The organism is Youngiibacter multivorans (assembly GCF_017873395.1).
Lineage (GTDB): Bacteria > Bacillota > Clostridia > Clostridiales > Clostridiaceae > Youngiibacter > Youngiibacter multivorans.
This window is the reverse complement of sequence record NZ_JAGGKC010000010.1, coordinates 1-114582: the sequence shown is the minus strand read 5'-3', so window position 1 is coordinate 114582 and position 114582 is coordinate 1. Positions and strand designations below refer to the sequence as shown.

General features: G+C 43.7%; 96 protein-coding genes and 2 tRNA genes. 68 read left to right on the top strand and 30 right to left on the bottom strand.

Annotation, left to right across the window (positions count from 1 at the left end; genetic code table 11):
- The first annotated feature begins 194 nt into the window (after window positions 1-194).
- The 7 genes from J2Z34_RS07585 to J2Z34_RS07555 all read left to right on the top strand — a co-directional run bounded on the left by J2Z34_RS07585 (window position 195) and on the right by J2Z34_RS07555 (window position 4415).
- Window positions 195-270, top strand: a tRNA-Phe gene (locus J2Z34_RS07585).
- 1 nt (window position 271) lies between these two features.
- Window positions 272-345 (top strand) — tRNA-Cys (locus J2Z34_RS07580).
- A 127-nt stretch (window positions 346-472) separates the two neighbouring features.
- Window positions 473-1663 carry a MalY/PatB family protein gene (locus tag J2Z34_RS07575; protein WP_209459259.1) on the top strand — a complete coding sequence of 397 codons (1191 nt, stop codon included), beginning with the start codon at window positions 473-475 and terminating at the stop codon, window positions 1661-1663.
- Between the two features lie 24 nt (window positions 1664-1687).
- Complete coding sequence (locus J2Z34_RS07570) at window positions 1688-2374, top strand: copper homeostasis protein CutC (RefSeq protein ID WP_209459258.1); 687 nt, start codon at window positions 1688-1690, stop codon at window positions 2372-2374.
- Window positions 2375-2453: 79 nt separating this feature from the next.
- A complete protein-coding gene (locus tag J2Z34_RS07565; RefSeq protein WP_209459257.1) occupies window positions 2454-3035 on the top strand; it encodes a zinc dependent phospholipase C family protein in 582 nt (193 codons plus the stop codon).
- Between the two features lie 74 nt (window positions 3036-3109).
- Window positions 3110-3325 carry a hypothetical protein gene (locus J2Z34_RS07560; RefSeq protein WP_209459256.1) on the top strand — a complete coding sequence of 72 codons (216 nt, stop codon included), beginning with the start codon at window positions 3110-3112 and terminating at the stop codon, window positions 3323-3325.
- A 151-nt stretch (window positions 3326-3476) separates the two neighbouring features.
- Window positions 3477-4415 carry a hypothetical protein gene (locus tag J2Z34_RS07555; RefSeq protein ID WP_209459255.1) on the top strand — a complete coding sequence of 313 codons (939 nt, stop codon included), beginning with the start codon at window positions 3477-3479 and terminating at the stop codon, window positions 4413-4415.
- 45 nt (window positions 4416-4460) lie between these two features.
- Here J2Z34_RS07555 and J2Z34_RS07550 read toward each other — a convergent pair whose 3' ends face one another.
- Window positions 4461-5405, bottom strand: coding sequence for a magnesium transporter CorA family protein (locus J2Z34_RS07550; protein WP_209459254.1), 945 nt, complete (start codon window positions 5403-5405; stop codon window positions 4461-4463).
- A gap of 316 nt (window positions 5406-5721) precedes the next feature.
- Between J2Z34_RS07550 and J2Z34_RS07545 the strand changes: the two genes are divergently transcribed.
- From J2Z34_RS07545 to J2Z34_RS07370, 36 genes are all read left to right on the top strand, one after another.
- Complete coding sequence (locus J2Z34_RS07545; protein ID WP_209459253.1) at window positions 5722-6273, top strand: hypothetical protein; 552 nt, start codon at window positions 5722-5724, stop codon at window positions 6271-6273.
- 102 nt (window positions 6274-6375) lie between these two features.
- Window positions 6376-7080, top strand: a complete 705-nt coding sequence (locus J2Z34_RS07540) for a dTMP kinase (protein ID WP_209459252.1) — start codon at window positions 6376-6378, stop codon at window positions 7078-7080.
- A gap of 65 nt (window positions 7081-7145) precedes the next feature.
- Window positions 7146-7475, top strand: a complete 330-nt coding sequence (locus J2Z34_RS07535; protein ID WP_209459251.1) for a cyclic-di-AMP receptor — start codon at window positions 7146-7148, stop codon at window positions 7473-7475.
- A 16-nt stretch (window positions 7476-7491) separates the two neighbouring features.
- Window positions 7492-8523, top strand: coding sequence for an AAA family ATPase (locus tag J2Z34_RS07530; protein WP_209459250.1), 1032 nt, complete (start codon window positions 7492-7494; stop codon window positions 8521-8523).
- A 6-nt stretch (window positions 8524-8529) separates the two neighbouring features.
- Window positions 8530-9444, top strand: coding sequence for a PSP1 domain-containing protein (locus tag J2Z34_RS07525; protein ID WP_209459249.1), 915 nt, complete (start codon window positions 8530-8532; stop codon window positions 9442-9444).
- 208 nt (window positions 9445-9652) lie between these two features.
- The gene (locus J2Z34_RS07520) at window positions 9653-10030 is read left to right on the top strand and encodes a UvrB/UvrC motif-containing protein (RefSeq protein WP_209459248.1); all 378 of its coding nucleotides are present in this window, start codon (window positions 9653-9655) and stop codon (window positions 10028-10030) included.
- Window positions 10023-11021: a protein arginine kinase gene (locus J2Z34_RS07515; RefSeq protein ID WP_209459247.1), complete on the top strand. Its 999-nt coding sequence runs from the start codon at window positions 10023-10025 to the stop codon at window positions 11019-11021. The genes J2Z34_RS07520 and J2Z34_RS07515 overlap by 8 nt, the downstream gene beginning before the upstream one ends.
- Window positions 11022-11039: 18 nt before the next feature.
- Window positions 11040-13553: an ATP-dependent Clp protease ATP-binding subunit gene (locus tag J2Z34_RS07510; protein ID WP_209459246.1), complete on the top strand. Its 2514-nt coding sequence runs from the start codon at window positions 11040-11042 to the stop codon at window positions 13551-13553.
- Between the two features lie 851 nt (window positions 13554-14404).
- A complete protein-coding gene (locus J2Z34_RS07505) occupies window positions 14405-15271 on the top strand; it encodes a MurR/RpiR family transcriptional regulator (RefSeq protein WP_209459245.1) in 867 nt (288 codons plus the stop codon).
- A gap of 28 nt (window positions 15272-15299) precedes the next feature.
- On the top strand, window positions 15300-16328 hold the full coding sequence (locus J2Z34_RS07500; RefSeq protein ID WP_209459244.1) for a DctP family TRAP transporter solute-binding subunit: 1029 nt from the start codon (window positions 15300-15302) through the stop codon (window positions 16326-16328).
- A gap of 31 nt (window positions 16329-16359) precedes the next feature.
- Complete coding sequence (locus J2Z34_RS07495; protein ID WP_209459243.1) at window positions 16360-16827, top strand: TRAP transporter small permease; 468 nt, start codon at window positions 16360-16362, stop codon at window positions 16825-16827.
- Window position 16828: 1 nt separating this feature from the next.
- Complete coding sequence (locus J2Z34_RS07490; RefSeq protein ID WP_209459242.1) at window positions 16829-18103, top strand: TRAP transporter large permease; 1275 nt, start codon at window positions 16829-16831, stop codon at window positions 18101-18103.
- A 232-nt stretch (window positions 18104-18335) separates the two neighbouring features.
- Window positions 18336-19169: a transketolase gene (locus J2Z34_RS07485; protein WP_209459241.1), complete on the top strand. Its 834-nt coding sequence runs from the start codon at window positions 18336-18338 to the stop codon at window positions 19167-19169.
- A gap of 8 nt (window positions 19170-19177) precedes the next feature.
- Complete coding sequence (locus tag J2Z34_RS07480; protein WP_209459240.1) at window positions 19178-20119, top strand: transketolase family protein; 942 nt, start codon at window positions 19178-19180, stop codon at window positions 20117-20119.
- Between the two features lie 18 nt (window positions 20120-20137).
- Window positions 20138-20896 (top strand): SDR family NAD(P)-dependent oxidoreductase, encoded by a 759-nt coding sequence (locus J2Z34_RS07475; RefSeq protein WP_209459239.1) that lies wholly within the window; start codon window positions 20138-20140, stop codon window positions 20894-20896.
- Window positions 20897-21287: 391 nt separating this feature from the next.
- Window positions 21288-22820, top strand: a complete 1533-nt coding sequence (locus tag J2Z34_RS07470; protein WP_245250554.1) for a sigma-54 interaction domain-containing protein — start codon at window positions 21288-21290, stop codon at window positions 22818-22820.
- A 364-nt stretch (window positions 22821-23184) separates the two neighbouring features.
- Window positions 23185-24006 carry a beta-keto acid cleavage family enzyme gene (locus J2Z34_RS07465; protein ID WP_209459238.1) on the top strand — a complete coding sequence of 274 codons (822 nt, stop codon included), beginning with the start codon at window positions 23185-23187 and terminating at the stop codon, window positions 24004-24006.
- 13 nt (window positions 24007-24019) lie between these two features.
- Entirely contained in the window at window positions 24020-24967 is a 948-nt protein-coding gene (locus tag J2Z34_RS07460) for a 3-hydroxyacyl-CoA dehydrogenase family protein (protein WP_209459237.1), read from the top strand.
- A 13-nt stretch (window positions 24968-24980) separates the two neighbouring features.
- A complete protein-coding gene (locus tag J2Z34_RS07455) occupies window positions 24981-26345 on the top strand; it encodes a short-chain fatty acid transporter (protein WP_209459236.1) in 1365 nt (454 codons plus the stop codon).
- 178 nt (window positions 26346-26523) lie between these two features.
- Window positions 26524-27603, top strand: coding sequence for a DUF3048 domain-containing protein (locus tag J2Z34_RS07450; RefSeq protein WP_209459235.1), 1080 nt, complete (start codon window positions 26524-26526; stop codon window positions 27601-27603).
- A 214-nt stretch (window positions 27604-27817) separates the two neighbouring features.
- Entirely contained in the window at window positions 27818-29623 is a 1806-nt protein-coding gene (locus J2Z34_RS07445) for a polysaccharide biosynthesis protein (protein ID WP_209459268.1), read from the top strand.
- Window positions 29624-29742: 119 nt separating this feature from the next.
- Window positions 29743-30972: a DegT/DnrJ/EryC1/StrS family aminotransferase gene (locus J2Z34_RS07440; RefSeq protein WP_209459234.1), complete on the top strand. Its 1230-nt coding sequence runs from the start codon at window positions 29743-29745 to the stop codon at window positions 30970-30972.
- 15 nt (window positions 30973-30987) lie between these two features.
- Window positions 30988-31689, top strand: a complete 702-nt coding sequence (locus tag J2Z34_RS07435) for a sugar transferase (RefSeq protein ID WP_342453129.1) — start codon at window positions 30988-30990, stop codon at window positions 31687-31689.
- A 17-nt stretch (window positions 31690-31706) separates the two neighbouring features.
- A complete protein-coding gene (locus J2Z34_RS07430; RefSeq protein ID WP_245250553.1) occupies window positions 31707-32954 on the top strand; it encodes a glycosyltransferase family 4 protein in 1248 nt (415 codons plus the stop codon).
- Between the two features lie 45 nt (window positions 32955-32999).
- On the top strand, window positions 33000-34313 hold the full coding sequence (locus J2Z34_RS07425; RefSeq protein ID WP_209459233.1) for a nucleotide sugar dehydrogenase: 1314 nt from the start codon (window positions 33000-33002) through the stop codon (window positions 34311-34313).
- Between the two features lie 9 nt (window positions 34314-34322).
- On the top strand, window positions 34323-35396 hold the full coding sequence (locus tag J2Z34_RS07420; RefSeq protein ID WP_209459232.1) for a Gfo/Idh/MocA family protein: 1074 nt from the start codon (window positions 34323-34325) through the stop codon (window positions 35394-35396).
- Between the two features lie 8 nt (window positions 35397-35404).
- Window positions 35405-36283 (top strand): DapH/DapD/GlmU-related protein, encoded by an 879-nt coding sequence (locus J2Z34_RS07415; protein ID WP_209459231.1) that lies wholly within the window; start codon window positions 35405-35407, stop codon window positions 36281-36283.
- Window positions 36284-36292: 9 nt separating this feature from the next.
- Window positions 36293-37444 carry a DegT/DnrJ/EryC1/StrS family aminotransferase gene (locus J2Z34_RS07410; protein WP_342453127.1) on the top strand — a complete coding sequence of 384 codons (1152 nt, stop codon included), beginning with the start codon at window positions 36293-36295 and terminating at the stop codon, window positions 37442-37444.
- A 93-nt stretch (window positions 37445-37537) separates the two neighbouring features.
- Window positions 37538-38743, top strand: a complete 1206-nt coding sequence (locus J2Z34_RS07405; protein ID WP_209459230.1) for a glycosyltransferase family 4 protein — start codon at window positions 37538-37540, stop codon at window positions 38741-38743.
- Window positions 38743-40170: an O-antigen polymerase gene (locus tag J2Z34_RS07400; RefSeq protein WP_209459229.1), complete on the top strand. Its 1428-nt coding sequence runs from the start codon at window positions 38743-38745 to the stop codon at window positions 40168-40170. Before J2Z34_RS07405 ends, J2Z34_RS07400 begins: the two co-directional genes overlap by 1 nt.
- Before the next feature lie 36 nt (window positions 40171-40206).
- Window positions 40207-41304, top strand: a complete 1098-nt coding sequence (locus tag J2Z34_RS07395) for a glycosyltransferase (protein ID WP_209459228.1) — start codon at window positions 40207-40209, stop codon at window positions 41302-41304.
- A 40-nt stretch (window positions 41305-41344) separates the two neighbouring features.
- Entirely contained in the window at window positions 41345-42865 is a 1521-nt protein-coding gene (murJ, locus tag J2Z34_RS07390; RefSeq protein ID WP_209459227.1) for a murein biosynthesis integral membrane protein MurJ, read from the top strand.
- Window positions 42866-42960: 95 nt separating this feature from the next.
- On the top strand, window positions 42961-43227 hold the full coding sequence (locus J2Z34_RS07385) for a hypothetical protein (protein ID WP_209459226.1): 267 nt from the start codon (window positions 42961-42963) through the stop codon (window positions 43225-43227).
- Window positions 43228-43956: 729 nt separating this feature from the next.
- On the top strand, window positions 43957-44505 hold the full coding sequence (locus tag J2Z34_RS07380; RefSeq protein ID WP_342453125.1) for an acyltransferase: 549 nt from the start codon (window positions 43957-43959) through the stop codon (window positions 44503-44505).
- Between the two features lie 539 nt (window positions 44506-45044).
- On the top strand, window positions 45045-48557 hold the full coding sequence (locus J2Z34_RS07375; RefSeq protein ID WP_209459225.1) for an Ig-like domain-containing protein: 3513 nt from the start codon (window positions 45045-45047) through the stop codon (window positions 48555-48557).
- A 186-nt stretch (window positions 48558-48743) separates the two neighbouring features.
- Complete coding sequence (locus J2Z34_RS07370; protein ID WP_209459224.1) at window positions 48744-52562, top strand: S8 family serine peptidase; 3819 nt, start codon at window positions 48744-48746, stop codon at window positions 52560-52562.
- A 46-nt stretch (window positions 52563-52608) separates the two neighbouring features.
- Here the strand turns inward: J2Z34_RS07370 and J2Z34_RS07365 are convergent, their stop codons facing one another.
- Window positions 52609-54522, bottom strand: coding sequence for an NAD(P)/FAD-dependent oxidoreductase (locus J2Z34_RS07365; RefSeq protein WP_209459223.1), 1914 nt, complete (start codon window positions 54520-54522; stop codon window positions 52609-52611).
- Between the two features lie 205 nt (window positions 54523-54727).
- Here J2Z34_RS07365 and J2Z34_RS07360 point away from each other — a divergent pair, with 205 nt between their 5' ends.
- From J2Z34_RS07360 to J2Z34_RS07350, 3 genes are all read left to right on the top strand, one after another.
- Window positions 54728-55951: a PucR family transcriptional regulator gene (locus J2Z34_RS07360; RefSeq protein WP_209459222.1), complete on the top strand. Its 1224-nt coding sequence runs from the start codon at window positions 54728-54730 to the stop codon at window positions 55949-55951.
- Window positions 55952-56052: 101 nt separating this feature from the next.
- Entirely contained in the window at window positions 56053-56811 is a 759-nt protein-coding gene (locus tag J2Z34_RS07355; RefSeq protein ID WP_209459221.1) for a gamma-glutamyl-gamma-aminobutyrate hydrolase family protein, read from the top strand.
- Window positions 56811-58415 carry a gamma-glutamyltransferase family protein gene (locus J2Z34_RS07350; RefSeq protein ID WP_209459263.1) on the top strand — a complete coding sequence of 535 codons (1605 nt, stop codon included), beginning with the start codon at window positions 56811-56813 and terminating at the stop codon, window positions 58413-58415. The genes J2Z34_RS07355 and J2Z34_RS07350 overlap by 1 nt, the downstream gene beginning before the upstream one ends.
- 164 nt (window positions 58416-58579) lie before the next feature.
- On the opposite strand, the gene J2Z34_RS07345 is transcribed toward J2Z34_RS07350, so the two are convergent.
- The 9 genes from J2Z34_RS07345 to J2Z34_RS07305 all read right to left on the bottom strand — a co-directional run bounded on the left by J2Z34_RS07345 (window position 58580) and on the right by J2Z34_RS07305 (window position 68456).
- Window positions 58580-59314 carry an ATP-binding protein gene (locus tag J2Z34_RS07345; RefSeq protein ID WP_209459220.1) on the bottom strand — a complete coding sequence of 245 codons (735 nt, stop codon included), beginning with the start codon at window positions 59312-59314 and terminating at the stop codon, window positions 58580-58582.
- Window positions 59307-60857, bottom strand: coding sequence for an IS21 family transposase (gene istA, locus J2Z34_RS07340; RefSeq protein ID WP_209459219.1), 1551 nt, complete (start codon window positions 60855-60857; stop codon window positions 59307-59309). The genes J2Z34_RS07345 and istA overlap by 8 nt, the downstream gene beginning before the upstream one ends.
- A 207-nt stretch (window positions 60858-61064) precedes the next feature.
- On the bottom strand, window positions 61065-62354 hold the full coding sequence (locus J2Z34_RS07335; protein WP_209459218.1) for a 2-hydroxycarboxylate transporter family protein: 1290 nt from the start codon (window positions 62352-62354) through the stop codon (window positions 61065-61067).
- A gap of 51 nt (window positions 62355-62405) precedes the next feature.
- Window positions 62406-63926, bottom strand: coding sequence for a citrate lyase subunit alpha (gene citF, locus J2Z34_RS07330; RefSeq protein WP_245250552.1), 1521 nt, complete (start codon window positions 63924-63926; stop codon window positions 62406-62408).
- Window positions 63908-64774 carry an HpcH/HpaI aldolase/citrate lyase family protein gene (locus J2Z34_RS07325; protein WP_209459217.1) on the bottom strand — a complete coding sequence of 289 codons (867 nt, stop codon included), beginning with the start codon at window positions 64772-64774 and terminating at the stop codon, window positions 63908-63910. Before J2Z34_RS07325 ends, citF begins: the two co-directional genes overlap by 19 nt.
- Window positions 64767-65036, bottom strand: coding sequence for a citrate lyase acyl carrier protein (citD, locus tag J2Z34_RS07320; RefSeq protein WP_342453124.1), 270 nt, complete (start codon window positions 65034-65036; stop codon window positions 64767-64769). Before citD ends, J2Z34_RS07325 begins: the two co-directional genes overlap by 8 nt.
- Window positions 65033-66283, bottom strand: coding sequence for a citrate lyase holo-[acyl-carrier protein] synthase (gene citX / locus J2Z34_RS07315; protein ID WP_209459215.1), 1251 nt, complete (start codon window positions 66281-66283; stop codon window positions 65033-65035). Before citX ends, citD begins: the two co-directional genes overlap by 4 nt.
- Window positions 66267-67262 (bottom strand): [citrate (pro-3S)-lyase] ligase, encoded by a 996-nt coding sequence (citC, locus tag J2Z34_RS07310; protein WP_209459214.1) that lies wholly within the window; start codon window positions 67260-67262, stop codon window positions 66267-66269. Before citC ends, citX begins: the two co-directional genes overlap by 17 nt.
- A gap of 15 nt (window positions 67263-67277) precedes the next feature.
- Complete coding sequence (locus tag J2Z34_RS07305) at window positions 67278-68456, bottom strand: NAD(P)-dependent malic enzyme (RefSeq protein ID WP_209459213.1); 1179 nt, start codon at window positions 68454-68456, stop codon at window positions 67278-67280.
- Between the two features lie 335 nt (window positions 68457-68791).
- Between J2Z34_RS07305 and J2Z34_RS07300 the strand changes: the two genes are divergently transcribed.
- Genes J2Z34_RS07300 through J2Z34_RS07285 form a run of 4 tightly spaced genes read left to right on the top strand, consistent with a single transcriptional unit; the run spans window position 68792 to window position 72217 of the window.
- Entirely contained in the window at window positions 68792-68950 is a 159-nt protein-coding gene (locus tag J2Z34_RS07300; protein ID WP_209459212.1) for a hypothetical protein, read from the top strand.
- 39 nt (window positions 68951-68989) lie between these two features.
- Window positions 68990-70318, top strand: a complete 1329-nt coding sequence (locus J2Z34_RS07295) for an amidohydrolase (protein WP_209459211.1) — start codon at window positions 68990-68992, stop codon at window positions 70316-70318.
- Between the two features lie 25 nt (window positions 70319-70343).
- The gene (locus J2Z34_RS07290; RefSeq protein WP_209459210.1) at window positions 70344-71288 is read left to right on the top strand and encodes a nucleoside hydrolase; all 945 of its coding nucleotides are present in this window, start codon (window positions 70344-70346) and stop codon (window positions 71286-71288) included.
- Window positions 71282-72217 carry a nucleoside hydrolase gene (locus tag J2Z34_RS07285; protein WP_209459209.1) on the top strand — a complete coding sequence of 312 codons (936 nt, stop codon included), beginning with the start codon at window positions 71282-71284 and terminating at the stop codon, window positions 72215-72217. Before J2Z34_RS07290 ends, J2Z34_RS07285 begins: the two co-directional genes overlap by 7 nt.
- 418 nt (window positions 72218-72635) lie before the next feature.
- On the opposite strand, the gene J2Z34_RS07280 is transcribed toward J2Z34_RS07285, so the two are convergent.
- The 3 genes from J2Z34_RS07280 to J2Z34_RS07270 are packed head-to-tail and all read right to left on the bottom strand — an operon-like array spanning window position 72636 to window position 75109.
- On the bottom strand, window positions 72636-73313 hold the full coding sequence (locus tag J2Z34_RS07280) for an ABC transporter ATP-binding protein (RefSeq protein ID WP_209459208.1): 678 nt from the start codon (window positions 73311-73313) through the stop codon (window positions 72636-72638).
- Window positions 73306-74463, bottom strand: coding sequence for an ABC transporter permease (locus tag J2Z34_RS07275; RefSeq protein ID WP_209459207.1), 1158 nt, complete (start codon window positions 74461-74463; stop codon window positions 73306-73308). The genes J2Z34_RS07280 and J2Z34_RS07275 overlap by 8 nt, the downstream gene beginning before the upstream one ends.
- Window positions 74447-75109, bottom strand: coding sequence for a cobalamin B12-binding domain-containing protein (locus tag J2Z34_RS07270; RefSeq protein ID WP_209459206.1), 663 nt, complete (start codon window positions 75107-75109; stop codon window positions 74447-74449). Before J2Z34_RS07270 ends, J2Z34_RS07275 begins: the two co-directional genes overlap by 17 nt.
- A gap of 410 nt (window positions 75110-75519) precedes the next feature.
- On the opposite strand from J2Z34_RS07270, the gene J2Z34_RS07265 reads away from it, so the two are divergent.
- Together J2Z34_RS07265 and J2Z34_RS07260 are read left to right on the top strand one after the other, a co-directional pair.
- Window positions 75520-76542 carry a DUF7309 domain-containing protein gene (locus J2Z34_RS07265; RefSeq protein WP_209459205.1) on the top strand — a complete coding sequence of 341 codons (1023 nt, stop codon included), beginning with the start codon at window positions 75520-75522 and terminating at the stop codon, window positions 76540-76542.
- Between the two features lie 67 nt (window positions 76543-76609).
- Entirely contained in the window at window positions 76610-77584 is a 975-nt protein-coding gene (locus J2Z34_RS07260; protein WP_209459204.1) for a hydroxyacid dehydrogenase, read from the top strand.
- 212 nt (window positions 77585-77796) lie between these two features.
- On the opposite strand, the gene J2Z34_RS07255 is transcribed toward J2Z34_RS07260, so the two are convergent.
- Window positions 77797-79599: a sigma-54-dependent Fis family transcriptional regulator gene (locus J2Z34_RS07255; RefSeq protein ID WP_209459203.1), complete on the bottom strand. Its 1803-nt coding sequence runs from the start codon at window positions 79597-79599 to the stop codon at window positions 77797-77799.
- A gap of 219 nt (window positions 79600-79818) precedes the next feature.
- Between J2Z34_RS07255 and J2Z34_RS07250 the strand changes: the two genes are divergently transcribed.
- The 8 genes from J2Z34_RS07250 (at window position 79819) to J2Z34_RS07215 (ending at window position 88894) form a co-directional block, all read left to right on the top strand.
- Window positions 79819-81096, top strand: coding sequence for a four-carbon acid sugar kinase family protein (locus J2Z34_RS07250; protein ID WP_209459202.1), 1278 nt, complete (start codon window positions 79819-79821; stop codon window positions 81094-81096).
- Window positions 81086-82237, top strand: a complete 1152-nt coding sequence (locus tag J2Z34_RS07245; protein ID WP_209459201.1) for an iron-containing alcohol dehydrogenase — start codon at window positions 81086-81088, stop codon at window positions 82235-82237. Before J2Z34_RS07250 ends, J2Z34_RS07245 begins: the two co-directional genes overlap by 11 nt.
- 14 nt (window positions 82238-82251) lie before the next feature.
- The gene (gene dapA / locus J2Z34_RS07240; RefSeq protein WP_209459200.1) at window positions 82252-83148 is read left to right on the top strand and encodes a 4-hydroxy-tetrahydrodipicolinate synthase; all 897 of its coding nucleotides are present in this window, start codon (window positions 82252-82254) and stop codon (window positions 83146-83148) included.
- Between the two features lie 10 nt (window positions 83149-83158).
- Entirely contained in the window at window positions 83159-84199 is a 1041-nt protein-coding gene (gene pdxA / locus J2Z34_RS07235; RefSeq protein ID WP_280922311.1) for a 4-hydroxythreonine-4-phosphate dehydrogenase PdxA, read from the top strand.
- Between the two features lie 13 nt (window positions 84200-84212).
- Complete coding sequence (locus tag J2Z34_RS07230; protein ID WP_209459199.1) at window positions 84213-85286, top strand: TAXI family TRAP transporter solute-binding subunit; 1074 nt, start codon at window positions 84213-84215, stop codon at window positions 85284-85286.
- Between the two features lie 72 nt (window positions 85287-85358).
- Entirely contained in the window at window positions 85359-87305 is a 1947-nt protein-coding gene (locus tag J2Z34_RS07225) for a TRAP transporter permease (RefSeq protein ID WP_209459198.1), read from the top strand.
- Between the two features lie 13 nt (window positions 87306-87318).
- A complete protein-coding gene (locus tag J2Z34_RS07220) occupies window positions 87319-87771 on the top strand; it encodes a NanQ anomerase/TabA/YiaL family protein (RefSeq protein ID WP_209459197.1) in 453 nt (150 codons plus the stop codon).
- Between the two features lie 55 nt (window positions 87772-87826).
- Window positions 87827-88894, top strand: coding sequence for a sialidase family protein (locus J2Z34_RS07215; RefSeq protein ID WP_209459196.1), 1068 nt, complete (start codon window positions 87827-87829; stop codon window positions 88892-88894).
- 83 nt (window positions 88895-88977) lie between these two features.
- On the opposite strand, the gene J2Z34_RS07210 is transcribed toward J2Z34_RS07215, so the two are convergent.
- From J2Z34_RS07210 to J2Z34_RS07170, 9 genes are all read right to left on the bottom strand, one after another.
- A complete protein-coding gene (locus tag J2Z34_RS07210; protein WP_209459195.1) occupies window positions 88978-89226 on the bottom strand; it encodes a MoaD/ThiS family protein in 249 nt (82 codons plus the stop codon).
- An 18-nt stretch (window positions 89227-89244) separates the two neighbouring features.
- A complete protein-coding gene (locus J2Z34_RS07205) occupies window positions 89245-90114 on the bottom strand; it encodes an NAD-dependent epimerase/dehydratase family protein (protein WP_209459194.1) in 870 nt (289 codons plus the stop codon).
- Window positions 90115-90192: 78 nt separating this feature from the next.
- Window positions 90193-92046: an aldehyde ferredoxin oxidoreductase family protein gene (locus J2Z34_RS07200; RefSeq protein ID WP_209459193.1), complete on the bottom strand. Its 1854-nt coding sequence runs from the start codon at window positions 92044-92046 to the stop codon at window positions 90193-90195.
- Window positions 92047-92089: 43 nt separating this feature from the next.
- Window positions 92090-93472, bottom strand: a complete 1383-nt coding sequence (locus J2Z34_RS07195) for a DUF362 domain-containing protein (protein ID WP_209459192.1) — start codon at window positions 93470-93472, stop codon at window positions 92090-92092.
- Window positions 93473-93513: 41 nt separating this feature from the next.
- On the bottom strand, window positions 93514-93849 hold the full coding sequence (locus J2Z34_RS07190; RefSeq protein WP_209459191.1) for a hypothetical protein: 336 nt from the start codon (window positions 93847-93849) through the stop codon (window positions 93514-93516).
- Window positions 93850-93864: 15 nt separating this feature from the next.
- Entirely contained in the window at window positions 93865-94881 is a 1017-nt protein-coding gene (locus J2Z34_RS07185; RefSeq protein ID WP_209459190.1) for a CobW family GTP-binding protein, read from the bottom strand.
- Between the two features lie 500 nt (window positions 94882-95381).
- The gene (locus J2Z34_RS07180; protein ID WP_209459189.1) at window positions 95382-95822 is read right to left on the bottom strand and encodes a DUF1893 domain-containing protein; all 441 of its coding nucleotides are present in this window, start codon (window positions 95820-95822) and stop codon (window positions 95382-95384) included.
- Window positions 95803-96333, bottom strand: a complete 531-nt coding sequence (locus J2Z34_RS07175) for an ECF transporter S component (protein ID WP_209459188.1) — start codon at window positions 96331-96333, stop codon at window positions 95803-95805. The genes J2Z34_RS07180 and J2Z34_RS07175 overlap by 20 nt, the downstream gene beginning before the upstream one ends.
- 36 nt (window positions 96334-96369) lie before the next feature.
- Complete coding sequence (locus J2Z34_RS07170) at window positions 96370-96801, bottom strand: DUF3842 family protein (protein ID WP_342453123.1); 432 nt, start codon at window positions 96799-96801, stop codon at window positions 96370-96372.
- Window positions 96802-96966: 165 nt separating this feature from the next.
- Here J2Z34_RS07170 and larC point away from each other — a divergent pair, with 165 nt between their 5' ends.
- From larC to J2Z34_RS07145, 5 genes are all read left to right on the top strand, one after another.
- Window positions 96967-97686, top strand: a complete 720-nt coding sequence (gene larC / locus J2Z34_RS07165; RefSeq protein WP_209459187.1) for a nickel pincer cofactor biosynthesis protein LarC — start codon at window positions 96967-96969, stop codon at window positions 97684-97686.
- A gap of 14 nt (window positions 97687-97700) precedes the next feature.
- The gene (locus J2Z34_RS07160) at window positions 97701-99602 is read left to right on the top strand and encodes a sigma 54-interacting transcriptional regulator (RefSeq protein WP_209459186.1); all 1902 of its coding nucleotides are present in this window, start codon (window positions 97701-97703) and stop codon (window positions 99600-99602) included.
- Between the two features lie 191 nt (window positions 99603-99793).
- Entirely contained in the window at window positions 99794-100753 is a 960-nt protein-coding gene (locus tag J2Z34_RS07155) for a 2-keto-3-deoxygluconate permease (RefSeq protein ID WP_209459185.1), read from the top strand.
- Window positions 100754-100777: 24 nt separating this feature from the next.
- Window positions 100778-102052 carry a nickel-dependent lactate racemase gene (gene larA, locus J2Z34_RS07150; protein WP_209459184.1) on the top strand — a complete coding sequence of 425 codons (1275 nt, stop codon included), beginning with the start codon at window positions 100778-100780 and terminating at the stop codon, window positions 102050-102052.
- 59 nt (window positions 102053-102111) lie between these two features.
- Complete coding sequence (locus J2Z34_RS07145) at window positions 102112-103248, top strand: glycerate kinase family protein (protein ID WP_209459183.1); 1137 nt, start codon at window positions 102112-102114, stop codon at window positions 103246-103248.
- 244 nt (window positions 103249-103492) lie between these two features.
- On the opposite strand, the gene J2Z34_RS07140 is transcribed toward J2Z34_RS07145, so the two are convergent.
- From J2Z34_RS07140 to J2Z34_RS07130, 3 genes are read right to left on the bottom strand one after another with little or no spacing between them, the layout of a single operon-like run.
- On the bottom strand, window positions 103493-104155 hold the full coding sequence (locus J2Z34_RS07140) for a 3-oxoacid CoA-transferase subunit B (RefSeq protein WP_209459182.1): 663 nt from the start codon (window positions 104153-104155) through the stop codon (window positions 103493-103495).
- On the bottom strand, window positions 104155-104811 hold the full coding sequence (locus J2Z34_RS07135; protein ID WP_209459181.1) for a CoA transferase subunit A: 657 nt from the start codon (window positions 104809-104811) through the stop codon (window positions 104155-104157). The genes J2Z34_RS07140 and J2Z34_RS07135 overlap by 1 nt, the downstream gene beginning before the upstream one ends.
- An 18-nt stretch (window positions 104812-104829) precedes the next feature.
- On the bottom strand, window positions 104830-106011 hold the full coding sequence (locus J2Z34_RS07130) for an acetyl-CoA C-acetyltransferase (protein WP_209459180.1): 1182 nt from the start codon (window positions 106009-106011) through the stop codon (window positions 104830-104832).
- Between the two features lie 406 nt (window positions 106012-106417).
- Here J2Z34_RS07130 and J2Z34_RS07125 point away from each other — a divergent pair, with 406 nt between their 5' ends.
- The 3 genes from J2Z34_RS07125 (at window position 106418) to J2Z34_RS07115 (ending at window position 110408) form a co-directional block, all read left to right on the top strand.
- Window positions 106418-107830 carry a sigma-54 interaction domain-containing protein gene (locus J2Z34_RS07125; RefSeq protein WP_209459179.1) on the top strand — a complete coding sequence of 471 codons (1413 nt, stop codon included), beginning with the start codon at window positions 106418-106420 and terminating at the stop codon, window positions 107828-107830.
- Between the two features lie 26 nt (window positions 107831-107856).
- Complete coding sequence (locus J2Z34_RS07120) at window positions 107857-108597, top strand: sulfite exporter TauE/SafE family protein (RefSeq protein ID WP_209459178.1); 741 nt, start codon at window positions 107857-107859, stop codon at window positions 108595-108597.
- A 443-nt stretch (window positions 108598-109040) separates the two neighbouring features.
- A complete protein-coding gene (locus tag J2Z34_RS07115) occupies window positions 109041-110408 on the top strand; it encodes a short-chain fatty acid transporter (protein WP_209459177.1) in 1368 nt (455 codons plus the stop codon).
- An 82-nt stretch (window positions 110409-110490) separates the two neighbouring features.
- Here J2Z34_RS07115 and treR read toward each other — a convergent pair whose 3' ends face one another.
- The 3 genes from treR to treP are packed head-to-tail and all read right to left on the bottom strand — an operon-like array spanning window position 110491 to window position 114376.
- Window positions 110491-111204: a trehalose operon repressor gene (treR, locus tag J2Z34_RS07110; protein ID WP_209459176.1), complete on the bottom strand. Its 714-nt coding sequence runs from the start codon at window positions 111202-111204 to the stop codon at window positions 110491-110493.
- A gap of 20 nt (window positions 111205-111224) precedes the next feature.
- Window positions 111225-112919: an alpha,alpha-phosphotrehalase gene (gene treC, locus J2Z34_RS07105; RefSeq protein WP_209459175.1), complete on the bottom strand. Its 1695-nt coding sequence runs from the start codon at window positions 112917-112919 to the stop codon at window positions 111225-111227.
- A gap of 26 nt (window positions 112920-112945) precedes the next feature.
- The gene (gene treP / locus J2Z34_RS07100) at window positions 112946-114376 is read right to left on the bottom strand and encodes a PTS system trehalose-specific EIIBC component (protein ID WP_209459174.1); all 1431 of its coding nucleotides are present in this window, start codon (window positions 114374-114376) and stop codon (window positions 112946-112948) included.
- Between the last annotated feature and the right edge of the window lie 206 nt (window positions 114377-114582).

Genomic DNA, 114582 nt, shown 5'->3' with positions numbered 1-114582 from the left:
TTCAGCTGACTCATACTAATAGATCGAGGGCTTGATCAAAAAGAATTGAAACGTTTCTCAGGTATATGGAGTTTTGAGGGAGCATATCTCTCAATGATGAAACTTGTTTCATCTAATGCAGATGAATAGTTTGCATAGCCGTTCTGCGATTCTTCGAATCTGTAGGAACGGATAAATGAACCCATGGTTCATTCGGCTTCATAGCTCAGTTGGTAGAGCAGAGGACTGAAAATCCTCGTGTCCTTGGTTCAATTCCGAGTGAAGCCACCATGGCGCCATAGCCAAGTGGTAAGGCAGAGGTCTGCAAAACCTTCACCACCAGTTCAAATCTGGTTGGCGCCTCCAAATAAAAAACTCTTTAAGGCAAATGCTTTAAGGAGTTTTTTGTTATTCACTTCAAAGTTCGGACTACAAAGGGTAGAATTGAATATAATGAAGGATTATGGGAATTTGGATTTTACGGAGGTAATCAATGGTACATGACTTTGAGACAATTGTTAACAGACACGACACCGGATCTGAAAAGTATAATCAGATGAAGGAATGGAACCCGTCGGTGACTGAGGATATAGTTCCATTTTCAGTGGCAGATATGGAATTCAAAAATGCTCCTGAGATAATAGAAGGGCTGAAGGAATATCTTAATGATGTTATCTTGGGCTACGCGGTTCCGACAGAGGATTACTACAGTGCTGTATGCAGCTGGATGGAAAGAAGGCATGGCTGGAATATAGAGCCTGAGTGGATAATCGGCTCACCGGGTGTCGTACAGGCCTTCTATAATGCTGTCAAGGCGTTTGCAGAACCAGGTGAAGGAGTCATCATTATGACACCTGTCTATTACCCATTCTACGGTGCGATAAAGAAGACGGGACGAAAAATTGTGAGAACAGCTCTTGTTGTAAGAGGTGACAGATACGAGATCGACTTTGATGAGCTTGAAAGACTTGCATCAGAACCCAGTAACAAGGTACTGCTGTTCTGCAGTCCTCACAACCCTGTGGGCAGGGTATGGGAGAGATGGGAGCTGGAAAAGATATCTGAGATTTGCTTGAAAAATGGCGTGACGGTAATTTCGGATGAGATACACAATGACCTGGTTATGCCGGGCTTTAAGCATACTGTATTTGCAGCTTTGTCAGATGAGGCGAAGAACAACTGCATCGTATGCACCTCGCCGAGCAAGACCTTCAATCTGGCAGGCATGCATGTATCCAATGTCATCATTCCTAATGCTGATCTCAGGATGAAATATCAGGACGAACTGGACAAGACCGGATTCTTTTCACTTAATATGCTGGGCTATAAGGCCTGCGAGCTGGGATACGACAAAGGAGAGCTTTGGCTTGATGAGCTGCTTGTGACAATACACAACAACTATTTTGCGCTGAAAGATTTTCTCGCAAAACGGCTGCCTGAAGTCAAGGTTTATCCACTGGAGGGAACGTATCTGGTGTGGATGGATTTCAGACCGCTGGGGATAGATTTCCTTGAGCTCGAACGGATACTGCATATGGAAGCTATGGTGTTCTTCGATGAAGGATATGTTTTCGGAAAAAGAGAAGGCGCGGGCTTTGAACGGATGAACATTGCCTGTCCGAAGCAAGTCATGATGGACGGGCTCGAGAGGATGGCTAATGCATTGAGGAAACACGTAAGGTAATTCTGTCAGAGGAGGTAAAGGATTATGATACAGATGATAGCTGCCAGTATAGAGGATGCATTGACGATAGAGAAGGCAGGTGCTGACAGGATAGACCTTAGAACAGCGTTTTCCGAGGGAGGACTCACTCCGAGCTATGGACTCATCGAGCAGGTGGTAAGGAATGTTTCAATTCCGGTGTTTGTGACAATTAGACCTCATTCCAGAGGATATGTGTACAACCATAGGGACCTTGATGTCATGAAGGGCGATGCCTGGATGATAAGCGAACTGGGTTGCAGCGGTACCAGCATAGGTATACTTAATCCGGACGGGATGCCCGATATTGCAGCAATTGATTATGTGCTTGGCAATACAAACCTGAAATTCACTTTCAACAGGGCGATTGACAGGTCATCGAACGTTATGGAGTCGCTGGAGATTCTCAAGAGGTATCAGAGGTGTCAGGAGATCCTGACTTCAGGCGGTCCTGGTTCGGCATTCGAGAATTTCAGGATTCTTAAGGAAATTGCTGACAAGAAGGGCAGACTCGGACTTTTTGTGGGGAGTGGGATAGAGTACCATAACATACAGTTTCTGACAAAGACGCTTAAGGGCTGCCATCTTCATGTTGGAACAGCCATAAGGAAGGGTGAGAGGCTTAATCCGGTTGACCTTGAGGACGCCAGGGAGCTGGTTGAAAAATACAGGGCTGCAATGTCCGGGCATTAGAGAGTTTTCCTCGAATTAACAACGGCATGACATAGCCATAATGATAAAAAGATAGAATTGGCATATAGGGAGGTGCGGAATGAACTTCTTCACACATCTTAGAATGGCTGATACTATCTTTGAAATCCTGAATGGGGATATTATTATGGACAGGAAACAGTTCAGGTACGGCAATGTCCTGCCGGACCTGGATAAAAGGATGAACAACATAAAGCACACCTTCGAGGGAAGCATAGGACTTGTCGAAAGTGTTTGCGCCGCTATTGCCTCCGAAAGGTTGGATATCGGTGAATTTTCAAGGAACCTTGGAATAATCACGCATTTTGCATGTGACTACTTCTGCAGGTATCATCTTGACGATGAGAAGCATGATGACTATTTTGACCACTTTTTCTATGAAGCCAAGCTGCATTCTGAGTATATGCTTATAAAGGATGATCTGAATCTCACCGAGGGCGTCCACATCACTGAAGGAAGGGATGTGCGCACTATTATAATGGATTTGCGGAAAACTTACCAAAGGGCATCGGAGTCATTGGAAAATGACATCCTGTTTGCCATTGGCGCAGCACTTAGCACATGCGAAATTGTTGTAAGGCAGCAAGCCTTGTCAGGCTTTAAACTGGATAGGGAAAACTTTACGGCTGTCATGACCAGATGAGTCATTGGCAGCCTTTGCGGCGCTCTGGATATGGTTACTGGAGAAACTAATGACATATACCGGGGGAAGTAGAGATGATAAAAATATTCAAAACTTTTGGCACCGAGGCAATTGATGCATGCTTCGGTATGCTTTTGGCAAGTGTTGCTTTTCTTTTGGTTTCCAGATTTGGAGTCATAGGGGCTTCAATAGGTTTTTTAGGGGTATACATATACCGTTTTACCTGCAAACTGCTTAAGGGTAAGGTAAAAAGAAAAATGAACGAAGGTTTGGAGATACTTTATAGATAGTCACAGCTTCAAAAAAATCCGACTGAGAGGAGTTGGATAAAATTGGTAAAGATAGGGTTGTCATGACCAGATGAGTCATTGACAGCCTTTGCGCGCTCGTAGATAATGTTGATTATAGGTGTACTTACAGTGCGCAAGCGGGGGGTGCAGAATGGCACAGGACAAGCTATTGAAGGAGCTGGCGGAAAGGCTGAGCTTACAGGGCAGCGGGAACAACATTCACGGTGATTATGGCGGATACTGGTTCACATTGTATATCGACCAAAGCAACATGCTCAACCTGATAACCTCAGTTGATTTTGACGGAAAGGGAAGGGAGTCAGACCTTAAGGATCATCTTGAGTCCATAAGGAAACCGTATAGGCTTACATACAGGCTTGACGGCGGGCATGCCATGAGTATGGTCCTGCCAAGGTCAATGTCAGTGAAGGCTACTGTCGAAAAGGCCATGGAGGTTCTTGAATCAGTTACCTCTGAATTCAAAGCCCTTGGACTTGCAAATTCCTGCTACAATTGCGGAGCGAATGGAAGGTATCATTCCTACTCCATTGGAGGAATAAGCACTGAAATCTGTGGAAGCTGTGTTACAGGGATCGAGGAGGAGTACCGGAATGAGAAGGAGACTCTAATGGTTTCCGGGAACTATTTCACTGGAGCCATCGGAGCCATAATCGGAGCGCTGCTTGGAAGTGTTGTATGGCTTGTGATATCATATTTTGGGTTCATAGCCGCTTTAGCGGGCTTTGCCATGGCATACATGTCTTACTTCGGTTACAAGATCCTGAAGGGCAAGGTGGGACCGGGAATGCCTGTGATAATAGCCATATCGGTCATAATAGCGATAATTTTCGCCAATGTTGTAGAGGTTGCAATGAGTCTTGTATACAGCGACTTCGGGCTGACATTTGTCGATGCTTTGGTTATAGCGCCAAGGGCGCTGTTTGACAACGAGATGTTCTATGTAGTGGAAGTATGGAAGAATATTGGTCTTGGTCTTCTCTTTGGAGTAATGGGAAGCTACAGGGTCATAAGGAATTCAATGGATGAGGCAAAGTTCAAGAGGTATGAGATAGAGAGGACAAAGCTTTAAAAATGGTGAGCCGCTGCATATCAAATTGATATGCAACGGCTCATTTTAAAACATATCGCGTTTTTTGAGGAACCAGGATACTAGAAGAGTGGCAATAAGCATTATGGAAATGACGAATCCGAAGCCATAGGGGTTATCAGCCATTGGCATGTTCCGTACATTCATTCCGTATATTCCGGCTATGATTGCAGGTATGTTCATAACGATCGTGACTGCGGCAAGGAACTTCATTACCGCGTTGACGTTGTTCGATATGACAGATGCGAATGCATCCATGGTGCCCGTGATCGTCTCTGAATATATGGTAGCCATCTCAATGGCCTGCTTGTTGTCTATGATGACCTCGTCAAGAAGGTCCTGGTCTTCCTCGTATCTGTTGACAAGATCTAATTTCAGCAGCTTCTCAAGGGTTACCTCGTTCGATTTAAGTGATGTGTTGAAATAAACGAGGGATTTCTCAAGGGACAGCATCTGTATGAGCTCTTTATTCTGCATGGACTTGTACAGCCTCTTCTCAATGAGGACGCTCTTCTTGTCAATCTGTCTCAGGTAGAGAAGGAAGTGCATGGATACTCTCTGCAGGAGCTGGAGTATGAACCTTGACTTCTTGAAGGTAAAGAAGGATTTCATCTTCCCGTTTATGAAGTCGGTAATTATCTTGGAATTCTTGAGACATACGGTTATGAGCTCATTCTCAGTGTGTATTATCGCAAGGGGGTATGTGTCGTATACGAGGCTGTTGTCCTCCATCTCAGTGAACGGGATGTCCACGAGTATGAGATGGACCTTGTCCTCGATATCGATTCGGGAGCTCTCCTCATCATCTAAGGCAGCCTTCAGGAATTCGAGAGGTACTCCGGTCTTCCTGGAAACCAGCATGAGTTCTTGCTCAAGAGGAGCCACCAGATTGATCCATGACCCTGGTTCAATGTTTGTTATCTGCTTCAATCCACCCTGTGGAGTCATGTCGCTTTTGTATATTGCAATCATATCAAGCACCTCCTTGGCCGTAACAGGCTACTTTATTATACCCCAAGAACTAAGCCATTTCCATAGCGCAGGCCTCCGGTAAAGATACTAAATGACTGTATGATGATTTGTATTTTCCTTTGCAATCGGTTACTGTCTGACTTGTCAAAATCAGGCAATCGGACAGGCTCGAAAATGAGCGAAAACAGGAGATAATAGCATGTGGAAGCATCCCAGATGCATAAATCGGGGGCTGAGGCTGAAATAAGATTTTTTAAGCCGGAATCAAACGAAAGAATCTTTGCGTATCAAAGGGAATGTATGTATAATACATCTATTGGGTCCTGCGGAAACTGCAGGGACAGGCTCCAACGAAGGAGCTGCAATCATCGGAGGAAGTATGGCTTGCATTTACAATGAAAAAGTAGAGAGAAAAGGAACACCTTTGCTTCTCGGTCTCATAGCGCTGACACTGTCGCTTCTTGTAGCTTCATACCTTTCAAAGGCAGCAGGCGTTACTGGAACATACAGGATTATCGTGGACACGGTTCTTGTATTGGGATTCCTGTACCTGATGTACAGTTCCTTTACTATGTCCAAGGAGTGCTACAGGTATTCCATAATAGCTGATGACCTTCTGATACACAAGATGACTGGAGATAAGCCACTTTTGGTGGAAAGAGTCAAGGTATCTGATATAAGGTACTTCGGTGAGGTTGGCAAGAATCCCGATGTTTCAAAAGTCAGGGGAAGCAACTACACATGCGAATTCATGAAAGGCAGGTATTGCCTGGTATATGAGGATGGCGGAAGGGAAAAGAAGTTCTTCTTCAAGCCAAGTACCTGCATGACTATAAAGATACAGAATTCGATGAAACTATACAGATAGATATGAGCTCGGCTTAGCCGGGCTCTTCTTGTTATGTAAGCGATGTGTGAAGTATAATCTAAGAGGAGGCTTTAGCCTTATTATATAGAAACGGAGAAGCTTATGGGTAAAGGGACAGTCATTGTAATAGAGGGAACCGATGGATCCGGAAAGCAGACCCAGTCGGAGAAGCTGTATAAGGCACTTCTTGAGATGGGACTCACGGTAAGGAAGGTTCAGTATCCGGATTATGATTCAGAGAGTTCAGCTCTCGTGAAGATGTACCTGAGGGGCGATTTCGGCATGGATCCTGAATCCGTTTCGCCATATGTGGCGTCCTCATTTTTCGCAGTGGACAGATACGCATCCTTCAACACGAGCTGGAAAGACTTCTATGAAGAAGGCGGAATAGTGATTGCTGACAGGTACGCGACTGCAAACATGGTCCATCAGGCATCAAAGATAGCTGACGAGAGCGAAAGGGTAAAGTTCCTTGACTGGGAATACGACCTTGAGTTCAACATTTACAGGATTCCGGTTCCTGACATAGTCTTTTTTCTCGATGTGCCTCCTGCTGTGTCAAGGCGGCTTACTGCTGACAGGAAGAACAAGATAACCGGGGAAGACGAGAAGGACATACATGAGAGCGACCTTCACCATATGGAAAGCTCGTATCAAAATGCCCATTTTGTTGCCGATAGGTATAAGTGGGAGAAGATAATGTGTACCTATGGCGGAGAAATGAGGCCTATAGAGGATATATTCTCAGAGGTGCTCGGAACTACCGTGGCAAGGCTGAGAAAGACGGGGGCCATACCGTGCAAATAAGTTGACACTTATAGTATAATAGTATAAACAGGGTTCCAACGGACCCTTATCTGGAGGTGGAAGTGATGAAGCTTATCATAGCCATAGTAAATGACGAGGATGCGATAGATGTCATTGACCTTCTCAATGAGAAAGGTTTCAGGGTCACGAAGCTCGCCACTACAGGAGGCTTCCTGAAGTCAGGCAACACGACACTTATGATCGGAGTTGACGAAGAGAAGGTTGAGATCGTGCTTGGAATCGTTGAGGAAACCTGCAGGACGAGGCACCAGGTGATAACTAATCCGTCGCCTCTGTCTACCACTACCGGAGTATATGTACCATATCCGGTGGACATTGAAGTGGGAGGAGCCACGATATTCGTCGTGGATGTCGACCAGTTTATAAAGATCTGAATCGGAGGGTATTGTGATGATTGGTTTCGACAAGCTTAAGGAAAGGTTCTTGAAGGCCATTTCGAGCAATACCCTTTCCCATGCCCATATCATAGTGGGGCCAGATGGTATCGGCAAGTCTGCCTTTGCAGAATACCTTGCCAGGGAGATTCTGGGTATCAAAGGAAGGGATTCTGTTGACATAGTGAGGGTAAGGCCTGAAAAGACCACCGTCACAGTGGGACAGATCAGGGAAGTCGTCGTTGAGGCCTCCCTCAAGCCTTACGAAGGCGAGAGGAAGGTCATTATAATATATGAGGCTCACAGGATGGGAAGGGAAGCTCAAAACGCTATCCTGAAGACCATTGAGGAGCCGAATCCAGGTGTTTACTTCTTTCTTCTCACGGACAACGAGATGTTTCTTTTCGAGACTGTGAAGTCAAGGTGCCATATGCACAGGCTGCTTCCGCTTAACGAGAGGGACATGAAGAAATACGTGGAATCCTTCGTTCATTCATACAACAAGAGCGAAGAGGACCGATTCAGGGAGGAATCGCTGAAAAAGGAGATAGAAAAATCCAGAAAAAAGGTGGAGCCGCAAAGGACTCTCAAGGTATCGAAGGAGAGCATCGACGAAGTGGTGTCACTGTCCAGGGGCATACCCGGAATTTCTGAAAACATAATACTGAAGGGCATGAGGGAAGATTCTCTGGACCTATCAGTCAATATCCTTAAGGGCCTGGTTGAGGCAAGAAGGAGCAGAGGAGCTGACTACTTCAGGGTACTAAAGTATCTTGAGGCTGTATCAACATCGGAGCTTCCGGATTTCATTGATGACTTTGCCTATGCCGTTGATTGCATTCTCAAGGAAAAGTCACTGTCCGAAAATCCAATCAAGGACAAGATCCTGATGGAGGACATTTCATTTCTCGCAAGGGAAACTACATACAGCACTCTGCAGAGATATCTCGACATCCTTTATGGCATGAGGGGATATGTGATGCCGGGGCTTAACATAAACAAGGAGACTGTGGTCTCCGGACTCATGCTTAGATTATTGGAGGTTTAATCATAAATGGTAAAAGTAGTCGGAGTCAGGTTCAAGAAGGCTGGCAAGGTATATTATTTCGACCCTCTTGAATATGACATACAGAAGGATCAGCCTGTGATAGTCGAGACTGCAAGAGGAATAGAATTCGGGCAGTGCGTCATCGCTGGCAAGGAGATAAATGATACGGAGATAGTGTCCCCGCTGAAGCCGGTCATTAGGGTGGCGTCAGAGGCTGACATAGACAGGAACAGACAGAACCAGATAAGGGAGAAGGAAGCATTCCCCCTTTGTGAAGCGAAGATAATTGCCCATGGGCTTGATATGAAGCTTGTGGATGTGGAATATACCTTTGACAACAACAAGGTCATCTTCTATTTCACGGCAGACGGAAGGGTGGACTTCAGGGAGCTGGTTAAGGACCTTGCGACCATATTCAAGACAAGGATTGAGCTGAGGCAGATAGGAGTCCGCGACGAAGCCAAGATGATCGGCGGAATCGGTCCCTGCGGAAGACCACTGTGCTGCTCCACCTGGCTCGGAGACTTCACATCGGTTTCCATCAAGATGGCAAAGGAGCAGAACCTTTCGTTGAATCCTACAAAGATTTCAGGAATCTGCGGCAGGCTTATGTGCTGCCTTAACTATGAGCAGGATTCCTACGAGACTATAAGGAGAAAGCTGCCAAGAGTCGGATCCATAGTCAACACAGTGAAGGGCAAGGGCGAGGTTGTTGGCAACAGCGTAGTCAAGGAGAATGTGAAGGTAAAGCTGAACTTCGTGACTGAAGAGGTCATTGAAACCTTCAGCATTCATGAGATTGAGCTGCTTAAGGGACATTACGAGGATACCTTCGACGAGAAGGACATCAAGATCGACCCGAACTCTGTAGACAAAGAGGACTTGAAGCTTATAAAGAAGATATTGAAGGACGAGAAGTAGAAATTGAGGGGAACCATCAGGAGATTAGCATCTTTTTTATTGGTTCCCCTTTAAAAAATATCAAAGATTGTGTACAATTAATTAAGTTTTTCAATTCCGATGAATTTGGTCGGATAATTTAACCTTTAGTTCAGATATTCCCTGTAGAATTGGTATAATATATTTGTGGACATCTTTGGTAAAGGCTAAAGCATAAGAGGTGATCGGTATGAGTTACGACAATTTCTTCGGCTCATTTTTTGACAGGGTCGGAGACCACGAACATGAGGAAATGAGATGCCCCAATTGCGGGCTTGAGTTCAGGTCTTTCAAGAAGACAGGTCTCCTTGGTTGCAGCGTATGCTATGAATACTTTGCTGAGTACCTTGTCCCTTCAATAAAGAGGGTGCAGGGAGGGCTTGTCCATATCGGCAAGTTTCCGAAGCATGCGGCTATTGAGATGACAAACAAGAGAAGGATGGAAACCCTTAAAAGGCGTCTTCAGGAAGAGATAGCGAAAGAGAACTTTGAAGAGGCAGCAGGTATAAGGGATGAAATAAATCAGCTGAGGCGGGACATGAAGAAGGAAGGTGAGACCAATGCTTGAAAAGGAATCACTTGTACTGATGAGCAGGGTAAGGTTCGCAAGGAACCTTGAAGCCGTACCTTTCCCGCATATGCTCGACCGCGAGAGGGCAAGGGATATCGTATCTAAGGTAGAGGATGCCTTCTATGTCAGTTCGGCGATAAAATCTGATTACACTACCCACAGGATGTGGGACCTGGGAAGGACTGATATCCTGGTCGGTTTTGAGAAGCACCTGGTGAGTGCAAAGCTCATCAATAACAGCGACATCTCGGCATATATCCTTGAAAACAGGGAAATGGTTAGCCTGATGGTCAATGAAGAGGACCACATAAGGCTGCAGTGCATGCAGAATGGATTCGGTCTAAGGGATATATTCAAGAAGGCTGACATGCTTGACGACCTGCTTTCTGAAAGGCTTACTTTCGCCTTTGACAAGAACCTGGGGTATATAACTGCATGTCCAACTAACCTTGGTACTGCAATGAGAGCTTCGGTCATGGTACACCTTCCGGGCTTCACGCTGGCTGACAAGGTAAGCCATGTGGCCCAGGCATTAGCCCAAATGGGGATGACCATCAGGGGAATTTATGGAGAAGGCTCCCAGGCAGAAGGCAACATATACCAGATTTCCAACGAGGTGACGCTTGGACTCTCCGAGGAGGATATCCTTACGAACCTCGAGAGTACGATCCTGAGCATACTGGATGAAGAGCAGGTGAACCAGATGAAGCTGCTTGGCCAGTACACAAGTGAGATAGAGGACAAGGTGTACAGGTCCCTTGGCATACTCATGAATGCAAGGGTGATGGCTTCCAAGGAAGCACTTTACCATCTGTCCATGGTGAGGCTCGGGATAGAGCTTGAACTATTGAAGGACATTGAGCTTAATATAATTGATAATCTGATAATAAGTACACAGCCCGGAATGATGCAGAAGGCATACGGCATAGCCCTCACTGAAAAGGAGAGGGATGTGAACAGGGCGAAGATAATAAGAAGCATTTTTTAGACAAGGAGAGTGTTAGTAATGTTTGAGAGATTTACAGAAAGGGCGAAGGCAACGCTCATGCATGCCCAGAAGGAATCCCAGAAGTTCCAGCACGGCTATATTGGTACCGAGCACATACTTTTCGGTATAGCCAGTGTTGAGGGTGTAAGCAAGAATATGCTTAATGAAAACGGGGTGACCGCAGAGGTCATTGATGCCCTGATAGAGGAAAGTGTCGGAAAGGGCAACAACATGACAATGGGACCGGGGCAGTTCGCCCTGACACCCAGGACAAAGAGGCTGCTTGACAACAGCTTCAAGGAGGCAAGGAACCTTGCCCAGAACTATGTGAGCCCTGAGCATATGCTGATTGCGATACTCAGCGAGGCTGAAGGCATAGCGTACAGCATACTTACGAATTTGCAGGTCGACATAAACAAGCTTAGGAGCCAGGTGCTTGCATCCTTTGCAGGACAGCAGGGGGAGTCTGGCGGTGAAGGCCAGTCATCTGAAAAGTCGAACACCCCGGTCCTTGACCAGTACGGCAGGGACCTTACAGCAATGGCAAAGGACGGAAAGCTTGATCCAGTAATAGGAAGAGGTGACGAGACTGAAAGGATCCTTGAGATACTTTCAAGGCGCACGAAGAACAACCCATGCCTCATAGGAGACCCGGGAGTTGGTAAGACTGCAATTGCTGAAGGCCTTGCCCAGAGGATAGTGAAGGGTAACATCCCTGAGCTTCTTAAGGACAAGAGGGTAATAAGCCTTGATATAGCTTCAATGGTAGCAGGATCGAAGTACAGAGGTGAATTTGAGGAAAGGCTTAAGAATGTCATGGAGGAGATCAGGAAGGCAGGTAATGTCATCCTGTTCATAGATGAGATACATACCATAATCGGAGCCGGAGGAGCTGAAGGCGCAATAGATGCCTCAAACATCCTTAAGCCTGCACTCGCACGTGGCGAGATACAGGCAATAGGCGCTACTACCATAGAGGAGTACAGGAAGCACATAGAGAAGGATGCCGCCCTGGAGAGAAGATTCCAACCAGTCACTGTCGGTGAACCATCCCTTGAGGAAGCGCTTCTTATTCTCAAGGGGCTCCGGGACAAGTACGAGGCCCACCACAGGGTTAAGATAACTGATGAAGCCCTTGAGGCAGCTGTGACGCTGTCAGACAGGTACATCACTGACAGGTTCCTTCCGGACAAGGCAATTGACCTTATGGATGAGGCAGGGGCAAAGGTGAGGATACAGAACCTTACCGCGCCGCCTGATGTGAAGAAGATAGAGGAAGACCTTAAGCATGTAGCCAAGGAAAAGGAAGAAGCCGTATCGCTCCAGGATTATGAGAAGGCAGCAAAGCTTCGTGACCGCGAGAACGAGCTGAAGAAGGACCTGGAGGATTCCAAGAAGAACTGGAAATCCGGAAGCACTTCGGTAAGCAACCTTGTGGTAGGCGAAGAGGACATTGCACAGGTGGTCTCGAGATGGACCAAGGTCCCTGTCAAGAAGCTGACTGAAAAGGAATCCGGAAGGCTATTAAACCTGGAGTCAATACTCCATAACAGGGTCATCGGACAGGAAGAGGCGGTAAAGTCAATTTCAAGGGCTGTAAGGCGTGCAAGAGTTGGACTTAAGGACCCCAAGAGGCCAATAGGCTCATTCATATTCCTCGGTCCTACCGGAGTAGGAAAGACTGAGCTTACCAAAGCATTAGCAGAGGCTATGTTCGGGTCTGAGAAATCCATGGTCAGGATAGATATGTCCGAGTACATGGAAAAGCATACGGTTTCCAGGCTTATAGGCTCACCTCCGGGCTACGTCGGCTACGATGAGGGCGGCCAGCTGACAGAGGCTGTAAGAAGAAACCCATATTCGGTAATACTTTTCGATGAGATAGAGAAGGCTCATCCAGATGTCTTCAATATCCTTCTGCAGATACTGGAAGACGGAAGACTTACTGATGGCAAAGGCAAGACTGTCAATTTCAAGAACACCATCATAATAATGACTTCAAACGCAGGAGCGATGACCATCAGGAAGCAGAAGTCCATCGGATTCGTGACGTCAGCCGATGAAAAGGCCAGCGACTATGAGAAGATGAAGGACAATATACTCGAGGAGCTCAAGAGGACCTTCAGGCCAGAGTTCATAAACAGGATAGATGACATTATCGTATTCCATTCCCTTGAGGAGAAGGACCTGGACAAGATAGTGAACCTTATGCTTAAGGAAGTTGCAAAGCGTGTAGAGGAAAAGGACATTTTCCTTACCTTCAGTGAAGATACAGTAAAGTTCCTGGCAGCCAAGGGCGTAGATACAACATATGGAGCAAGGCCACTCAGGCGTGCCATAACAAAGGAGCTGGAGGATACCCTCTCTGAAGCGATGCTTCAGGGAAACGTAAAGCCAGGTGACGAGGTTACTGTAGATGTTAAGGACAAGGCTCTGACCTTCATCAAGAAGGGTGAAAGGGAAATTGCACCTGAGGAAAGACGGGAATCTGAGGAAAAGATCCTTGAGGAAGAGAATCAGGAAGGTAAATAAGCATTGATTTAGAGGCCGGTTGTGAAACCGGTCTTTTCTTTTGGGGAGAATTCTGGGTGCCTTTTTGGTATGGAATGAATTTCACAGACTTAATTACATCAAATGGCGTTATTGAGGATAAATATGGGTATGCGTGAAACGTTTCGCGTGAAATGAGCTTGAAATAAAAGGGTTAAATTCTGCCTTGTGATTTGAAATGTTGGATTCGGCATAGTATGCATAAACTCTGTAAATCATTCATTGCCAAGGATTAACGGGGATTTGTAGATTGGTGCGAAATATGAAATACGAATGAAACGCGATTCGTTAAATAATTAACGAAAGATAGTATTAAAAATAACAAAGAAACCAGTAAAGGCAATTCTGTGAAATGAATTTCTTGACTAAATCGGGACGAAATTCTAGAAAATCGCGAAACGTTTCATGAAACGTAAAGGGCATGCTATTCAAAAAGGGATGAAAACGGATGAAATGTAAAGGATTTGGTGATTTTTCCATGAAACGTTTAGTCGTTATTTTTCATACTCTAAAAGACATCGATTGCAAAAAGATAAAATAATTTATTATTGTAAAAATCTCATAAAACTCATGCCTGGATAATAAATCTGTCAGAATACCACCCGGATTTTGCAGACTGAGGGGAACGAGCAATGGCTAAATCTTCAATTATCATTTAATAACACTACAGATAATAGTTAAAAGTGATATATAGTTAAAGATTTAACAGCTGTTGACAACGGTTTCTTACTGGACTAATATGTGGGCAAGAAATTCATTCCAAAACAAAAGATGAAAACGTGAAATGAATTTGATGAATTTCATGTGAATAACAAGAAGAGGGGGGAGAAAAGATGAAAGCATTCAATTCAAGTTCAAGGAGCACTGAAACTATCGACAGGATCGTCAGCCACTATGATTCATACTCGGAAGTGGAGAAAAGGGTAGCGGACTATATATTGGAGAATCAGGAAGGAATATCCTCCATGACTACAGCTGAGCTTGCCAGGCATTGCCAGACAAGTCCGGCATCAATCATAAGGTTCAGCAAGGCTATTGGCTTCAAGGGATTCAATGAGCTCAAGTACTATATGGAAAACCAGATACTCTCGAGCTACGGCATAGAGCAGGCAATCGGAAAAGATGATGACATCGCAATGATCAAGCAGAAGTTCGCGAAGCTGAACCAGCTTATAATCGACGATACGATGCAGATGCTTGACAACCGGCAGCTGGAAATTGCCATAGACAAGCTGGTCAATGCAAACAGGATTCTCGTCATCGGCGAAGGCGGATCAGGAGCCATTTGCATCAGCACCTACAACCTGTTCCTTCAGCTTGGATTACCGTGCGCAGTAGAAACAGATGCGTTCCTTCAGGTAATGGCAACGACACACCTTAATGAAAATGATGTGGTAGTTGCAATCATACATAGTGGCAGGTCGAAGAACACTCTGGACAGCATGAGGCAGGCAAAGAAGAACGGTGCGACTGTCATATGCATCACAGGCTACCAGAAGTCACCGATGTCTGAGGAAGCCGATATATTACTGTATTCAACGACTAGGAGCACTCTTTCACTGAGTGATGTTCCATCCGCAAGAATCAGCGAGCTTTGCATAATAGGAGTTCTGCAGCTGGGAATACTGGCAAAGAATTTCAATAAATACACGGTAAATATCGAGAAGTCTAAAGAAGCCTATAAATTGAAGAGAATCTAAAGACAAAGTAACCAGGGGGAAAGAGTAGATGAAGAAAAAGATCATAGCAATAATCGCGAGCCTGATGCTTGTGATGCCAATCCTTGCAGGATGCACGAGCTCAACAGGCAGCTCAGGTACTGGAGATGAGAAGCTTTATCCCAAGATGAAGCTGAGGATGACGGTAAACGGGACTGACATTGCAACTGACACCAAGACAGCAAAGAAGTTCGCTGAGCTTGTAAAGGAAGGGTCAGGAGGGAACATTGAAATCGTAGTTTTCCCAAATGATCAGCTCTCAGGCGGTAACATGACCAAGTCTATCGAGATGGTTGCACAGGGAGCCACTGAAATATCAGCATATGCCACGAGTGCGCTGGGTGTCCTCGATCAGAAGCTTCTGGTAGGAACCATACCATGGATATTCGACAATTACACCCAGGCCAGAGAGACTATAGATTCAACAGGCGGAGCATATTATGCAAAGCTTTTGGCAAATAAAGGTCTGACTTATCTCGGTTCCGTGCACAACGGCTTCAGGCAGATTTCGAACAGCAAGAGAGAAGTCAAGACACCTGAAGATGTAGCTGGACTAAAGATAAGGGTTCCAGGTGGCGAGGTTTACCTTAATTTCTGGAAGGCGCTTGGCGCTGATCCTGTGGCAATGAGCTGGGGCGAGGTTTTTACAGCCATTCAGCAGGGTACTATAGATGGTCAGGAAAATGGGTTCAGCGTTACAAACTCTGCTAACATATATGAAATCCAGAAATACATGACAGTATGGAATTACACTTATGAGAACTATCTGTTCGTTGTAAATTCTGAAAAATTCGCCTCAATGACACCTGAAACTCAGGCTCTTCTGAAAGAGAAGGCTCTTGAAGCATGCGAATGGGGCAGGGATATGGTTGAGGAAGGTGAGCAGGTGTTGATGGAGAAGTTCAGAGCGGCAGGAATGACAGTCACCGAGCTTTCATCTGAAGAGCTGGAGCCCTTTAAGGCAAAAATAGCAGACCTGCAGAAGTATTTCATACAGAAGTACGGCACTGAGGCTGCTGAAGCCTTCGGACTCAAGTAACAGAAGATAGAAACTGATTATGGGGGAAAATATGAAAAACGCATTTGATAAACTTGAAGAGATCATTGCAGCTCTCGCATTGAGCGCCATGACAATACTGGCTTTCGTCAACGTAATAGCAAGATATGTGTTCAGCGCATCCTTGTCGTTCACAGACGAGATAACGACTAACCTGTTCGTACTTCTTACACTAATTGGTGCATCAATCGCGACTGAAAGGAACGCACACCTCGGGCTTGGTATCATAACAGACAATGTATCGCCAAAGCTTAGAAAAAACCTTGCAGTTCTGGCAAATCTTCTTGGTGCCGGATTCACAGCGGTACTTACATACTACGGAGTTGTTATGGCATACAACGAGTACAAGCTTCAGCAGGTTACATCGGGAATGCAGCTGCCTGAATGGATATTCGGCTCGTTCGTACCGATTGGAGCAGCACTGCTCCTGGTAAGGTTCCTGCAGAAAGCAATCAAGATAAGCAAGGAAGAGGTGAAGTAGCATGACGACATTCATACTTTTTGCATCATTTCTAGTACTGCTCCTGATGAATGTGCCAATAGCAATCACTCTCGGACTTTCATCACTCGTTGCTCTGCTCGCTGAAGGCATTGACCCGATAATTGTTCCCATGAACGTTTATGCGTCAACAAGCAAGTTCGTACTCCTGGCTATCCCATTCTTCATACTCGGCGGAAACATAATGGAAAGAGTCGGTATTTCAAGAAGACTGATAGTCCTTGCTGAAAAGTTTGTAGGTCACCTAAAGGGTGGAATGGCCATAGTCTGTGTTCTGGTTGCATGCTTCTTCGCAGCCATATCAGGATCAGGCCCGGCAACAGTCGCAGCCCTTGGTATGATAATAATTCCTGCGATGATAAAGACTGGTTATTCACCGGAATTCTCATCAGCACTCATGGCAAGCTCTGGCGCAATCGGTGTCATCATACCTCCTTCGATAACCTTCGTAGTGTATGGATCAATCGCAGGAGCATCCATAGGAACACTGTTCATAGCTGGAGTAATACCTGGAATACTGGTTGGGCTTGGACTTGTTGTTGTGGCACTGGTAATCGGAAAAAAACTAAACCTTAAGACCTCTGAGAAGGCAAGCTGGAGAGAGAGATTGATAGCTCTTAAGGATGCTTTCTGGGGACTGATGATGCCGGTAATCATACTCGGTGGAATATACGGCGGTATCTTCACTCCGACAGAGGCAGCAGCAGTATCTGCAGTATATGGACTCTTCGTAGGGTTATTCATATACAGGAGCATAAACGTAAAGGAGCTCTATCAGATACTTGTTGATTCAACATCTCAGACAGCTGTAGTAATGCTCATAACCGCAACAGCCAGCCTGTTCGCATGGGTAATCACGGTTTCAGGAATAGGAGCTGCAATAACTTCACTTTTCATAAATGTCAGTGGAGGAAGCACAATCAAATTCTTCATCATTGTAAATGTGATACTTCTTATTGCTGGAATGTTCCTTGACTCCACATCAGCGCTCTTCATATTCACCCCTCTCTTCCTACCGGTTGCGAAGGTGCTTGGAATTAACCTGATACATCTTGGAGTCGTAATGATAGTAAACCTTGCTATAGGACTTGTAACCCCACCGGTCGGAGTAAACCTGTATGTGGCTTGTGGAATAGGAAATATAAACCTTCAGAGGATATCCAAAGCTGCCATTCCGCTGCTCCTGGTGTCACTAGCAATACTTCTCGCGATAACATATGTTCCGCAGATATCGCTCCTTCTGCCTGGACTGATGTAAAAACAGCATACATATAGATCAACAAAAGATAGAAGCAAGTTTAAAACACGAATGTAGAAAAACTGAGAAACAAAAGATAAAGCTTAGCTGAAAAACAAAAGATGAGATCATTTAAAACAAAAGATGAAGAAATCCAAAGAAACTGAAGATGAAGCTAACCTGAATGAAAAACAAATGATAAAGCTTATTTTGAGCTGATTAACTTACGCGATGAAAAACAGGAGGAAAATCAATGAAAAACATTACTGTCACCGAACTCAAGGAAAAGGCGAAGGAACTTCGAAAAACTGCGCTGACCATGATCTACACAGCACAGTCAGGTCATCCTGGCGGATCGCTTTCTGCCGCTGACCTTATGGCTGCTCTGTACTTCAAGGAGATGAACATTGATGCAAAGGATCCGAAGTGGGAGGATAGGGACAGGTTCGTGCTTTCAAAGGGACATGTCGCTCCAATCCAGTACTCGGCACTTGCTTTAAATGGATTCTTCCCGTATGACACCATATATACCCTAAGGCAGTATGGCTCAATACTTCAGGGACATCCTGACATGAAGAAGACTCCTGGGATTGACATATCAACTGGATCTCTCGGACAGGGATTTTCAGCAGGCGTAGGAATGGCGATAGCAGCGAAGATGGACAGGAAGTCATACAGGACATTCGTTCTTGTAGGAGACGGAGAATGCCAGGAAGGACAGATATGGGAGGCAGCTGAGACTGCTGCGAAGTACAAGCTGGACAACCTTGTGGTGTTCGTTGATGACAACGGCCTGCAGTGCGATGGTGCATGCGCTGACATAATGCCTACACTGGACCTTGAAAAGAAGTTCGCAGCTTTCGGCTTCGAGACCATAAGAATCGATGGACATAAGATGGAATCCATAGTTGCTGCTCTTGATTCCATAAGAGGTTCAAGAAATGAGCTTCCAAAGTGCATAATCCTTGATACGGTCAAGGGCAAGGGCGTTTCCTTCATGGAGGATGTTGCTGGATGGCACGGAAAGGCTCCTAACAAAGAGCAGTATGAACAAGCGATAAGGGAAATTGACGGAGGTCTGAACTAATGGAACAAATGAAACAAATGAAAAAGGCTACAAGAGAAGCATTTGGTGATGAGATACTCGAGCTTGGAAGAGTGAACAAGAACATCTGCGTTATCGATGCGGACATCGGTAACTCCTGCAAGACTGGCCCGTTCTCCACAGAACTGCCAAGGCAGCATTTCAATGTTGGTATAGCAGAGCAGAACGCATGCGGAATAGCGGCAGGACTGGCTACAACAGGCAAGATACCTTTCGTATCCACATATGCGGTATTCGGATCTCTGAGGATGTGCGAGCAGATCAGACAGACAGTATGCTATCCTTACCTGAACGTCAAGATCGCATGTTCACATGGCGGACTCACTCCTGCAAATGACGGAGCGAGCCACCAGAGCATAGAGGATATGGGAGTACTCAGGACAATACCTAACATGACTGTGGTCATGGGAGCTGATTATAACTCAACCAGGAAGCTTGTAAAGCAGGCTGCCGAAATATACGGACCGGTATACCTCAGGTTCACAAGAGATGCGATTCCTGTAATATACGGAGAGGACGAGGAATTTGAGATAGGCAAGGCAAAGCAGCTGTCAGAAGGAACTGATATAGCGATAATTGCCAACGGCGATACAGTTTATCTTGCCATTGAAGCAACGAAGATACTCAAGGCTGAAGGATATTCAGTGAAGCTTTATGACATGCATACCATAAAGCCACTGGACAAGGATGCTGTACTTGCTTCATTGAAGACGGGAAAAGTAATAACTGTAGAAGACCATAACATATTGAACGGACTTGGAAGCGCAGTTTCTGAAGTAGTCGCTGAAGAAGGCGGAGCTATAGTAAGAAGAATAGGCGTACAGGATCAGTTCGGACAGTCAGCTCCATATGAGAAGCTTCTTGAGCTCAATGGAATAACAATCGAAAACATAGTTGAAACTGCAAAGAACCTAATCGGGAAAAAGAACTAAAGAGGAGATACGGATATTATGATGGATTTTACAAACAGAGTAGCGATAGTAACAGGCAGCGGTTCTGCAAGAGGAATCGGAAGAACGATTGCTGAGACATTCTCATCTCTTGGATCGGCTGTAGTTGTTGCAGACGTCAACCAGGCTGGAATAGACGATACTGTTAATTTCCTTAACGCAAATGGCGGTAAGGCAATCGGAACAGTTGTAGATGTAACAAACGAAGACTCGGTAAATGCAATGGTAGCACTCACACTTGAGAAGTTCGGAAGGATTGACGTACTTGTCAACAACGCCGGCATCTCACAGAAGGTCACTGTCGCTGACATGACACTTGATGACATGAAGAGGATCTTCAACGTCAACATGTTCGGTCTGTTCCTCTGCACAAAGGCTGTCCTTAAGACCATGAAGGAGCAGAAGTACGGAAGGATCGTCAGCCTTTCATCTGTATCTGCTAAAAGAGGCGGCGGCGTATTCGGCGGAGCACATTACTCAGCATCGAAGGCAGCTGTTCTCGGATTCTCGAAGAACCTTGCAAGAGAAGTTGCCATGGATGGAATCACAGTCAACTGTGTCGCTCCTGGCCTTGTAAACACTGACATATGGAAGTCCATGCCAGCAGAAATTGCTGCCGGAGTAATTGCCGGAATTCCTCTTGGCAGACCTGGTGAAACCAAGGAGATCGCTGCTACAATAGCTTTCCTTGCATCAGAGGAAGCTTCATACATAACCGGCGAAGAGATCGACATCAATGGCGGATCTCACATGGACTAAGCCCCATGGATTATGGCCTGAAAAGATTCATCTGTAAACCGATAAATCAGGCAACGGCCTATTGCAGGTATAAACGGTAACAGTGAAAGGATTCAGTTCATAGGAAGTTGGCTTATATCCATTATGGTCAGACATAATCATCAAAAAGCTATTACCTTAAATTTCGATATACTCCTAAAACACTCCTAAAACAGAGTAACCCGTGAAGCGCACACTTCACGTGTTACTCTGTTTTAATATGAAAGATGGTATTTAATAAGATGAACCTGCTGTTTTTGGATGGATTGCCATGGCTGAATTCCTCATAAGGTGATGCAGATATGGAAAGAGCGGGTATTTTGGAATACAATCAGATAAGTAATACTCATTTGAAATGGTCAGGGGTGAATAGATGGAAGACATGTCGAAGGTCCGAAGGATGATGGAAGATATTGAAAGCATTATGGCGATTGTAAGAGATTCATCAGAAAGTATATCCGGAATCGGTAAAGCTGAAGAGCTGCTTATCGGGATTAGGAACACATATGAGGACTTTACCAGGAATTATCTGGACTTCAGGGAGATTGCTGACAATCTTTATGATGGAATATACATCTCGAACGGAAAGGGCGATACCCTGTTCATCAATGATGCCTATGTCAACACCACTGGCATCAGGAAGGAAGAGGTAATCGGGAGGAATGTCGGCGACATCGAGAAGGAAGGGAAGCTGTTCAGAGGCTCAGTAACAATGCAGGTTATCAAGTCAAAGAAGATGGTGAATTCACTTGGGACCATCGTCAGGCAGAACAAGGAAGTACTTGTAACCGGCAGGCCAATATTTGATGAAAATGGGGATATCAAGCTTGTTGTAATAAACAACAGGGACATTTCTGACCTGAAGGAGCTTGAAACGAAGGTTGCCAGGCTTCAGGTTGAAGGCAAGATGTCAAATGAGGAAATAAGGTTCCTCAGGCAGAAGCAGTTAACTGACAAGAAGGGGATTTTTGCAGACAGGTGCATGACTGATTTGATAAGACTTGTAGATACAGTTGCTCCTACGGATACCACAGTGCTTATTACAGGTGAGTCAGGTACGGGTAAAGAAGTCATAGCGGATAGGATCTATGCAAACAGCAACAGGAGCGAAAAGCCGTTCATCAAGGTCAATTGCTCTGCGATTCCTGCAGAATTGGTTGAATCAGAGCTGTTCGGGTATGAGGCCGGTGCGTTTACTGATGCCAGCAAGCAGGGTAAGATCGGCCTGTTCGAGCTTGCCAAGGATGGCACCATACTTCTTGACGAAATAGGGGACATGCCGCTTTCCATACAGAGCAAGCTTTTGAGGGTACTCCAGCAGAAGGAGTTCATCAGGGTAGGTGGAAAGAAGACAATTAAGATAGATGTAAGGGTAATCGCATCCACTAATAAGGACCTTAAGGCCGCTGTAAAAGAAAACAGATTCAGGGAGGACCTGTATTATCGTCTCAATGTGGTTCCTGTATTAATACCGCCGCTCAGGGAAAGGGCGGAGGACCTCAAGGCTCTGATTGCTGAGTTCATTGATGTGAACAACAGGAAGTACCGGAAGGAGGTTTCTCTGACACCTGGTGCTATGAAGATTCTTCACGGATATGCATGGCCAGGCAACATAAGGGAACTTGAAAACTTCATAGAAAGGATGGTTGTCATTACCAGGAAGGAACGAATAGATATCAGGGACGTCTCAAGGATGCTGGGAATCGAGAAGTCATCCGATGAAAGCGACAGCCTTTATGATGGGATTGACCTGAAGGAGGCTGTCCACAACCTGGAGAAGGAAATGATAGCAGCGGCCATAAGAAAGTACGGGTCGACCAGAAAGGCATCAGAGCATCTTGGCATAGACCAATCCACCATAGTCAAGAAATGCAAGAAAATAGGATTGGATTTGAATAAACTTTAACGATTGATGAAATTATTCATCGAAACCCAGCGAGTTGTTCTGAATCTGAGCATTTATTGAGCTTCTGATACCCCGGAAATTACTCGTAAAACAGATATGACAATAGTTAAAATCATTGTGTGATGAATTTATTCATCGCGATAAACGTTGAAAATCAAGCGAAAAACAAGGCGTTCAATGAAAAACGATTACAGTAACAGAGCTATGATGAAATTATTCATCATAGCTCTGTTCAATGTGTGGCAAATTTTAGTATTTAGCGGGAAAATGCCTTAAATGAGCGGTTTTATCCCTGAAAAACCTACCTTCTTGTTTGGCACGATTATTGCTCTTATATCTACGAACAAGTAAAGGAGGTTCAAGAATGGCAAAGACGATTATTACTGTGGCCACGACGGGTGCATGGCCAACCAAGAAGGACAATCCAAACGTACCGATGACTCCTATAGAGATAGCTGAGGATGTCTATGCATGCTACAAGGCTGGTGCCGCTATCGCTCATCTTCATATGAGGGATGACGAAGGCAAGGGCACAATGGACAGACTGAAGTTTGAAGAGACTGCAGCGCTTATAAGGGAAAAGTGCGATATCATAATCAATTGCACTACCTCGGGTGACCTGAATGCAACTGATGAGACAAGGCAGGCGCATCTTAGGACTGTAAGACCTGAAATGGCATCGTATGACTGCGGAAGCATGAACTGGATGCATACAGGACTGTTCCTAAATCATCCTAAATTCCTTGAAGAGCTTGGAATGACGATGCAGGAATACGGCGTGAAGCCTGAGGTTGAGGTCTTCGATGCCGGCATGCTATACAACTCACTGTACTATGTCAAAAAGGGCGTGCTTAAGACTCCTGTGCATTATCAGTTTGTTCTGGGTGCTGCGGGTGGAACTGATGCTACTGTTGAGAACCTTGTGTACCTTAAGAGCCTTCTTCCTGAGGGGTCGACATGGTCTGCGCTGGGAATCGGCAAGGGACATGTTCCTATACTTTATGCGACTTTGGCTTTAGGCGGACATGTCAGGGTAGGCATGGAGGACAATGTAGTTTATCGAAAAGGTCAGCTTGCTGAATCAAATGCGCAGTTCGTCGAAAGGGCAGGAAGGCTTATCAGGGAGTTTGGTAATGAGGTAGCAACTCCAGATGAAGCAAGGGAGATGCTCGGACTAAAGAAGTAAGGGGGTGAAACATATGATAAAGCGTATTGCTGTGCTTGGTGCAGGCACCATGGGTCACGGAATAGCAGAAACCTTTGCAATGAACGGATATGATGTAAGCCTTTATGAGGTGTTCGATCCTGTAAGAGAGAAGGTCATGGGAACGATCAGGTCGGAGCTTGAGATTCTTGCCAGATATGAGGTTATCGATGCGAGAGAGATTGAAAAAATACTTGGCAGGATAACACTTTATAAGGAGCTCGAACCTGCAGTAAAGGATGCTGACTATGTTATCGAAGCAACTCCTGAGAACCTGGAGCTCAAGCAGAAGCTTTTCAGGGAGCTGGATGGCTATTGCAAAAAGGATACAGTTTTTGGAAGCAACACTTCAAGCCTTTCGCTTGAGAAAATGACTGAAGGCCTTAGCGAAGAGAGAAAGGCGAGGACAATGGTTTGCCATTGGTACAATCCCGCTCATCTAATGCCTCTTGTGGAGCTATCGTATTTCGGGAACATGGAGCAGGAGGTATACAAGGAGATTGAAGACCTCTACAGGAATGCAGGAAAGCAGACAGTGAAGGTTCTCAAGGATATTCCGGGACTTGTCGCCAACAGGATCCAGCAGGGAGTTGCCAGGGAGGTTTTCTCGCTTATCGAGATGGGAGTGGCCGATCCTGCGGAAATCGACAAGGCATTGAAATTCGGACCTGCATTCAGGTATGCTACAACTGGGCAGTTTGAGGTGGCAGACCTTGGTGGTCTTGATATCTGGTGTGTTGTAGGAGACAACCTTCTGAGTGTCATGGACAACAGGAAGGAAGCTAATCCGCTGCTCAGGCAGAAGGTTGCTGAAGGCAAGCTCGGCTTCAAATCTGGGGAAGGATTCTTCAGCTATCCGGAGGATAAGAAGAAGGATATCATGGAGAATTTCACTAGGAAGCTGATCATTCAACTTAAGACATCAAAAAACTATATTGAATAACTGGGGGAAAGTAATGGAGAACACAGCAAAAAGCAAAGGCTCTATATTCTGGAGAATAAGCAAGAAGTTTCAGTTTGCTGCAGACAAGATCATTCCTGACTCATTCGTATTCTGCCTTATACTTACATTCATAGTGTTTGCTCTTGGAATGGTATTTACAGGAACTGGTCCAGTTGCTATGATTCAGCACTGGTATGACGGATTCTGGTCTCAAATGACATTTGCGTTCCAGATGTCGTTCATGGTCGTCACATGTGCTGCAGCTGCGAAGGCTAGGCAGGTCAAGAAGGTCCTCGTGTGGATCGCGAAGATACCGAAGACACCTGTATCGGCCATGATACTCCTTATGATGTTCGGATATGTATCAAGCTTCGTCAACTGGGCATTCTGTACAGTTGTAACACCTATACTTGCAATGCAGCTGTCAAAGCAGATAAAGGGACTTCATTTCCCGATGATGATCGCTGCAGGCTATTCAACCATGATACTTGGACAGTGCCTGGGGCCATCAGCTTCAGTTTATGCGCTGCTTGCTACTGACAAACATTTCCTTGCTGACAAGATCGGCGTACTGTCTCAGTCTGTGACTGTATACAATCCTGTCAATGTTACGATGTTTGCAATTCTCGCCATATTTACAATGATACTGAGCGTAATGACAATACCACCTAAGGATGAGATAGTCGAATTCAAGACTGCCCTTGATGATGTTGAAGACGCAGAAGACGAGGAAAAGATAACTCTTGCTGACAAGATGAACGGAAGCAAGATAATAATGTACCTTGTCGGTATAGCTGGAGTTATTGTAATAGCCAATACCTTCATGAAGAAGGGGTTCCTCGGAGCACTCAACATAAACTTCGTAATCTTCATATTCGTAATACTCAACACATTCCTGTACAGCTCACCGAGAAAGTTTGTTGAAGCCTATAAGGACAATATGAAGCTTTGCACAGAGATCATGATGCAGTTCCCGTTCTATGGCGGAATCGCAGGAATGATGACAGGGTCGGGATTCGGAGCAGTCATAGTGGCTGCCATACTGAAGGTCGCTTCAGCCGCTACAATGCCTCTCTGGTCATACATATCGGCATCTGTAGTCAACTTGTTCATACCTTCACAGGGTGGACAGTGGATAGTACAGGGACCGCTTCTGGTTGATGCTGCACAGAGCATCAATGCCAACATACCTCATGTAGTCAATGGATTCGTATACGGAGATGAAGCTACAAACCTTCTTCAGCCTCTATACGTCATACCTGCACTTTCTGTAGTCGGAATGAAGCTCAAGAACGTCTGGGGATTCATGGCATTCATATGGTTCTTCTGGGCGATAATAACTTCCCTAGGACTATATTTCATCCCGATGTTCTTCTAAGTAGTACCTAAGAAAATACCGCATATTGAGGTATGGCTCTCGTCGGCCATACCTCACTTTTTTGTTTGCTAAAGGATCCTTAAATTGTGATATAAATTTAAATGGCCTGATTCCATTGCCAGTGGAATTCTCTTGCCATATAATTTATATAAAGTGATTGTGAAATTGGAGGCTTGTTATGAATAGAAATAGGATACTTGCCCTTGTACTGTCATCGATGCTTCTGCTGTCAGGCTGTGGAAAAGCGTCAACACCCCAGGCACAGGAACCGACACCTACACAGACTATCGCTGAAACAAAGCCACAGGAGACTGCAGCACCAACGGAAACCATGCCAGAGCCTATTCCTGTAGCTATGTATGAAAATGTTCCTGAAGGAGTGTCACCGCTTACCGGACTTCCGTACGAGGGTGATGGCAAGGCAATAATGGTTCAGATTGAGAATACCCCGGAGGCAAGGCCTCAGAGCGGAATAACAAAGGCTGATCTGATATATGAAATGGAAGTTGAAAGCCAGATAACAAGGCTTACAGCTTTCTTTTTGAGTGAATACCCGACTAAAGTCGGCCCGGTGAGAAGTGCGAGGAAGCAGCATATGTATCTTTGGAGCGAGTGGGACTATATGTATGTATTTTATGGTGGGTCAGAGGTAGCAGGCCAAAATGTGTACAGATTAAAAGAAGATTTGGAAATATCTGCTCCTAAAATTGACGGCATGGCGGTATCAAAAGGCTTCAGCAGATCAACTGATAGAAGTGCTCCTCACAATGCCTATATAGACTTGAATTATCTGATAAAAAACAAATACGAATATAATCCTATTCAAAGGACACTTTACTTTGATTCAAATGAGAACTTTGAAGGTGAACCTGCCATCAATATCAATTTTCAATATGCGTCCAATAATAGAATAAGCTACATATTCAACAAAGAAAAAAAGATGTATGAAAAATTTATCAATGAAAAACCGGTGACAGATAAAGAAGATGGGACTACTCTTTCTGTTAAAAATATCATCATCCAATACACAAGACATTATCATGTCTCTGGAACTGTATATACTAATATTGATCAGATAGGAAAGGGTAAGGCTGAGTATTTTACAAACGGTGTTATGAGAACCGGTTCATGGGAAAGAAAGGATTTAGATTCAATTACAAAGTATTATGATGAAAACAATCAGGAAATTGCATTTATACCTGGAAGAACATTCGTACAAATCGTAAGAAATGAAACTGAGGTTAGTGTCGGGAAGTAGTAAAATTCGAAGAATAGTAACCTTACTCAATAACGCAGCAAATAGTTGAGTGAAAATTCTTGGTTTTCATAAACGCTAACTAATCATCGAAATGTATAGTATAATATAGGTTGGGGATTTTGTTGATTTTAAATACCTGAGGGGAGAGATGTGAGTGGATATTCTAAGAAGGTGGAGAATACCATTTCAAATTTTGGTTGATGCTATTTTTGTGATGTTCGCTTATTATGGAGCTGCGTATTTTAGCTACACCTCCAATATCCCTAATTCAACCTTAATAGTTTTTAAGAATGCATTAGTGGCATTTATTGTTATATATATATTGATATTTTATGTATTTGGAATATACAAAATACTATGGACATTTGCTGGAACAGACGAATTTTTGATTGCAATCGCAGCTGGAATAATTTCGCACTTGGTTTGTGTTGTATTGAGTAAATTAATGAATTTCGAAATTGAATACTCCATTCAACTATTGGCTGGCATATTCGCAATCCTACTGTCATGCAGCTTTAGAATTTTATTCAGAGTGCATCGACGTATTCAGGTGTTAAGGGGTAAACACTCCAGGACATTAAGGAAGAATGCATTAATAGTTGGTGGTGGTGCTGCAGGTGCAATTGTTATTAAAGAGATGAAAAAATCAGTGAATGATGAATACAATCCGGTTGCAGTAATTGATGACGATAAATACAAACTGGGAACAAGTATATTAGGGGTTAAGGTTGTAGGTAACAGGTATTGTATTGAAGAAATTTCCAGAAAATATTCTATTGATGTTATATTGCTTGCAATACCATCAGGATCTACGGATGATAAAAAAGAAATATTGGACATATGTAAAAAGACAGACTGTAGGATTCAGTTGGTTCCTGGAATAGACGAACTTTTTGATGATGAAAATATCTTGAGCAAAGTTCGAGATGTTGACGTAGACGACCTTCTGGGGAGAGAGCCAGTAAAACTGGATATGCAGGGAATTACTGATTATATAGAAGATAAAGTAGTGCTCGTAACTGGAGGCGGGGGTTCAATTGGATCTGAACTATGCAGACAGATTGTAAAATTCAAACCTAAGATGTTGATTGTATTGGATATCTATGAAAACAATGCTTACGATCTTCAAAACGAACTAAAATATAGCTGCCCTGATATAAACCTTAAAACAGTGATTGCCTCAGTAAGAGACAAAAAAAGACTTGATAGCATCTTTAGGGAATACTCCCCAGATGTAGTTTTTCATGCGGCAGCACATAAGCATGTTCCTTTAATGGAGTATAGTCCGTCAGAAGCTATTAAAAACAATGTATTCGGTACACTTAATACTGCTGAAGTAGCTGACAAGCATAGCGTAAAAAGGTTTGTTCTCATTTCGACTGATAAGGCTGTAAACCCAACAAACATAATGGGAGCAAGCAAAAGAATGTGCGAAATGATCGTTCAAGCTATGGACAGGGTAAGTGATACCGAGTTCGTAGCAGTAAGGTTCGGCAATGTACTTGGAAGTAATGGGTCGGTTATACCTCTATTCAAGAAGCAGATCGAGCGAGGGGGTCCTATTACCGTTACTCACAGAGATATAACCAGATTTTTCATGACTATCCCTGAAGCGGCACAACTAGTAATGCAAGCAGGTGCATACGCACAAGGGGGAGAAGTTTTTGTTCTTGATATGGGAAAACCAGTTAAGATATATGATTTAGCTTTGGATCTAATCAAACTTTCAGGTCTCAAAGTAGGAATTGATATAGATATCGAAGTGACCGGACTAAGGCCTGGTGAAAAACTTTACGAAGAATTACTTATGGATGAAGAAGGCCTTCGAAAAACTACGCACAATAAGATTTTTATTGGCAGGCCAAGTGAAATAAACATTCAAGAACTAAGAGAAAAACTTGATGAGTTACGATTTATTATCGATAAGGATGGTAAAGTGGAAATTGCTAAGAAAATTTCAGAGATAGTTACTACGTATGATAATTCTAAATTTGTTGATGAAGACAAGATGCTTATATAGTTGAACGTCATTCAATGACTAAATAATAATTAGTTCTGATAATCTAGCATATCGATAGACGTACTTAAGTATACAGTTATCATAACATTGCACAAAATCATCTTATGAGAGGTAGACCAATGAATGATTTGGAAACTAGAAATATTACTTTTTCTCCACCCGACATTACAGACCTGGAAATTGAAGAGGTTGCAAGTGCTTTAAAATCAGGTTGGATAACAACAGGTCCGAGAACAAAATTATTTGAAACAAAGATAGCGGAATATGTTGGGGTCAATAAAGCAGCATGTCTCAATTCTGCAACAGCGGGAATGGAACTAACACTAAGAATACTTGGTGTCGGGCCGGGGGATGAAGTAATAACCTCAGCTTATACGTATACTGCGTCAGCATCAATAATTGATCATGTTGGTGTGAAAATTGTCTTAGTAGACGTAGCTGCAGACTCCTTTGAAATGGATTTGGCTAAATTAGAAAGTGCAATAACTGAACGTACAAAAGTGATTATTCCTGTAGATATTGCTGGGAAAATGTGTGACTATGATGAAATTTATAAGGTAATCGAAAAGAAAAAGAATATATTCAAGTCAGGAAATAACCTGCAGAATAAATTTGGAAGAATCATCGTTTTAGCAGACTCAGCACATGGATTCGGGGCAAAATATAAGGGCAGAAACAGTGGACAGGTAGCAGACTTCACCTGTTTTTCATTTCATGCTGTAAAGAATTTGACCACCGCTGAAGGCGGCGCTGTTGTTTGGAGAAATGATTTAGGGCTTGATGATCAGGAAATATACAGTCAGTTTATGCTTTATAGTTTGCATGGACAGTCAAAAGATGCATTGTCAAAAGCACAAAAAGGATCATGGGAATACGATATTGTGTACCCTGGATACAAGTGCAATATGACTGATATACTTGCAAGTATAGGTCTTGTGCAGCTTAGTAGATATGGCACTTTGCTTAAGAGGCGATCTAATCTCATTGAAATGTATGATAAATACTTATTGCCTAATGGTGTCGATAGTTTAATGCATTTTAGTGAAGATTTCCATTCCTCGGGACATCTTTATTTAGCACGAATACCAAATATTTCTGAAAGCCAGAGAAATCAAATCATTACCATTATGGCAGAACAGGGAGTAGCAACTAATGTACATTATAAACCGCTACCAATGTTCACAGCATATAAGAAGTTAGGATTTGAAATAAGTGAATATCCAAATTCATATAATCAGTATAAGAATGAGATAACACTTCCGCTTCACACGTTGCTTAGCGATGAAGATGTTGAGTATATCTCACAAAAATTAATTGAAGCAGTAAGAACGGTAACTAATTTAGTATAGCCAGATATTGTAGGAGTGGGAATATTGTTTCTGAAGAATTGGGATGAACTGCCAACTGAGTATAAAAATGATTCAGTTAAAGAATATTATGAGATTTTATATAATAAGCGCTTTCATATTTTTATAAAGCGCATCTTTGATTTTACAGGGGCTTTATTCCTATTGCTGATTCTTTCACCAATCTTTTTTATTATTGGTATCTTGATCAGGCTTGATTCTCGTGGACCTATTTTGTTTCGACAAAATCGCGTGACCCAATATGGTAAGGTGTTCCGGATATACAAATTCCGGTCAATGATCTATGAGCCAATAAACGAAGGATCATTAGTTACAATCAAAGGGGACAACAGAATAACAAAAATTGGCAGTGTGTTGAGAAAATATAGATTAGATGAGCTGCCTCAGTTAATTAATATAATTTCTGGAGATATGAGTTTTGTTGGCACTAGGCCTGAAGTGTTGAAATACGTTAATCAATACTCAGAGGTTATGAGGGCTACTTTATTATTACCTGCTGGTGTTACATCAGAGGCAAGTATCCAATTTAAAGATGAAGAGAAATATCTTTCAAACTCACAAAATGCAGACATAACGTATGTTGAAGTGATATTGCCTAAGAAAATGGAAATTAATCTTAGATCAATCCGTGAGTTCACATTTTTCAATGAGATAAGAACGCTATTTAAAACAATATATGCTGTTGCAAGGAAAGAATGATTCATAGCCGGATATTGTTGATTGGAGAGAAGATATTGAATATATTGTTGATTAATCATTATGCAGGTTCGTTAGACTACGGTATGGAGTTCAGACCATTTTACTTTGCTAGAGAATGGGTAAAAATGGGACATAAGGTAGACATAATTGCAGCTGATTATTCTCATCTACGCAGGAAGAATCCGGTTGTAACCAACGATTTTCAAATAGAGATAATTGATGGAATTACTTACCATTGGGTTAAGACAGGAAGTTATAAAGGAAATGGTTTTGATAGAGCAAAAACAATGGCAAAATTTGTATCGAAATTGTATTTGAATGCAAATAAAATTTCTGGAAGCATTAATCCGGACGTTGTGATAGCATCTTCCACATATCCACTGGATACATTTCCAGCAAAAAAGATTGCAAATCTCTCGAATGCTAAGCTTATACATGAAATTCATGATATGTGGCCTAGCACACTCATCGAAATAGGAGGAATGGCAAAATCCCATCCTTTTGTAAAGCTAATGCAATATGGGGAGAATGCTTTTTGTAGACACTCGGATATTGTGGTTTCTCTGTTGCCATGTGCTAAGGACTACCTTGTTGAACATGGAATGGATCCAAAGTCATTTAGATATATCCCAAATGGTATTGTTCTGGATGACTGGAAGGCTCCTAAAGATTTGCCAGAAGAACACATGCAATTGTTTGATAAGCTAAAAAAGGAAGGAAAGTTCATAGTGGGCTATTTCGGAGGGCATGCTGTTTCTAATGCTCTCGATTTATTTATTGAAGCAGCCAATAATATTGATGATAATTCCATACATTTTGTATTAGTTGGAGATGGGGTGGAGAAAACAAACCTTATCGAACTGGCTAATAAGTATCAACTTTCAAATGTGTCTTTTCTGCCACCAGTTGCAAAATTAAGTATTCCAAACGTGATTGATAAATTCGACTGTGTTTATATTGGTGGGAAAAAGCACTCATTATATCGGTTTGGCGCAGCTCTGAATAAACTTTATGATACAATGATGGCCGGTAAACCAATAATATATGGAGTTGATGCACCAAATAATGATGTGAAGGATTTTGGATGCGGCATATCAGTAAGTCCAGGTGATGTTGACGGTATAATGAAGGCAATAACAGAAATGAAACAGATGGATACTAATGAGCTACACTCAATGGGAATGAAGGGCAAAAATGCCGTGCTAGAAAAATATGAATATACGGTACTAGCTAATAAATTTGATGCAATTTTCAAAGAAAAGTAAATCCAGTATTTATTTGTATTAAGATGATGAGATTGGAGATTATAAATGAAAGAGAAGCTTTTGAAAAAAATTAGAGATCGAAAAATAAAAGTCGGCGTAGTTGGTCTTGGATATGTTGGTTTACCACTTGCGGTTGAAAAAGCTAAAGCTGGATTTGAGACAATTGGTTTTGATATACAATCCGAAAAAGTTAAGATGGTTAACGAAGGCCTTAATTACATTGGTGATGTTGTAAACGAAGATCTGAAGGCAATTGTTGAAAGTGGAATGTTAAAGGCTACTACTGACTTTAGTTTCGTTGGAGAAGTTGACTTTATTGCTATATGTGTACCTACACCTTTGGATATTTATCAACAGCCGGATATTAGTTATGTCAGGGATTCAACGATTGCTATAGCAAAGTATCTTAAGAAGGAAACGATGGTTGTACTGGAATCAACTACTTATCCAGGAACAACAGAGGAATTGCTTAAACCATTATTGGAAGAGGGTTCAGGACTGAAGTGTGGAGTTGACTTTTATCTTGGATTCTCTCCTGAAAGAGTCGATCCAGGTAATCTTATATATAAAACCAAGAATACTCCTAAGGTCGTTGGTGCAATTGGTGCAGATGCTACAGAAGTTATTTCTGAAATGTACCAAACCGTACTTGAAGGAAGTGTTTACACTGTTTCAAGTCCTGCAATAGCAGAAATGGAGAAGATTCTAGAGAACACTTACAGAAATGTTAATATTGGATTGGTTAATGAACTTGCAATATTATGTAACAAGATGGGGATAAACTTCTGGGAAGTTGTAGATGCAGCTAAATCAAAGCCATATGGATTTCAAGCATTTTATCCTGGTCCTGGTCTTGGAGGTCATTGTATTCCATTGGATCCGTACTACTTGTCTTGGAAAGCAAGAGAATTTGGTTTTCACACCTCGATGATTGAAAGTTCAATGATGATCAATGATAAGATGCCTGAATATTGCGTTGAGAGAGCATCAAAAATACTAAATAGATTTAAAAAATCACTTAATGGATCTAGAGTCCTAATTCTTGGAGTTGCATATAAGCAGGATATTGATGATTATCGTGAAAGCCCCGCTATACGAGTTATTAATGAACTTGAAAAACAGGGTGCAGAGGTGATATACTATGACCCTTATGTATCTGAGTATAAAGAACATGGGATTAGAGTGGTTGGAGAAAAACAATTAACTCAAGACCTGCTAAGAGGTGCTGACCTTGTTATCATAACAACAGCGCATACTACACTCGACTACAATTTTGTTCAAGAGAATTCACTGTTTGTATTTGATACGAAAAATGCTATGAAAAATGTAAGTATCAGAAGTAACATCGAGTTGCTATAGGAGGGCTATATGAGCTTAAAATATGCTTTAATAGGATGTGGAAGAATTTCAGTAAATCACATATCAGCTGCAATAAAAAATGAGCTTAATATAGTAGGATTGTGTGATTTGATCCAAGAAAACATAGACGATAAGTTCAGGAGGTTTGAACTTAACGAATCAATAGGAAAATATATAGATTATAAGGAAATGTTGAATACTGAAAAACCGGATGTTGTAGCCATTGCAACTGAAAGTGGACTACATGCTGAAATAGCATTATACTGCATCGACCAAGGTATAAATGTTATTATCGAAAAACCTATGGCTATGAGCATCAAGGATGCAAATGAGATAATCAAACGCTCAAACCAAAAGGGAGTCAAGGTAGCTGCGTGCCATCAAAATAGATTTAACTTGGCTATTCAGGAATTGAGAAAGGCTATAGATTCTGGAAGATTTGGGAAATTGTCACATGGATCTATCCACGTTCGTTGGAATAGGAATGAGAACTACTACACACAAGCTCCATGGCGTGGTACGTGGGCACAAGATGGTGGTGCATTAATGAATCAGTGTATCCACGGGATTGATTTGCTTCGATGGGTTATGGGCGATGATATTTCAGAAATATATGGTGCGACGCGTCAGCAGTTCCACGATTATCTTGAAGCTGAGGATGTTGGTATGGCAGTCATTAAATTTAAGAATGGTGCTATCGCAACCATTGAAGGAACTACCAACGTATTTCCACAGAATTTAGAAGAAACGCTATATCTATTTGGGCAAAAAGGTACCGTTAAGATTGGTGGAAAATCTACAAATAATATAGATGTTTGGGATTTTGCTGATGAAACAGACTATGATAAGAAGAATAAAGGACTTCAAGAGCCGACAAGCAATGTGTATGGCAATGGGCACTCAAGCTTGTATGCAGATATGATAGAGTCAATAATGAATAATAGAAAACCATATGTAGATGCTATTGCAGGAAAAAATGCTCTGGAGGTTGTCTTAGCAATCTATAAGAGTCAAAAAGAAGGGAGACCTATAGTATTACCACTTGATGAGTTTTCCTCACTTGACATGGTTGGGGAGTTTTAGGAGTAGTTATGGAAAATAAAATAGTTTCTAAATTCAATATTGTATCCGCTTCTTACATCGGGAGTCCGTTAGACAACACTGTCATGTACGTAACAAAAAAGGTAGAGAGTCTGATTGCTAATTTGAAGGATGCTAAAGAATGCTTAGTATTTTGCGAATCGACAATTGATGTTCCGAAGGAACTTGAAGATGCACACGAATTCATATTGACTCCTAATCCACAATTCGATTATGCAATATACGTTAATAATCTAGCAAAAGATAGAGAAGAATTCAATAGAGCGAGAAAGTATACTATGACCGAAACCGGTTATACAATAGGTGAAAATGTTACTATTGGAACGAATTCAATAGTTGAACCTTTTGCATTTATTGATCACGATGTACAGATCGGAGATAATGCAAGAATCTTTGCTGGGGCTAGAATAAGAAATGCAATAATTGGGGACAACTTTATTGCAGGCGAAAATTGTGTAATCGGTACGTATGGCTTTACAATGGCCAACAATGAATGTGGGGATAAGATCAGAATTCCTACACTCGGTAAAGTGATAATCGGTAATGATGTTGAAGTAGGAACCTTAACAAATGTTTCAGTTGGTTCTGGAGGAAATACAATTATTGGGGATCATGTTAAGATAGATACCTTGGTACATATCGGACATGATGTTAAGTTGGGGAAGAATGCAGAGCTTCCTGCAGGAGCAATTACAGGTGGATACGATATCATAGGAAACAATGCGTTCATTGGAATTAATGCTACTTTGAGAAATAGAATTGTGATTGGTGAGAATTCCATAGTTGGTATGGGGAGTGTTGTTACAAAGAGTATCCCGGCAAATTCTGTTGTTGTAGGAAATCCGGCGAAACCAATAACAAAGTCATAATACAATATTGTGAAGGAAGTAAATGAAATGCAATTTAGGGACCTTAATGCTCAGTACAATAAGTACAAGACAGAAATTGACAATGCAATACAGCGAGTTCTTGACAAAGGGGTTTTCATTGGTGGAGATGAGGTGTCTGAACTTGAAAGCAGGTTAGCTGCTTATACGGGTACGAAACACTGTATAACATGCGCTAATGGCACTGAAGCTATGACACTGGTTATGATGGCTTGGGGAATAAAGGAAGGCGATGCAGTATTCGTCCCTGATTTTACTTTTTTCTCAACAGGTGAAATTGTATCTTTTGTTGGAGCAACTCCAGTATTCGTTGATGTAGATGCAGACACATTCAATATGGATCCCAAAAAACTTGAAGAAGCAATAGAAAATGTTTTAAATGAAGGAATATTAACACCGAGAGTAATTATTCCAGTAGATCTGTTTGGATTGCCTGCAGATTTTGATAACATTTCAAGAATCGCCACTAAATATGGATTAAAAATACTCGAAGATGCAGCACAAGGATTTGGTGGAAGTATAAATGGCAAGAAAGCCTGCAGCTTCGGGGATGCCTCAACTACATCCTTCTTTCCCGCGAAGCCACTAGGTTGTTATGGCGATGGCGGGGCGATTTTCACGAATGATGATGGTTTAGCTGAATTACTCAATTCTTATAAAGTACATGGTAAAGGCAACAATAAGTACGATAATGTGAGGATTGGTGTTAACTCAAGGCTAGATACAATTCAAGCTGCAATACTTAATGTTAAGCTTACCGCATTCATAAACCATGAGTTAGATGATGTGAATAGGATATATAGACTTTATACAGAAAAATTGGATGGTATAGTAGAGACACCAGTAATACCAGAAGGTTATGTTTCAAGTTTCGCGCAATACACCATTAAGTTAAAGAGCGGTAGAGAAAGAAACGACTTACAATCAAAGCTATCTAGTGAAGGTATACCAAGCATGATATATTATGTAAAACCAATGCATAGGCAAGGCGCCTTTAATAACATAGTTTCTGATGATAACTATTATAAAGTATCAAATTTGTTAAGTGACACAGTGTTATCATTACCAATGCATCCATATTTGAATGAAGAGGAAATTGAACTAATATGTATGTCTATAAAGGCATATTTTGGATTGTCCTAATTAATGAGACATTCATCTAAAATCTTTTTAATTCATGACTAATAAAGTTAAAAGTCATAACATTAGTACATTGTACGAAAGTTAGGTTCTAGTATGAAAAGTAATACACTTTATATCATCACAAATTCATATCCAGAAGAAAAACATGCTTTTTCTAGTGATGAATTTGAATATGTATTAAACCACTATAGTAATGTCAAAATACTGAGTTTTTCGAAGTATAGACCTCGCGAAATTAGCTCAAAAATAGAGTACATTTCAATTTTACAGGGCATTCTTGAAATATTATTCCCTAAAAAAATCAAACGTAAAAATATGGTATCAAACATATATGGTATTATATCTTTAAATGATATTAGAGAGTCTCTAATGAATTTGTATTCTTTTATTTGTGCGATGAGTATAATCCGGGTTAATAATTTGCAAGATGAAGATCTTTTGTTCAGTTATTGGTTATCAAGATCCTCAAGAATTGCATATTATGTTCATAACTTAATTAATACTAGATATATTTGCCAAGGACATGGCTCTGATATTTATAAATACCCACCTAAAAATTTAGATAAAATATTGAAGGCTGCTGAATATATCGTTACAGTAGGTAATAATAATAAAAGGTTCATAAGCAACACATATCATATCTCGGAAAATAAAACTCGTATTTTTAGGCTAGGTATTGGATCTGAAATGGCAAAAAAGATTTCAGAGAGAACTAAGGTTATCGAATCTGATACTGGAATAAGGTTTATTACAGTAGCGAGGTTTGAAGAAGTTAAAGGAGTAGATATTTTGCTAGAATCTATCAAACTCCTTAAGGAATCAAATATGCTTAGTGAAAGTATCCATTTTGATATTTTTGGTGATGGAAGAAAGTTTCAAGAGTATTTTAGTTACATTGAAAAGTATAATTTGAGTGATTATGTTACTTTAAGAGGGTGGATAGACAGAGATGGATTGGTGGATGAATTAGCTAAGGCAACAGCATATATTCTGCCCAGTCGAAGTGAAGGTTTACCAGTAGTATTAATGGAATCATGTGCTGCTGGATTGCCTATTATAGCAACAGATGTTGGAAGCACCACAGATATTGCAATTGAGGGTAAAAATGCTATTGTTTGCTCTTTACCTAATTCAGAATTACTGAGTGAAGCAATTGTTAGATTTATAAATTTGAAACCAGCCGATATTTCAATCATGAAAGACTTTTCGTTTGATATATTTGGAGCAGACTATAGGTTGGAAAAAAATCTAAGTGAAAAATATTCGTTTATTTATGATATAGCAAATGGTACATATTAATGAAGTTAGATGAAAGAAGTGAAGTTGTGAATAAAGTCAATTTTTGGGAAGCTTATAACAATATCTCACTTAAAAATAAACGATTAATATTGATTGCTTGCATTATTTTATTATTAATATATGCTATATTCGGAGTGCAAACCTTACTAATTTTGTTAATTATTATTATTGGATTCCAACCATTCACCTATATGTTATTTAGTAGAAATTCCAACGCTTTCCATCCTAGCTATATTATCCCATTTACTTATTCATTTTACGCATTAGGCCCAATGTTTAATGTGGATAAGTTTTCTCAGGGTGTAATTAGTTCCTATTTGTTCATTCAACTTATAGGTTTGATTGGGCTAAGAGTTGGATTAAAACAACAAACTAAATATAGGAGCCAGGATTTCCATTTGCCAAGAAATTCTGATGTAGAAAATAACATTCTATATGCAGGAATTTGCATGGTTTTGATCTCAATTCCTTCAATAATTTTAGAGATAAATGCTTTTGGGGGAGTTGAAGAATTTTTTAACGTAGGTTACGGTACTGAAAGATATTTAATTATGCAAAATTCAACCACGTTTGGTGCTAGTTTCCAATGGTTAATTTTATCGGGTGTTATAATCGGATTTTATGGAATGAAAACAAGATCTTTAATATACAGCTTTATAGGAGCTTCTATATTTAGTGCTACAACTTACTATTTTTTTATGATTGGAGGAAGAAGCACTTTAATATATATTATTATATATTGTGCAATACTCTTATTCTATAGCATTAAAAAAAATATGAGTAGGTTTATTGGTAGCTTTGTTATAATTGGTATGATTTTTGCACAAGCAATTTCATACGCAAGATTTTATTTATCTCAAGGATTTATAGGTGCAATGCATCAAACTTGGCTTTTATTTTTGAAGAAACCACTTATTTTTTTGCCAATCTATTCTAATGAGTTCAGAATGCCATCAAGATCTCTAATGGAAGTATTGCAATTTGGTGGTCCAGGTCTTCAGTTCGGAAGGACATATCTATCTTCAATTACGGCTATAGTACCATTCCTTACAAGGCTTATTCCCGATGTTGGTTTTGATCCAGTAAAGTGGTATCTGACAGAGTATCACAATGATTTGCTGTTAGCTGGCGGAGGTCTTGGATTCTCACCCGTGACTGAAGGATATATCAATTTTGGAATTGTTGGTGTATTTTTTCATATGTTCATTTATGGATATATAATTGTAAGTTTATATAACTATTACCATAAAACAAAGAATGTAGCATCACTTATATTATATGCAGGTGCATTCCCAATGTTTATGTTAGAGGGTTTAAGAATTCATTCTACATCCTTTTTGTACAAACTATTTAGGATATATTTGGTTCCGTTTATTGTTGTAACAATAATTCGTTTTGTTCAAAGTAAGATGAAAGTGCGCGAATAGCTGTAATAAGTTAGTATAAATTGTATGAGGGTTGAAATGAGATATAAGATTTTGCATATATTACCTAGTTTTGGAATAGGTGGAGCAGAGAAACTGGTGCTAAACCTACTGTCAAAGTATGATAAAGACCAATTTGAAATTGAAGTAGTATGTTTGCATTCAAGAATGAACACAATATATGAAAGTGAACTTGATAGAATTGGAGCGAAAGTCATTTATTTAGATAAGAAGAGTGGACTTAACATAGGCACTATTTTTAATTTGAATACGCTATTTCGAAAAATAAAGCCAGATGTTATCCATACACACCTATATACTACTAAATATGCATTGATTCCTGCATTTCTGAATAGAATTAAAGTTAGAGTACATACGGTGCACAGCATCGCAGAAAAGGAACTAAATCGTAGAGATATAATTATCCAAAAACTTGCATATCGAAGTTTTGGATTCATTCCCATAGCTATATCGGATATTGTAAAGAAGTCAATCAAAACTGTATATAAGTTCGAAGCTGCACCAGTCATATATAATGGAGTTGAAGTTAGTAAATATTATCATGTCGACAATACAGATAATGATATTATCAGACTAATAAATGTAGGTCGTTTCTCAAAAGTAAAGAACCATAAATTGCTAATTGATGCAATAAGATTAGTTGCAGTGACACATAAGAATATTAAACTTACTTTAGTCGGAGATGGGGAAGAAAGAAAATCGATTGAAGATTTAGTAGATAGATATGATCTGAAAGAAATAGTATGTTTTCTCGGAGTAAGAGAAGATATTCCAAAGTTGCTGGCTGATAGTGATATTTTTATAATGTCTTCAAATTGGGAAGGGCTTTCATTAGCAATTATTGAAGCAATGGCATCTGGGCTTCCAATCATTTCGACTGATGTTGGAGGAATGTCCGAAATAGTACATAATGATAAGAATGGGTTGTTAGTAGAATCACAAGATGAACAAGGCCTTGCAGATGCAATTTGCTTACTTGTTGAAAATTATGAATTGCGAAAAATGATGTCCAAAGAAAGCAAACAGTTATCCGGCAAATATGACATAGAAAATACAAATAATAAGTATCAGGAACTATATAGAAAACTAATAAATGAGGCAATGACTCAGAATTAATATTTAGGATACTTGAGTTTTATTGAGGTAAGGATGAAATATGAAAAGAACTATTTCTCTAATTATGGTTATTGCTATTGTCTCTAAACTGCTCGGTTTTTTCAGAGATATCGCACTAACCTATTATTATGGCGCTACTTACATCAGTGACTCATATTTAATAGCGTTATCAATACCGAACACTCTTACTGCAATCATCGGAATAGGGATTGCAACATGCTTTATTCCAATTTACGAAAAGGCGAAAAAAGAAAGCGGAATTGATCGAGCTGATAAGTTCACTTCGAATATTCTAAATATTATTTTAGTAATTGCCACAGCTATCGCACTAATTGTTTTGCTCAGAACAGAAATATTTGTAAGAGTATTTGCATCAGGGTTTAGTGGTGAAACATTACAACTGGCAATTAGGCTAACAAGATTAAGTATTGTCGGGATATATTTCTCTGTTATAATTTTTGTTCTTAACTCTTATTTGCAAGTTAATGGTAATTTTATTGTTCCTGCAATGATTGGCATCCCAATGAATTTAGTTGCAATCGCATCCTATTATTTAGCATCAAAGAAAAATGTGGATATTTTGGCGTATGGCATAGTTGCATCTTTAGCGGTACAAGTAGTCTTTCTAATTAGAGCTACAATAAAGAAAGGATATAAATATAGTTTCATAATAGATTTAAATGATAAATATATAAAAAGTATAATGATGTTGTTACTACCAATTATAATTGGTGTGTCTGTGAATGAAGTTAATGTAATTATTGACAAAACTATAGCATCAAGATTAGTTGAGGGAGGAATCTCTTCATTAAATTATGCAAATAAACTTACAGATGTGGTAATTGGTCTTTTTGTAGTGCCAATTACTACAGTTATTTATCCTTCTATTTCTAAGATGGCGATTTCTCACGATTTTTCTGAAATACGAAAGACGATTAGCAAGTCATTGACTCTGATAAGTTTGCTAGTAATTCCTTCAACTGTTGGAATAATAGTATTGTCTTCTCCTATAATAGAATTTTTATTTATGAGGGGGGAATTTGACCAAAGGGCAGCACTGATGACATCAAATGCACTACTTTACTACTCTATAGGAATGATAGCTTTTGCTTACAGAGATGTTTTTTCAAAAGTTTATTACTCGTTGAACGACACTAAAACACCCATGATTAATTCCGTTATAGGCGTTATTTTAAATATAATATTGAATATTACTCTATCTTATTATTTGGGTATAAGTGGATTAGCTTTAGCAACCAGTATATCTGCGTATATTACATCTTATTTACTTATTTTTGGATTAAAAAAGAGAATAGTCGATTTTGAATTTAGAAAAGTTTGGATTAACGTATCTAAAATATTTATTTCGTCACTAATAATGGGTACAGTATCCTATTTTGTATTTCAGTTCACAAATATGAGATTAGAATTAGGGCTTGCTCTCCTTATTTCAGTACTGATATCAATGTTTGTATATTTAATAGTCATAATAACCATTAAAATTGATGAGATAAAATATATTATGGAAATAATCAACAAGAAAATCGGAAGAAAAAAATAACAAATTAATTGCAAAAAGAACATAGAGTTCTGACGTCAAAATGCCTAAATACCGCAAACTCAGTGTATCTAGTTCAGTTGTGAGAAAACTCTTAAGTGATTCTGCATCAATTTGCCAAAGGACATTTTGAAAAACAGGTTGACTACAGGGACCTGGAAAATCGAGAACTTAACATCATAAATGATTCCTTCGATATCAAAAACACTGGTGTGAAGAGAAGTATTTTCAATCAAGGTATGACAACTATGGCTGATAAAGTTATGACTTCATTCCAGAAAGGGTCAATGAAAAATGAATACATTTGTAGAGCTGAATTCGTATCGAATAAGGGCCTTTTAAAGGTTGTTGGTAATATGAAGTGATGACTCAATGTGAGAAGGGCAGCGCTATTATCGCAGAGTAGTCATAAGCAAAGTTTTTATAAGTTAGTAGCTCCGATATCATGGCCTTCTCAAAAAAGGTGTCTCAAGAATCTCCTTTCAGAAAATACTATATAGAAGTAAATCTATAGAATAATATGATTAACGTTTAACATTTTAGTTATATACTCTATTAGGATAGTATAATTAATTGTAGTATCTTTAGAATTAATTAGGAGGGAAGCACTGAACTACACTTTTGATTTCATGGGTTCATGATTGAGTATGTATGCTGATAGAAGACGGTTTACTTAGCATGTTTTATTATAACTTTGTCCATAGTTCGATTAAGTCTCACCTAGGCTTTTAAGTTTGTGTAGCGTTTTATTGATGGTCTGAAGATCTACAACACAACCGCTATTTAGTTCCAGTTATTGAAGCTATGCAAACCTGTTTCGCATTCAAAAGTGGCCTAATATGTCGATTATCAATACCGGACCAATATATAATAATTAGTTATAATGTAATATTCTAACTCAGTATCTTACGATGTATCTTTTTTGTTAATAACAACTATCCTATTTTGATGACGCTTCATGTGCGTTTGATTTCGCACTTTAGAATTTACCTATCTACTAATAAGGGTAGTGAAATCATTAACCAGGTAAACTGTAATGCCGTATTATTAAGACATAATTCATCATATTTTGAAGAATAAACTTGGAGGTGGTTGTGATTCTAAATAATATTAAGAAATATCTAATGTGGAAATTAAGAGGTGAGGTTCCGGTAGAATACCTTAAAAAAATGGGCTTAAAGGTTGGATCAAATTTTCACAAGCAATATGGATGCATTATTGATTCTTCTCACTGCTGGCTGATATCAATTGGAGATAACGTTACACTTGCTCCAAATGTTCATATTTTAGCTCATGATGCGAGTACCAAAATGTATTTAGACTATACTAAAATAGGCCTTGTTTCTATAGGAAATAATGTATTTATCGGTGCTGGGAGCATTATATTACCTAATGTTTCTATAGGAAGTAATGTTGTTATCGGGGCGGGTTCAGTTGTCTCTAGAAGTATTCCTGATAATTCTTTAGTTTTAGGAAATCCTGCAAAAGTAATTGGATCTGTTGATGATTACATTGAAAGACAAAGAACTCTACTAAATGAAGCCGTAATATATGATGAGAGTTGGACCATAAATAATATAACAGAAACGAAAAAGGAAAAAATGATAGGTGACCTGAAAAATAGAGTAGGGTTTATCAAATAAGATGAAAGTGGAAATTGCTATGAACTGTTAGAGCAGAGAACTTTTGACAAAGAGTAGTAATGTTTACCTGAACGTAAATTGACGGATACACTGTCAGAGAGATAGAATTGAATGGGTAAAACCAGCGTAAGCGGAATTCTGTTGTGAGACTGTGCACAGCAAAATCCGCTTACGAATTTTTATAAGGTGATATTTCAGAAAATAAACAATATTGAAACAATGTGAATCCTAATCTATAATTAAAGTGTTACATTAAGTTGCCTTGGTGATATTAGTATAAATTTGATTAAATTAAAATAATAGACGAATCATGGAAGGGATGATAATTACGTAAAAGAAAACGTTTAAGGACTATTTTTTTTCTAATTCGGGCACTAATAGATATCAGCATTCCGCAGATCTATATTGCAGCAAAATTCGTAGATGATGGAACCCCGAATATCGTAGCAATGGAATTTAAAGAAATATTAAATAGGAGGATGAAAGACAACTAAACAAAGATGTTAAGTTTCAGTATAACTAAAAAGGGGATACAGGAGATGAAAAAGAGATTATTTGCTTTGGTAACATTAATATGTATGATGTTCAACTTAAATATTATGCCACTTAAATCTAGTACTGTCTATGCAGAAACAACTATCATTGCTTCAGGCACTTGTGGATCTAATCTTAAATGGGTATTAGATAGTTTAGGGGTACTAAATATCAGTGGATCAGGTAATATGGATAACTATACATCTATAAATGGCTATATATCTTCACCGTTCTCTCAATTAAGTTGGCAGATTAAATCTGCTACTATTGAAAATGGTGTTACAAGCATAGGGGATTACGCATTTTATGATTGCTTTAACCTTACGAGCATCAGTCTGCCAGAGGGATTATCAAGCATAGGGAATTTAGCATTTAAGGGCTGTTCTAGCCTTACGAGCATCAGTCTGCCAGAGGGATTAACAAGTATAGGGAATTACGCATTTAAGGGCTGCTCTAGCTTTACTAACATCATTCTGCCAGAGGGATTAACAAGCATAGGGCGTTTCGCATTTGAAGACTGCAGTAGCGTTACACTCATCATCCTGCCAGAAAGTGTGACGAGCATAGGAGATTATGCTTTTAATAAGATTTACAAATGGCAGCTTAAATTTATTGTTGTACCAAATTCTTACGCGTATAACTATGTGTTAAATAATGGATTATATTATCAGTATTTAGTTGATCCAAACATTAAATATTCGACGGATTCTTTTCTTAGTTTCCGTGATGATTATCTGTATCTTAAGCCATTAGAGATTCGTTCTTTATCAGAACTAATCAATTATTCAACAGATATTCCTTTTGAAAACATCTTATTTTCAGTTTTAGATGATTCTATAACAATGATTTCTGATGGCAAGATAGCAGGAATAGGTGAAGGAAGTTGTACAGTGAACGCCACTTATGGGAATCTTTCAGATTCGTTCAACGTAGTAGTATCAGCATCAGAAAATTCAATATCCGCAACTGGAATCAGCTTAAGTGAAGATGCCTTGACCATAAATAAAGGATTAAAAATAGCTGTAAAAGCGACAATCGAACCAGTTACAGCTACAGATCGAACAGTCACGTGGACAACATCCGATATGTCGGTTGTAACGATTCAAAATGGAGTCATTACATCGGTAGCACCCGGAACAGCTACTGTTACAGCATCCATAAATGGATACAGCGACTCGATAGCAATAACTGTAAATGCACCTCTACTAGCGTTAGGAGTAGATGATGATGATTTTGCGGTTAATAAGAATGAAACCCATAAGATTTACTGTTATCATTATCCTTATTATACGACAGATGATAAAACAGTAACATACACGTCTTCGGATGAAAGCATAGCAACAGTTGATTCTAAGGGAATTGTAACCGGTATTAGTCTGGGAACAGCGACAATATTATTAACTAATGGATCTATACAAAAATCTGTAAATGTTACAGTAACTTCACGACTTACTGGTATTTCTTTAAATAAGACAAGCATTAATGGCATTAAAAATTCTAGTGAACAAATATTTGTAAATTATGATCCAGTAGATACGACCGATGATAAGACCATCACATGGTCTTCAGATAATGCATCTATTGCAGCAGTAGATAGCACTGGATTAGTGTCATATATTTCAAAGGGAATCACAACGATAACAGCTACTGTTGAGAGTTATTCGGCAAAATGCACGGTAATAGTAACTGAAATCCCGTTAATATCCATATCACTTAATTATTCGGAAATTGACCTATTGTATGCGGATACCATTAGTCTGGCTGTAGCTTATGAACCCTCGAACACAACAGATGATAAAAGTATTACCTGGACATCAAGCGACGAGTTGGTAGCAACAGTAAGTTCAGACGGAACTGTAACAGCAATCGGAAATGGAACAGCAACAATAACTGCAACAACAGCGGATGGAAATAAGACAGCAAGCTGTATGGTAATAGTTGCAGTGCCGGTAATTGGAGTAACACTTGATCGTAGCGAACTTAGTTTCACTAAATTTGGCCAGACAGACAAACTTATAGCCACAGTTGCGCCATCGAATGCTGCGAACCAGAATGTGACCTGGACATCAAGCAATGAGTCGGTGGCAACTGTTGATAAAGATGGGACGGTTAAAGCAGTTGGTAATGGAACTGTAACAGTAACTGTAGCAACAGAGGACGGAAAAAAGACAGCGAGTTGCGTGGTTACGGTCAAGGATTACAGTGGTGAATACCATATACAATCAAAGAAAAGCAATCTTGTCATGGATGTTTACGGTGGAGGAAGAGACATTGGTACTAACATCATACAATGGAGATTCCATGGAGGATTGAACCAGCAATGGAGATTCGAATCACTTGGAAATGGGTACTATAAAGTAACTTCTGTACTGAACCCAACATACTCGCTTGATGTATACCGTAGTGGAACTGAAATAGGAACGAATGTGATCCAGTGGACATACCATGGAGGACCAAACCAACAGTGGAAGATAATTGAGAATGTAGATGGCAGCGTTTCACTGATGTCGAGACTGGCTGAAGAGAGTGGTACAGGATATATTCTTGATGTATACGGAGGCGGCATGGATGAAGGTGTCAATGTCATCCAATGGACTGCACATTATGGCGATAACCAGAAATGGTATCTGGAACCGGTACAGGATTATACTATGAATTACGAGAACAATGGCGGAAGTGCTGTAGTATCGTCAATAGTGACAACTGGTCATTTGGTAACTGAACCACAGGAACCAACAAGAGAAGGCATGATATTCAAAGGATGGTTTAAGGATACTGCATTAACAATTCCTTGGGATTTTGCTGCAGATAAAATGCCAGCTCAAGACACGACTCTTTATGCCAAGTGGATGGATAGTACATATTCTGTTATCTTTGATAGCCAGGGTGGAAGTGCAATAGAAACCAAGAAAGTAGATCCTGATACTTTAATAACACCGCCAGAAGCACCAACTAAAACTGGTTACAGCTTTTGTGGTTGGTACAAAGAGGCAGACTGTATAAATCAGTGGAATTTTGATGTTGATACAGTTATGGCAAATACGACCCTCTATGCGAAGTGGATAAAGGATTGGGGTGGAACATATTTCATAAGATCCAAGAAAAGCAATCTGGTAATGGATGTGTTTGGTGGCGGAACAGAAATGGGAACCAACATCATCCAATGGAGCTATCATGGAGGCTTGAATCAGCAATGGAAATTTGAATCACTGGAGAATGGCTACTACAAGATTACTTCTGTGTTGAATCCGCAATATAGTCTGGATGTCTATGGAGGCGGAACGGATTTAGGAAACAGGGTAATCCAGTGGAACTATCATGGAGGAATAAACCAACAGTGGAAGATAATAGAGAATGATGATGGCAGTGTTTCTCTAATGTCAAGACTGGCTGAAGAGAGTGGAACAGGATATCTACTGGATGTCTATGGAGGCGGAATGGACGCAGGAGTCAATGTCATCCAGTGGACTGCACATTATGGAGACAACCAGAGATGGTATCTTGAGTCAGTTAATTAAGATTATAGACTTGAATTGGGAGCTTCGGCTCCTTTTTTAAATTGAATCAATGAATTAGGATTATTGTAGTACTGCTGATATAGTGATATAATTCGAGTAAAGAAGAAAGAGTATTCAGAAAATTATCGGTTGGGATTTCCCAGTTGATTTTTTCTGAATGTTTTTTTCAGTGAGAGGGGAGATACTATGAGAAGGTACACTAAGAGCGTGGCACTCATGTTGATCGCAGCATTCCTCTTTACTGCAACTGGATTTTCACTCAAGGCTGATGCGGCTGGACCAAGGAACTTCAAGGCGTTGGAATCATCTAAAACAGCGGTTGAAAAGGTGATCGGAAAGAACGTTTCGTTGAAAGATGCAGCGGATGTATATAAGGATAGCGATAATGTAAGGTTGATTGTGGAGCTTAAAGGTAAACCTGTAATCAGCTATGCAACAGAAAAAGGGGTCAAGGTAACCGACCTCGACAAGAATCAGGTTCAGAGTATCAGGAAAGCGCTTTTGGCAGAGCAGAAGGCCTTGAAGGCAGAGCTTAGGGCAAAAGGGATAGGATATAAGGACCTGAAAAATTTTGTGAACGTTGTAAACGGTGTCAGTATTGAAACTACCTTCGGAAATGCCAAGAAGATCTCAAGCCTTGCAGGAGTCTTATCGGTATCAATTGCAAATGAGTATGAGAGACCAGAACCAGATATGACTTCGAGCAAAGATATCGTAAATGCAATAGAGACCTGGGAAAATACCGGCTACGACGGATCAGGCATGGTCATTTCCATAATCGATACTGGCATAGATCCAACACATAAGGATTTTGTAATCACAGATCCGTTGAGTGTGAAGATCATGGATACTGGATTTGGAGAACTGCCTGGGACCTACAGGACGGTAAAGGTACCATATGGATACAACTATATGGACGAGAACCAGGAGATTCTTGACCTGGGACCGGATGCTTCGGAGCATGGGATGCACGTCGCGGGGATAGCGGCGGCAAACGGTGACGAGGAAAACGGCGGAATAAAGGGAGTAGCTCCAGAAGCACAGCTTCTGGCAATGAAGGTATTCGGAAACAATCCTGAGATGCCTTCAACGTTCGGTGATGTAATAATCAAGGCCATTGATGACTCAATTGCACTTGGTGCTGACGTCATAAACATGAGTCTGGGATCGACAGCTGCATTTGTTCAGGAGGATGACCTTGAGCAGGTTGCTGTATGGAGAGCTGTTGAGAATGGCATTGTATGTGCAATCTCAGCAGGTAATGCAGGCCAGTTCAGCGAGGGCTACGACCTTCCATATGCATCCAATCCTGACATAGGAGTTGTAGGAGCACCAGGACTTGCTGCTGAATCAATACAGGTAGCATCAATAGAGAATACATACATTTCAGCCAAGGCACTGACGTACATGTATGGAGGGGTTGAGACATTCGCTCCTTATATGTCAGCAGGTCCGACTGACCCGATAGATGTGTTTGAAGGGCCGGTCACATACCTTGCAGCAGGGCTGGGTTATCCGACCGACTTTACAGGACAGGACTTCACTGGAAAGATAGCTCTCATACAGAGAGGCGAGCTTGCATTCGTAGATAAGATCATGAATGCACAGAATGCAGGAGCTGCAGGCGTCATAGTATACAACCATGAGGCAGGCGGAGAAGAGCTCATAAACATGATGTATCCGGAGGGTGGCAGCATACCTGCAGTATTCATAGGACACTCAGACGGAGTCCGACTTATGGAAAAGATCCTGGAAGGAACAAACACGGTTGAGTTCAATGGTGACCTTGCAAAAGCCATGAATCCTGAAGCGGGAAACATTTCCGACTTCTCATCATGGGGCACGACACCAAACCTGGACTTCAAACCAGAAGTCACCGCTCCAGGCGGAAACATATGGTCAACAGCCCAAGGGGATGACTACCAGAGCATGAGCGGAACCTCAATGGCCGCGCCGCATGTCGCTGGTGGTTCAGCGCTTGTACTGCAAAGGGTAGAGGATCTGAGTGACCTTGAAGGTGACGACAAGGCAATCTTCGCAAAGAATCTCATCCTGAGCACTGCGGCAGCACATCACGATACAGGACTGTACAACGACTACTATGGCCTGACAGCCTATAACTTCACCTCCCCGAGAAGACAGGGAGCAGGAGTAATGGACCTGTATGCAGCAACTACAACACCTGCAGTTGCGTACGAGAAGTCGTCAGGGGAAAGCAAGGCCGCACTAGGACAGATAGGCAGCAAGAAATCTTTTGTCGTGAAGGTTGATAACTTCAGCGACAAGCAAGTGACATACAATGTCAAAGGTACTGTACAGACAGACCTTGTCATCGACGGTTACAACTACCTGGAATCGCAAGGCGTTTATATTGCCAGTACCATTAAACAGAACGGGCCAAACGGCTATTGGTCAGGCAAGTTCCCTATAAGCTTCAGCAAGACCAGGGTCACGGTGCCTGCCAATGGATCAATTGAGGTAATAGTAACCATAGACCTGAGCAAAGCTGTGGACTGGGCATACAACGCACCGTTACCAGCCATATTCCCTAACGGAACGTACATCGAAGGGTTCGTGGTATTTGAAGACCCTAAGGACATCAACCCAGAGCTAAGCATACCTTATGTAGGGTTCTATGGAGACTGGGACAAGGCACCTGTAGTAGACAAGTCCATATACGAGGACAGGTCGTACTATGGTATAACCTCAATGACCTGGTACCATGCACCGACAGACAACCTGTATTTCCAGGGCATGGATGCAGATGGAAACGTAAGTATGGACAACATAGCATTCTCACCTGATGGAAACGGGATAGCGGACAATACCGTTCCTCTGCTTTCATTCCTGAGGAACGCAAGGGACTTCGAGGTCAACATCCTCGACTCAGACAGGACAAGGATAAGAAGCCTGCACATGGATGAATTCATAAGAAAGAACTTCTATGATTCAGGATACAATCCGATGTATACTGTGAGCCTCGACTGGTTATGGGACGGTACGGCAAACAATGCCCTCGTACCAGAGGGCCAGTACTACTATGAGATAAAGTCGGTGGTGGATTTTGGAGGAGCAGACTGGCAGACAGTTGTGTTCCCTGTAAAGGTGGATATCACAAGGCCAGTCATAAGCGGAGTACAGTACGACAAGGGTACAAAGGTACTCACCATAACGGCAAGTGACAGCTTCAGCGGGATATCAGGCTACCAGATCTATGAGGATGGCAAAGAGCCGATGATGAACACTACGGGCGTATTCGACCTGAGTTCAGCAAGCTTCACATCAAAGGCCTATGCGATTGTGACTGACTTTGCAGAAAACATGACCTATTATCCATTAAGCGACATTTTGAAATCAGGCAAACCCGCAGATCCAATAAAACCTGAAGAGCCTGTAGTTCCGACACCGATCCAGGAGCCAAAGGACATAATTGCCGGAGATGCAACAGCACCAGTAGCAAGAGTGCTCTATCCTGAATTCTTCGGAATCTACAATATGGGAACTCTTGCGGTCCAGGGAACAGTATCAGATGAATCCCCTGTAGAGTACCTTAAGATTGACGGAGTAGAGGCTGAGCTTACCTGGAACAACAAGACCGGATTGTGGGATTTCTCGGTACCTAAGACCTTTACCGATGGGTACCACACGATGAACATAGAAGCTCGTGACATGGCAGGCAATTATCTTGCCTATGCGCACAAGATATTCGTCGATACAGCAAGTCCTGTAATCATGCTTGAAGGATTGCCGCAGGAAACTTCAGAGTCCAGCGTTAATGTAAGGGCTCTTGTGACAGACAACCTGCCAAGCATGAAAGTTAGGCTTAACCAGAACATACTCACAAACATCGCACCTGACTGGTCCTACTTCGATGACCTTCCCCCAGCCTCATTTGAGCTTGATGAGATAGTCGAGCTTCAGATGGGAGAGAATCTTATAGTCATCGAAGCGGAGGATGAGGCAGGGAATGTCACAACACAGGTACTTACAATAACCAGAAACTAGAATGAATACAAGGCTGCTGCAATTATCTTGCAGCAGCCTCATTTTTTTACATCAGTCTTATGGCATGATAGCCTTCATGGACTGCGGTCATGATCTTCCTTGGCGAGCTTGCGTCACCTACAACACTCAGGTCCTTGACCTTGTCTTCGAGTGCCTCTGCAAGCTCATTGTTGGATGAGTATCCTGCGGCTATGACTACAGTGTCACAGGGGATGAAGCCTTCTGCACCATCCTTGGTGTATGCAACACCTGTCTCATCTATCTTTGTAACCCTTGCACCAGCCACGATATCCAGCTTGAGGTCCGCAATCATGTCCCTCAGAGCCTGGTCATTGTTCTTGCAGTGGTTTGCGGTTAGAAGAACATCATCAAGTATTTCTACTATTGTTACCTTCTCTGCCCTTGATGCTATGTCTGCAGCGGTCTCACAGCCTACCAGGCCGCCTCCGATTACGACGACGTTCTTACCCGTCGGAGCACCCAGAAGCACCTCTGTGGACGTCCTGACGTTCTTGCTGCCTATACCAGGTATTGGAGGCATGAGAGGTCTTGATCCAGTGGCCACTATTACCTTGTCGAAGTTCCTTGAAATGATCTCCTCAGGAGTCGCTTCCTTCATGAACTTGACCTCAACACCTGACCTGAAGGTCTTGTTCTCAAGATAGGTAACGAGCTTCATGACATCCTTCTTGAATTCCGGAGCTCCTGCAGCAAGCAGCGTTCCACCGAGTACTGACGACTTCTCCCAAAGCTCGGCATCGTATCCTCTTTCCTTTGCAGTAATCGCAGCCTCCATTCCGCCAGGGCCACCACCTATTACAAGCACAGACTTCTTTTCGCCAGTCTTTGTAAGTGGATAGTCCGTCTCATGGTAGGTATGCGGGTTGACTGAGCATGACCAGCACTTGCCTGCAAAACCGGCATAAAGGCACTCGTTGCAGCCTATGCAGGGGATTATGTCATAGGTGTGGCCTTCCTTGACCTTCTTTGGCCAGTAAGGGTCTGCCAGCATCTGGTGTCCGAGAGCCACGAAATCGGTCTTGTTGTCCTTGAGGACTGATTCCGCATATTCAGGGTCAAAGAGCTTTCCCTGTCCGATTACAGGCACGCTTACGACCTTCTTTACTTCTGAGAATACAGGTACCTGATGGCCTTCCTCCTGGTAGACAGTGGAAATAGCCTTATACCATGCCTCGTAGCAGCCTACATCTACATGTATTCCGGAAACCCCGGCCTTCTCAAGTATCTTGGCCATTTCAAGTCCTTCTGCAAGCTCCCTGCCTCCAGGTACTCCATGGTATGGGGTGTATTTGACAAGTACCGGGAAGTCCTGACCGCAGTTCTTCTTAACTTCAGCGATTATCTCGGTTGTGAACCTCATCCTGTTCTCAAGTGATCCGCCATATTCATCAGTCCTTATGTTCCACTGGCTGGAATGGAACTGGTCCATCAGGTATCCGCCATATGCATGGAGCTCGACAGCGTCAGCACCTGAAGCCTTGGCGAGGTATGCACCCCATCCCATGCGCTGTACAAGGTACTTTATGTCATCAACGGACAGCTGCTTGCATTTGAGTCCAGGGAACCAGAAGGATTCCACTTCGCTTGCAGAGTAGGGTGGAGTGAACGGATCTGTGAAGACCATCCTGCCAAGACCGGGTGTAATCTGTATGGCGATCTTAGCGCCATGCTGATGTACCTTGTCAACAAGGATTCCAAGCCTGTCAACCTGGTGGAAATTATCCAGCTGATTGCAGGGCCTGTCCTCATACTTTGTAGCAACTATATTGGCTCCTGTTATGATGAGACCGGCACCGCCTTTGGCCCTCTCCACGAAGTAGTCTATGGACCTCTGGTTATAGCCTCCGTCAACATCAGCAGTCGTACCCATAGGCGCCATTACAATCCTGTTCCTAAGCTTCATGTTTCCGATAGCAGCTTTTTCGAATAGTTTCAGCACATTGTTCACTCCTTTTAATTAAGTTTGATAATTAACTAACCAACATACCTACATCATAATGTTCCCTAATACCGTTTACAATGTGCAGTCTTGAGAAAGTGCGCACGCACAATTGTGCATATGCACAAAGGGAAAATTCTGTGATATGATGAAGGTAAAACCGGGCGAATTGCAAATGCTTTGATATATCAGGAGGCTATAACGCATGAATGCAAAGGATTATGAGGAGCTGTACATAACACTTCTGGATGCTGCATCAAGCGGCAGCTTCAGGGAAATTGCAGAGGCTGCCTACAGAATCATCAGGCACCCCATTGTTCTGATAGACGTAGAATACAATGTTGTTGTGCAGGTGCCACAAGAGCCTATAGGTGACTACATATGGGATACACTTCTTAAGGAAAAGCTGGTTCCTGCTCAGATGGTCTGGAACTTCAACAAGTTTGAGTACGTAAAGGCCAACAGGGAATCTGAAGGGTCCATACAAGTCGACTGGGGTATGGTTGAGCAGCTTCCCAGGATAATGGGTGGAGTAAGGGTAGGCGGGGAGATTGCAGGATACATAGGAATACTTTATCCTGAAGGGATCCCGGACGAGGATATAAAGGCAGGAGACATACTGATGAAGGCATTTGCCATAGAGTTCAGAAGAAGGATGAGCTTTCCAGCCGAGGTACATCCTCTCCGGAACGTATTCCTTTCTGAAGTGTATCATTGCAGGATAAAGACAATGGAAGAGCTTGAGGAATGGCAGAGGCATGCCGGAATGACAATTCCCGGCGGTTACAGGATGATCTGTGCGAAGCCAACAGGAAATGTCTACGAGTCTGCACTTATCAAGTATATTAGCAGCCAGATCGAGAAGAGACTTAAAGGCTCCTATGCCATTGCAGCCGATGGTGCGATCAACATACTTCTTTCAAGGCAGGACATGAGACCTGATCAAGCAGAGTCGGACAAGAACCTACTTGATATCCTGAAGCCCATTCTCTCTGACCTGAAGCTTCAGGTAGGCATAAGCGGGAGGTTCGAGAGCATCCTGGAAATAGGTCCATACATATACCAGTCAAGAAGGGCAGGAGAGCTGCTTGAATCAATTGAGAACGCAGGAGCATCCGCCTTTTATTCAGATACCGTGCTTGAGGATATATTCTCTAAAATTCGTGCTGGTATAAGTGAAGTGAATTCTGTGCATCCAGCAATATTCAAGCTGGCAGCTTCTGACAAGACAAACGATACCGAATATCTGTCCACATTAAGAAACTACCTGAAGCAGATGAAGGACAGCTCAAGGACCTGCAGGACCATGAACATCCACAGGAATACTTTGCTTTACAGGCTCGAGCGGATAAGGCAGATAGCAGGAATAGACCTTGAAGATGTCAACACCTGCACTCATCTTCTCATCAGCTTCCATCTGATAGGATAGTTGAACATGCCAGATAATATCCAGTGTATATCTTTTAATGGTATAATTTGCTTATCAGCTTAGAACAAAATTTATTTTCTACGTCGGAGGAGGGGTGTAATATGCGAAGCAAGCCTGTCATAGGAATTTCAGGAGGAATTGATGTAAGCAGGGGGGGGCCGCTTGGTGATATTAAGTCCAGCGTGCCACAGGACTATATCCATTCAGTAGAGAAGGCTGGAGGGATAGCTATAATACTTCCGGTAACAGAAGATGAGGAGTCTGCAAGGATAATCATGGAGCTGACTGATGGACTTCTTCTGACCGGGGGCCATGATGTGGACCCTGGGACTTATGGCGAAGAGCCCTTGCCTATGCTGCAGGAAACGCTTCCAATAAGGGACAGGTTTGAAAGCCTGCTGATTGAAGAGGCGATGAAATGCGGGAAACCTATCCTTGGCATATGCAGAGGTGCGCAGATACTGAATGCATCGCTCGGAGGAACACTCCACCAGGACCTCTCATACGCAAACGGAAGCAGACTCTGCCACGATCAGAAGACTGACGGCAGATTCCCATCCCATAGTCTTTTGGTCAATGAAAATACGATACTCTCAGAGATCATGGCAAGGGATCAAAAGGTCAACTCCTTTCATCATCAGTCAGTGAAGCACACAGCGCCTGGATTCATCGTGTCCGCGATAAGCAAGGATGGCGTTATTGAAGCCATAGAGATGGAATGGCCCCATTCCTCAGAGATGGAAGAGAAGCCATTTGTCGTAGGAATCCAATGCCATCCTGAGGCTATGGTGGATGAAGAGGTATGGGCTCTTGAACTATTCAGGAGATTTGTGACAGAGGCGAGGAGGGTGATGAAATGATGAAATTTGACCCTGACTTCTATCAGTTCAATTCCAGAAGGAACGTGGTCTATGCTAGGAATGGCATGATAGCGACAAGCCAGCCGCTTGCAGCACAGGCAGGACTTGATATCCTAAAGAAGGGCGGCAATGCTGTTGATGCTGCCATAGCCACAGCTGCAGCTCTTACAGTCGTGGAACCGACCTCCAATGGGATAGGAGGAGACAATTTTGCGATAGTCTGGATAAATGGCAGGCTGCATGGAATGAATTCCTGTGGCAGGTCACCAAAGACTCTGACAAGGGAGAAGCTTGATCAAAATGGCTTAAGCACTCTCCCTAAGCATGGCTTCATTCCAGTAACAGTTCCAGGTGCTCCTGGAGGCTGGGCAGCGCTTTCAGAAAGGTTCGGCAATCTGTCTCTTTTTGAAGCATTGGAGCCTGCGATATCCTATGCAAGGGATGGCTATCCAGTGAGTCCTGTGGTGGCTAGAAACTGGAAAAAGGCATTTGATAGCTACACAGGCTTGCTGAAGGGAGAGGAATTCAAACACTGGTTCGAGACCTTCGCCCCAAACGGCAAAGCACCAGAAGCAGGTGAGAAATTCAGGTCAGAAGACCATGCTAGGACACTGGAGAAAATTGCCAATACCTCAGCACGGGATTTCTATGAAGGTGAAATTGCAGGAAAGATAGATGAATACTCAAGAAAATACAACGGATTAATAAGGAAAGAAGACATGGCTGCTTTCAAAGCAGAATGGGTGGAGCCAATTTCGGTCGGATACAGAGGATATGACATATGGGAGCTCCCTCCAAACAATCAGGGTGCAATTGCACTCATGGCGCTTAACATTATGAAGGGCTTTGAGCTTGAAACCAGAGACTCTGCATTCTTCCACAAGCAGGTTGAAGCCCTTAAGCTTGCCTTTTCAGATGGGCTGGCGGAGATTGCGGATCCGATGCACATGAGGTCAGATATTAAGAACTACCTGTCTGATGAGTATGCCAAGATAAGAAGAAAGCTGATAACGGAGAAAGCAATCATGCCTAAACCAGGGAAGCTGCCTCCGGGAGGTACTGTTTACCTTGCGACTGCTGATGGAGAAGGCAACATGGTATCCATGATCCAGAGTAACTATATGGGCTTCGGGTCAGGGCTTGTGGTGCCAGGTACCGGGATAGCCCTTCATAACAGGGGACTTGGCTTCAGCATGGAGAAGGGTCACCCAAATGAGGTTGGTCCGTCAAAGAAGCCGTACCATACGATAATACCCGGATTCGTCACAAAAGGCGGAAAGGCAGTAGGACCATTCGGCGTAATGGGAGCATACATGCAGCCGCAGGGCCACCTTCAGGTCCTGATGAACTCCATCGACTGGCATATGAATCCGCAGGATGCGCTTGATGCTCCGAGATGGCAATGGGTTGAAGGAAAGAAGCTGCTCGTAGAAGATACGTTCCCGGAAGAGATGGTTTCAGATCTCATATCACGAGGCCATGAGATCGAGATAGCCAAGGACAATTCAACCTTCGGAAGAGGGGAGATAATATGGAGGAATGACTCTGGAGTCCTCTGCGGCGGAACGGAGATGAGGGCAGATGGATGCATAGCTGCATGGTAACAGGATTATAAAGACAGGCACAGTGAAAATAATTGAATGCAAAAGGTGCGTACAGCGTTTTAATAGAGCCATATGTACGCAGTCAAAGAGCCATTAACGCGCAGAATGCAGAGCCAGTGGCGCGAAGCGCGAGAGCCACCCCGAAGGGTGGCTTTCAAAATTTACTATATTGACCTCATTGACTTGGTACCCTTTATCGTAATTCTATGCGCCTTTGTTGATACTCTGTCGGTGATTGATTCTGCGGCAAGGTGAACAGGAATCTGATCCAACCACTCAGCAGGTTCTAGTTGGGAGACTACAATAGTAGGACGAAGATTCTTGCGGCGGTCAATGATGGAAAGGAGATTCTCAGTATCTTCAATGCATATCGGGAATAGGAGCCATTCGTCGATAATAAGGAGACCACATTTCACGTATTGCTTTCTTAATCTGGTGAATACATCGGGTCCCTTATCTTTGGCTATCCTTAGCTCTTCAAGCAGGTCAGGCAACTGGATGTATTTGGTAGAAATGAGCCTGCGGCAAGCAGCTTGACCAAGGGCTTGTGCAATATAAGATTTCCCAGCACCCGTCGCACCAACTATTACGATGTTCTGACCATGTGGTATGTAGTTGCATGAGGCCAGTTCGAGGATCAAGTTGCGATCCAGCTTACGGTCTATTGCATAGTTGATATCCTCAACACAGGCGTCGGGATTCTGGAATTTCGCCTGGCTGATTAATAGCTGGAGGCGATTGTGCTGACGCTTGCTATATTCCCAGTCAACCAGAAGATTGAGCCTTTCCTGGAAACTCAATTCTTCGTATCCCGGATCTTGTTCTTGTTGCTCAAGCGCTTCTGCAATCCCAGTCATTTTCATATGCCTAAGTTTGTTCAACATTTCCTGATTAAGCATTATCGTCACCTCCAAAATATTCTGCACCACGCCTAAAGCCTTGTGGACCCTTATCTGTTGGCGTATCATCCTTTACAATAGCCGATTCCTTGCTTTCTTTTTCAAGCATGTTTTTAATTTGCTGATATGTAGGGTTTGATGTAAGAGACAGAATCGTGGAACAAGCCCTCTCAAGACGCAGCTCAGTATACTTGTCTTTGAGGCTCAAAACACCAAAACATGAGCGATAAGCTTGTTGCTCTATTACAGATCTTTCTATGATCAGTTCTATGACTTTACCTGTGGCTGGACCTATCGATTGACTCCACTGGAGGAAACGGTCTTTGTTCCAGTCGGTGAAGAATATCTTATCGGGAGGCATGTGTTCTTTGATTGTGGAATAAGTTGCCTTTCCCAACAATCGTTTGTGTGACGAGATGCGCTGGTGGTGGTAGAATATTTCTATCGTCGATTGAGTTGCCCTTACATCTACTTCCTCGCCCAAATGCTCAAATGGAACGGAGTAGAATTTACGCTGGTAGGCGATGTGGCAATTAGGTTGGACTTTGGCTTTTCCCCATTGAGCCAATTCATATGGGTGTTTGGGAAGCGGGAGCATGTATTCTTTTTCCTCAGCCTGGTAAGCTGTCCAACGGCTCTCGCTTTTTCCTGTCAAAGGTGTTTCGTTAACTTGCTCAAGCGCTGTCTTGACTTTCTTTTGCAACTCGGAAAATGAGAGAATCTGTACATTCCTAAGCTTTGCCAGAATTCTTCTGGATGCAATCAATACCGTATTTTCCCCTGAGCTCTTATCACGAGGTTTCCGAACACGCGCCGGCAAAATGACCGTGCCATAATAATCCGCCATATCGTTGTACGTCTTATTAAGTACCGGCTCATAGAAGTTCGCATGCGTAACGCCACTCTTCAAATTGTCTGGAATGAGAGTTTTGGGGACTCCCCCAATGTATCTGAATGCATTGATGTGACCAGCAATCCAGGATGGTAGCTTTTCGTCCCTGAAGGGCTCAGCATAAACTAACTGGCTACATGGCAAAACAGAAACGAATAACGAGGCTTCACTCATTTCTTCAAGATCATTGTCGTAGTAGCCGATTCTGGTGCCAGCCCAATCTACCTCCATAGACAAGGCTGGCTTGTGGTCAAGTCTTATCGTAGCCTTGTTGATCCTGGCATACTTATGGTAATAGCGTCTGAACTGGGTCTCCATGTAGAATCTGTCCCCGTTATCCTGACATGATTTCACGTATTCTTCCCAAAGTAGTTTGAGTGTGACATAGGGTTTAGCCAGTTCCGAGTGGACATATTCGTAGTCTGGCATCTTAAAGGTTGAATCTCTGCCTTGAGTGGCTATGGTAGGCAGATTCATTGTGAAATGGGCTTCATCCAGTGGTTTAAGATCTTCAAGAGTGAGCCATCCTTGGTCTCTCGCATGACGTAAGAGCAGAGCAATGGTATTTCTGGATACCTTGTGGGTCGCAGCAACCTGACGTTGGCTAAGGCCGCTATAGACGGCCTTGACGATAGTGATGTTGTCTGACATGCGTTTTTCCTCCTAAAAAAATAAAATTAATGCAAGAATGCACTAATTTTATATTACAGCAGGAATATATTATTGGCTCTGTAGTTGCGTGTTAGATGGTTCTTATATTGCGCGCAAGTGGCTCTAAGCCTCCGCGTTACTGGCTCCCAATCGCCGCATTTCGCAAAAGGCATGGATCATGCGATCCATGCCTTTGAATTATCTGGTTTAGAATACCATCGGGGCTATCAGTGTTGCGAGGAGAATGATGAATGCTCCACCAAGCCTTGAGGATATCTGTGCGAATGGCATAAGCTCCATCCTGTGAGCGGCTGTAAGAACTGCAACGTCTCCGGTTCCACCCATGTTAGCCATGCAGAGGCCGGCAGTCAATGCAGCTTCTATAGGATAGAAGCCCATGAGCTTTCCGACTATCATAGTTCCGATTACTGCTCCAAGGACTACAAGGAAGCAGAGGAATATGTAGAGCGGTGTCATGGCTGCAAGTACCTGTCCAAGGTCGGTGTAGGCTATGCCTATACCCATGAGCAGTGCAGCTGTCCAGTTCTTTGCAACGAAGTTGTACCAGGTTGCACAAGCCTTCTCAAACTTCCTTGGAAGAAGGTTAAGTGCCTTTGCTACTGCAACAGATATTATCATCCATGCATATGAGTGTATGTCTACTCCGGTAACCTTCTTGAAGAGGCTTGCAACTATTACTCCGAATACAAAGAATACGCATGCTATTGCTATGCCTACTCCATAGTCTGAGAGCTCAAGCTTTTCGTTTTGATCTTCCTTCTCGTGGAGCTCCTCATCTCCAACTTCCATGAGCTTTCCGTTTCCGGTAAGCTCAGGCCTTGCCTTGCCAAGCTTGTCAAGAAGTCCGCCTGCAACTATAGCCATTGCATTTCCAAGAGCTACTGCTGGAACGAGCTTTGAGAGTATCTGTTCAGCTGGGATTCCAAGTCCGTTTGCAAATACCTGCGATATTGGAACCGCACCTGCTCCCATTCCGCCTCCCATTATTGGGATTCCGATGTAAGCTATGGATTCTCCTGGTGCCTGGCCGAACAGAAGCCCACCGAGCGCAACGAATGCAAGGGATACGACTACTCCGCCGATTATGGTCGGGAAGTATCTGAGCGAAGCCTTTATGAGAAGCTTCTTGTTCATTCCAAGTATTGATCCTGTTATAAGTGCTGCGATGTAGAAATCGAGGAATCCGCCGCCCTTCATGAAGGTATTGACGTTCTTTACCACCGATTCCGGAAGAATATTGTAGTAAGCGAGTGCAGCAGATCCGAAGATGATAACAATCGGGCCGCCGCCGAAGAATGTCTTAACGATCGGAGTGTTGTTTCCTATGACGTCAAGCAAAGCTCCGACGATCATCATGAATGCGAATGCACCGATCATTCCTGCAGGAAGAATGTCCATTACGATGGCTACGATTAGGATTGCGAGTAATACTAAGTAGAGCGGCAGGCTGATGCCCATGATTTTGTAGTCTTTCATTTTTTCCCTCCAATAAAATATTTATCTTGCGGTAAGCTAAAAGCTTCCCGGTCAGACCATGTAGAGCACGTCAAGGATAGTTCCATCCCTGTATTCGCTGACAGCGACAATCCTGTCGCTGGTTTCGAGCTTCTCCGGTATACCTGTGAGGCCATCCGCAATTTCCTTAAGCTCGCCTATAGTAAGGATTTCAAGGTTTGTTTCAGATTTGAGCTTTTCTATAAGCTCATGATGCTTCGGATTTATGGCAATACCCCTGTCTGTGACAAGGATGTCTATTGTTTCTCCAGGAGTAGTGACTGTAGTGACCTTGTCCACCAGACAGGAAAGCCTGGCGTTCATCAGCTTCGACACTATTATCGCAAGCTTTGCGCCAGCAGCGGTATCCGCGTGGCCTCCTGAGCCTCCGAGGATTATGCCGTCTGTTCCGGTTGTGACGTTTACGTTGTAGTCCAGGTCGATCTCACTTGCTCCAAGGATTACCACATCAAGCTTATTTACCACGTTGTCAGGATTGTTGATGTTTGCATATTTGTTGGCATCTATCTTGATATGATTGTCCCTGACCTTGACGGATTCGACTGCATCAAGATTGAAGCATTGAACGTCATACAGATTCTCGAAATACCCTTCAGCAAGCATCTGAACCAGATAATCGGTAGTTCCTCCAGAAGCGAAGCTTCCTTTAATATTTCCCTTCTTCATGAGCTTCTTGACTTCATTCGCGACAGCAAGCGATATTCCGCCTGCTCCTGTCTGGAAGCTGAAGCCGTCCTTCAGAAGGCCTGAATGCGCAATGAGAGTCGCACAGTCCCTTGCAATCTTCAGTCCAACCGGATCTTTCGTTATTACAGTCGATCCGCTTACTATCCCTTTTGGGTCTCCTATGGAATCGACATTTACGACATAGTCCACCAGATGGTGTGGTATCTCAGGCTTGTTAACGACATCAGCAGTGTAGTCAGTTACTGCAACCACCTTGTCTGCCATCTGGGCATCTGCCACAGCGTATCCAAGTATGCCGCATGCTGAAGGTCCGTCAGATCCAGTAAGGTTTCCATCCTTGTCAACTCCAGGAGCCGCTATGAAAGCAACGTCGATCTTAAGCTCACCTTCAAGTATTGACCTGGGTCTTCCGCCATGAGTGCATACTACACAGATATCCCTGCATTTGCCTTCGCTTATGGCTTTTGCAACAGGTCCCTGCAGATATGCTGTAATGACCTTTGTGACAGTACCATCTTCGAACATATCGACCAGGCACTTGTGGCAGGGGAATGTGGATGTCGCAGCTATTGTAAGGTTCTTTATTCCTCTTGCCTGAATCCTCCTCATCACCATGTCAAGGACAAAGTCACCGTTCCTAAGGTGATGATGGAAGCTAAGAGTCATTCCATCCTTAATGCCAAGATTATCAATGATCTCATCAAGGCTTAAGTCTCGTTCGGGATGTCTTGAAAGGTCAGTCTTGACCGGCTTGTATATGCTTTCCTTTACATTTGCGAAGGCGCCCAAAAATGGGTTCTCAAGGCCTTCTCTTCCAATGGAGTTCCTCATTTCACAAGCCCCCATTTCCTTGCGGATTCCATCAGGGTCTCCGCTCTTTTTATTACAGGCATGTCAACCATCTTGCCCCTGTAGCTGAATACTCCAAGGCCCCTGGCCTTTGCATCCGCAGCTTCAGTGAGTATCGCCTGCGCTTCCTCTATCTCCTCCTCTGTAGGGGAGAACACCTCAAGTATTGTTTCAACCTGTCTTGGGTTTATTGCAAGCCTTCCTGTGAAGCCTATTGATTTGGCGAATGCCGTATCTCCTGCAAGACCTTCGACATCATCGATATCCGTATAAGGAGTATCGATGGCATCCATCCTGAATGCCTTTGCTGTAGTAGCTACAACAAACCTTGCATATTCGATTTCCTTGTTGCCTTTGGTCCTTTTGATGGCAAGGTCGCTTGACAGGTCTTCAGCTCCAAGCAGCAGAGCCTTTATCTGAGGCGAGCTTGCAGCGATGTTCCTGATGTCCACAAGACCCATGGCGGTCTCAATGATGAGAAGAAGGCTTATATCTTTCTTAAGACCACTCTCCGCCTTGATCCTTTCGATTTCTTTTGACATTGTCGTCACTGATTCCACACTTGCCTTGGGTATGACAATTGCATCAGGTAGCGATGGTATGACTGTTTCAAGGTCATGAAGCCAGTAGGGTGAGTCCAGAGGATTTACTCTCACTGCCACCTCGCTGTGTGTGAACTTAAGGAAATCGAGTGCTTCCCTTACAAGTATCCTTGCAGCATCCTTCTCATCAAGGGATACCGCATCTTCAAGGTCAAGTATTACAGTATCTGCTCCCAGCACATCGCCGGAAGTCAGCATGCCTGGATTGTTGCCCGGCATGAAAAGCAGACTTCTTCTACTCATTGGCTCTCTTCACCGCCGTTTCCACTCTCGCTCTTATGGTGTAGTCAAGCGCTCCCTTGTCTTCAAGGAAAAGCCTGCAGGATGTCACTCCCATTTCAGCAAGGGTTTCCCTTGCTACCTTTTCTATCTGTTTTCCGAACTGGGCCATGACAGAGCTTTTAATGTCGAGGTCTATCCCGTCGTCATGGGGATAGAGCCTTATGAAGCAGTCGTTGGACTGAAGAGTCCCGCAGACAGCCTGTTTTGCTATCTCCAAAATCATATCTCCCCTTTCAGTTTTCTATAGTTATTCTTTATAAGATGCGCAAAGACTGTGGCTCCCACAAGGTCTGCACTTCCTCCTGTTGAAATGTTCTTATCAATGCACCAGCTTTCAAGGGCTCCTGTGTCAATCGCACCCCTTTGAGCAAGCCTTGACTTTGACTGCAGCTCCCTGAGGCTGTCGATTCCGGCCCTGTGTATCACATTGGTATCATCGGCATCGGACATCACGGCAAGGGATAGCCTGGTAAGGTCGAAATCTTCCTCAAGTACCTTCAGGTAGTCTCCGAATAGCTTTGGAAATCCACCAGCAGCCTCGCCCCTTATGCCAAGGATACCGTGCTGACGGTAAGCCCTGAGGCCGTTAGAGTCATTTTGACCCCCGAAATCCTCAAGTACAGGCCTTGAAATCCTCTTTATCTCCTCTTTGACATTCCCATAGCTGCTGCTTTCAAGCAGCCCCTGAAGCATGAGGAGATATATGAATATGGCGCCTTTGTGGGTATTGATGCCGCCTGTTGCATTGAACATCCTTTGCTCAAGCTCGAGACCGAATTTCCTCAGATTATAGAAATCGTTTGCACCGACGGACGTGATTTCACCGAAACCTTGAGACACTGTCCGTATGCTTCCTGTGAATGTCCAAAAATCCATATCCTTATGGGATCCATTTGATTCTACATTGACGCAGCCAAAGCCTGTTTCCCTGCAGAGCTCAGCAAGTAGTGAAAAAGAGGTCAGTTTTTCGATTGCAGCAGCTAACGTACCGTCAGTCAGATACCTTTCTACGGTATGACTGAAGAATTTCGTTATTTCGTTATATCCGTGCCTTGCCGACCTGGTGCAGGCAGCGGCGTAATCTTCGCAGATGTAGCACTTCCTTGGAAAGAGTCCAAGGTCTGTTCTCGAGAGGCTGCCTTCATCATCCGTTACATCTATGTCAGCAAGTCTGCCGAGAGGATGGCTGTCTTCGATATCGACACATGTTCTTTTTACTACATCTTTGCTCCTGTCTGACAGAAGAAAGAGGATAAGTCCTTCCTCATCATGGGTTCTGTGGATGGCTTCAGCTTCCAAGGCGCTTTCGACTTCATAGGCTAAAGAGAATGAAACGAAATTCGAATGAATATTTCTTTTGTCACTGCCAGGATAGTTTGGCCTGACAGTAATAAGGGTCTTACCTGATGAACTTGCTATATTCTTCTCGTACTCATCCCTTTTCTCTCTCAGGTCAAGAATGCTTGCCATAGTTCTCCTCCAGATACCTGTAGGTTACATCCGGCACCAGTTCCCTGATTGCATCGAAGTTGCCATTGTCAAGCTCGCGCCTGACAGTAGAAGCGCTTATGACCTTTTCATTAAGGGTCTTCCTTGGGATCACTATTACCTCGCATTCAGGCGGCAGGACCTTCAGAAGGGTTGAATTGTACAGATTGGTAGTCATGTCGATAGGCTCTTCACCAAGGAATCTTTTCCTGATGTTGAAGTGCTTAACGAAATACTCCTTGAATATCTTGGAATCCAGTATCGCATGCTGCTCGTCTGCCATCTTAGTCTCCTTGAGGAAGTAGGATGGGAATGTGGCATTCGATATTATGTACTGGGTGGAAGGGAACACATGGACATTCAGAAGGTCCGCTACACCTTCCTTTACCAGAGTGTACCTGTCCTTAAAGGGAAATCTTGAAGCATCATTCTCGACTACGAACACAAGAAGCTTGTCGACCTTTCTGCTCGATGATTCGATCAGATACCTGTGTCCCTTAGTGAACGGATTTGCATTTACTACTATGGCACCGACAAGGTCAGAAGGCAAAATCTCAACCTTCATCCTGTCAAGTACCTTGCTGACAGTGTTGGGACCTCTGTGAAGAAGCACCACGCTGCAGGTATCGGCAACAGGGGAGAAGCCGAAAGATGCGAACATCTCCCCGTAGCCGGACTTTGTGTAGATGAAGAGGTCCTCGTAGCCCTGCCTGTAGCTGTCAGTTACGAGAGCTGTAACCAGAGTATCAAGTAACGCCTCATTCCGTCTTGTTTCATCCAGTGCAAAGCACTTCAGCACATTCCTGTACCTTCCGCCGCAGCCTACCCACTTGTCCTTTTCATCCGTGAGGACAAAAAGCCTTTCAAGCTCTTCCATACGGAGGCCATGGCCTTCGAGGAAGGAAGCGGCCGCTTCCTTGTTCTTTTCAATTGAAAGGTTCAGTTCTGCACATTGGATCATATCTGTCTCCTCAGGCTATATTCTGGCCAGTCCCTGCTCTATTGCCTTTTCTGAAACTGCCTTTGCTACCGCTTCAGCAACTCTTGGATCGAACGGGCTTGGTATTACATATTCCTCTGTGATGTCGGACTCAGCTATAAGAGCAGCAATTCCTTCTGCCGCTGCCATCTTCATCTCATCAGTTATCTTCCTTGACCTTACATCAAGAGCTCCTCTGAAGAGACCTGGGAATGCAAGCACATTGTTGACCTGGTTCGGGAAGTCAGATCTTCCTGTTCCTACGACCCTTGCTCCTGCTTCCTTTGCATCATGGTAGCCTATCTCAGGCTCTGGATTAGCCATTGCGAACACTATGGCATCCTTCTTCATTGATGCTACCATTTCTTTTGTGATGACCTTTGGAGCTGATACGCCTATGAAGAGGTCTGACTCAGCCATAGCTTCTGCAAGTGTAAGCTTCTTGTTGTCATTGTTGGTCATCATGGCGATTTCCTTGACGACGAAGTTGTACTTGTCCATGTCGTCCCTGTGTATGACTCCCTTTGAATTGAAGGCATATATGTTTGCTACGCCGAATGCCTTCAGCATCTTTATGATCGAGCTGCCTGCAGCTCCTGCTCCTGATACTACCGCAGTTATGTCCTGAGGCTTCTTCTTTACTATCTTTAGAGCGTTGATGAGTCCTGCAGTTACGACGATTGCAGTTCCGTGCTGGTCGTCATGGAATACAGGAATGTCGAGCTCCTCTATGAGCTTTCTTTCTATCTGTACACATCTTGGAGCGCTGATATCCTCAAGGTTGATTCCGCCAAAGGTTGGAGCTATCATCTTGACGATGTTTATGATCTCATCAGGATCCTTGGTATCAAGGACTATTGGAATCGCGTTGACTCCGCCGAATCTCTTGAAGAGAACTGCTTTTCCTTCCATTACAGGAAGTGCTGCTTCAGGTCCGATATCTCCAAGTCCGAGAACCGCAGTTCCGTCTGAAACTACCGCAACTATGTTGCCCTTCCAGGTGTACTTGAATGCGTCATCCTTGTTCTTCGCTATCTCGAGGCATGGCTGTGCAACTCCGGGTGTGTATGCAATCGACAGGTCCTCTTTTGTTTCAAGCGGAGCCTTCAATTCTACAGTGAGCTTGCCCTTCCATTCAGCGTGTTTTTCCAATGCGATTTCGTAGATAGTTTTCATGTTATCCTCCTTAGATTGTGTTATGGTAAGTTTCGTTCAGACCGGTTCCATTTCCTATATTCATGAGTTGGCAGAAGCCTTGCAGGCTTCTGCCAAAATATCGGACGTTCTATGATAACGATTGTATACTCACAAGTTAACATATTGTTCAAACCCTTGTCAATCTCATATGAATACAAAGGTAGGACCAATTTGGATTTCAAATTTGACAACCTTTGAATATCAAAGGAATTCGCCTGCATCATTTTTTGGATTATAAATTTAACGTAAACATATTCCGAAACGATGCTTTTATTTCAATAAAGTGGTAGAAATTTGAACAATGAGGAACAGCTATGCACTTTATTGAAAAGATAATGGCAAAGGCTGAAGGATGGAAACCTGTAGAAATCTGCAAAATTATAATGGTGTCCGTGGATTTTGTAGATTTCGACACCCTTGATTCCAGACAGTATGTTAATCCTCAGGGTTTTTCTGGATTCATATTTCTATAGGTAGTAGAATCAACATATGGAAGCGAAGGAGGGATGAACTTGAAGAAATGCATAATAAACGGAGTCGTCATAACAATGGATGACTCAAGAAATATAATCGAAGACGGATTTGTAATAATTGACGGTAATGAGATCAGTGAAATCGGAAACATGAAAGACCTTAAGGTGTCAGGCGATATGGACGTAATAGATGCCAGAGGCGGAATCGTCATGCCGGGCTTCGTCAACTGCCATACCCATATTTCAATGTCGGTGTTCAGAGGACTTGGAGAGGACATGCCTGACAGGCTCAGAAGGTACATGTTCCCAATGGAGGATGAGCTGCTTGATGAAGAGATGGTGGGGATCGGAGCAAGGCTTAGCCTCATTGAGCTTATACAGGGTGGAGTCACAACCTTCTGCGACATGTACTACTTCGAGGATGAGGTGGCAAAGGCCGTCAGGGATTTCGGGATGAGGGCGGTCCTTGGAGAGACCATCCTGTCGAAGCCTTCACCGGACTCAAGCGAGGCCTACGGTGGAATTGAATACGCAAAGAGATTCATATCAAAATGGAAGGGTGACAGCCTGATTACTCCAGCATTTGCACCTCATGCGCCATATACGTGCGATGATCAGCATCTTATGGAAATAAAGAAGCTTGCTGATGAGCTGGATGTACCAATTACGATGCATCTCTCGGAGATGCTCCACGAGATGGAGGAGTTCGATTCAAAATATGGTAAGACTCCGATAAAGCATCTTGAGGATATCGGATTTCTTTCGGAGCGTCTCATAGCGGCACACCTTGTTTACGTGGATGACGAGGACATAGAAGTACTTAGGAGAAATGGAGTTGGAGCTGCCCACAACGTGGTAGCGAACGCAAAGAGCGGAAGGAAGGTATCTCCCGCACCTGCAATGCACAAGGCAGGCATGAACGTTGGTCTCGGAACAGACGGCCCTATGAGCGGCAATCATCAGGATATCCTGTCACTTCTTGGTTACTATACCAAGATCCAGAAGCAGGCAGCTCTGGACAACAGGATCTGTCCCGCAGTTGAAGCTGTTGAGCTCGGTACAATCGGGGGAGCCAGGGTACTTGGAATGGCAGATGAGATAGGGTCGATTGAAATAGGCAAGAAAGCCGACATCATAATAATCGATACCTCGGCGCCTAACATACAGCCGATTTATGACTACTACTCGGCGATAGTGTATGCTGCGCATCCTCACAATGTGGTGATGACTATGGTCAATGGCAGTGTTCTCATGTCGGACAGAAAAGTACTCGTTCAGGATGAGGATAGGTTGATAGACGAAGTCAGGGAGGTTTCTAAAAGGATATCAAGATTTGCAAGAGAACTTGACCAAAGAGCGAGACTCTGATGAAATGCATCAAGGAGGCAGAGGAATGGGTAAGATACCGGTAATAATAGATACGGACCCCGGGCATGATGATGCTATTGCCCTTATGCTTGCAATATCCAGCGATATTTTGGATATCAGAGGAATAACCGTTTCAGCAGGCAACAGCACACTTGATAACACGACAGGAAATGCATTGAGGATCCTCACGCATCTCTCTAGCAGCGTTAAAGTTTATAAAGGGGCTGAAAGACCTATACTTTCAGTTCTTAAGCCATCAAAATCCATACATGGTGAGAACGGGCTTGCGGGTACTTCTCTGCCAGAACCAAAAGGGATGGCGGAATTAAGGAATGCTGTGCAGTTTCTGGAGGATGAGGTAAAGCATTCAGTAGAAAAGATTAAAATAATCGCACTTGGCCCGCTTACAAATATTGCCACATTCATCTTATCTTCACCTGAGCTCAGGCACAGGATAAGTGAGATATTCATGATGGGAGGAGCAGTTTTTGGTGGAAACAGGACTCCTGCTGCTGAATTCAATGTCTGGCAGGATCCGGAGGCTGCTCATATCGTATTTGAGTCAGGGATTCCCATCGTTATGTGCGGTCTGGATGTGACAAGGAAATGCGGAATGCTCGAAAAGGATATGGAAAGGATCAGGAAATCCAAAGGGAAGGCTTGCGTCCTTGCTACCGAAATCATTGATTTCTTCGGTAATGCAACCGGAAACAGTGAGGTCATATTCCATGATGCAGTAGCAGTAGCGAGAGTACTTAGACCAGAGCTGTTCAGGGCTTCAAACTACAATGTGGTAATTGACCTTGACGGGAGATATACGAGGGGCTGCACAGTAACAGACACCATAGGAATAAGCGGAGGAAGGATAAATGCTGAGGTAGTGATGGATGCAGACAGGGAAGGAGTATCTGCATTTATTGCAGAGTCACTCCTTAAGCTTGATGGGGAATCCGGGAGGGTAATATGTTAAAGAAGCCTATTATACTTGACTGTGATCCCGGTGTGGATGATGCCTTTGCGATTATGCTGGCAAACAGCAGCAATGGTCTGGATATCCGTGCGGTAACTGCAGTATCCGGGAATGTGGGTATTGAACATACATCGAGGAATGCAATCCGTCTTTGCTCAGTGCTGAATATGGACATAAGGGTAGGGATAGGTGCGTCAATGCCGTTGATCATAGAACCAAGATTTGCAGGGCATATGCATGGCGACAATGGACTCGGAGGACTTGTTCTCCCTGAGGCAGACCTTGTTTTTGACAGCATGAAGGCCTGGGACATAATATATGACGAGGCAGTAAAGCTGGAAGGGGAGCTTGAAATCGTTGCTGTAGGTCCCCTCACTAACGTTGCCATAGCATTGCTTAAGTACCGGGACCTTAAGGGCTTTATAAAGAGAATCACAATGATGGGTGGTTCTGTAACCGCTGGAAACCATTCGCAATATGGTGAGTTCAACACCTGGGCGGACCCTCATGCAGCTGAAATTGTGTTCCAGTCAGGAATCTCAATTACCATGTTCGGACTTAATGCAACGACCCAATGCGCTTTGCCATTTGATGATCTCAGGCGTCTTGGTGAAAAGGATTCTATAGTAAGTGAACTGATTCTTGGAATATACGATTATGTGAAGTCAACCAGGAGGGGGGCAGGCAGCAGGATAACGCTTCATGATGCGATTGCTGTGGGATACCTTATTGATGAAAGGATTGCTGATACAAGGAGTGCATTTGTTTCATGCGAAGCCGCAGGAAAACATACGCATGGGATGACGATAGTCGACTTTGAGATGCGAGAAGGAAAGTCTCCAAATGCTGAAGTGGCAATGGTTGCCTATCCAGAGATCTTCGGGAAGCTGCTTGAAGAAATGGTAGGATTTTATATGATGAGTAAATGAGGATAAGAATTTCGGATATTTGTAATGGACAAGGAATTTACAGTTATTGAATCCGTAAGAACCAAGAGAAAATAATTCTTATGGCCTTCAAACAAAATGTAGTAATGGATCATTGGCAAAAGGCACTTGCGTAGCGATACCTGAGCTTTGTAATGGGATGGAACCAATAAGTTTTAAGTTTCACAAACTTCCAATACTATTGAGAGATATTGGCAACATCTGTTATAATTGGAATATCCAGACAGAGATTATAGACTGCAAAAGCAAGATTTCTATTATTTGCCCGGATGCTGAATATGGCTATACATATTAATATATATAGCGACCTAACACAATAATACCAAACGTTGGAATACCTCACGACCCGTCCAGTCGCGAGGTATTTCAACGTCCAAATATAAATATCTGATTTTAGTTTTCAGATGTCCAGTGCTATCCTGCCATCCTTGATCTCAATTATCCTGTCTGCCTTTTCTGCAATCCTTCTGTCATGGGTTATGATCACGAAGGTTGTCCCGAACTTTTTGTTTATATCCCTCATCAGGTTGTATATGTTCTCAGTTGAATCAGAGTCAAGGTTTCCTGTAGGCTCATCTGCAAGTATTATCCTCGGATTGTTCATTAGTGCTCTTGCGATTGCTGTCCTTTGCTGCTGTCCGCCTGACATGTTGGAGGAGAGGTTGTTCCTGACCTTTTCAAGGCCTACCAGCTGCATGAGCTCTTCAGCACGGGCTTTTGTTTCCTTGTTGCTTTTTGCCATTATGTTGTTTGGAAGAAGCACGTTCTCAAGGGCTGTGAATTCAGGCAGCAGATAGTGGAACTGGAATATGAAGCCAATGGTTTTGTTCCTTAGTGCAGCAAGCTCGTTCTTTACCATGCCGTCAGTTCTTTTTCCGTCTATTATGACCTCGCCGCTGGTTGGCTTATCCAGTGTGCCTACAATATTAAGAAGGGTGCTTTTTCCGCTTCCCGACTGACCTATTATGGATGTGAAGCTGCCTTCCTTTATGTCTAGGCTCAGGTCATGGAGAACCTGGGTCTTAACTTGGTTTCCGTATATCTTGTTTATGTTCTTAAGCTTTATGATGTCAGCCATTTCTAATCACCTCTATAGGATTGAGCTTTGAAGACTTCCGTGCTGGTATAAGAGCTGCAAGCATCGATGCAAGAACAGCTACCATTGCCGAAAAGGCAATGAACCTGTAGTCGATGAAGAGCGGTACCACAGGAGTTCCGTCTGGGTTAAGGGCAAACTTTGAGAAGGAGAAGAGAAGGCCGAAGCCGAATGCTACTCCAAGCACTGCACCGGCCATGCCAAGAAGCAATCCCTGAAAGAGGAATATGAGGCTTGCAGTCCCATCCTTTATTCCCATAGCCTTTAGTATTCCAATCTGCCTTGATTTCTGAACTACAGTTATGGCAAGGATGCTTGCTATTCCCAGCAGCACCGATATCATTACAAACACCTGTATCATTATGCTTGATACGCTCTGACCGTTAAGTCCGCTGAGAAGCTGAGCATTCTGGTCCTTCCAATTGTCGACAAGGATTTCGTCCCCTGCAATTTCAGCTACTTCAAGTGCCATTGCATCAGCCGAAAAGACTTCATTAACCTGCATTTCGATTGAAGTGACACCCTCATCATAGGAGAAGACCTTCTGTGCAGTATCAAGGCCTGATATCAGCCATGACTTGTTGAGACTGGCTACCCCAAGGTCAAAGATTCCTGTAATCTTGAACTGCTCGGTCTGGCCAAGGTTTGTTATGAGCTCAAGTGAGTCTCCAATCTTCAATCCAGCTTCATTCATAAGGTCAGTACCTGCAAGTGTCTCGAAGTCATTAGCTGGGAGAACTCCTTCAACCAGGCTGTCAGAAATATTGTAAATTCCGTCAGCCTTTTCTATGTCAAATCCCCTTAAAAGAACGCTGTATGTATCCTCATCAACCTTTACAAGTGCCGGACCATCTGCAGATGCTGATATTGCTTCAATATTACTGATCTCTGACATTATCTTGTCTGAAAGAATGGAATAATCCTTGATCAGACCATCATCATTCTTCGATGTCAGGGTAATGTGCGGCTGGCTTCCAATGGTCTTATCAACAAGGCTTTTCTGAAGCCCCTGGATAAGCGAGCCTATGAATATCTGAACCGATACTCCAATGGCGATACCTATCGCTATCAATATTGTCTGCCCTCGGCTGGAGCCAAGGAACCTTACTGCTATCCTAAATGGTAGTTTCATATTCCCTGCCTCCTCCTAATTTCTCGATATCCTCAAAGCTTGTGAGATAGCTGTCTGCTCCAAGGCTTGATGCCTTATCATGCAGCTTGGAAAGTGCGCTTCCGCCTGCAAGTATCTTAACTGAATGATCAGCCTTTCTTATTAGCTCTATGGTATTCCTTGCAGAAACCAGGTTATAGGGGTTGGTTATGCTTATAGCTATGTAATTTGGCTTGTCAACATGTATTCCAGCCACAAAGACTTCCTTTGGAGTGTTGCTTCCCACGAAAGTAGTATCATACCCGTTTATAGTAAAGTAGTCAGCTATCATCCTGGCTCCGATTTCATGGTACTCATCTACCGGGCATACCACCGCAACCTTTTTGAGTTCAGGGTGAGAATTCCTCTTTTCCCTTTCCTTTATTACATATGGATAGCAGTTCTCAACGATTGTTTTAATGATTGAGCTCCGTACATGCTCCTTCCAGATATCCGTCCTTTCGTCTCCTGTCAGCTTCATCTCATTAAGTGATTTCGCCAGGACTTCCTCATAAACCTCAACTATCCCTGCTTCGCCTGACTCCAGTTTCCCAACAATATATTCCAGTGCTTTTGCTCTGTCTTCCGTTTCAATTATGGATATGAACTCTTCAGCCATACTGTTCATCTCATACACTCCTAATAACTATTATTTCTTAACAACTATTCTTGATTATATGATATACCACGATATGAAATATAGCAAGGGTAAAATTAAATTTTATGAAATTAATACCACAATATGGGTTAATATCAAGTGTTAGAGATGAGAAGTATTTTTGGCTTTTCATCTGAAGTGTAAGTTCATCAGATAGACCGCAAAATAATTCGGATTTTTCAATGCTGAAGGCATCCACTCTTACAATGAGAATGTGGATATCGAGGATGTCCAGAATGCTGGTATGATATATATCCTGTCCCTGTGTGACCTGCTAGGTCTATAAAAAATGCGGCAAGGCTGAGCTTTGCCGCATTTTTGTGTGTTGAAAAGTCTAAGGATGTGGCACAATGTAATTAGCATTTGTTGGAGGTATTGTTATGAATGAAAAGGATTTGAGTACCTGGAAAAGACTTTATGAAGCAGCGAACCTGCTGAAGGTTCAGAAGCCCTGGGATCTTATTGATGATTATGACTTTGTGACCATTGAGCTGAAAGGCAGGAAAGAGGCGGTTTATTGCAGAGTTTTAGGGGAGCTTGAGAGGGCTTATATTATAAATGTCTTTGAGTCTTCTGATGCTCTGTTCGATGCTATATATGAGATGGAGCATGATGAAATTCCATGGCATCAGAACTCGAGGTACGTCAATTGCTTAAGTGTCGTATATTCCGACAGGGAGATTCTCATTCCGGAAGACAGGAGGATGATAGATCTGCTTGGACTTAAATATCGGGGCAGAAAGGCATGGCCACTTTTTAGGTCTTATGAAAAAGGATATGCTGGAACGCGGCTTAATGCAGTGGAAGCCACCAGGCTTGCGGAAGTGCTAGAGCAGCTGGCTCAGGCTATAGCTGACATGCGTGCTGGAAATCTTGAACTTGACATCGATGGTGAAGAGACGATACTGAGAAGATTCAATAAGAAGACCAAATCCTGGGAGACGCTGGTGGCACCTCTTAACGATGAACCGAAGCATATCGAAAGCTTCAGTTTGACAGATGAAATCATGATGAGCCAGCTAAAGAGGATCAAGAAGCTTCAGAAGGTAGTGGAAATAGATGTAATGCATCATATAGTAAGCATAGATAATGCTGCAATTAGAAAGCGCAGGCTTGCCCGATTCGCAATGGCTTGTGAAGTGGATAAGCCTTCAGAACCTTACATTACTTCCCCTTTGGAACCTGAGGATGATGAAATTTCGACGATTCTCAATATCCTGATCGGATACATTAATGAGATTGGAAGACCCCGTGAAATCATTGTAAGGGATGATATCATTGAAATTGCGATACAGGAAATATGCAGAGAGCTTGGAATAAAGACATCAGTATCTGAATCACTTCCTGCAATCGATGCAATCTTTGAGTCTATCACAGGGTTGGATGAGATTGATGAGGATTGATTCCGGGCTCGAACGAGTCCATGCTTAATGTTGACTTTTGGCAGAAATAAATGAAGTGAGGCGGAGAATGGATACTGTAGTTTTGTCACATGCACTGTATAAGGATGGAATGGATGTCTTAGAAGGCAAGGTAGATATGGTCATCACGAACAACGGGAAAAGCGATGAAATCCTGGAAGAGCTGAAGAAAGCGGATGGGTTCATACTTAGAATCGGAAAAATCGACAGGAAGGCAATAGAAGCATGTCCTGGGCTCAGGGTGATTACCCGTACAGGCGTAGGTTGCGACAATGTTGACCTGAAAGCTGCAACTGAAAATGGGATACCTGTGGTATTCTGTCCTACTCAGCATGCCAGAGCGGTAGCTGAACATACTTTAGCTATGATATTCGCGCTATCCAAGAATCTGATAGAAAGCCACAATGAGACACTAAAGGGAAATTTCAACATTAGGAACAAATACCAGGCAGTCGATGTCAAGGCTAAGACAGTCTCTATAGTCGGATTCGGAAATATCGGGAAAGAACTGGCCAGCTTGTGCAAGGGTATCGGCATGGACGTGCTTATCTGTGATTCACTTAAGAAGAAGGAAATGGTAGAAAAACAGGGGTACAGATTCACTGACAAACTGAGTGAAGCAATAGCAGCAGCAGATTATCTGTCCTTGAACATACCATACCGTCCTGAGACAAAGGATATAATCTCTAAACCTCAGTTAGACCTCATGAAAAAGAGTGCATTCCTTCTGAACTGTGCGCGTGGCGAACTGGTTAATGAAAAGGACCTTCATGATGCTCTTTTTGAGAAGAAAATTGCAGGAGCAGCGATAGATGTCATGCAGGTGGAACCCATTCAGAAGGAGCATCCTCTCCTAAGTCTGGACAATATCATTGTAACGCCTCATATGGCTCCGTTGACCAAGGAAACTACAGCGGAAATAGTAAAGATAGCTGCAGAAGGGACGCTTGCTGTCCTTAGCGGTCAGAAATGGCCTTATGTTGCCAATCCTGAAGTATACGACCATCCAAGGTGGAATTCATAAGCCGTTTCTTAAGAAGAATATTATAATACAACAATTGGCTCCTCTGAAGTGTGTGTAAGAAACATCTCTTCAGAGGAGCATTTTATTGTCATTGGAATGTGACTGTTATGTGCCATGAACTGAATTGAGAACATAGGGGACTTTGTAAGCATCCAAATGAAAGTGACCCCTGTCAGACAGAGGTCACTTTAAACATCACGATTAATATGTATTTACTTTAGATGTCTCCAGAGTGTGGTTCGGCTGATTCCAAGCTGTTTGGCTGTGGTTGTGAGATTATCGTTGTTAAGCTTAAGACACCTTTTTATGACCTCTTTGCTGATATCGTCCAAAGTCATGGAGGCATCCAGCTTCAGGTGGATGGTATCCTCAGAATCAATCTGTGCGCTGGAGCTGTTAGCAAGAACCGCTGTTTCCTTTTGAAGTATGGATTTGACATTATCCTTTGTTATATATGGAGTAGTGGTAATCAGTGACAGTTCATTAAGTACGCGCTTGAACTGTGTGTAGTTGTACGGCCAGTCGTATTCCTGGAGCAGCGCTATCGCATCTGAATCAAATCCGAGCACCTGGTTAGTGGTGTTCAGGTTTAGATTCCCAAGATAAAGGCTGGAGGCGTCAGGTATCTCTTCAATCTTTTCCCTTAGAGGGTCCATATGGATATTCGAGCATTGGAGCTTGTTCATGTACTCCAGGCGTACGGCGAGCTTTGACTCATCCGATGTATTGACGCATGAGATTATCAGCTTGTTGCGCTTATGGAGAACAAGGTCCCGTATCAGCGACAGAAGATCCAAAGCGCTCTTTTCTGATAACTTGTGCAGGTCACTGATGAATATCACATTTGATTTGTCCAGCAGCGGCGAATTTGTATTCGTGGTCAGGAATTTCAAACCCTTTTCATTAAGGAGGCCACAATCAATATTTACCATCGGATTATTGGAATAAGGATGATAAGTATAAAGCAGGTTGGCCATTTGTGATTTTCCGGTACCTACCTCACCTGTGAGCATTATCGGGGATTTATTGAGACTTAGCTGCTCGATATCATAATGGTTCTTGCTGGTCGTGTTGATGATGCTGAAAAAACTGTTGAAGAATGAATCTTCAACCTGAGCCTTGTTATAATAGTTGATTCCGTTAAGCTGTCCGGTTGAAGGTGCCTTGTCATATCTGAAGTAGTAGACTGCATATTCCCTGTCCTGATTAAGGATTTTTCTACCTTGGATTGTGAACAGGTTTTCGTTTATGGTCTTGTACAGTTTATGGTTTCCGAGTTTCAGTGTATTAGGGATCTCGCTTCTCAGTAGGTCCGTAATGGTTTCAATATCATCAGACGTAATGGAATCAAAGATTATATTGCTGTTGTTATCGAATACGATGACGTTGTCGCCATTTCCCCTGATGATTTCTTCAAGGAACTTATTGTCCTCTTTGACATGTATGTAGCTTTTGTACAGCTTCACGGCCTGGTCTATTGCACTTTTGATGCTTTCCTCACCGGATGTTATAAGGATGGCATTCATCCCCATCCTCTTGGCAAGGGTCGTTGTTATCATGTCGCTAAGCACCATCTTATATCCCTGTGCCTTCAGCATCTTCAGGGTTTCGTTGGCTTCTTCCTTGCTGTGGATAGTAAAGTGGTCGATGTTCGACTGCAAAACATCACAAAGGAGCTGAGCGCTTGTTATGATTGCAGGATATCCAACGATAGCGTATTTTTCGGAATAGTTTTCAGCCAGCTTGATAGTCCTCAGGATATCATATACTGATATGCTGATCTCGATCAAAGGGATTTCTGTGATTTTGCTGATCATCTGGGCGGTACCGCCTCTGGAGATGATGACATCGCAGTTGCTTCCGATATTCCGCTTGGCGATTTCCACTCCTTCATTAAGGTCGCCAACAAAGACATTAAGGTCAATATCATCTCTTTGGGAAGCGATTCTTGTCATTGTTGACTTCATGCCTTCATAGGGTGCTATGCCTAATATTTTAACTTTATTTTGACTCATGATTATGCTCCTTAAATCGATTCCCGATTTCGTTTACTTATGAAACAATGATAGCACAAACTAAAAATAGAATCCATAATTTTGTAAACTGTTTCAAAATTAAACGTAAAATGAATGATAATACAGTTGTAAACGATAAATTCATCAAGTAAAATTGAAACATAAGTAAGAGGTTGCAAATGAAGTTGCAAATTGAAACGAACTGAATGGAGGTAAACAATGGTGAAATTAATAGTAATTGCAGATGATTTCACAGGAGCCCTTGATACAGCCGTTCAATTCGCTTCCGAGGGTGCTAATACAAAGGTTGTTGTGGATTCTAACTATCAGCTCAGTCAAATCAATGAAGATGTTGAGGTACTGGTCATAAATGCCGAGAGCAGACATCTTTCATCTGAAGAAGCATACCTGGTTGTTTATAGAATTGTAGAACAGGCTGTGATTTTAGGGATACCGAATATCTTCAAAAAGACAGACTCTGCCTTAAGAGGAAACATCGGAAGTGAATTGACTGCAGTAGTGGATGCTTCGAAAAAGACAGTTCTTCATTTTATCCCTGCTTTTCCGCAAATGAGAAGAACGACTAAGAATGGAGTCCACTTTATAGATGGAGTACCAGTGCATGAAAGTGTATTCGGGAAGGATCCGTTTGAACCTGTGAAAAATTCGGTGGTATCTGATATCATCCGGGAACAGAGCAAGATTAATCTCATCAATGTTTTTGAAACAGAAGATGTGGCAGATGTCAAAAATCCTACTATCAAGATATATGATGCGGGGACCGAAGGAAGGCTGACAGAGATCGTAGAAGGGCTGTATGTTGAAAATCAGCCGCTCCTGATTGCCGGATGCGCGGGACTTGCAGCAGTACTCTCCAAGAAGCTCAGCTTCAGTAAAGGAAGAGACAAGAATCCGATAATTTGCAGGAGTCTCCTGGTGGTGTGCGGAAGTGTCAATCCGATAACTCTTACACAACTTGAGCATGCGGAGAAGAATGGTTTCAAAAGGGTGCATCTGACAACTGAGCAGAGAATGATGGATAGCTACCTGGAAACGGATGGCAGCACCAAAGCTGTTAAGGGATGGATGGATATCTTCAGTCATAATGACAAATGCATTCTTGACAGTCAGGATCCGACAGACGGCTTAGCTGACCAGGACTTTATTGACGAAAACAAACTTACCATAAATGATGTGAGGATGAAAATTTCAACAAATATGGGAAGAATCATTAAAAGGCTTCTCCAGGAAGGCCTTGAAAGCGCAATCATGATAACCGGTGGTGATACTCTAATGGGATTCATCAACCAGACAGATATAAAGGAAATCACACCTATTGAAGATGTTGTTTCAGGAACAGTCCTCTTCACGATTGAGTTCGAGGGAAGGACGATACAGATACTTAGCAAGTCAGGCGGATTCGGTGATGAGAAATTGCTGATTACACTGGCAGAGCGGATGTTCGCGAATAGAAAGGAGATTGCACATGCTAGATAAATACAATCTGAAAATGCCCAAGGAAGTATACAGCGGGGTTAACGCGCTTGATAAGCTGAAGGATATCCTCAAGGGCAAGAAAAAAGTAGTCATCTTCACTGACAAGGGGATAGCAAACTCAGGGCTTCTCGAGATACCTCTTCAATATGTAAAGGAAGCAGGCGTCTCATATGATCTTCTCGATGACCTGAAGGTAGAGCCTTCATGCGACGAGGTCCAGGAAGTCGTTGACAGGTTCAAGGCAACGAATGCAGAACTTATAATAGCAGTAGGCGGAGGCAGCGTCATGGATACCGCGAAGCTTGCTTCGGTGCTGTTTACAAATGAGTATACAGTAAGAGACCTGCTTGCTGATCCTTCCAAAGCAGTTAAGAACATAAAGACACTCATGATACCTACGACAGCAGGAACAGGTTCTGAAGCAACACCGAACAGCATAGTGCTTGTACCTGAGAAGCAGATGAAGGTCGGAATAGTAAACGATGAGATGATATCTGACTATGTGATACTTGATGCTGTGATGATCAAGAAGCTTCCAAGGAAAATAGCGGCAGCTACGGAAATCGACGCACTATCACATGCAATTGAATGCTATACATCAAACAAGGCCAACCCGTTCAGCAACATGTTCGCACTTGAATCGTTGGACCTTATCATGAACAACATAGAGGAAGCCTGCAACAACCCGGAAGCAATGGAAGCAAAGAACTCGATGATGATCGCTTCGTTCTACGCAGGAGTCGCGATAGCCACATCAGGAACTACAGCAGTCCATGCACTTTCGTATCCACTGGGAGGAAAGTACCATGTACCTCATGGAGTGTCGAATGCAATAATGCTCATGCCGGTCATGAGGTTCAACGAGCCGATGTGCAGGGAGCTGTTTGCAAAGGCATATGACCGTGTAAGCAGGTCAAACCCAGCGCTGACTGTTGAAGAGAAATCCAAATGGATGCTGAACAGGCTTCAGGAGATCCTTGTGAACCTGGACATACCGACTAACCTCAAGGATTATAATGTTCCGGAATCAGACCTGGATATACTTGTTGAATCAGGAATGGAAGTCCAGAGACTGCTTGTCAACAACATGAGACATGTCACTCACGAAGATGCCAGAGCGTTGTATCTGGAAGTACTGTAAGGAGCGCAGAAGAGATGGTAGAAATAAAAGGTATAATTCCAGCTATTATAACCCCGATGAACGCGGATGAGACAGTAAATGAGACTGAACTCAGGAAACAGATACAGAGACAGCTTGAAGCAGGCGTACATGGAATATTCCCTTTCGGAACGAATGGTGAAGGCTACATACTTAGCGAGGCTGAAAAGAAGAGAGTACTTGAGATAGTTGTGGAAGAGGTCAACGGAAAAGTTCCGGTATATGCAGGCACAGGCTGCATCGGTACTAAGGACACCATAAGACAGTCACTTATTGCAAAAGAGGTTGGAGCGGATATCCTTTCAATAATAACTCCTTCATTCGCACTGGCTTCACAGAATGAGATCTATGAGCACTACAAAGCGGTAGCTGAAGCCGTTGATATGCCGATCGTACTGTATAACATACCGGCAAGGACCGGAAACTCCATAGCACCAGCTACAGTAAGAAAGCTCAGCCAGATTCCCAATATCGTGGGAGTAAAGGACAGCAGCGGAAACTTTGACAACCTTCTGCAATATATAGAGGAAACCAGGGACAGAAAGGATTTCGCAGTACTTGCCGGAAATGATTCACTTATACTATGGAATCTATTGGCTGGTGGAGCTGGCGGAATTGCCGGATGTGCAAATGTTTATCCTAAGACAATGGTAGGGATATACGAACACTTTCTGGCAGGGGACATGGAAAAGGCACGTGAGGCACAGGACAGCCTGAGAAGCTTCAGGAACTGCTTCAAGTTTGGAAATCCTAACACAATAGTTAAAAAAGCCGTTCAATTGTTAGGTTACGAGGTTGGATCATGCAGAGCTCCCTTTAACCAGGTATCTGCAGAAGGCGTAGAAGCTGTACAGAAGGTCCTGGATGAAAATAAAGCAAAAAATATGTGGTAGGAGTTGAGAGATGAGCGAAAAGCTGAAAATCGGCATCACAATGGGTGATCCTGCCAGTATAGGTCCTGAAATCACAGTAAGGGCATTTGCAGACAAGTCACTGTATGAGATGTGCAGTCCGGTTGTCATCGGTGATGCTGCTGTTATGGCAGAAGCACTGAAGATTGTGGGAAAGCCGGAGATAAGGATCAATTCAATCGACAAGATATCAGACGCTAAATTCGAGTACGGTACAATAGATGTTTATGACATGAAGCTTGTTGACTTAAGCAATTTTGAAAGAGGCACCGTTTCAGTCACATCAGGTGAAGCAGCGTTCCAGTATGTAAAGACAGTCATAGAACTTGCTCTTGCCGGTGAGGTTGATGCAACAGTCACGAATGCACTAAATAAGGAAGCGATAAACTTAGCCGGTCATCATTATTCCGGACACACCGAGATATATGCGGATCTGACTAAAACAGCTAAATACTCGATGATGCTTGCACATGAGAACCTAAGGGTAGTCCATGTCTCAACACATGTATCACTTAGAAAAGCATGTGACCTGGTAAAGAAAGAAAGAGTATTGGAAGTCATAAGGATTGCATACAAAGCCTGCAAGGACCTCGGAATAGAGAATCCGAAAATAGGTGTCGCAGGACTTAATCCTCACAGTGGGGAGAACGGGCTTTTCGGGGATGAAGAAATACTTGAAATCATCCCGGCAATCAATCAGGCAAAACAAGAAGGCATAATTGTTGAAGGCCCAATACCGCCGGATACGATTTTCTCTAAAGCAAAAGGGGGAATGTATGACATAGTAGTTGCCATGTATCATGATCAGGGTCATATTCCGCTTAAGGTCCTGGGGTTTGTGTACAACCAGAAGGAACAGAAGTGGGATGCGGTGTCAGGTGTAAATATCACTTTAGGGCTGCCAATCATCAGGGTTTCTGTTGATCATGGTACGGCGTTCGATCAGGCAGGTAAAGGTACAGCCAGTGAGCTCAGTTTGAAGAATGCCATCGAGTATAGTATTCTTTTGGCTAACAGTAAAAAAAATAACTAATTGGAGGGAAATTATGTTAAGTTTAAGGAAAAAAGTTCTTAGTCTTGGTCTTGCAATGATGATGACAGTAGGTATGGCAGCGTGTGGTGCAAAGACACCGGATCCGACTCAGGCGCCAACAGTTCCCGGAGCACCAACAACGGCTCCAAAGCTTGACCTTGATGCAAACGTTCTTTTTGCTACCTTTGAAGTTGGAACAAGCAACTACAATATCTCAGCAGAATTCGGAAAGCTTTGGGAAGACAATGGAATAGGAACTGTCGATGTACAGCCTATATCACCTGGCGGAATGGGAGCTCCTTACCTGTTTGAAGGCGGAAAGGCCGATATGGCATTCATAAACGGCGCACCTGCAAGATGGGCTATGGAAACCGGTACTCTTGGAAAAGCACCTACAGACGGATACCTTGCAATGGTTGGAGAGCTTTCAGCGGTTTCAGCTGTAAACTTCCTCACTAAGGCATTCATCGACAAGTACAAGGTTAGCACCATAGAAGAAGCAATCAGGCAGAAGCTTCCAATAAGGATAGGCTGCAGCCCGATAGGATCAATGGACAATGAAGTTGTCATGATACTGCTTGATTTCCTCGGAGTTACCGAAGCTGACATCAAGTCATGGGGCGGAGACATCGTCAGAGGCGGAGGTTCAGACCTTGCAGCTATGGTAAAGGACGGCAAGCTTGACTACATGCTTGACCACACTTCTGTAAACTCATCCACAATGCAGGAAGTTGCAATGTCAGTAGATGTAAAGTTCCTTCAGTGGGAAGATGCGACTATAGAGTATTTCGTCAAGGAAAAGGGATTCCAGAGAGTTAACATAGCACCGAACTCATGGAAGGGACAGACTGAGGCGATAGTCAACGCTGGAACACCTGACTGCCTGTTCGTAAGAGAAGATCTTGACGAGGAAGTAGTTTACCAGATGACTAAGATACTTTGCGAAAACAGGGATTACCTTGTAAAGGTATTTGCATCACTTGCGCCATTCAACCCTGCAACTGCATGGGAATCTGAAAGAATAGGTGGAGTTAAGCTTCATCCTGGCGCTGAAAGATACTTCAAAGAAGCTGGTTACATGAAATAATCAAAGGGTAATATCAATATTGGAGACCGTATGGTGCGGTCTCCAATAAAGATATAATAGGAGGAAATATTAATGGCAGATAAAGTCGAAGTACTCATCAACACGGACGATGGCCTTGTTGAGAAAGCGAAAATGTCGAAGACAAGATATATTGCGCTGATTATAGTTGCAATTTGCTTTATAGGATTCCAGATGTATTTGGCACTAGTAAGGCCTATGGATAGATGGCTGCAGGTTCCCTATCATCTTTGTTTTGGATTGCTCGCAACGTTCCTGTTCAAACCTATGGCTACTGGAAAGAAGAAGAAATGGGCTATTGCCTTATCGTGGATTTATGATGCGCTTTTGTTTGCAATGATCGCATATATCGCGTACTACTTCACTGCTAATCTGTCGTATCTCCAGAATCGAATCTATAATGTCGATACAATGAGAACACCTGACCTTCTAGCCGGATATATGATGGTGTTTGTGGTAATGGAAGCAGTAAGACGTACCATGGGAATGGCGCTGTTTGCCTTCATCACCTTCTTCATCGCTTATGCGTTCATCGGACAGAAGATTCCTGGAATATTCAAATTCAGAGGAATGTCCTGGCAGGGATTTGCTGAAGTTATGGTTATGGATGTCAATGGTATCCTTGGTTCTCCACTTACCGCATCCCTTAACACACTATTCTACTTCCTTCTGTTTGGAGCCTTCTTCTCTGTATGCGGCGGTGGCCAGGTCCTCATAGACCTTGGAATGAAGCTAAGTGACAAGACTGTTGGAGGACCTGCGAAAGCATCAGTAATATCCAGCGGCCTTATGGGAATGATCTCAGGAAGTGCAGTAGCAAATGTTACTACAACTGGAGTCCTGACAATCCCTCTCATGAAGAAGTCGGGATATGAGCCTCATCAGGCTGCTGCAGTTGAAGCTGTCGCATCTACCGGCGGACAGATAATGCCTCCTATAATGGGAGTCGGAGCCTTCATAATGGCTGAGATGATTGGCGTGAGCTACCTTAAGATTGCGACATCAGCCTTGATTCCTGCTCTTGCATACTACGGTTCGGTATTCCTTCTTGTACACTTCATCGCAAAGCGTAAATCGATGGTAAATCTCGGTGAAGAAGTAAAGTATGAATCAGATCCGATAGTTCCAAGACTCTATCAGCTTATTCCTATTATCGTACTGGTTCTTATCATAGTAACCGGTGGTTCCCTGACAAGAGCGGCTATCGTCGCAACTGCACTGTCTATCGCTGTAAGCTTTGTCAGCAAGAAGACAAGGATGAATGCTAAACAGCTTATCAATGCAACTCTTGATGGAGTCAAGCAGGCTGCAGGAATAGTAATTCCAACCGCAGCGTGTGGAATAATGATCGGTATCGTTGTCCAGTCTGGTGTTGCCAATAAGCTCACCAAGATAATCGCACAGACTGGTGATTCGAGCGTAGCATTGGCACTTATCTTCGCCATGGCTGGATGCCTCCTTCTTGGAATGGCACTGCCGACAGTTGCGGCATACCTTATAGCCAACATACTGTTCAGCTCGACATTAATCAATCTTGGAATCGGTGCACTGCCAGCCAACATGTTCATATTCTACTTTGGAGTTATTGCTCAGATAACACCTCCAGTATGTCTTGCTTCATTTACAGCAGCAGGAATTGCAGGTGCAAGCTCATGGAAAACAGGATGGACAGCCTTTGGATATGCATTCGTTTCATTCCTGGTACCTTTCGTATTCGTATTCCAGCCGGAGCTTCTCCTTGTATCCGGAACGTTTGTTGATACAGCCATTGCAGCAGCAGTTCTTGCATATGGAATAATCTTCCTAGCATCAGGATTGACAGGATACATGTTCATACCGTTTGAGAACAAGCTCATAAGGGCTTTGATGATAGCTGTTTCTATAATGATCATCATTCCTCACACCGGAATCACAATCGTCGGAAGTGCAATCGGAGCAGCTCTGCTAGTATACTACTTCCTTCAGTTCAAGAAGCGACCTAAAGTCCAGGCTGCAGCGTAGGCGGAGACAAAATATGATTGTAGATAAAATTAAGAACATTGAGCTTTACAAAAGCATGATACCGAACCTGAATAAGGGGCTGGAAGCTATACAGGAACAGATGGGCAAGATGGAGACAGGCCGCTACGAGTTTGATGGCGGATTCTTCATGGTCCAGAAGGGTGAATCGAAACCGATGGCCGAAGGCCTGTTTGAAGCACACAGGAAGTTCATCGATATCCAGATTGTGGTTGCAGGCGACGAAGAGATCGCATGGGCAGAACTGGGTGATTCGACTGAAAAGACTCCATACGATGAGGTCAAGGATGCCGCATACTATGAGGCTTCCGAGAAGAATAGCCTGTATGTATCAGAAGGGATGTTCTATGTCGCTTTTCCTCATGATGCACACAAGGCGATAAGGCACACATCCAATAGCCACAAGTTTGAAAAGATCGTCCTTAAAATGCCTGTAGGTCAGAAATAGTGGCTTAAGGCCAAATAATCAAGGGCAGATTATCAAGTAATAGAGGAGTATTTGCATGAAGAGCAGAAACATCCCAACGCTATATCCGCACAACCACGCATCTAACCTATTGCTTCTCAGCAATGGTGATGTCCTGTGCACATGGTTCGGGGGATCCTGTGAAGGAAAAGCCGATATTTCAATACACCTTGCAAGACTTGCAAGTGGAGCAGAAGAGTGGGGTAAACCAGTTATACTTTCTGATGACACTGAGCGTTCGGAACAAAATCCGATACTCTTTGAAATAGCACCAGGTGTCATATGGCTCATTTACACAGCACAGATTGGAATCCATCAGGATACTGCAGTGGTCAGATGGAGAAAGTCTGAAGACTATGGTCAGACCTGGAGCGAGATCAGGAATTTGTTCAGTGAAGCCGGTATCTTTGTAAGGAACCCTCCGGTTGTTCTGGAGAACGGCGATATTCTACTTCCAGCGTATTACTGCCTGAAGTCCAAATCAGGATTCCTGGGCGAAGACTATAGCGTAGTCAAGCGTTCAAGCGACATGGGCCTAACATGGAGTGAGACTGTCATCGATGGAAGCGCTGGTCTGGTGCACATGTCCCTGGTGGAGACAAAGGACAAGAAGCTTGTTGGTTTCTTCAGGAACAGACGGGCAGACTACATCTTCTCCACTGTATCGGAGGATGGGGGAAAGACCTGGAAGACTCCATACCCATTGGATCTTCCTAACAACAACTCATCGATACAATGCACAAAATTGAAGGACGACAGCCTTGTCCTGATATTCAATGATGTCAACAAGCACATGGCGCCACCTAAAGTTAACAGGCCACCATGGTTCGATAAGAAGGACATGGACAAGATTGAGCTCGATGCCACTGATGAACCAAGTTCAGTTTGGGGAGTCAGAAGAAATCCTCTGGTAATAGCAAGGTCTGTCGATGGTGGATTGACATGGGAAAGAGTCAGGACTGTCATTACAAAGGAAGGTATTGAAGGAGAACCCGAATTCTCATATCCTTCAATCAAGCAGGCCTCAGACGGAACTATTCATGTATCATATACCTATATGAGACAATTTATAAGACATGAAGAACTGACAGAGAACTTCGAATAAGAATAAGACAACCGGCTCCCCCAATTAAGCCGGTTGTCTTATTTATTGAAACATTTAAAACATGATGAAAATTTCGGGGATTATTATCCTCCACCCAGTATACCGAGCAGGAAGACCTCATCCCCCTCGTGGAGTATCGTGCTGACACCTGCATTCTTCTTGTTGACCATGTAGGTGACACTCCTGAAGTTATCCCTGCTGGTTCCGGGTGAATCGTCAATCAGGCTTTGAATCAGCGCATCAATGGTAGAGTCTTCAGGAAGGATGACAGTCCTTCTGATATTGGTCATCCCACCTAAAGGGACCCCTATGTACTTCATCTCAATGCGCATTTCATCATCTCCGTATCTTTACATGCCGTTTATTGCATCATCGACTGCCTTCTGAAGAAGCTCTATGAATTTGGGAAATGGCGTGTTCTGGAAGGAGAGGAGTCTCTGCGATTCCTCGGTATCGTACCAGTCACCGTAAATGGGCTTCTCTGGATACTCAGCATCCTCAGCAGGAACATCAAGTACTGCCAGGAACTTCTCAACAAACTCGCTTCCTCTCATCTGCCAGGTCTTTCCACCTGAAACTATGAGAACCTTGTTGGCTGATTCCTCGTTCTCGACTGCGCCTATAAGGGCACTTACCACATCGCCTCTATAGACGAATTCCACCCTCTGGTCTGCAATGAAAGGCCATGATGGAGGATCCATGAGGGCTGCAAGTACAACACCTGCTACCCTTAGTATAGTATAGTTAATACCTGATTCAAACACGTACTTTTCTGCTGCAACTTTAGATTCGCTGTAGAAGGTGTTGGGCTTCTGCAATGTAGTCGGCTTCACAGGAGGTTCATCCATTGTGCTGTCACCATATGAAGCGACGGTGGAAGAGAAAATGAGCCTTGCCTTGCTTCCGTCAGCCTTTATCGCATCCACAAGGTTGGAGGTACCCTTTACGTTGACTGCAAAAGTCTTGTCCCTGTTTCTCTCACTTACAGGCGGAAGAAGTGCTGCAAGATGTACAACCATATCCATTCCCCTGACTGCTTCGCCTATTGAAGCTGGGTCTGTGATATCGCCCTTGATCCCTTCAATTCCATACTCTTCCAGTCCATCATAATTAGCATTCGGTATGTCATAAGCGTATACCTTGAAGCCTTTCTTTGAGAGGGCTATGGAGAGCTCCTTGCCCATGCTTCCAGCACCGCCAGTTATAAGCAGTTTCTTCAATATGAATCCCACCTTTGCTGCTTGGTTTTGTAATTAATTTTTAGGCCGCCCAGGATTTAGCTGGGCGGCCTGGAGTGTTTAGTAGAAATCCTTGGCTACAAAGTCCAGACCGAGGTTCTCGTAGCTTCTCTTGCTTGGGATTCCAGTCTCTGGGTCCCATCCTGCAAATGCGAAGAAGTTAGCTGAAAGCCTGTCAACGTCTATATCTACTCCCGCAAGTGGTCCAGCTGTCTGTGGAGGCTTTCCGACTGCCCTGTCGGTAATTGTCATGTCGGCAAGTCTCTTTCCTTCCCTGAGATTGAAGCTGTGTCTGAGATCAAGGATCCTTAATCCTGTTGACATCTGGTCCTGTGACTTGAATGAATTTCCGGTTATTGCCTCGAGATACTCAGCCTCTGCTCCCTGTACTCCTGAGAACATCAAGAACAGACAGAAACCAGCTGCGTTGTTGATCTCCTGGCCGGTAGTGAGTGTGACATCCAGGAATCCAGTGGACCTGTAGTCATACTTGTCGCCGAGTGGTACTCCTGATGCCTGTGCGAGTCCCAGTCCGCCCTTTACGTGCCTTCCTGGGGTTGGGTCAAACTTGTAGGTTCTCGCAAAGCCAGGTGCAAGTTTAGGATCATGCATCGGAAGCTCTATTCCTGACGCTGTCTGAAGGTATTCTGCACCCTTTCCAAAATGTTTTGCAGCATATGCCGATCCATTTGCAAGTACTGCTCCAACGCCTTCGCAGTCTGCTATCTTCTGGGTCAGGGCAACTATAGCCGCTCCATCTCCCCACTTGAGGTCTATACCGTCCAGCTCTTCTTTTGACAGGACGCCCTCATTGTAGCATTCCATTGCCCAGGCTACAGTCATTCCGGCTGATATTGTATCAAGCCCGTACCTGTTGCAGATCTCATTGCACTTGAATATCGAATCCATTTCCGAATTAAGGAGTGTCGATCCGAATGCGGCAAGAGTCTCATACTCAGGTCTCTCTGTTGGACCAAGAGGCCATCTGCCGTCATTTACTTCATACTCTGCTCCACAGCCCATAGGACAGTTGGCGCATGCATATTTCTTTGTCTTATAGGTTTTGTCAAAAGTAGGGGTTGCTACCTTTCCTGCAGCCTCTTCTCCATAATCCACAATACCGACTCCGCCCCAGTTCTTGACAGGGGAATCTCCGTTAAGTGCAGACGCACCAGTACCGACTCCTGTTCCATATTCTCCGAAGCCCTGTGCCGGCGGACTCTCTTTTAGGGCTGCTGTGACCTTCCTGTTTATGGCATTTACCTTTTCAGGAGAGAATACAGGTGTTTCCTTGGTTCCATAAGCTACTATCGCCTTGAGCTTCTTGGATCCCATTACCGCACCGCCGCCGCCTCTTCCAGGGGCCCTGTGTCCGTCATTTATCGGGCAGGAGATGTATGCCATCTTTTCACCAGATGGACCTATGGCGACTACTCTCGCCTTTGGCTGACCGGTAGCTTCCTTGAGAGCTTCCCAGGTCTCCTTGGCATCCATTCCCCATATTGCAGAAGCATCCTTTAGCTCAGCCTTGCCTTCATTGACATAGAGGTAAACAGGAGTCGGGGATATTCCCTTTATGAACACAGCATCAAAGCCGGCCTTCTTAAGCTCTGGTCCGAAGTAGCCACCTGAGTTCGCATCATTCCACCCGCCTGTGACAGGGGATTTGCAAACCAGAGTGTATCTTCCGCCGAACATTGCCTTCGATCCGTTAGCCGGTCCTGTTATGAATCCGAGAATACTCTCGGGACCGAGCGGATCTGCGCCCTTTGGCATTTCCTCGTAAAGTACCTTAGCTCCGATTCCATAGCCGCCTATGTACTTGTCGGTTATGTCCTTAGTAAGTTCCCTTTCTTCAATGGCACCGGTAGTAAGATCTACAAACAGCATCTTACCCATGTATCCATATAACATGTCTCAATTCCCCCCTCATATTAAAGTTAGTGCTGCGATCATCCTACTCTTCATCAAGTATTGATATTTCGTCTATCTTTCCCTTTGGCTTGATATGAAGCTCTGCGAATGAGAGTCTTGGCAGGTCGTAGAAATACTCACCAGGCTCGTAGTTTCCGCTTCTCAGTGCTTCCTTGTTGACCTTTCCGTATACGTTGTCCGGAGTGTATGGCGGGAACCAGAAATCAGTCTCTTCAGCTGGCTCTGATTCAACAAGTACATACTCTGTCGATCCGATTCCGTTGTACTCTCCTGCGTTACACTGAGCCCACTGGCTGATCTTGGCTACGCTGGATACGTTTGTGAACCTTTCAGTTCCAGGGTCGCCGAAACCAAATTCGTCTGCTTTCGATTCAGGAAGTGCTGCCCTGGCCTCTGAAGCTTCTATACATGCAAGGTCTATTGCAACAGGATCCTTTGATGCAAATACTCCGATATTGGAAACAAGTGGCCTGTCATGGAAGTTTACGCAATCACACCATGGAGAAATATCCATTGCATAATTGACGAAGAGGAACTTATCCTTGCCTATGGCGTGGATATAGCCTGATGCTGCATCTGCAATTGTAGGAGCCCATGTAGCTGTAATTTCTGGCTTGAGTGCCAGAAGTCCTGCAAAGAGGGCGGAACTGAAGCAGCCTGCGCACTTACCGCATTTCTCGTTATGGAAGTAGAACACTCCATCCTTCCATTCGAAGGCATCAAATGGACATCCCTCGACAGCCCTGTCGACTAGGTTAGGATGAGGTGCCTGTGCTAGCTGTTGTGCAGCTGCCTGGTTAGGACCCATTGCCTGGAGTCCATATACAGGATGGTTCAAGAAATGCGTCGATATCTTTCCTCTCTTGGAGCCCATGCCGATACCTACATTCTTGAGAGCTCCGCCATATACTCCCATGGGGTGTCCCTTGAAGTGGGTGACTACTATGCATGCATCAAGTTCAAGCAGCTTCTTGCCCATGAAGGTGTGCTTCATGTATACGCCGTGAGGGATCTCAACCTGAACGTCGTCAAATCCGTAGTCTCCGTCGCAGATCCATATCGGACAGCCCAAAGCCTCTTCTGTGAAGCCATGTCTTGCAATCGCTCTTAGATGGTCCGCCTTGATACCTCTTGAGGTATAGTCTCCAAAGGTTATCGTGTTGCAGTCGACGATGACGGGATTTCCACCAAGTTTCTTGACCTCCTCAACGATTGCTCCTACCCACTGAGGCCTGAGGTTAAGGGAGTTTCCATACTCACCCATGTGGATCTTGATGCCAACTGTGTCGCCTTCTTTGAAAAGTGTCTTGATTCCGGCGTCCCTGAGCAGCTTGACAGCCTTGAAAGGAGTGCTCTCCTGCAGGCTGTTGGCCCTGTCGTTCATAAAGTATACTTTCGATGCCAATTTACTTCCCCCTTTTCATATTTCTTATTTATTAGAGATCATCAAGTCATAACAGATGCTTTGGTGGCAATGACCTTTGCAAGTGATTCGAGCTTGTAGTTGAGGCTTGCGGCTCCGTCAAGCGACTCTGACTTACCCATGGCTTCATTCAATGCAACTGCAGCATTCAGACATCCCTGAGCAAGGTCGGTACCTTCCTTTGATCTCAGCCATACCTTGTTCCTGCACTTTTTCGCCCACTCAACAGAACCAGTAATGGTTTCGAGAAGCTCTGCATAATGTTCCTCTGGATAGCTTTCCTTGAATCCCTCCAATGATTCGAGAGTACCCTTGACCAACTTGTAGGTCTCGTCGATGATTTCGCGTCCGTCACTCATTTTCATTCCTCCCCTTTACCCTGTATATGCGCACTCACTGAAGCTTGCCTGAAGTTCCTTCTCATCCGGCAGACCCTCACCGATAACAACAACAACACTCTTGCGCTCCTCTCCGTCTTCCCACTTCCTGTCAGCCTTCGAATGGAAGGTTTTCCTTACAGCCTGGAATTCAAATCTGTCTTCAAAGCCCTGAAAATTGAAGAATCCTTTGCTTCTAAGCATCTTAGTCCCATCCTTCATGAAGAGGCTCTGAAGCCAGTTGTTTACCTTCTCCTTGTCCATGGGTCTTGTTTCAGTCAGGGCTATTGTCCTTATGTCATCCATTCCAAATGCTCTCCTTCCTTCCTTTACTCTGACGTATACTTCATCAAGCTGTTCATGAAGCCCAATGTCAGTTACCATTTTCGGATCGACCTCTCCGAATTTCGCACGTACTATCCTCGCCATCATGTTCATACCCCTGATGCGTTCTTCAAGCTTGTCGACTTCAGCTTCATCAGCCAGGTCGGTCTTGTTTATGATCACTACATCCGCCAGTGCTGCCTGTTCCCTTGCAATCCTGTATTCATCAAGGTCCAGGCCTCCGTATTCGGCGCTTACTATAGCTATGTAGCTTCCCAGCCTGTAGTTTTTTGAGACGTCTCCCAGGAAGAATAGCTGAACCAGGTCCTCGGGCTTGTCCAATCCGCTGCTTTCCATGAGGACCGAATCAAAGGTCTTGCCGTACCTTTCATACAGGGTGTCAAGGAATCCGTAAAGCATCAGCTGAGGGTCATGATGCATGGAAACCCCTGGGAACACATGGACTCTGTCCTTTGGAAGATGAACAAGCATGTCATCGATGGAAATCGATCCGAATTCCCTGACAATGACATCAACCCTTGTGTCATTTGATGCCTTGATCAGATGGTTTACATGTGTAGTCTTGCCTGAGCCTAAGAACCCCCCGATTACTGTTACAGGAACCTTTGGTCCCTTGCTCGTCGGTCCTTCCTTGTCATCCTTGTGGATATGCTCGTGCATTCTTCCCATAGTGTCGTTTGAATGCAGATGTTTGGTATGACTATGGTCATGTAAATGACTTTTGTCATGTGAATGACCTTGGTCATGGTTATGTCCCTGATGATTGTGCGAGTGCTCCATGAGTACCTCCTGACGTCATGAGATAGAATATTCCGATAATTCTTTGCGTGATTAAAAAGTCTTACCGAACGTGTTCAACATAATCGTAATACTAAAAAACATACTTGTAAACGATTGCTAAATCGATAACAAATATAAAACAGAGCAGTTTATATATACAAAATAAATAGATGTTGCGATTCTATGAAGAGGATCCTTCATAAATATGAGTCTGTAATGGCTTAACCAAGCCGTCATGCCGTTTTAAAGCAGACAAAAAGCCTGAAACTGCTTGGTTCTTTGAAGAAATCAAGCAGTTTCAGGCTTTTATGGCATTATAAACGTACAGAAATTTGTTCCAATAAGAAACAAAAATACCTGTTCACTTTACAATAAATTCATATTCTTAACTATAATGTTACAGCTTTTTTCATCAATTCTGAAATAGCCTGCTTAATTTTAACAAAGGCTGCTTCAGGGTCATATATTCCGGTAACGGACTGCTCAAGCGGACATTTTCCGTCATTTGTCCTGTTTATGATGTATGGGACTGTCTCCAGGGCTTCAATGGTAACTCCATGAACTCCTGCAGCATCGAGTGCTTCCTCGCTGACAAGAGGAGTATATATGTTTTTAATACCCAGCTTAACTGCCATCAGGAGAGCTGCCTTTCCAATCACCTTGTCCACAAGGACAAGGCTTCCGGATCTTTCTTCCAGTGGCTTTTCCATGAATGCAATCAGGGGCTTTACCCCGATTCCAACATGTGTAAAAATTATCTCGTCGTTCCTTAGTATGATGCATGCGGCACCATGCTGTTCAAGCAGCTCCTTAGCCAGCCCTGCGTTCACTGTACGCTACACCTGCCTTTTCAAGGGATATTACAAGGAATGGAATCAGTATGAGCTGTATTGCTATTCCTGGTATCCCGTTCACTATCGCTCCTGTCATGTAGACAATAGGAGAAAGCTTAAGACCGAGAAGAGGCTGCAGGGTGAATACGGTCAATGCAAGAGCTGCTCGTCCTGTGAGCATTGCGAGGATAAGAGATACGAATACGTTCTGATGCAGCTTCTTGTAGAAGAAGCCTGCAGCAAGTCCATAGACTGTAACCTCGACCAGCATGAAGTAAAGTACAGGTGGCTGAGGCATGCCTGTGAGAAGCGAGCTGAGGATTACAGTAGCAAATCCTGCGATTGCAGCATACCTGCCACCTATGATGAAGCCTGCCAGCAGCACAGGAATGTGCATCGGTAAAAATACAGGACCGGTTCCCCCGAACAGATGGAATACCTGCGGTACCAGGATTCCAAGTGCTATGAACAGAGCTGACAGGGTCAGTGATTTCGTGTTTGTTCTCATTTTGTTCCTCCTAAAAATAAATAACGCCACAGAAGGCTACAGTGCCTTCGTGGCGTCGTAATGTCTCAGAAGTTCGTCTACTGAGAAGTCCAATAATTCGTTGATATTTAGGTTTCTGGTTCCCGGTATCTCAACATTGCACCTGTTGAGTGGGATAAGTATCTTCAGCGCCGGACTGTTGCCGATCGCCAGTGCCATTGCCGGAGTGATCTCGCCCATGATCGAGTTTGGTATCACGATGGCCATCGGTCCCATTATCGCATCCACTTTTGGAGCGTTGACCAGAACAGCGTTTTCACCAGTCGCACCGACATCTGCCCCGGACCTCTTCATGCCCGCGGTAGCCATTGAATTCGTTCCAAGGGCTATTATCTCGAATTTGTCAGGATGCAGCTTCTTTATTCTCTCGATTATGCTCTTTCCGATTCCTCCGCCCTGTCCGTCGATGATTGCCACTCTCAATGTCATCACACCTATCCTTGGGCTTTAGTGATTGATAAAATACTTAACAACCTTTTCAAGATTCATTATAAATAAAACATCATGGTGTGTCAATTATGTTATTATTTACCACAGGCATGATAAAATTAGGTAAACTAATCTGAATGCTGAAATCTAAACTGGAGGTATCTTATGGGAGCTGCATATTTTGACTGCACATGCGGAATAAGCGGGAATATGGTGACGGGAGCATTCCTTGATATGGGTATGCCGGTTGAGTATCTTGAAGATAGGATCATAAGGGTACTTCCTGAGTGGAGCTTTGGTCTTGAGATTGAAACACTCTCACTTGCCGCTGGGACTGCCACTTATTTTAATACCACAGTATCTGAAGAAACGGAAAAAAAGCTTGGAGTGAGGACCTCAGGAGAGGTAATTGAGATGATTCTCGGGAGCGGACTCGAGGAACCAATAATAAAACAAACGTCCAGAATTTTCGAAAGCATGGTAAAGGCAAAGGCCAGAGCTCATGGCTGTTCCGAATCTTCGCTTAAATACAAAGGGGAATCACTTGTAGATACTTTGATAGATATCATTGGAGCGGTTTCAGGACTTGAATATTTTGGCATCGGCAGTGTTATCTCCACACCTATTCAGGTCGGGTCAGGGAAGATAAGGCTCTGGAAGGGTGACATGGACATACCCGCACCGATGACCAGGATACTGCTTGAAGGGGCGCCCTATTATTCCACAGGAATGACCGGTGAGATGGCTACTCCAACTGGAGCAGCGATAATTACAAATATTGCTGAAAGGTTCGGTTTTGAAAGAGAACTGTCAGTCAATAGAGCCGGGTACGGAGCAGCGACTGTCGATTCTGGTCCTTCCGGTATACTGAAGGTCTATCTCTAGATGGAGGGTTTTCAATGAAAGACATAGTGGTGCTTGCACCTATAGAAGACATATATGACAAGGCTGTGAACCTTGTAAAAGAAAGGAACTACAGCAATGTTGAAGTCATCCTGGGAAACATGGGTGAAGGGCTTATGATTGCAAGAGAGCTTGTAAAGAACGGGGTGAAGATAATAGTCACCAGAGGTGGAACATACAAGCTTATTCAGACTGACCTTTCAATACCGGTGGTGGAAATCAAGGTTAGCGCGTTCGATGTGCTTGAAAGCTTCGACAGGATTGGTGACAAAGACGAGATTGTGGGAGTTGCAGGATATACGAATGTCGTCTATGGCTTCGACATACTGAAGAAGCTGATTCCAAACAAGGTTGTTAAGGTCGAGATCACCAGTGAAGGGGACATCCACAGCATAATCGAGGGTTACAAGAACAAGGGGATAAAGACATACATCGGCGACGCCAACATAATAAGGATAGCCGAGGGCTTAAGCTGCAAGGGTATAGTCATCCATTCACAGAAGGAGTCTATACTTTCAGCAATACAGGAGGCAAGAAGGATACTGAAGGCTACAAAGGACGAGCTGTTCAGGGCTGAGCAGGTATCCACAATGGCTGACTTCGTTAGGGACGGTATAGTTGCAATAGATTCAAAAGAGCTTGTCACAGTATTCAACAGGACAGCTGAGAGAATATATGGATTACCGAGCAGGGATGTCATTGGAAGGAAAGTTGATGAGGTCATACCAGGAACTCTGCTCCCGTACACAATGATCACAGGAGATATCCAGACCGGCGAGCTGGCAAGCGTCGGAGATACTAGGATCACATGCAACAGGGCTCCTATTATCGTGAACAACGAGGCTGCCGGGGCTGTTGCCACCTTCCAGGAAATTGCAGAGCTCCAGAGCCTTGAACAGAAGGTCAGAAGGAGCCTTGATGACAACGGATTTACGGCAAGATACCATTTTTCAGACATCATCTGCCAGAGCAGGGCGATGAAGGAATGCATCGAAATAGCCAGGGAGTATTCGAAGTATGATACACCTGTCCATGTGTGCGGTGAATCAGGAGTCGGAAAAGAACTGTTCTGCCAGAGCATGCACAATGAAGGCACCAGAAAAAACGGTCCATTTGTTGCTGTCAACTGTGCAGCCATTCCTCCAAGCCTCATCGAGAGTGAATTCTTTGGTTATGAGGAGGGATCGTTCACCGGTGCGAGAAAGAAGGGTAAACCTGGAGTTTTCGAGCTTGCACATAACGGCACACTGTTTCTTGATGAGATCAGTGAAATCCCGCTGGAGCTTCAGGGAAGGCTTCTAAGAGTGCTTCAGGAGAAGCAGGTGATGCGTATCGGCGGAGGTAAACTCATTCCGGTTGATGTGAAGATAATCACGGCGTCCAACAAGTATCTGAAGAGGATGGTAGATAATGAGCAGTTCAGGAAGGACCTTTTCTTCAGGATAAATGTGCTGACCTTAAGGCTTCCTCCTCTTTCCAAGAGGAAGGAGGACATCCCGGTCCTTGCAGAGCACTTCATCAGAAAATATGCTAAGGTGTATGGAAAGAAGCCTCTTGAGATAAATCAGAAGATAAAAGGGATCCTGATGAACAGGAGCTACGAGGGAAATATCAGGGAGCTTGAAAATATAGTTGAGAGAAGCGTTATACTCGGCTCCTTCGACTATCTGAAGGATGAGGTCATTTCTCCAGGCTCAGTAAAGCCGGAAAAGGGCACAGTACAATCAGGTGACCCTATTCTTGAAATAGCCATGAAAGGCATGGACCTAAAGACTCTTGAGGAAAGATACATAGAAAAGGTGCTGGAGTCCTCCTCCGGAAATTTGGGGGAAGCTGCTAAAATACTCGGAATAAACAGGACCACACTCTGGAGGAAGATCAAAAACGAAGAGAACTAGGAATGTGTTATGATGCATTTGGCAACAGCTGTTGCAAGATGCATCATTTATTTTGCGATATGCAACGGATTTGGCAGGTCTGAAAATGGCGGATTCCTAAAAGGTAAAGCATTTCAAGGGCTTTAACAGTTGGCACGCTAATTGCTAATATATTATCGAACTGATCAATAATAAATTTTCAGGAGGTCAACATGCAAATACTAAAGACAGTAAGAAGGATCCCCGGAGGACTCATGGTAGTTCCGCTGCTCTTGGGAGCTGCAATCAACACGTTCTTCCCTAGTCTGCTCACTATAGGTGGTTTCACTACACACCTGTTCAAGACGGGAGCACTTCCGATACTCGCTGTATTCCTTTTCTGCAACGGAGCACAGATCAATGCCAAGCAGGCGGGAGCTCCACTTGCCAAGGGTATAGCACTGACATTAACAAAATTTGTAATAGGTGCAGTATTGGGAGTCCTTATAAACACAGTTTTCGGTCCTGCAGGAGTGCTTGCAATTTCGCCGCTCGCATTCGTTGCTGCTATAACCAACTCCAATGGAGGACTGTATGCAGCGCTTGCGGGTGAATATGGTGATTCCACTGACGTAGGAGCAATCTCCATACTTTCTCTGAATGACGGACCTTTTTTCACAATGCTTGCATTCGGAATCACAGGGATAGCGACAGTTCCTATAATAGCACTGGTAGCTACGATAGTTCCTATCCTCATAGGATTCATACTTGGAAACCTTGATGAAGAGCTCAGGCTATTCCTTGACAAGGGAACCACGATACTAATACCTTTCTTTGCATTCCCGCTGGGAGCTGCACTAAACTTCGGGCAGATAATCCAGGCAGGACTTCCTGGAATTGTACTTGGAGTTGCTTGTACACTTATCACAGGAATCGGTGGTTACTTTACCATGAAGCTTCTCAAGGCAAAGCACCCTCAGGTAGGTGTTGCAATAGGGACCACTGCAGGGAATGCGGTAGCTACACCTGCAGCGCTTGCTGCAGTTGACCCGAGCCTTGCAGCAATATCAGCACAGGCGACAGTACAGATAGCTGCTGCCATAATAGTAACAGCGATACTGTGCCCGATGTTCGTGAACTACATGGACAAGAGGGAGAAGGCCAAGATAGCAGAGAAGGCTCAGGCTGCATAGGATTCCATTAAGGAGGATTTATCAATGACGAACATAAAATTGCCTTATGGCCAGGGATATCTTGAAGCAGAGATACCTGATGACAGGATAGCCGGAATACTTGTTTCCGACATGCATCACTACAAGCCCGCTGAAACTCAGGTGGAGATTGTAAGGAAGGCCATGGAGAATCCGATCGGTACGCCAAGGCTCAGGGAAATTGCAAAGGGAAAGAAAAAGGTTGTCGTGATAGCAAGCGACCATACAAGGCCTGTGCCAAGCAAGGTCATAATGCCTTTGATGCTTGAAGAGATAAGGAAATGTAATCCTGATGCAGACATAACCATACTGATATCAACAGGATGCCATAGAGGAACTACAGAGGCTGAGCTCCTTTCAAAGTTCGGTCCTGAGATAATGGCTTCTGAGAAGATATATGTCCATGACTGCGACGATGAGAGCATGCTCGTAAACATAGGGACACTTCCTTCAGGTGGAGAGCTTATAATCAACAAGCTCGCAGTCGAGGCTGACCTCCTTGTTTCAGAAGGTTTTATTGAACCGCACTTCTTCGCAGGCTACTCAGGCGGAAGGAAGAGCGTGCTTCCTGGTATAGCGAGCAGGAAGACTGTCATGTTCAACCATAACGCAACCTTCATAGACAGCGACAGGTCAAGGACAGGTATTGTCGACGGTAACCCAATACACAGGGACATGCTGTATGCAGCAAGGGCAGCAAGGCTCGACTTCATTGTCAATGTAGTTATAAACTCAGACAAGGAAGCCATATTTGCTGTAGCAGGAGACTGCGACCTGGCTCACATTGAAGGAAGGAATTTCCTAAACAGCCAGTGCAAGGTATCAAGGATCCCAGCAGACATAGCGGTAACCACGAATGCCGGATATCCTCTGGACCAGAACATATATCAGGCTGTAAAGGGCATGACAGCCGCAGAAGCGACGCTTAATGAAGGCGGAGTGATCATCATCGCGGCAAAGTCGAATGACGGTCACGGCGGTGAAGGCTTCTATAAGTCCTTCAGCGAGGAGCAGGACGTCGAGAGGATGATGGCTGAATTCCTTGCGACGCCAAGCGAGGATACCATACCCGACCAGTGGCAGTCGCAGATATTCGCAAGGATACTCAAGAACTACAAGGTCGTATACGTATCTGAAGCGCCTGACAACATTGTGGAGGACCTGCACATGATTCCGGCGCATTCTATCGAAGAGGCCATAAAGAAGGCAGACGAGATTCTCGGAAAATCTGATGCGAAAATCACAGTAATTCCTGACGGAGTATCAGTCATCGTATTATAATGATATAGGAGCCTTGGGCAAAGCCCAAAGGCTCCTAAGCAACATACAAGGGGGATAACATGAAGAAAGTAGTACTCATACCGGATTCATTCAAAGGTACGTTAAGCTCATCAAAGATTTGTGAGATCATCGGGGGAAGGGTAGAAGAGCATTTTCCGGGCTGTGAAGTGGTTTCGATACCAGTAGCTGACGGAGGAGAGGGAAGCGTTGACTGTTTCCTTACAGCACTTGGAGGCGAGAAGGTTCACCTTACAGTCAAGAATCCATATTTCGAGGATATGGAATCATTCTACGGAATCATAGACGAAGGAAAGACAGCCGTCATAGAAATGGCAGCATGCGCAGGTCTTCCGCTTGTTGAAGACAGACGCGACCCTAAAAAGACCACAACCTACGGAGTAGGCCAGCTCATACTTGATGCCGCCAAGCGTGGCGTAAGCAAGATAGTTGTAGGACTCGGCGGAAGCAGCACGAATGACGGAGGCTGCGGAGCAGCAGCTGCCATAGGTGTAAACTTCTATAACGAGAAGGGTGAGAAGTTCATACCCACAGGCGGAACAACCCATGAAATCTCAAGGATAGACCTTTCTGAAAAGACCAGGGAGCTTGACGGAATAGAGATAGTAACAATGTGCGATATTGACAACCCTATGTACGGAAAGACAGGAGCGGCCCATGTATTCGGACCGCAGAAGGGTGCTGATCCCGAAATGGTCCTGTTCCTCGATGAAGGAATAAAGCATCTGGCAGAAGTCATAGGCAAGGATCTGGGAATGGACCTTTCAGTTGTTCCGGGAACCGGAGCAGCAGGAGCAATGGGAGCAGGAATGATTGCATTCTTCAGCTCGAAGCTCCAGATGGGAATCGAGACTGTGCTTGACACTGTAAACTTCAGCGAGGTAATCGAGGGAGCCGATGCCATATTCACCGGTGAGGGAAAGATTGATTTCCAGAGCCTTAGAGGCAAGGTTGTCATCGGAGTAGCACGAAGAGCAAAGAAAAAAGGTGTTCCAGTGATCGTCGTTGCCGGCGGAGCCGACAATGACATCGAAGAAGCCTATGAAGTTGGTGTATCCGCAATATTCACAATAAACAGGCTGCCTGAGGCATTCGAGACAAGCAGGTATAAGAGTGTGGAGAATCTCACGTTCACTGTGGACAACATTTTGAGGCTTGCAAAGTCACTTAAGGCATAACTCCAATATTCAAGTAATTGAAGAAAGGCTGGAAATCCGAATTTGGATATCCAGCCTCTTTTTTTGCTGCATTATTCGCTTTCCTAAATCTACAATGGCTCATGAAATGGAAGGAGCCGCCCTGAATAATCAGGTCGGCTCCCCTCCAACAGTGAAATAAGAGGTTTATTTGTAGTTGGCAATCAATAATTTGTGCGGTTCAGGTATGCATCTCAAAAAGAGTATACAGCCTTACGCTGCAAAGCTATTTCTTGGCCTTAGCCTTTGCGGCATCTGATATTATCAGCTCGGCGCCAGTTGCGGCCTGAACCTCTTCGATGGTGAATTCCGGATTGATGTCGTCAAGCACGAGTCCTGCAGGCGTAACCTTTATGACAGCCATTTCAGTGATTATCTCGTTGACCTGCGCAGCCGCAGTAAGAGGTAGCGTGCACTGCTTCAGTATCTTGTGAGCACCCTTCTGGGTATGCTCCATAGCTACTACAACCTTCTTGGCTCCTACTACAAGGTCCATTGCTCCGCCCATTCCAGGTATCATCTTGCCTGGTATCATCCAGTTTGCAAGGTTACCCTTCTCATCAACCTGAAGAGCACCGAGAACAGTCATGTTAACATGGCCTCCCCTGATGATTCCGAATGAGGTGGCTGAGTCGAAGAATGATCCATGAGGAAGTATTGTAACAGGCATTCCGCCAGCATTGAATACTGAAGGATCTTCCTTGCCTGCCTCTGGTGCAGGGCCTAGTCCCAGGAAGCCGTTCTCTGACTGGAAAGTTACAGAGATTCCTTCTGGAACGAAGTTAGCGACTGCAGTGGGAAGACCGATTCCGAGGTTGACAACGTCTCCGTCCTTGAGCTCCTGTGCCACTCTCTTGGCTATGAAATTTTTGATTTCGTTCTTATCCATTAGTTCTTCCCTCCGTTGACGATGTATGTCACGAATATTCCAGGAGTCTTTACATCGTTCTGGTTGATCTCACCAATCTCAACGACTTCGCCGACTTCTGCGATGGTGATGTCTGCTGCTGTTGCCATTAATGGATTGAAGTTGCTCTTGGAGCCTGCATACACAAGATTACCGAACTTGTCAGCCTTCTCAGCATATACGAGTGCAACATCAGCCTTGAGGGGAAGCTCAAGGAGATATTCCATTCCATTGATTACCATCTTTTCCTTGCCTTCCTCGACTATTGTCCCTACTCCGGTTGGTGTGAGGAATCCGCCAAGGCCTGCACCTGCAGATCTGATTCTCTCTGCCAGGGTTCCCTGTGGAACCAGGTCGACTTCCATTTCATTGGCTATCATCTGTCTTCCTGTCTCAGGATTTGTTCCTATATGGCTTACGATTACCTTCTTGAACTGCTTTGTTACAACGAGCTTTCCTACACCCTTGTCTACAAAGGCGGTGTCGTTGCAGATGAGTGTGAGGTCCTTTACTCCTTTGGCTACGAGAGCATCGATAAGCTTCTCAGGCGATCCGCCTCCGAGGAAACCTCCAACCATTATTACGGAGCCGTCCTTGACATGGCTGATTGCCTCTTCTATGGTGACTATCTTGTTCATCAATATTCCTCCTGTAACCTATTTGGAAACTATGACAGCAGTTCCCTGTCCGCCGCCTATGCAAAGCGTAGCAAGTCCTGTCTTGGCATCTTCTCTCTTTGCCATCTCGTGTATCAGAGTGACAAGTATCCTTGCTCCTGATGCTCCGATAGGATGACCAAGCGCAATTGCTCCGCCGTTTACATTTGTCTTCTCAGGGTCAAGCTCGAGGTCATGCATTACTGACATAGCCTGAGCTGCAAAAGCTTCATTGGCTTCGATGAGGTCGAGGTCTGCAACTGTCATTCCGCCCTTTGCAAGAGCCTTTCTGACTGCAGGAATTGGTCCTGTTCCCATTATCTTAGGGTCTACTCCTGCTGAAGCATATGACTTGATTGTTACAAGAGCTTTCAGTCCGAGTTCATCTGCCTTTTCCTTGCTCATTATTACAAGTGCTGCAGCTCCGTCATTTATTCCTGATGATGAAGCGGCTGTGACTGTTCCATCCTTCTTGAATGCTGGCTTGAGCTTTGCAAGTCCTTCAAGGGTAGTTCCGAACTTAGGATATTCGTCTGTGTCTATTACAACTGGGTCGCCCTTTCTCTGAGGGATGACTATTGGAACTATCTCGTCAACAAACCTTCCAGCCTTTATTGCAGCTTCAGCCCTGTTCTGACTTGTTGCTGAGAACTGGTCCTGGCCTTCTCTGGTAAGTCCCCACTGATCAACTATGTTTTCAGCGGTGACGCCCATGTGGTAGCCGTTGAATATGTCTGTCAGACCGTCCTTGACCATGTAGTCCTCTACAGCTGCATCGCCCATCCTCATTCCCCATCTTGAGGTCTTGAGGAGATATGGTGCCTGTGACATGTTCTCGGTTCCACCGGCAACTATTATGTCAGCATCTCCTGCTATGATCGCCTGTGCTGCAAGCGCAACCGCCTTGAGCCCTGATCCGCAGACCTTGTTTACTGTGAATGAAGGAACCTCTATAGGAATTCCAGCATGAATGGATACCTGTCTTGCAACATTCTGCCCAAGACCTGCACCAAGAACGTTTCCGAATATTACTTCTTCGACGAGCTCAGGCTTTACTCCGGCCTTTTCAAGAGCACCCTTTACCGCTGCTGTTCCTAAGGCTACTGCAGAAACTTCCTTGAACTTCCCACCGAAAGCTCCGAGTGGAGTCCTTACGGCACTTACGATTACTACTTCTCTCATTTATTAAACCTCCTATAACTTTTGGTTTCACTTATGTAATAGCAAAATCCGTGCCAACGGGTCTGAATTTTTTCGAAACTCTGTAAAGCATTGACCTTGGCGGGTTTAGGGAGACTCAAGAGAATTGTTCGCCATAATCTGCAAATTGGGTTTTGTGTATCCAATTAGGTACACTTTGTGGTATGATGATTTTGACACAGTGCTAAAACCCAATAAAATGAATGAAAACGTTGTGATTTATGCATTTTGCAATTGTATCCAAATGGCTACATTTGTCAGATTACTGTATAATTTCAGGTACACTGACCTTTAGCCATTAATGAATAGAAGTCAGTAAAATCAATGAAAAGCGGGTTTGTTACCTAAAAGTTTACTAAATGTTAATATTATATCAATGGAGGCAGAGATGGCTACTGAGTATTTGGATAAAATCGACGAGGAGGAACGCAGGCAGCTTGAACTCCTGAAGGAAAGCCTGGTAATGCTGGAGGATATCCTTACATATGCATATGAGGGATATGTCCTTGTGGACAAAGAGGGCAGGATAGTGAAGATCAACTATGAGAAGCTGCTCGGTATCAAGGAGGAAGATGCTGTCGGAAAGGATGTCAGAGATGTTCTGGAAAATACCAGGATGCATATAGTTGTAAAGACAGGAGAGAAGGAACTGAGGGATGTCCAGAGACTCCAGGGTCACGATATGATCACTAACAGGATACCCATAATAAAGCATGGAAAGGTAATCGGCGCCGTAGGAACAGTTCTCTTCAAGGATATCAGCGAGGTGAAGGAGCTTGCACACCAGCTGCTAGACCTACAATCGAAGATAAACAAGTACAAGGGTGAGATTGAAAGGATAGAGGGAACCAGGTTTTCCTTTAATACTATAAATACAGTCAATCCGAAGATGCTGTACCTGAAGAAGGTAGGGGAGATGGCAGCGGAGTCAAACTCGACGGTTCTGATTACAGGTGAAAGCGGAACAGGAAAGGAAGTGTTCGCACACGCGATACACAGCGCCAGCTACAGGAAGAACGGACCGTTTGTACCCATAAACTGTTCAGCCATTCCAAAGGAGCTTCTGGAATCAGAGCTTTTCGGATATGAGGAGGGAGCATTCTCAGGAGCAAAGAAGAAGGGTAAGCTGGGTAAGTTCCATATTGCTGAAGGCGGAACGATATTTCTGGATGAGATTGGAACCATGCCTCTTGATATGCAGGTAAAGCTCCTGAGGGTCCTTGAAGCAAGGGAGTTCGAGCCTGTGGGAGGAAACAAGACCATATCGCTTGACGCAAGGATAATTGCAGCAACAAATGAAAACCTTGAGGAGAACGTCAGGAGCGGCAAGTTTAGGAAGGATCTCTATTACAGGCTCAACGTGGTAACCATAGACATACCGCCTCTCAGAGAAAGGCTTGATGACATTCCAATCCTTGCCGAGGACCTGCTGAGGGGACTCGAGAAGGATTTCAAAATAGGAAGGAAGACCCTTGATGACAAGACGGTCACTCTTCTCATGAACTACAGCTGGCCCGGAAATGTAAGAGAACTTAGGAATGTCCTGGAAAGGGCCTTGACCCTTTCAACCAACAGGGTCATATTCCCCTCAAGCCTGCCTGAAAGGCTCCAGAAGAAAAACAAGGGGCTTGGGCTTCAGGATATTACCCCAATAAGTGAAATAGTTGAGAAGGCGGAGACTGAGGCGATAATAAACGCCATCAAGAAGTCGAACGGAAACAAGACAGAAGCAGCTGAAAAGCTTGGAATACACAGGACAGCCCTTTACAAGAAGATGGCAAAATATAAGATAGAGATGTAGCGGGAAATGGTGATTGGAGGATCAATATGCTTGGACTTGATTTGATGGAACTTGTGATGCTTATGATTGCTGCCATGCTGACAGGTTTTTCGAAGACGGCGGTCTCCGGAGCAACGCTCCCTGCAGTTGCGCTTGTGGCATACAGCTTCGGCGGAAAGCTTTCTGCAGGGATTATGCTTACTATGCTTATGGTCGCGGACCTTTTCGGAGTTTATAACTATGGTAAATATGGCAGGCTAAAGGACCTGCTGAAGGTACTTCCTCCTGCAATTGTTGGAGTCTTCCTTGGTGCTGCAGTCGGAAGCTATCTCAATGATGCACAGTTCAAATTCCTGATAGGAGTGACGGTAATATTCTGCCTTGTGCTTCTCATATACATGGAAACCGTAGGCAGGAATGCGAAGATGCCGAGCAGTGCTCTTTTCCACGGGGCAACAGGGGTAGTCAATGGCTTTGCATCAATGGTTGGAAATGCAGCCAGCCCAATTTTCAGCGTATACATGTTATCCATGGGATTTACTAAGAACAGGTTCATCGGCACCGCAGCCTGGTTCTTCTTTGTAGTAAATATTGTAAAATTCCCCTTCCATGTATTCTTATGGAAGACAATAACACTAGAGACAGCAAGATACACTCTTTATATGATTCCTTTCATAGTCGGAGGTGCAGCCCTCGGAGTGTTCATGATAAAAAGGGTCAGCGAAAAGACCTTCAAGTATATAGTGATTGGAATGACTGCATTGGCATCACTCCGTCTGATGCTTTAGGCAACAGGCTCCGGAAACTATCCGGAGTTTTTTTATTTTCGGAGCACTCAATAGGTTACAAAAACAACTGATTTTCGAGGTTATGGAAGGTTTTAGAACAGCGATTGCCGATGTATGAATCTAATTGAAATAAAAAGTGTATTTTTTGTAAAATATTACACATGTCTCAGTAAATTAACAGACAATTTAAACAATATAAGAATTAAATGTATAAATACTTAAAATTTATTAATTATACATTGGTTTATTGTGGTTAGCTCAATTAATTGCACTTTGAGATATAAACAGGAGTTGTGATAATATGTTTCTGAAAAGCTTTCCGGAATTCTGTAAATGTATGTTAAATTTTGAACAGCTGTTTTGACATTCATTTGTAAAGCATCACGATATCGAAGCATTTGGCTGAAAGGCCGTGCAATATTAGAAATGCAAGGAGGAGAAAAATGTTTAAGAAATTCACCAACGCCTGCGTCGCACTCGTCAACAAGTACCTGCCCGATGCCTTCCTGTTCGCCATCATCCTTACAATCATAACGTTCGTTGCAGGTATCTTCATGACTGGCCAGACTCCACTGGCAATGGTAAACCATTGGGGCAAGGGAGTATGGTCGCTGCTGGCATTCTCAATGCAGATGGTACTCGTCCTGGTACTTGGAAGTGCAATGGCCAAGGCTCCTATCATAAAGAGACTTCTGGTCAAGATAGCTTCAATGGCAAAGAACCCTGCACAGGCAATCCTTATCACAGGATTCGTTTCAACGGTAGCCTGCTTCCTCAATTGGGGATTCGGACTGGTTGTAGGCGCACTTCTTGCCAGAGAGATGGCAAGGGCCGTGAAGGGGCTTGACTACAGGCTTCTTATTGCTACTGCATATTCAGGATTTCTTATCTGGCATGGCGGACTTTCCGGCTCAATACCTCTGACGCTTGCGGGAGGAACACCTGATGCGCTCAAGGCACAGACTGCCGGAGCGGTAACTGCAGCTATACCTACATCGCAGACAATATTCTCGAACTTCAACCTCACGATAGTTATCCTTCTGCTCATAGGAATTCCGTTGGTATGCTATGCGATGATCCCATCGAAGGAAAATACGGTAACCGTGGATCCAAAGCTCCTTGTTGATGCTGAGGTGAAGACCTATGTTATCAAGACTCCTGCAGAAAAGCTTGAGAATTCAAGGATCCTCTGGATACTCACAATTGCACTTTCAAGTGCTTTCATAATTTACACATTTGCAACAAAGGGTTTCAATCTTGACCTGAATCTGGTCAACCTCATATTCCTCACATTGGGCCTTCTGTTCCATGGAAACATAAGGAGATACATCGACGCAATTGAGGATTCAGCAAAATCTTCAGCTGGAATCATACTGCAGTTCCCGTTCTATGCGGGAATCATGGGTATGATGACAGGTGCAAATGCAGCGACAGCAACATCCCTTGCTTCAGTAATATCCAATGCATTTGTAAGCATTTCGACAGTAACAACATTCCCGCTGTTCTCATTCCTCTCTGCTGGAATCGTCAACTTCTTTGTTCCATCAGGCGGCGGACAGTGGGCAGTTCAGGCACCGATCATGATGCCTGCAGGACAGGCTCTTGGAGTAACACCAAATGTCACTGCAATGTCCATAGCCTGGGGTGATGCGTGGACAAACATGATCCAGCCTTTCTGGGCGCTTCCTGCACTTGGAATAGCAGGTTTGTCTGCTAGGGATATCATGGGATATTGTATAATAACTTTACTGCTTGGTGGAGTTGTCATTTGCGGTGTATTCCTGGCATTCCCGCTTTTGGGGCTGATATAGTCAAATAGAAATAAAAAGATACAAGGCCGAAGCTGAAGTCAAAATGACTGAAGCTTCGGCCTTGCACCATATTATCTTGGATTTAGGGATTTCTTCTTGCAATGTCCACAAACCTGAATTTATCGGGGCAATGCCTCGACTGAGTATATTGGAGCAGCGTTCCGTTCTGGAGATAAACTAAAGTGTTGACAACTGCAACCACATCGAAGCCCATCAGGTCAAGATTTCTCTCATCCTCTTCTGTTGCCCGTTCGATCACAATTTCCTTATGAGCATAACCTATCTTCAGGCCCAGCTCATTTTCCAGATATTCGTATATTGAATCCTCGCATATCTCAATAGTAAGGTTCTCGACAATACTCTTCACAAAGTGGTCCTTGTCAAGGATCACCCGTCTTCCATCAATGGTTCTTACCCTTGTGACAGCCCATATTTCAGCGTCGTTTTCAAGACCAAGCTTTTCACGGACATATGGGTTCCCTTTGCACGACTTCAGATTGATTACCTTCGTCGCTGAATTGCCAATCACTTTGCTTGATGACAGCTCCTTGAAGGTAATGAGCCCTGCAACAGGGAATTCAAACCTCGTGAGCTCTGTCACGAATGAGCCTTTTCCACGTATCTTGGTAATAAAGCCGTTCTCAAGCAGTAGCTGCAGGGATTTGCGAACAGTATCCCTGGAGATTCCGTACTCTGCCATCAGTTCATTTTCTGAAGGCAGCTTGTCTCTGGACTTCAGCGTTCCGTCCTTTATCATGGAATGAAGCGTATTATATAGATTGGAGTATTTTGCCATTTCAATCACCAAGAATCATTTTAGCACGAAGGATGCTTATCCTCAACATATAAGGCGAATGACTCATAAGGCCTTATTCTTATAATTTCTCCAACCTTTGCAAGATCATAGTAATTCGAGATGAGGACTGATTCAAATGTGCACTTCCTGAAGTCGATGCTAGTTTCATAAAAGAGCTTATCAAGGTCGAACTCTGTCTCATCATCATAGAAGTTGCTGACAACCAGCATCTTACCGGTACCTTTACACCTTAAATAGCATAGAAGGTGACTGTTTTCCATGTCTGTCATCATGAAGGTCCCGTCTGATATGACCTCATATTGTTTTCTGAGTTCTATGAGCTTTCTGTAGTGGTTGAATATTGAATCAGAGGAAGCAAGGTCAGCTTCGGCGCTAATTCCCGGAACCTTTGCAAATGGCAGCCATGGGACTGATGTAGTAAATCCGTGGCCATCGGAATCATCCCAGAGCATAGGTGTCCTGCCGTTGTCCCTTGATTTCTCCCTGAGGACCTCAAGGATCTCAGCCTCAGCCATTCCTTTAGATTTCAGGATGTCATAGTAATTAATGCTTTCAACGTCCCTGTATTCTGATATGTCGTCAAAGTATGCATTGGGCATTCCGAATTCCTCGCCCTGATAGATATAGGGTGTGCCACGCATCAGATGTATGGATGTTGCAAGCATCTTTGCAGATTCCTTGTGGTACTTGCTGTCGCTTCCGAAACGGGACACAGACCTGGGCTGGTCATGGTTATTATAGAAAAGGGCCATCCAGCCTCCTTCCTTTTCCATACCTGTCTGCCAGTCGTTAAAAATCTTCTTCAGCTCCATGAAGTCGAATTCCTTAAGTGTCCATTTGTCTCCAGCCTCATAATCTACCTTCAGATGATGGAAGTTGAAGACCATGCTGAGCTCTTCTTCAAGAGGATTCGAGTATCTCACACAATTTTCGATGGAGGTTGATGACATCTCACCTACGGTTATCATGTCATGGTGCTTTCCAAAGGTATTCCTTGCCAGTTCCTTGAGATGCTCATGAACCCGTGGACCATCAGTATAGAACCGTCTTCCGTCTCCATTAAGGTCATCTTCCAGTACATCGGGCTTTGAAATAAGGTTGACAACATCGAATCGGAAGCCTACGACTCCCTTTTTGATCCAGAAATTCACCACATCATAAAGCTCTTTCCTCAAATCTTCATTTTCCCAGTTGAGGTCAGCCTGAGTCCTGTCGAACAGGTGAAGATAGTATTCACCTGACTCGCCTGCCATTTCCCATGCGCTGCCTCCGAATTTGGAAATCCAGTTGGTAGGAGGAAGGGCCTCCCGGCCCCTCCTGAATATGTAGTAGTCCTTGTACTTTTTGTCTCCTGCAATTGCCTTCCTGAACCACTCATGATCTGTGGAGGTGTGGTTGAAGACCATATCGAGCATTATGCCCAGTCCTCTTTTTTTTGCCTCACTTATAAGAACCTCCAGGTCCTCCATGGTTCCGAAGGATGGATCTATGCTGTAATAGTCTGCCACATCATAGCCGTTGTCATTCATTGGCGAGACAAAGACAGGCGTCAGCCAGAGACAGTCAGCGCCAAGACGCTTCAGATAGTCCAGCTTCATTGTGATTCCTGCGATGTCACCCTTTCCGTCACCATTTGAGTCCATGAAGGATTTGACGTAAACCTGGTAAATGACCTTGTCCTTTACGCTTTGCATGGCAATTCTCCTTTGTTAAATGATGGTTATCTAAGTGTTATTGTCCTTCCGGCAAGTACGCCCTTCTTCTCGAAGAATATGGTGAGCGTGAATGGGACGACTATTGCGATAAGCATGCATACAGCGAATATCCCCATGTATGGCCCCTGGATTGATAGTATTCCGGGAAGACCTCCAACTCCAATGGAGTTGGCCATGACACCTGTGCTGACAGAAAGGACCGCTGCTATTGCGGAGCCTATCATGGCTGCCAGGAACGGATAGACATACTTGATGTTGATACCAAACATGGCAGGCTCGGTAACACCCATGTAGCAGGATATGGCAGCCGGTATGGATACAGCCTCCTCATCCTTGTTTCCTCTGTGCATATAGATTATTGCAAGAACTGCCGAGCCCTGGGCGATGTTTGAAATTGCAATCATCGGCCATAGGTTGGTTCCACCGAATTCAGACATGAGCTGAAGGTCGATGGCATTGGTCATATGGTGAAGTCCGGTTATTACGAGCGGAGCATATGCAAAGCCGAAAAGACCTGCGAACAGCCATCCGAATGCAGAGGTAAGTCCTGAGTAAACTATGTCAGAAATGAAGCTTCCGATCTTCCATCCGATCGGTCCGAGAACCGTATGGGCAAGGAGCACTGTAGGAACAAGTGCGAAGAACGGAACCAGGATCATCGACAGGTAATCAGGGACGATCTGCTTGACCTTCTTTTCAAGGAACACAAGCGTGAAGCCAGCAAGCATTGCCGGGATTACCTGTGCCTGGTAGCCGATCATGTTTACCTGAGCAAATCCGAAATCCCAGAAAGGTATCTTCGTTGCTCCTGCGACGCCATATGCGTTGAGAAGCTGTGGTGAAACAAGAGTAATACCTAAAACTATGCCGAGTATTTGAGTAGTGCCGAATTTTTTTGCAATGGACCATGTGATGCCTACAGGCAGATAGTGGAATATCGCTTCTCCGATGAGCCACAGGAAGTGGTTTACTCCTGCCCAGAACTGCGATACCGAAGTTATGGTCTTTGTTCCGCCTTCAAGCAGAGGTACTGCATCGATGAGGTTCCTGAATCCGAGTATGAGACCTCCGACTACAAGTGCAGGTATGAGCGGTGCGAATATCTCGGCAAGATTTGCAAGGGTCCTCTGAAGCAGGCTCATGTTTGACTTAGCTTCCTGCTTGACCGCATCCTTGGATACGCCTTCAATTCCGGCTACTGCAGTAAAGTCATTGTAGAAGTTTGCTACGTCGTTGCCGATGATGACCTGGAACTGTCCGGCTTGTGTGAAGCTGCCCTTTACGGTCTTAAGAGCTTCGATACCCTTGATGTCAGCCTTTGGAGGGTCCTTCAGAACGAATCTCAATCTGGTGACGCAGTGGGAAACGGCAGTGATGTTCTCCCTTCCGCCAATTAGTTCAAGCATCCTTTTCGATTCTTCAGTGTACTTTCCCATATTTGACCTCCCTGTATGATGACTTGTACGTACAAGTTTCGATTCCAATATACACCAACTAAAAACTTCCGTCAATACGTTTACATCATCTCTTTTAAAGCAAATTTCCTGGCTAATTTGATAAATTAAATTCCATGATTTAAAAGAGATATCAGTAGAAGTTACCCTGGCAAAGTGGGAAGTGGAAGTTAATCTGACAGAAGGGT

Bases quoted from the DNA above. Each gene is read 5' to 3' on its own strand.
- J2Z34_RS07575 (WP_209459259.1), top strand. From the start codon at position 473: ATGGTACATGACTTTGAGACAATTGTTAACAGACACGACACCGGATCT.
- J2Z34_RS07570 (WP_209459258.1), top strand. From the start codon at position 1,688: ATGATACAGATGATAGCTGCCAGTATAGAGGATGCATTGACGATAGAG.
- J2Z34_RS07565 (WP_209459257.1), top strand. From the start codon at position 2,454: ATGAACTTCTTCACACATCTTAGAATGGCTGATACTATCTTTGAAATC.
- J2Z34_RS07560 (WP_209459256.1), top strand. From the start codon at position 3,110: ATGATAAAAATATTCAAAACTTTTGGCACCGAGGCAATTGATGCATGC.
- J2Z34_RS07555 (WP_209459255.1), top strand. From the start codon at position 3,477: ATGGCACAGGACAAGCTATTGAAGGAGCTGGCGGAAAGGCTGAGCTTA.
- J2Z34_RS07550 (WP_209459254.1), bottom strand. From the start codon at position 5,405: ATGATTGCAATATACAAAAGCGACATGACTCCACAGGGTGGATTGAAG.
- J2Z34_RS07540 (WP_209459252.1), top strand. From the start codon at position 6,376: ATGGGTAAAGGGACAGTCATTGTAATAGAGGGAACCGATGGATCCGGA.
- J2Z34_RS07535 (WP_209459251.1), top strand. From the start codon at position 7,146: ATGAAGCTTATCATAGCCATAGTAAATGACGAGGATGCGATAGATGTC.
- J2Z34_RS07530 (WP_209459250.1), top strand. From the start codon at position 7,492: ATGATTGGTTTCGACAAGCTTAAGGAAAGGTTCTTGAAGGCCATTTCG.
- J2Z34_RS07525 (WP_209459249.1), top strand. From the start codon at position 8,530: ATGGTAAAAGTAGTCGGAGTCAGGTTCAAGAAGGCTGGCAAGGTATAT.
- J2Z34_RS07520 (WP_209459248.1), top strand. From the start codon at position 9,653: ATGAGTTACGACAATTTCTTCGGCTCATTTTTTGACAGGGTCGGAGAC.
- J2Z34_RS07515 (WP_209459247.1), top strand. From the start codon at position 10,023: ATGCTTGAAAAGGAATCACTTGTACTGATGAGCAGGGTAAGGTTCGCA.
- J2Z34_RS07510 (WP_209459246.1), top strand. From the start codon at position 11,040: ATGTTTGAGAGATTTACAGAAAGGGCGAAGGCAACGCTCATGCATGCC.
- J2Z34_RS07505 (WP_209459245.1), top strand. From the start codon at position 14,405: ATGAAAGCATTCAATTCAAGTTCAAGGAGCACTGAAACTATCGACAGG.
- J2Z34_RS07500 (WP_209459244.1), top strand. From the start codon at position 15,300: ATGAAGAAAAAGATCATAGCAATAATCGCGAGCCTGATGCTTGTGATG.
- J2Z34_RS07495 (WP_209459243.1), top strand. From the start codon at position 16,360: ATGAAAAACGCATTTGATAAACTTGAAGAGATCATTGCAGCTCTCGCA.
- J2Z34_RS07490 (WP_209459242.1), top strand. From the start codon at position 16,829: ATGACGACATTCATACTTTTTGCATCATTTCTAGTACTGCTCCTGATG.
- J2Z34_RS07485 (WP_209459241.1), top strand. From the start codon at position 18,336: ATGAAAAACATTACTGTCACCGAACTCAAGGAAAAGGCGAAGGAACTT.
- J2Z34_RS07480 (WP_209459240.1), top strand. From the start codon at position 19,178: ATGAAACAAATGAAAAAGGCTACAAGAGAAGCATTTGGTGATGAGATA.
- J2Z34_RS07475 (WP_209459239.1), top strand. From the start codon at position 20,138: ATGATGGATTTTACAAACAGAGTAGCGATAGTAACAGGCAGCGGTTCT.
- J2Z34_RS07470 (WP_245250554.1), top strand. From the start codon at position 21,288: ATGGAAGACATGTCGAAGGTCCGAAGGATGATGGAAGATATTGAAAGC.
- J2Z34_RS07465 (WP_209459238.1), top strand. From the start codon at position 23,185: ATGGCAAAGACGATTATTACTGTGGCCACGACGGGTGCATGGCCAACC.
- J2Z34_RS07460 (WP_209459237.1), top strand. From the start codon at position 24,020: ATGATAAAGCGTATTGCTGTGCTTGGTGCAGGCACCATGGGTCACGGA.
- J2Z34_RS07455 (WP_209459236.1), top strand. From the start codon at position 24,981: ATGGAGAACACAGCAAAAAGCAAAGGCTCTATATTCTGGAGAATAAGC.
- J2Z34_RS07450 (WP_209459235.1), top strand. From the start codon at position 26,524: ATGAATAGAAATAGGATACTTGCCCTTGTACTGTCATCGATGCTTCTG.
- J2Z34_RS07445 (WP_209459268.1), top strand. From the start codon at position 27,818: ATGTTCGCTTATTATGGAGCTGCGTATTTTAGCTACACCTCCAATATC.
- J2Z34_RS07440 (WP_209459234.1), top strand. From the start codon at position 29,743: ATGAATGATTTGGAAACTAGAAATATTACTTTTTCTCCACCCGACATT.
- J2Z34_RS07425 (WP_209459233.1), top strand. From the start codon at position 33,000: ATGAAAGAGAAGCTTTTGAAAAAAATTAGAGATCGAAAAATAAAAGTC.
- J2Z34_RS07420 (WP_209459232.1), top strand. From the start codon at position 34,323: ATGAGCTTAAAATATGCTTTAATAGGATGTGGAAGAATTTCAGTAAAT.
- J2Z34_RS07415 (WP_209459231.1), top strand. From the start codon at position 35,405: ATGGAAAATAAAATAGTTTCTAAATTCAATATTGTATCCGCTTCTTAC.
- J2Z34_RS07405 (WP_209459230.1), top strand. From the start codon at position 37,538: ATGAAAAGTAATACACTTTATATCATCACAAATTCATATCCAGAAGAA.
- J2Z34_RS07400 (WP_209459229.1), top strand. From the start codon at position 38,743: ATGAAGTTAGATGAAAGAAGTGAAGTTGTGAATAAAGTCAATTTTTGG.
- J2Z34_RS07395 (WP_209459228.1), top strand. From the start codon at position 40,207: ATGAGATATAAGATTTTGCATATATTACCTAGTTTTGGAATAGGTGGA.
- murJ (WP_209459227.1), top strand. From the start codon at position 41,345: ATGAAAAGAACTATTTCTCTAATTATGGTTATTGCTATTGTCTCTAAA.
- J2Z34_RS07375 (WP_209459225.1), top strand. From the start codon at position 45,045: ATGAAAAAGAGATTATTTGCTTTGGTAACATTAATATGTATGATGTTC.
- J2Z34_RS07370 (WP_209459224.1), top strand. From the start codon at position 48,744: ATGAGAAGGTACACTAAGAGCGTGGCACTCATGTTGATCGCAGCATTC.
- J2Z34_RS07360 (WP_209459222.1), top strand. From the start codon at position 54,728: ATGAATGCAAAGGATTATGAGGAGCTGTACATAACACTTCTGGATGCT.
- J2Z34_RS07355 (WP_209459221.1), top strand. From the start codon at position 56,053: ATGCGAAGCAAGCCTGTCATAGGAATTTCAGGAGGAATTGATGTAAGC.
- J2Z34_RS07350 (WP_209459263.1), top strand. From the start codon at position 56,811: ATGAAATTTGACCCTGACTTCTATCAGTTCAATTCCAGAAGGAACGTG.
- J2Z34_RS07345 (WP_209459220.1), bottom strand. From the start codon at position 59,314: ATGCTTAATCAGGAAATGTTGAACAAACTTAGGCATATGAAAATGACT.
- istA (WP_209459219.1), bottom strand. From the start codon at position 60,857: ATGTCAGACAACATCACTATCGTCAAGGCCGTCTATAGCGGCCTTAGC.
- J2Z34_RS07335 (WP_209459218.1), bottom strand. From the start codon at position 62,354: ATGAAAGACTACAAAATCATGGGCATCAGCCTGCCGCTCTACTTAGTA.
- citF (WP_245250552.1), bottom strand. From the start codon at position 63,926: ATGGGGGCTTGTGAAATGAGGAACTCCATTGGAAGAGAAGGCCTTGAG.
- J2Z34_RS07325 (WP_209459217.1), bottom strand. From the start codon at position 64,774: ATGAGTAGAAGAAGTCTGCTTTTCATGCCGGGCAACAATCCAGGCATG.
- citD (WP_342453124.1), bottom strand. From the start codon at position 65,036: ATGATTTTGGAGATAGCAAAACAGGCTGTCTGCGGGACTCTTCAGTCC.
- citX (WP_209459215.1), bottom strand. From the start codon at position 66,283: ATGGCAAGCATTCTTGACCTGAGAGAGAAAAGGGATGAGTACGAGAAG.
- citC (WP_209459214.1), bottom strand. From the start codon at position 67,262: ATGATCCAATGTGCAGAACTGAACCTTTCAATTGAAAAGAACAAGGAA.
- J2Z34_RS07305 (WP_209459213.1), bottom strand. From the start codon at position 68,456: ATGAAAACTATCTACGAAATCGCATTGGAAAAACACGCTGAATGGAAG.
- J2Z34_RS07300 (WP_209459212.1), top strand. From the start codon at position 68,792: ATGCACTTTATTGAAAAGATAATGGCAAAGGCTGAAGGATGGAAACCT.
- J2Z34_RS07290 (WP_209459210.1), top strand. From the start codon at position 70,344: ATGGGTAAGATACCGGTAATAATAGATACGGACCCCGGGCATGATGAT.
- J2Z34_RS07285 (WP_209459209.1), top strand. From the start codon at position 71,282: ATGTTAAAGAAGCCTATTATACTTGACTGTGATCCCGGTGTGGATGAT.
- J2Z34_RS07280 (WP_209459208.1), bottom strand. From the start codon at position 73,313: ATGGCTGACATCATAAAGCTTAAGAACATAAACAAGATATACGGAAAC.
- J2Z34_RS07275 (WP_209459207.1), bottom strand. From the start codon at position 74,463: ATGAAACTACCATTTAGGATAGCAGTAAGGTTCCTTGGCTCCAGCCGA.
- J2Z34_RS07270 (WP_209459206.1), bottom strand. From the start codon at position 75,109: ATGAACAGTATGGCTGAAGAGTTCATATCCATAATTGAAACGGAAGAC.
- J2Z34_RS07265 (WP_209459205.1), top strand. From the start codon at position 75,520: ATGAATGAAAAGGATTTGAGTACCTGGAAAAGACTTTATGAAGCAGCG.
- J2Z34_RS07260 (WP_209459204.1), top strand. From the start codon at position 76,610: ATGGATACTGTAGTTTTGTCACATGCACTGTATAAGGATGGAATGGAT.
- J2Z34_RS07255 (WP_209459203.1), bottom strand. From the start codon at position 79,599: ATGAGTCAAAATAAAGTTAAAATATTAGGCATAGCACCCTATGAAGGC.
- J2Z34_RS07250 (WP_209459202.1), top strand. From the start codon at position 79,819: ATGGTGAAATTAATAGTAATTGCAGATGATTTCACAGGAGCCCTTGAT.
- J2Z34_RS07245 (WP_209459201.1), top strand. From the start codon at position 81,086: ATGCTAGATAAATACAATCTGAAAATGCCCAAGGAAGTATACAGCGGG.
- dapA (WP_209459200.1), top strand. From the start codon at position 82,252: ATGGTAGAAATAAAAGGTATAATTCCAGCTATTATAACCCCGATGAAC.
- pdxA (WP_280922311.1), top strand. From the start codon at position 83,159: ATGAGCGAAAAGCTGAAAATCGGCATCACAATGGGTGATCCTGCCAGT.
- J2Z34_RS07230 (WP_209459199.1), top strand. From the start codon at position 84,213: ATGTTAAGTTTAAGGAAAAAAGTTCTTAGTCTTGGTCTTGCAATGATG.
- J2Z34_RS07225 (WP_209459198.1), top strand. From the start codon at position 85,359: ATGGCAGATAAAGTCGAAGTACTCATCAACACGGACGATGGCCTTGTT.
- J2Z34_RS07220 (WP_209459197.1), top strand. From the start codon at position 87,319: ATGATTGTAGATAAAATTAAGAACATTGAGCTTTACAAAAGCATGATA.
- J2Z34_RS07215 (WP_209459196.1), top strand. From the start codon at position 87,827: ATGAAGAGCAGAAACATCCCAACGCTATATCCGCACAACCACGCATCT.
- J2Z34_RS07210 (WP_209459195.1), bottom strand. From the start codon at position 89,226: ATGCGCATTGAGATGAAGTACATAGGGGTCCCTTTAGGTGGGATGACC.
- J2Z34_RS07200 (WP_209459193.1), bottom strand. From the start codon at position 92,046: ATGTTATATGGATACATGGGTAAGATGCTGTTTGTAGATCTTACTACC.
- J2Z34_RS07190 (WP_209459191.1), bottom strand. From the start codon at position 93,849: ATGAGTGACGGACGCGAAATCATCGACGAGACCTACAAGTTGGTCAAG.
- J2Z34_RS07185 (WP_209459190.1), bottom strand. From the start codon at position 94,881: ATGGGAAGAATGCACGAGCATATCCACAAGGATGACAAGGAAGGACCG.
- J2Z34_RS07175 (WP_209459188.1), bottom strand. From the start codon at position 96,333: ATGAGAACAAACACGAAATCACTGACCCTGTCAGCTCTGTTCATAGCA.
- J2Z34_RS07170 (WP_342453123.1), bottom strand. From the start codon at position 96,801: ATGACATTGAGAGTGGCAATCATCGACGGACAGGGCGGAGGAATCGGA.
- larC (WP_209459187.1), top strand. From the start codon at position 96,967: ATGGGAGCTGCATATTTTGACTGCACATGCGGAATAAGCGGGAATATG.
- J2Z34_RS07160 (WP_209459186.1), top strand. From the start codon at position 97,701: ATGAAAGACATAGTGGTGCTTGCACCTATAGAAGACATATATGACAAG.
- J2Z34_RS07155 (WP_209459185.1), top strand. From the start codon at position 99,794: ATGCAAATACTAAAGACAGTAAGAAGGATCCCCGGAGGACTCATGGTA.
- larA (WP_209459184.1), top strand. From the start codon at position 100,778: ATGACGAACATAAAATTGCCTTATGGCCAGGGATATCTTGAAGCAGAG.
- J2Z34_RS07145 (WP_209459183.1), top strand. From the start codon at position 102,112: ATGAAGAAAGTAGTACTCATACCGGATTCATTCAAAGGTACGTTAAGC.
- J2Z34_RS07140 (WP_209459182.1), bottom strand. From the start codon at position 104,155: ATGGATAAGAACGAAATCAAAAATTTCATAGCCAAGAGAGTGGCACAG.
- J2Z34_RS07135 (WP_209459181.1), bottom strand. From the start codon at position 104,811: ATGAACAAGATAGTCACCATAGAAGAGGCAATCAGCCATGTCAAGGAC.
- J2Z34_RS07130 (WP_209459180.1), bottom strand. From the start codon at position 106,011: ATGAGAGAAGTAGTAATCGTAAGTGCCGTAAGGACTCCACTCGGAGCT.
- J2Z34_RS07125 (WP_209459179.1), top strand. From the start codon at position 106,418: ATGGCTACTGAGTATTTGGATAAAATCGACGAGGAGGAACGCAGGCAG.
- J2Z34_RS07120 (WP_209459178.1), top strand. From the start codon at position 107,857: ATGCTTGGACTTGATTTGATGGAACTTGTGATGCTTATGATTGCTGCC.
- J2Z34_RS07115 (WP_209459177.1), top strand. From the start codon at position 109,041: ATGTTTAAGAAATTCACCAACGCCTGCGTCGCACTCGTCAACAAGTAC.
- treR (WP_209459176.1), bottom strand. From the start codon at position 111,204: ATGGCAAAATACTCCAATCTATATAATACGCTTCATTCCATGATAAAG.
- treC (WP_209459175.1), bottom strand. From the start codon at position 112,919: ATGCAAAGCGTAAAGGACAAGGTCATTTACCAGGTTTACGTCAAATCC.
- treP (WP_209459174.1), bottom strand. From the start codon at position 114,376: ATGGGAAAGTACACTGAAGAATCGAAAAGGATGCTTGAACTAATTGGC.